Annotated in this window: 51 protein-coding genes, 1 tRNA gene and 1 other RNA gene; 38 read left to right on the top strand and 15 right to left on the bottom strand. The window is 71.9% G+C overall.

The features are described from left to right. Positions 1–180: 180 nt before the first annotated feature. Positions 181–553, bottom strand: a transfer-messenger RNA (tmRNA) gene (gene ssrA, locus GCL84_RS00835). A gap of 148 nt (positions 554–701) precedes the next feature. On the opposite strand from ssrA, the gene GCL84_RS00830 reads away from it, so the two are divergent. Genes GCL84_RS00830 through GCL84_RS00820 form a run of 3 tightly spaced genes read left to right on the top strand, consistent with a single transcriptional unit; the run spans position 702 to position 3,077 of the window. Next, positions 702–1,313, top strand: coding sequence for a sensor domain-containing protein (locus tag GCL84_RS00830; RefSeq protein ID WP_156753372.1), 612 nt, complete (start codon positions 702–704; stop codon positions 1,311–1,313). Further along, positions 1,310–2,422 carry a sensor histidine kinase gene (locus tag GCL84_RS00825; RefSeq protein WP_156753371.1) on the top strand — a complete coding sequence of 371 codons (1,113 nt, stop codon included), beginning with the start codon at positions 1,310–1,312 and terminating at the stop codon, positions 2,420–2,422. The genes GCL84_RS00830 and GCL84_RS00825 overlap by 4 nt, the downstream gene beginning before the upstream one ends. Positions 2,423–2,435: 13 nt before the next feature. Continuing rightward, positions 2,436–3,077 carry a response regulator transcription factor gene (locus GCL84_RS00820; RefSeq protein ID WP_156753378.1) on the top strand — a complete coding sequence of 214 codons (642 nt, stop codon included), beginning with the start codon at positions 2,436–2,438 and terminating at the stop codon, positions 3,075–3,077. Here GCL84_RS00820 and GCL84_RS00815 read toward each other — a convergent pair. From GCL84_RS00815 to hrpB, 4 genes are all read right to left on the bottom strand, one after another. Then, complete coding sequence (locus GCL84_RS00815) at positions 3,074–3,538, bottom strand: SixA phosphatase family protein (RefSeq protein ID WP_156753370.1); 465 nt, start codon at positions 3,536–3,538, stop codon at positions 3,074–3,076. The genes GCL84_RS00820 and GCL84_RS00815 overlap by 4 nt on opposite strands. A 40-nt stretch (positions 3,539–3,578) precedes the next feature. After that, positions 3,579–4,148, bottom strand: coding sequence for a DedA family protein (locus tag GCL84_RS00810; protein ID WP_156753369.1), 570 nt, complete (start codon positions 4,146–4,148; stop codon positions 3,579–3,581). Between the two features lie 51 nt (positions 4,149–4,199). Beyond that, positions 4,200–4,688 carry a DUF2127 domain-containing protein gene (locus tag GCL84_RS00805; protein ID WP_156753368.1) on the bottom strand — a complete coding sequence of 163 codons (489 nt, stop codon included), beginning with the start codon at positions 4,686–4,688 and terminating at the stop codon, positions 4,200–4,202. Between the two features lie 98 nt (positions 4,689–4,786). Further along, complete coding sequence (gene hrpB, locus GCL84_RS00800; protein WP_156753367.1) at positions 4,787–7,216, bottom strand: ATP-dependent helicase HrpB; 2,430 nt, start codon at positions 7,214–7,216, stop codon at positions 4,787–4,789. 411 nt (positions 7,217–7,627) lie between these two features. On the opposite strand from hrpB, the gene GCL84_RS00795 reads away from it, so the two are divergent. Then, positions 7,628–8,536: a DsbA family protein gene (locus GCL84_RS00795; protein ID WP_156753366.1), complete on the top strand. Its 909-nt coding sequence runs from the start codon at positions 7,628–7,630 to the stop codon at positions 8,534–8,536. A 57-nt stretch (positions 8,537–8,593) separates the two neighbouring features. Here GCL84_RS00795 and GCL84_RS00790 read toward each other — a convergent pair whose 3' ends face one another. After that, positions 8,594–9,388 (bottom strand): Scr1 family TA system antitoxin-like transcriptional regulator, encoded by a 795-nt coding sequence (locus tag GCL84_RS00790; protein ID WP_156753365.1) that lies wholly within the window; start codon positions 9,386–9,388, stop codon positions 8,594–8,596. A gap of 167 nt (positions 9,389–9,555) precedes the next feature. Here GCL84_RS00790 and GCL84_RS00785 point away from each other — a divergent pair, with 167 nt between their 5' ends. After that, positions 9,556–10,410 (top strand): helix-turn-helix domain-containing protein, encoded by an 855-nt coding sequence (locus GCL84_RS00785; protein WP_156753364.1) that lies wholly within the window; start codon positions 9,556–9,558, stop codon positions 10,408–10,410. Between the two features lie 38 nt (positions 10,411–10,448). Here GCL84_RS00785 and GCL84_RS00780 read toward each other — a convergent pair whose 3' ends face one another. After that, positions 10,449–11,282, bottom strand: coding sequence for a DUF6042 family protein (locus GCL84_RS00780; RefSeq protein ID WP_156753363.1), 834 nt, complete (start codon positions 11,280–11,282; stop codon positions 10,449–10,451). 821 nt (positions 11,283–12,103) lie between these two features. Between GCL84_RS00780 and GCL84_RS00775 the strand changes: the two genes are divergently transcribed. After that, a tRNA-Ala gene (locus GCL84_RS00775) sits at positions 12,104–12,176 on the top strand. Between the two features lie 202 nt (positions 12,177–12,378). Then, complete coding sequence (locus GCL84_RS00770) at positions 12,379–12,771, top strand: hypothetical protein (protein WP_156753362.1); 393 nt, start codon at positions 12,379–12,381, stop codon at positions 12,769–12,771. Between the two features lie 939 nt (positions 12,772–13,710). Here GCL84_RS00770 and GCL84_RS00765 read toward each other — a convergent pair. Continuing rightward, the gene (locus tag GCL84_RS00765; protein ID WP_156753361.1) at positions 13,711–13,950 is read right to left on the bottom strand and encodes a response regulator transcription factor; all 240 of its coding nucleotides are present in this window, start codon (positions 13,948–13,950) and stop codon (positions 13,711–13,713) included. A gap of 875 nt (positions 13,951–14,825) precedes the next feature. On the opposite strand from GCL84_RS00765, the gene GCL84_RS00760 reads away from it, so the two are divergent. The 18 genes from GCL84_RS00760 (at position 14,826) to GCL84_RS00675 (ending at position 62,115) form a co-directional block, all read left to right on the top strand. Beyond that, a complete protein-coding gene (locus tag GCL84_RS00760; RefSeq protein ID WP_156753360.1) occupies positions 14,826–15,713 on the top strand; it encodes a 3-hydroxyacyl-CoA dehydrogenase family protein in 888 nt (295 codons plus the stop codon). Continuing rightward, the gene (locus GCL84_RS00755) at positions 15,710–16,765 is read left to right on the top strand and encodes an HAD-IIIC family phosphatase (RefSeq protein WP_197522919.1); all 1,056 of its coding nucleotides are present in this window, start codon (positions 15,710–15,712) and stop codon (positions 16,763–16,765) included. The genes GCL84_RS00760 and GCL84_RS00755 overlap by 4 nt, the downstream gene beginning before the upstream one ends. Next, positions 16,758–17,042, top strand: coding sequence for an acyl carrier protein (locus GCL84_RS00750; RefSeq protein ID WP_197522918.1), 285 nt, complete (start codon positions 16,758–16,760; stop codon positions 17,040–17,042). Before GCL84_RS00755 ends, GCL84_RS00750 begins: the two co-directional genes overlap by 8 nt. Then, positions 17,039–18,178, top strand: a complete 1,140-nt coding sequence (locus GCL84_RS00745; RefSeq protein ID WP_156753359.1) for an acyl-CoA dehydrogenase family protein — start codon at positions 17,039–17,041, stop codon at positions 18,176–18,178. Before GCL84_RS00750 ends, GCL84_RS00745 begins: the two co-directional genes overlap by 4 nt. A 12-nt stretch (positions 18,179–18,190) precedes the next feature. Further along, positions 18,191–28,363 carry a non-ribosomal peptide synthetase/type I polyketide synthase gene (locus GCL84_RS00740; protein ID WP_197522917.1) on the top strand — a complete coding sequence of 3,391 codons (10,173 nt, stop codon included), beginning with the start codon at positions 18,191–18,193 and terminating at the stop codon, positions 28,361–28,363. A gap of 59 nt (positions 28,364–28,422) precedes the next feature. Then, positions 28,423–29,688, top strand: a complete 1,266-nt coding sequence (locus GCL84_RS00735) for an ACP S-malonyltransferase (protein ID WP_156753358.1) — start codon at positions 28,423–28,425, stop codon at positions 29,686–29,688. Next, a complete protein-coding gene (locus GCL84_RS00730; RefSeq protein ID WP_156753357.1) occupies positions 29,672–34,144 on the top strand; it encodes a type I polyketide synthase in 4,473 nt (1,490 codons plus the stop codon). Before GCL84_RS00735 ends, GCL84_RS00730 begins: the two co-directional genes overlap by 17 nt. A gap of 18 nt (positions 34,145–34,162) precedes the next feature. After that, positions 34,163–38,836 carry an SDR family NAD(P)-dependent oxidoreductase gene (locus GCL84_RS00725; RefSeq protein ID WP_156753356.1) on the top strand — a complete coding sequence of 1,558 codons (4,674 nt, stop codon included), beginning with the start codon at positions 34,163–34,165 and terminating at the stop codon, positions 38,834–38,836. Positions 38,837–38,838: 2 nt separating this feature from the next. Next, positions 38,839–45,564 carry a non-ribosomal peptide synthetase gene (locus GCL84_RS00720; RefSeq protein WP_156753355.1) on the top strand — a complete coding sequence of 2,242 codons (6,726 nt, stop codon included), beginning with the start codon at positions 38,839–38,841 and terminating at the stop codon, positions 45,562–45,564. A 45-nt stretch (positions 45,565–45,609) separates the two neighbouring features. Then, positions 45,610–46,692, top strand: coding sequence for a beta-ketoacyl-ACP synthase 3 (locus GCL84_RS00715; RefSeq protein ID WP_156753354.1), 1,083 nt, complete (start codon positions 45,610–45,612; stop codon positions 46,690–46,692). Continuing rightward, complete coding sequence (locus tag GCL84_RS00710; RefSeq protein WP_156753353.1) at positions 46,689–46,967, top strand: acyl carrier protein; 279 nt, start codon at positions 46,689–46,691, stop codon at positions 46,965–46,967. Before GCL84_RS00715 ends, GCL84_RS00710 begins: the two co-directional genes overlap by 4 nt. Next, complete coding sequence (locus GCL84_RS00705) at positions 46,960–51,942, top strand: non-ribosomal peptide synthetase (protein WP_156753352.1); 4,983 nt, start codon at positions 46,960–46,962, stop codon at positions 51,940–51,942. The genes GCL84_RS00710 and GCL84_RS00705 overlap by 8 nt, the downstream gene beginning before the upstream one ends. Beyond that, positions 51,935–58,486, top strand: coding sequence for a type I polyketide synthase (locus GCL84_RS00700; protein WP_156753351.1), 6,552 nt, complete (start codon positions 51,935–51,937; stop codon positions 58,484–58,486). Before GCL84_RS00705 ends, GCL84_RS00700 begins: the two co-directional genes overlap by 8 nt. A gap of 145 nt (positions 58,487–58,631) precedes the next feature. Next, on the top strand, positions 58,632–59,585 hold the full coding sequence (locus GCL84_RS00695; RefSeq protein ID WP_156753350.1) for an ABC transporter ATP-binding protein: 954 nt from the start codon (positions 58,632–58,634) through the stop codon (positions 59,583–59,585). After that, positions 59,572–60,303 (top strand): ABC transporter permease, encoded by a 732-nt coding sequence (locus tag GCL84_RS00690; protein ID WP_156753349.1) that lies wholly within the window; start codon positions 59,572–59,574, stop codon positions 60,301–60,303. The genes GCL84_RS00695 and GCL84_RS00690 overlap by 14 nt, the downstream gene beginning before the upstream one ends. 100 nt (positions 60,304–60,403) lie before the next feature. Beyond that, a complete protein-coding gene (locus GCL84_RS00685; RefSeq protein ID WP_156753348.1) occupies positions 60,404–61,195 on the top strand; it encodes an SDR family NAD(P)-dependent oxidoreductase in 792 nt (263 codons plus the stop codon). A 78-nt stretch (positions 61,196–61,273) separates the two neighbouring features. Continuing rightward, entirely contained in the window at positions 61,274–61,762 is a 489-nt protein-coding gene (locus tag GCL84_RS00680) for a hypothetical protein (protein WP_156753347.1), read from the top strand. Then, positions 61,759–62,115 (top strand): hypothetical protein, encoded by a 357-nt coding sequence (locus GCL84_RS00675; protein ID WP_156753346.1) that lies wholly within the window; start codon positions 61,759–61,761, stop codon positions 62,113–62,115. Before GCL84_RS00680 ends, GCL84_RS00675 begins: the two co-directional genes overlap by 4 nt. Before the next feature lie 35 nt (positions 62,116–62,150). Here the strand turns inward: GCL84_RS00675 and GCL84_RS00670 are convergent, their stop codons facing one another. Beyond that, positions 62,151–62,882, bottom strand: a complete 732-nt coding sequence (locus tag GCL84_RS00670) for a thioesterase II family protein (protein WP_156753345.1) — start codon at positions 62,880–62,882, stop codon at positions 62,151–62,153. Further along, on the bottom strand, positions 62,879–63,088 hold the full coding sequence (locus GCL84_RS00665; RefSeq protein WP_156753344.1) for an MbtH family protein: 210 nt from the start codon (positions 63,086–63,088) through the stop codon (positions 62,879–62,881). The genes GCL84_RS00670 and GCL84_RS00665 overlap by 4 nt, the downstream gene beginning before the upstream one ends. 182 nt (positions 63,089–63,270) lie before the next feature. Between GCL84_RS00665 and GCL84_RS00660 the strand changes: the two genes are divergently transcribed. The 4 genes from GCL84_RS00660 (at position 63,271) to GCL84_RS29055 (ending at position 68,907) form a co-directional block, all read left to right on the top strand. Continuing rightward, positions 63,271–63,996: a DUF6042 family protein gene (locus GCL84_RS00660; RefSeq protein WP_156753343.1), complete on the top strand. Its 726-nt coding sequence runs from the start codon at positions 63,271–63,273 to the stop codon at positions 63,994–63,996. A 364-nt stretch (positions 63,997–64,360) separates the two neighbouring features. After that, positions 64,361–64,555 carry a ferredoxin gene (locus GCL84_RS00655; protein ID WP_156753342.1) on the top strand — a complete coding sequence of 65 codons (195 nt, stop codon included), beginning with the start codon at positions 64,361–64,363 and terminating at the stop codon, positions 64,553–64,555. 266 nt (positions 64,556–64,821) lie between these two features. Then, entirely contained in the window at positions 64,822–66,594 is a 1,773-nt protein-coding gene (locus tag GCL84_RS00650) for a CopD family protein (RefSeq protein WP_156753341.1), read from the top strand. A gap of 1,008 nt (positions 66,595–67,602) precedes the next feature. Then, positions 67,603–68,907 (top strand): DUF6801 domain-containing protein, encoded by a 1,305-nt coding sequence (locus GCL84_RS29055; protein WP_235925903.1) that lies wholly within the window; start codon positions 67,603–67,605, stop codon positions 68,905–68,907. A gap of 97 nt (positions 68,908–69,004) precedes the next feature. On the opposite strand, the gene GCL84_RS00635 is transcribed toward GCL84_RS29055, so the two are convergent. From GCL84_RS00635 to argS, 4 genes are all read right to left on the bottom strand, one after another. After that, positions 69,005–70,195, bottom strand: a complete 1,191-nt coding sequence (locus GCL84_RS00635) for a glycosyltransferase (RefSeq protein WP_156753338.1) — start codon at positions 70,193–70,195, stop codon at positions 69,005–69,007. Between the two features lie 84 nt (positions 70,196–70,279). After that, positions 70,280–70,723, bottom strand: a complete 444-nt coding sequence (locus tag GCL84_RS00630) for a PaaI family thioesterase (protein WP_156753337.1) — start codon at positions 70,721–70,723, stop codon at positions 70,280–70,282. Further along, positions 70,720–71,301 (bottom strand): isopentenyl-diphosphate Delta-isomerase, encoded by a 582-nt coding sequence (gene idi, locus GCL84_RS00625; protein ID WP_197522915.1) that lies wholly within the window; start codon positions 71,299–71,301, stop codon positions 70,720–70,722. The genes GCL84_RS00630 and idi overlap by 4 nt, the downstream gene beginning before the upstream one ends. Before the next feature lie 58 nt (positions 71,302–71,359). After that, on the bottom strand, positions 71,360–73,102 hold the full coding sequence (argS, locus tag GCL84_RS00620; protein ID WP_156753336.1) for an arginine--tRNA ligase: 1,743 nt from the start codon (positions 73,100–73,102) through the stop codon (positions 71,360–71,362). A gap of 396 nt (positions 73,103–73,498) precedes the next feature. Here argS and GCL84_RS00615 point away from each other — a divergent pair, with 396 nt between their 5' ends. Continuing rightward, positions 73,499–74,680 carry a hypothetical protein gene (locus GCL84_RS00615; RefSeq protein ID WP_156753335.1) on the top strand — a complete coding sequence of 394 codons (1,182 nt, stop codon included), beginning with the start codon at positions 73,499–73,501 and terminating at the stop codon, positions 74,678–74,680. A gap of 201 nt (positions 74,681–74,881) precedes the next feature. Here GCL84_RS00615 and GCL84_RS00610 read toward each other — a convergent pair whose 3' ends face one another. Continuing rightward, on the bottom strand, positions 74,882–76,399 hold the full coding sequence (locus GCL84_RS00610) for an amino acid permease (RefSeq protein WP_156753334.1): 1,518 nt from the start codon (positions 76,397–76,399) through the stop codon (positions 74,882–74,884). Between the two features lie 205 nt (positions 76,400–76,604). On the opposite strand from GCL84_RS00610, the gene GCL84_RS00605 reads away from it, so the two are divergent. The 8 genes from GCL84_RS00605 to GCL84_RS00570 all read left to right on the top strand — a co-directional run bounded on the left by GCL84_RS00605 (position 76,605) and on the right by GCL84_RS00570 (position 86,391). Further along, on the top strand, positions 76,605–77,972 hold the full coding sequence (locus GCL84_RS00605; protein WP_156753333.1) for a glutamine synthetase family protein: 1,368 nt from the start codon (positions 76,605–76,607) through the stop codon (positions 77,970–77,972). A gap of 10 nt (positions 77,973–77,982) precedes the next feature. Next, positions 77,983–78,708, top strand: a complete 726-nt coding sequence (locus tag GCL84_RS00600) for a gamma-glutamyl-gamma-aminobutyrate hydrolase family protein (protein WP_235925902.1) — start codon at positions 77,983–77,985, stop codon at positions 78,706–78,708. Further along, the gene (locus tag GCL84_RS00595) at positions 78,705–80,060 is read left to right on the top strand and encodes an aldehyde dehydrogenase family protein (RefSeq protein WP_156753331.1); all 1,356 of its coding nucleotides are present in this window, start codon (positions 78,705–78,707) and stop codon (positions 80,058–80,060) included. Before GCL84_RS00600 ends, GCL84_RS00595 begins: the two co-directional genes overlap by 4 nt. Before the next feature lie 12 nt (positions 80,061–80,072). Then, positions 80,073–80,840 carry a 3-oxoacyl-ACP reductase gene (locus tag GCL84_RS00590; protein ID WP_156753330.1) on the top strand — a complete coding sequence of 256 codons (768 nt, stop codon included), beginning with the start codon at positions 80,073–80,075 and terminating at the stop codon, positions 80,838–80,840. Continuing rightward, positions 80,824–81,555: a FadR/GntR family transcriptional regulator gene (locus GCL84_RS00585; RefSeq protein ID WP_156753329.1), complete on the top strand. Its 732-nt coding sequence runs from the start codon at positions 80,824–80,826 to the stop codon at positions 81,553–81,555. Before GCL84_RS00590 ends, GCL84_RS00585 begins: the two co-directional genes overlap by 17 nt. 1,396 nt (positions 81,556–82,951) lie before the next feature. After that, positions 82,952–84,526 (top strand): class E sortase, encoded by a 1,575-nt coding sequence (locus GCL84_RS29685; RefSeq protein ID WP_235925901.1) that lies wholly within the window; start codon positions 82,952–82,954, stop codon positions 84,524–84,526. 99 nt (positions 84,527–84,625) lie between these two features. Beyond that, positions 84,626–85,279, top strand: a complete 654-nt coding sequence (locus tag GCL84_RS00575; RefSeq protein ID WP_156753328.1) for a 4'-phosphopantetheinyl transferase family protein — start codon at positions 84,626–84,628, stop codon at positions 85,277–85,279. Positions 85,280–85,317: 38 nt separating this feature from the next. Further along, a complete protein-coding gene (locus GCL84_RS00570; RefSeq protein WP_156753327.1) occupies positions 85,318–86,391 on the top strand; it encodes an MBL fold metallo-hydrolase in 1,074 nt (357 codons plus the stop codon). Positions 86,392–86,850 lie beyond the last annotated feature (459 nt).

Raw genomic sequence — 86,850 nt, 5'->3', positions numbered from 1 at the left:
GTCACCCCGCAACGCCCCCCACCACCCCGCAGGTCCCAGGGACCGCAGGTCCAGCTCCTGCCCCCAACCCCACCACCCCGGAACGCAACACACCGCACCGTGGGGGTCCGGGGGGTCGCCCCCCGGAAAAAACAACGGCCGACCTGGTTCGCGCTCTCCGCGAACACAGGTCGGCCGAGGCCGTGGAGGTGCCGGGAATCGAACCCGGGTCCTCTGTCGTTTCAACAGGACTTCTCCGTGCGCAGTTCGCAATGTCTCTACTCGGCCCCACCGGTCACGCGAACAAGCCGGTGTGACGGGCCCAGTCACTGTTTGCTTCCCAACCAGGCCCCGTGACCGGGACTGGCGGTGAGCCTCCTAGCTGATGCCGGCGACCGGGACGGAGGCACTCCCGGGCCGACAGACTCACACTCGCTTAGGCAGCGAGGGCGAAGTCAGCGCGACTGTTAGTCTTGGCGCTTATTGTTTTGCGGGCGACGCTTGAGGTGGTCAATCCGCCTGCACCTGCACGCTTCTCCTGAATCCACGGCCAGAGTCGAAACCGTTCACCCCCTGGGTGTTGACGATGCTGCTCCACCCATCCTAACGCCCCCGGCCCGTGGTTTCATCCCTGTATCCCCAGACGGGTAGGGGCAGCCCCACCCCGGACCCGCCTGCGTACCCCATACCGCCTGGCAGGGGAGCCGAGCAGGCTTGTGACCATGACTTCCGCTGTTGGCAGGCCGAGCGTCGCCGGTGCGTTCGGGTTCCTCGCCATGAACCTCGTTGTGGGGATCGTGGGTTTCACGGTGCTGGTCACCCTGGTGGCCGTGGGGGTGGGGACCGCCGTGGTGTGGGTGGGCCTGCCCGTGCTGGCGCTGGCCGTGCTTGTCTCACGGGGGGCGGCGCGGGTGGAGCGGGCCAGGGTGTTCGCCCTGCTCGACACCGCCATCGACCAGCCCTATCCGGCGTTGCCGGAGACCAAGCGACTGCGTGCGCGTTTCACTGACGTCAACACCTACCGGGACGCGCTCTACTTCGTGCTGATGTTGCCGATCGGGATCGCGGAGTTCGTCTCGCTGGTGACCTCGTGGTCGGTGAGCCTCGCGCTGGTCGGCCTGCCCGTGTTCTACCGGTGGTTGCCCGACGGCGAGTTCGCCGTTTTCGCCTGGGACGAGTCGACGATCGTGGTGGACTCGGTGTGGGAGGCGTTGCCGTTCGCGCTGCTGGGGGTGTTGTTGTTGGGAGTGACGATCCTGCTCACGCGGGGGCTCGGGCGCGCCCACGCCCGGTTCGCCCGCGCGCTGCTCGGTCCGACGAGGATCTTCGAGTGAGCCGCTACCCGAACCCCTTCAAGTCGATCCTGTACCTGATCGGCCTGTTCCCGCTCGGTCTGGCGGCCTTCGTGAGCACTGTGGTGCTGGTGGCGGTCGGTGTCGGCACGGTCGTGGTCTGGGTGGGGGTGGCGGTCCTGGTGGCCGCCGCGATCGCCGCCCGGGTCTTCGGCAACGGGTTCCGGATGTGGGCGCAAGCGTTTGCTGAGGTGTCGCTGCCTCCTCGGCCGGTGCTGGCACGACGCGCCGACGGGGTGCTGCGGCAGTGGCGCGACCTGGCCACCGACCGCCGCACCTACCGCGACCTGGCTTTCGTCGTGCTGACCTTCCCGATCTCGATCGCCTGCTTCGTCCTCGGGGTGGCCAGCATCCCGCTGGTCCCGCTGGCCTTCTTCGTCGCGCCGCCCGCCGCGTGGCTGCACGCCAGGATGGCCGTGGCCCTGCTCGGGCCCGACCGCACCGCCGAGCAGACGGCCCGCGCCGACCGGCTGCGGGCGTCGCGGGCCCGCGGGGTCGACGCCGCGGAGGCCGAGCGCAGGCGCATCGAGCGCGACCTGCACGACGGAGCCCAGCAGCGGTTGGTCGCGGTGGCGATGGGCCTGGGCCGGGCCAGGGGCAAGCTCGACGCCGACCCGGTGACCGCCCGCGCGCTCATCGATGAGGCCCACGCCGACGCCAAGCAGGCCATCGCCGAGCTGCGCGACCTCGCCCGCGGCATCTACCCGGCCGTCCTGGGCGACCGCGGCCTCGACGCGGCGCTGTCCGCGCTGGCCGCGAAGTCCCCGGTCCCGGTCAGCGTCGAGGTCGACGTCGACCCGCGCCCGCCCGGCGCGGTGGAGACCACGGCCTACTTCATCGTCGGCGAGGCGCTGACCAACATCGCCAAGCACGCGGACGCCACCGAGGTCGACGTGCGGGTGTGGCGCGACGGCGGGGACAAGGTGGTCGTCGAGATCACCGACAACGGCGTGGGCGGGGCGGTGCCCCGCGCGGGCGGCGGTCTGGCCGGTTTGGCCGACCGCGCCGCCACCATCGACGGCGTCATGTCCGTCGTCAGTCCCGTCGGTGGCCCGACCGTCGTGCGCGCCGACCTGCCGTGCGCGTGGTGACAGGATGGTCGCCATGCGCGTGGTGATCGCCGAGGACTCCGTCCTGCTCCGGGTGGGTGTGACCCGCCTGCTCGCCGACGAGGGCATCGAGACCGTCGCCGCGGTCGAGGACGGCGAGGCGCTGCTCGGCGCCGTCACCGAACACCGCCCTGACCTGGCGATCGTCGACGTGCGCATGCCGCCGACGTTCACCGACGAGGGGCTGCGGGCCGCGCTGCGCGCCCGCGCGGCGGTGCCCGGCCTGCCGGTGCTGGTGTTGTCGCAGTACGTCGAGGAGCGCTACGCGGTCGACCTGCTGGCCTCCGGCGCGGGCGGCGTCGGCTACCTGCTCAAGGAGCGCGTCGCCGAGGTCGGCGACTTCGTCGACGCCGTCCGGCGGGTGGCCGCGGGCGGCACCAGCATCGACCAGGAGGTGATCGCGCAGGTGATGGCCAGGGTCCGCCGCAAGCCGCTCGACGCCCTGACCCCGCGCGAGCGCGAGGTCCTCGGGTTGATGGCGCAGGGCCTGTCCAACACCGCCATCGCCCGGTCGCTGGTCGTGTCGGACGGCGCGGTGGAGAAGCACATCGGCAACATCTTCGCCAAGCTCGGCCTGGAGCCCCGCAGCGAGGAGCACCGCAGGGTCCGGGCGGTGCTGGCCTACCTGGAGGGTTAGCCGCGCAGCTTCTCGGTCGACTCCAGGGTGGCGCCGCCGGGTGTGAGCGACGCGCAGAGCAGCACGGACAGCGTGGAGGTCTTGAGCTCGGGGCGGGTGCCGGTGAGGGTCTCCACCAGGTCCTCGAGGTCGGGGTTGTGCCCGATGAGCAGGACGGTCTCGGCGGTCTCCGGCAGCGTGCCGAGCACGCCGAGCACCGAGTCGGGGCCCTCGCCGTAGAGCTGCTCGTCGTGGACGACGGTGGGGGTCGTCTTCAACTCGGCGGCCACGAGGTCCCACGTCTGGCGGGTGCGGGTGGCGGGGGAGACCAGCGCGATATCGATGTCGTCGATCCGGGCGGCCAGCCACCGGCCGACGGCGACGGCGTCGCGGCGCCCCCGGTCGGCGAGGGGCCTGCGGTAGTCGGGGACGCCCTCGGGCCATGCGGACTTCGCGTGCCGGAGGACAACCAGTCGGCGCATCGGGGAGACCTGCCTCTCTGTCGGTCCCATCGAACCAGCCTCATCCCCGGTGACGAAGCCGCTTGACGGTGAACCACGCCACCGCCGCCACGGCGATACCCAACACGGTGTACTCGAACACCGCCGAGTAGGGCTCGATCCGGTGCCAGTTGTCACCGAGCAGGTAGCCCGCGAAGACGAACAGCGAGTTCCACATCGCGCTGCCGAGGAGGGTCAGTCCGGCGAACCTCCAGACCGGCATCCGGTTCACGCCGGCCGGGATGGAGATCAGGCTGCGGAACACCGGCAGCATCCGGCCCAGCAGCACCGCCTTGCCGCCGTGCCGGTCGAAGAACGCGTTCGCCCTGTCCACATCGGACTCCTGGAACAGCGGCAGCCGCTTGGCCAGCGCCCGCAGCCGCTCGGTGCCCAGCTTGACCCCCAGCCAGTACAGGGCCAGCGCGCCCAGCACCGACCCCAGCGTGGTGAACACCAGCGCGCTCACCAGCGAGATCCGGCCCTGCCCCGCGGCGAAGCCCGCCAGCGGCAGGAACACCTCGCTGGGCAGGGGCGGGAACAGGTTCTCCGCCGCGATCAGCAACCCGGCCCCGGGGGCGCCGAGCACATCCATGACCGACAGACCCCACCCGGCGAGACCGCCGGGTCCACTCTCCGCCTGCACCTACCGCTGCACCGCCGTCCGCTGCTCACGTCGAAGCTTGGTGAACTCCCGCCACACCAGTCCGATCACCACCACGTCCAAGGCCGCCAACACGGCCAATCCCACCGATCCGGTCCGAGCCGCCCGCACCGCCTCGTAGACCACGAAGGCAACCATGACCACCACCGCCACCGGGAACGCCCCCGCCACCCGCCGCGACAGGGCAGCCACCAGTCCGAGTTTCACGATCCCGTGCAGCAGCAGGTACCAGATGGCGAAAGTGCGCGTGCCACCGTCGGCGAACTCCGCCGCCGCCTCGGACAGGCGGTGCGCCAGTGTCCCGTTGTGGTCGCCAAGCAGGTCCCGGGTGATGACCGCGTTGGCCACCCCGCCGATCAACGCTGGCGGCACCGCCACCAGCACGAGCGCGCCGAGCAGTTGCACCCCGCCATCGGCCCCTTTGATCACCAGGGCCAGGCGGAACCACCACTCCGGACGCTCTCGACTCACGCCCTACAGCATGCCCGCGGTTCGGGCGTTTGTCCGCCTGCGCACCATCTTCGTGCTCTTGAACACCCCCGCCCACCTGCGCATACCCCATCGGCGGATCAGTCGGGGCCGCGCCGCCGCTGGGTGGTGTGCCGCGTCGGCCGCTCGGTCAGCGGGTCCTCCGGCCAGCGGTGCTTCGGGTACCGCCCGCGCATCTCCGAGCGCACCCGCGGATAGCCGGTGCGCCAGAACGAGGCCAAGTCACCGGTGACCGCCACGGCCCGCCCGGCGGGCGAGAGCAGGTGCAGCACCACCGCCACCCGCCCGCCCACCACCGTCGGCGTCTCGGTCCACCCGAAGACCTCCTGCACCTTCACCGGCAGCGCGGGCGCCTCGCCGCTGTAGTCGACCCGCACCGCCGACCCCGAGGGCACCGTGAGCCGCTCCGGCGCCAACTCCTCGATCCGGCCCGCCTCCGGCCACGGCACCAGCCCCCGCAGCGCCGAGAGCATGTCGATCTTCCCCAACTCCGCTCGCGACCGCGCCTCGCCCACCCACAGGTCGGCCGCCTCCAGCAGCGCGTGGTCGTCCACGGCAGGCCACGGCCCGCCCAGGACCCGGTGCAGCAGTGCCAGCCGCTCCCGCAACCCGCCAGCCCGCCCATCGAGCCGCACCAGCCCCAGCCCGTGCCGCCGCACCCCGTCGAGCACGGCCGCCCGCACCCCCGCCGCGGGCGGCTTGGCCAGCGGCCGCTCCGCCAGCACGATCGCCCCCACCCGCCGCACGTGCCGGGCCACCACGTCCCCGTCCCAGAGCACCTCGTCGCCCTCGACCACCAGCCCGGCCGCCGCCGAGGTGACCACCCCCGCGTCCGCCGCCACCGCCAGCCGCACCTTCCCGTGCGCCGCCCCCGGCGCCCGATCCGCCACCGCGACGGCCAGCCACTCCGGGTCCCCCAACCCGGCCGCCTCCACGGCCGTGCCGTTGGCCAGCAGGTAGACGGCCGCCTGCCCGCCCCGGCGCCGACCCACCCGCTCCGGGTACGCCAGCGCTGTCACCAACGCCGCCGCCCCCACCCGGCTGAGCCCGTCACCCCGCCCACCCGCGTTGTTATCGCGGGTGTCGGTGTGTGCGCTGATGTCACGCAGACCACGGACAAGCCGATCCACCTCCCGACGCCAGCGCGCGGTGGCAGGCGAGCCAGCGCGCAACCGCCGCAGGCCCGCGTCCAAGTCCACCCCGTCGATCAGGGTGTCGTCGTCCAGCGTCGCGACGATCTCCGCCGCCGGTCGCGGACCGAGGGCAGCGGCCCCGTCGATGAGCGCGCGGGCCAACCGGGGGTGCAGGCCCAGGCGCGCCATCGCCCGCCCCCGGGCCGTCGCCCCGGCCTCATCGATGGCCCCGAGCGCCGCCAGCACCTCCCGCCCAGCCGCGAGCGGCCCAGACGGCGGCGCGTCCCACCAGTTCAGCGCCGACCCGTCCGGGGTGCCCCAGACCGCCAGCTCCAACGCCAACCTGGTCAGGTCGGCCGTGCGGATCTCCGGCTCCGGGAACCGGGGCAGGGTGCCCTGCTCGAACTCCGGCCAACACCGGAACACCCGCCCAGGCGCCTCACGCCCAGCCCGCCCCGCGCGCTGCGTCGCCACCGCCGCCGACACCCGCTGGGTGACCAGCCCCGACATGCCCCGCCGGTGGTCCACCCGCGGCGCCCGAGCCAGCCCGGCGTCGACCACCGCCCGCACCCCAGGCACGGTCAGGCTCGACTCCGCCACCGCCGTCGAGAGCACGACCCGCTGCCGCTCCCCAGCCCGCAGCGCCGCGTCCTGCTCCGCCGCCGGAAGCCGCCCGTGCAGGGCGACGACCGGGACATCGCCCAGCATCCCCGCCACCCGCCGGATCTCCCCGACCCCGGGCAGGAACACCAGGACGTCCCCGTCCACCGCCGACAGCGCCTGTCGCACCGCCCGCACCACCGTCGCCTCCACCCGCTCCCCGCGCAGCGGCGGGACATAGGTCTCCTCGACGGGGTACGACACGGCGGCCACGGTGATCACCGGCCCGCCCAGCAGAGCGGCCAGCGCGGGCGCGGCGACCGTCGCGCTCGTGGCGAGCACCCGCAGATCCGGCCGCAGCCCCGCCCTGGCGTCGAGCAGCAGCGCCAGCAGCAGGTCCGCGTCCAAGTGCCGCTCGTGCACCTCGTCGAGCACCACGGTGTCCACTCCGGACAGCTCGGGGTCGTGCTGGAGCCTGCGCACCAGCAGCCCGGACGTGACGACCTCCACGCGGGTGTCGGCGCTCACCTTCCGGTCCCCGCGCACGGAGTACCCGATCGATGCGCCAACGGGTTCTCCCCGCAGCGAGGCCATCCGCGCGGCCGCGGCCCGCGCCGCCAGCCGCCGCGGCTCGGCGACGACCACCCTGCCCGGCAGCGCGGGCGGCACCAGCGTGGTCTTGCCCGTTCCCGGCGGCGCCACCAGCACCGCGGTCCCGTGCTCGGCCAAGGTGCGGGTGATCTCGTCGAGGGCGGCTCGCACCGGCAGGTCCCGCATGCCGCCCAGCATCGCAGAGGCGCCCCCGTCGGTCGTGCGGCGTGTTCGGTTCCCGTTCTCCTCCTCTCATGTGCGGTTCGCCTGTTCTCAGGTTTCACTCAGCGTGCAGGGGTAATCTCGCCCTCTGTGAGCAAGGCAGTCCTGCTGGACAGGGGCGGCACATGGCCGCGGCTCAAATTGGCCGTGGTGTGGGTGGTACCGGGGGCTGGATCAAGGTGAGCGACCCCTGCCAGACCTCCCTCGCCGTCCACGCCCAGCCGTCCCTGAAGTCGGCCCGGACCCCGGCGGGGATCGTCCGGCCCGCGGGCCCGCCCGCGCCGGAGGCCTGGCTCGTGGCACGTCCGGGTGGAAGGCTTTCGGCTGGCGCTCGTGCTGGGCGCGCGGCGGCAGCGGCGAACTGAGGAGGACGACGTGGGCGGAGCGGCCCGGAACGCGCGCAAGCGCAAGCAGAACCAGGCTCGGGGGTCCGGCGCGGCCCCGTCCGGCGCGGCCACCACGTCCCCCGGCAAGGCCACGGCGAGCAGGTCCACCTCCGGCAAGACCGGGAAGGGCTCCTCGTCGAAGGCGGGCCGGTCCTCGGTCGCCGCGGCGCGCGCCGCGGGCCCGGACCGCACCCGGCTGATCCTCGGCGTGATCGCGGTCGTGGTCATCGCCGCCGTGGTGATCGGCGGCGTGATCTGGACCAACAACGAGAAGAACGCCACCCAGGACTCGTCGATCCCCGTCTCGGCGGTCAACCAGGACTTCCCGTCGAGCCGGGACGGCGCGAGTGTCCTCGTGGGACCTGACACCGCGAGAGTGACCCTCGACGTCTACGAGGACTTCCTCTGCCCGGCGTGCGGGGCGTTCGAGGACCGCTACGCCGAGGCGATGGAGAAGAAGATGGCCGAGGGCACGCTGCGCGTGCGCTACCACCTGGTGAACCTGCTCAACGAGCTGTCTGACCCGGTTGGCTACTCCACGGACTCGGCCAACGCCGCCCTGCTCGCCGCCGACGAGGGCAAGTTCCTCCAATTCCACAAGAGCCTGTTCGACAACCAGCCCGCCGAAGGCGGCCGTGGGTGGAGCAAGGACCAGTTGATCGAGCTGGGCACTGCCATGGGCATCACCTCCCAGGCCTTCGCCGACGGTGTGCGCGCGGGGACCTACGACTCGTTGGTGACCGAGGCGTACGAGAAGGCGCGCGGCACCGAGTCCCTGCTGCAGGAAGGGGGCAGCGGCCAGAAGGGTTTCGGCACGCCCACCCTCGCCGTGGACAACCGCGTGGTCGACACCTCCAGCCCGACCTGGCTCGACGACCTGGTCGCCGCGGGGTCCTGACCCCGTCGGCGCGACTACGCTGATGACCTCCCCGGTGGGCTCCCGGCGGCGCATGCCTCATGCCGCCGGGAGTTCGCGGGACGCCGAGCGCAAAGCCGTCGCCTGGGCCAGGTAGGGGCGCACCGACGAAGGCTCCTCGAGGAACAGGGTCGTCGATTCCCCTTCCAGGTGGACGACGGGGTGGTAGTGCGGCAGCTCGAAGACCCGGAAGCTCTCGACGGCGTGCGGCTCTGTCGAAGGCACGAGTCGCACGGTGTGGGGCGAGCGGCGCAGCGAGTCGAGCTGTGAGCGCATGACCTCATCGGGAACCGCGGGGTGGACCAAGGCGCGATCGTGCATCAGGAAGGTCGCCTTCGGGACCCGCGCGACCATCTTGTGGTCGTTGTCCAGGTCGCTCAGGAGGGCCTCAGCCTCGTCCGCGCCGAGAGCGGGCGAGGCTGCCAGCACCGCGCGGTGGTAGTCCGGGGTGCGCAGGGGTCGGGGGACCAGCAGCGGGTCGAACCAGGTCAGCGCGGTGGCCTCGGCCGTCACGGCGCGCAGCGTGTCGTACCGCGTGGGAGACCAGTCGGGGTGTTCGAGCAGCCAGGTGCGCTCCTCGCCGTGCTCGACCAGCTCGTAGAGGACGCGGCGCCGCTCCAGTGGCACCTCGGCGATCGCCGCGAGACCGCCGATCTCGAGCCGCGACGGTCTGCGGCGGCCGTTCATCAGCCGGTTCACCATGGCGGGCGACATCGCCATGCGGCTGGCGAAGGCGCGCGTCGTCAACCCCTTGCGCACGCGTGCGGCATCGAGCTCGCGGCACACCAGCAGCAGGCGCAGCGTCTTGGCGCGGACCTCGTCAGGCGCGGTCATGGTGATCCCCCAGTTGTTACAGATAGTGAGACGGTTCAAGTCATCCACTCGGAGAGGATGAGCGTAAGCCGCTCTGAACTGCCTCAATAATAAAACTGGATGTTCGTCTTGCCAATACACACGATTGTGTGACAACGCAGGGTCACAAACTGTGCGACGATCGAGCCATGACAACGCACGACCGCACCGTCAGCGTCCAGAGCCGCATGCTCGGCAACGAGCTGCGCCGTCTGCGCGCCACCGCGGGCCTCACCCAGGAGCAGGCGGCTGCCCACCTCAGCAAGGCCGCCAACAAGGTGAGCCGGGTCGAGAACGGCGTGGTCGGCATCGACAAGACCGACCTCGACGCCCTGCTGTCGCTCTACGACGCCCCGGAGAAGGATGCCGTGTGGGTACGACACCTGGCGCAGGGATCCCGGCGCAGGCGCGGCCGCCCGACCGGCGAGACCGTGCTCTACCGGGGCCCCAAGTGGTTCCGCAGCTTCTACGAACTGGAACGCGACGCCACCGAGGTCTCGATCGTCTGCTCGGAGATCATGACCGGGATCCTGCAGACCGACGCCTACATCCGGGCCATGTTCGCGGCGCAGGGGATCGACCCGTACTCGGAGCCGGTCACCGAGACCATCAGACTGCGCGCCGAACGCCGCAAGCTCCTCACCAAGGACGACGCGGCGACCTTCTCCTTCGTCATCAGCGAATCGGCGCTGCAGCGGCACTTCGGCAGCGCCAAGGTGATGTTCGACCAGCATGAGCACCTGGTCGACCTCGCCATGCGGCCCAACATCACCATCCAGGTCATGCCGTTCGTGACCAAGTCCTACGAGCCGATGGGCTACGACTTCACGGTCCTGCGCTTCGACACCGTGGACGACTGCGTCTACCTGGAGATGTACGACGACGCGGCCTACCTGGACAAGGCCGAGTCAGTGGGTGTCTACGCCGATCTCCTGCGCAGGCTGCAGCGGGCCGCGCTGGGACCGGTCGAGTCCCGCAACTACATCGTCGAGCGGTTCCAGTGAGCACGCTCGAGGGTCGGGAGGAGGTGGTGCGCGCCGGCTCAGGGTGACTCGATGGTGCCCGCGGCGATGTCGAGGCGGTACTCGATGAAGTTGGCCCAGTCGATCCGGATGTCGAACTCCTCGGTGTCCGGGACGCGATCCGGGTCGGCGTCCACCGCGAAGTCCGGCTGCTCGGCGAGGATCGCCACCGCGGCCCTGGCCGACTCGCGGGGGACGTCCAGGTTCCTCGCCAGGGTCGCGACGCTCGCGCGCACGACGTCCAAAGGGGTGTCCGTGTACGGGCCGAACAGGGCGATGAGCCCGCGGACGACCGGACGGTGCAGGCCGATCCAGCGAAGGGCGTCCTCCTCCGCGGTCTGCTCGCCGGTCAGTGGCAGGACCTCGGCGGGGAGCATGGCCCACGGGTTGATCTCGAAATGGGTGCCCGACCGGCGGGTGGTGGCGAGCAGGACCGTGCACGCGATCAAGTAGTCCAGCACGTCGTCCAGGGTGCGCGGGCATGGCACGCCCAAGGCGGTGGCGTAGCGGTCCACCTCGGCGATGGAGCGGTCCAGCCAGGCCCGGCCCTCGGCGTTGGCCCGGTCGACCTCGGTGGGGGTGGGGGTGGGGGTGCCACCGTCAAGGGCGCTCGCGAGGGACTCCACCGTCCAGGGCTCGAACTCGTCCCACGCGGGTGTGGCGAGGCCGGTCTCGGCGTCGGCGCAGCGGCCGGCGAGCCGTGCGATCTGTTCCCGGGTGGGGCCGTCGAGCATCACCACGATGCCCAGGACCTCGATCGCGGCGTGCGGGACGAAGCGATTCCAGCCCAGACCGTCGAACACCTCGCGGAACGCGGCGCCCCGCAGCGCCTCGCCGTCGGTCTCTTCGGTCATGGCAGATAAATCTCTGCCGGGGACTCGCGTGTTACCGGTGCTCGGAGGCGGTTTTCCCAGGTAACGGCGTTCTGAGTCGGCCGTGCGCAGGTGTGGGGACAACCGGGCCGGGACATGGGTGCGGAGGGGAAGGGACCGGGCACGAAGAGGTGATGAGACATAGACCGCAGCACGACCGCGCACAGCGGCGGCTCCGAAGTGACTGTCACCAGCGACGAACGCTCACCAGCGACGAACATTCACCAGCGACGAACATTCACCAGCGACGAACACAGGGGCGCGACGACGACGAGCGGTTCACCCCGTCAGGTCGCCAGCACCGCAGCGGTGGCCCACGCGATCGCCAGCGGAAGTGGGGCGACCATCCACTCCGCGTCCTCGGCCGCCGCGCGGCCCGGCGGCATGGGCGGGGCCGGACAGCGGCTCGAACGGGCCCGACGGCGCGGGCGGGGGGGATGATGGACGCGCTATGCGACGAGCTCATCACCGACTCGTCCGGGACCTACTTCACGAACCACGCAGATCGGGGAGGTCGCCACCGTCACCGTCACGACCATGACGACATGGTCACCGGGGACACCTCGATGGGCGTCTCGATTGGGACAGAACACCGTGTGGTCCGGGTCCCTGCCCAGCCGCACCCCGGCGGACGGTCGACGACAGGTCGAGCGGGCCGATACCTGCCTAGGCCTGGGCGGGGGGCGAGGCTGTGACCAGGGCAGGGGGGATGAACCGACCCCCCGGATTTCATGTGGTGGTCGGGGTGTTGTAGCGTATGCGCAGCACGCCAGGGAGGGATTCCTCCCGAGCGTGACTGGCCTGGGGCTGTGGCGCAGCTGGTAGCGCATCACACTGGCAGTGTGAGGGTCAGGGGTTCGAGTCCCCTCAGCTCCACAAGTGAATATTGTTAAAGTTCGCTCGCTGACCTGGTTAAAGACGGTTAGCGGGCGAACTTGTTTTTCCCCATGTAGACCGTGCGGGCGAAAGTGGAGAAGGTTCGTGCCCTTGGTGGGAGTACTAGGGGATGGGAACAGTTTGACCAGCGGTTTCGGAGCGTTCCAGCTTTTCGGTTCTGATTACCTGACGGAGAGCGCCTGTGGCCGAATATACCCTCCAGCGATTCCACAACGGGGCCTCTTATGAGTTCGCCCGGGTGCGGGTGGAGGTGGAGGACGCGACAAGCGATTCGGCGGTAACCTGGGATGCCGAATTGGGCAGTGACCTCCTCTATCGCTTGTCGATCCTGCTCTCCGGCATTGCGCGGGCCTTGACCCATCACCAGCGCGTCACAGGACGCCGCGCGCACGTCCACATCACCGGTTTTGTCGGCAACGACGTCGATGTGACTGAACGGGCAGCGGTCATCGCGGCTCAGATGGCGACCAATCTGGCCCTCGGCTATGCGGAAGAGGACTTCGACATCGTGTTGCATGGGAAGCCGGTGGCGGTCTCGAGAGAGCAGGACTGGGAGGTTGTCTGGAAGAGGTGACAGTGGTGGGCGAACGCCGTTGCGGGGCGTGGGCACTGACAGGCCTGGATGACCCGCGGCCGACCGGGCGCGCACCGCTTCATCCAATACCAGTATCCGGCCCTGTTCGTGGTCGTCCTGGGGGCATCACCGTCTTCGGTCCGGTCTATGCCCCAGCGCTCGGCTGACATGTCCGGAGAACTCGGAGCAGTTCACCAGATGACGGACGGTCAGTGAGCGCATCGCGACATGCGCACGCGGCCAGGTAGGCCGGATCGTTGGTGGTCTCGCCCCCTTTGGGTGGAGTGCAAAGCCAACCCCGCCCCGCAGACCCATATCGACGAACGTCTGGGCCGCGCCCCTCGAGATGATCCCGCAGTTCTTGAACGCGCCCAACGTTACGGTCGTTGGCGCCGATTTCGCAGCGATTTGCGCGTCCATCGCGACCCTGGTCGTCGGGTCGGAGGCCAGGTCGATCAGGCCGCTTGCGAAGTCTGGCAGCTCGGCGGCACCTGCTGGGGTCGGGCTGGTGGATCTCGGAATGCGCAAGCAGCCGTGGGCGCGGTTGCCGGTCGTGGCCGGGAACCCGGAGCGGTGCGGCCAGAAAGTAGGCCAACGAGCTGCTGTTCCAGATCGTCACCGTCGAACCGGGGGTGGAGGACCGGGGCACCCGGGCCTGGGTGATCGGGTCCTTGCCGCGGTGTCGGAAGGGCGGTGGTGACGGTCCTCCGCGCCGCATGCGGAGGCGGCGTGTCGGCGGTCGAACCTGGCGCCTGTCGCCGCGCCGTTCACGCCACTGTGTGTGGAGTGCGGGTGGTGGGGTTCGTTGACCTGCGGCGCCGTTCAGCGGTGAGCGACGCCGGTGGCGTTACGCATCTCCGTTGGGCTGGTCGGGGCGCTGGCTGGTCTGTGTGTGGGCGAGTTCTGTGCGCGGTCAGGGAACAGCGCGTCGCGCCGGGGCTACTGCAGGTAGTTCGACCTGAAGGCGATGGCGATCAGGTGGGCGCGGTTGCGGGCGGCCAGTTTGCGAAGGAGGCTCGCCGTGTGGTGTTTGACGGTGCGGGGGGTGATGCAGAGTTGGCGGCTGATCTCTGTGTATTCGAGGCCGTTGGCGATTTTGGTGAGGACTTCCAGTTCGCGGAGGGTCGGCTTCTTTGTCGATAACTCTTTTGCCATCACCATTTGTTCCCCCATCGTCATTGCGGGATTCACCTTCTCGGTTGCTGGAGTTGGGCCGACCGACACCGTTGTCGATCGGGACTTGGGCGCCGTTCCGGTCGGGGACCAACTGCGGGAGCCGGGCGAAAGTGGCCAACCGGGGTGTTCCTGGAGGTGGTTGGCGTGGCAACTAGATCGCGGCCGGGCCGTCCTCCGAAGGGGCTGCGGCCCGGTGGGGCGCTGCGCGTCGGGGGGTGTCCGCTGTGGTTCTCGAGGGTCATGGGCGCCTCGCCTCCGGGCTGGTTCATCGGGGGTCCGCCGCTAGAGACGGTGTGAGATGTCCACTTGGTTCCACTTAACCAGAATGAGGGGCGCAATCCATAGGCCGTCTGGACGAACCGGGTCCTCGTGGCCTGCCGTGAGGGGGTCTCGGCGGCGGATCGGTGTCGCTCGTGGACGGTGGGTGGCGCCTGTGGCGCACGGGGGCGCGGCAGTAGGTGTGCGCGCAACAACCAGGTTGATCATCCTGTGAGGAATTACCGGCCTCCGCAGTGGACACTGTCACCGGATAACATTGGTGCTATTGCACTAATGGTTGTGCGGAATAGGTGAACGGCCTCGAGTTTTGGTGACAGCTTGCGGTCGCGGCACGGTCCCTAGGGACAGTTCACACACCAAGTCGGGTGCCCTACAGTTCGCCGCACAGACCAGGCAAACGTGAAACTCGGGTGCGGCGAATCGAGCGGGCGTGTTGTCGGGTGGGATCGCGTTTCGTCCGCCTGCTTCCGTTCCGCCGGGTGGGGACCTTTCGTCCGCGTCGAGTGAAAGCCCGGAACTTCGACAACACCATTCTTGAGTCCGCGATGAGGCGGGCGGGTGCAGAGGACTGTCCCGACTTGTGAGACGAGAGGCGTGGGATGGCGACGGTTGGCATTATCGGCGCGGGGTTGATGGGCAAGGACGTCGCCATCACCTGCGCCGCTCACGGCTACGACGTGGTCCTCTGCGACAGCGATCTTTCGGTTCAGCGGTCCGCGCTCGGTGAGACTCGGCAATTGCTGCGCAAGTACCGGATGATGTCGCCGGTCGCGGCGGGGTGGGGCACCGATGAGGTGCTCGGCCGGATCCGGGTGGGCGAGGGCTACGCGGAGCTGGCCGGGGCGGACTGGATCGTCGAGAACATCGTCGAGGACTACGCCGCCAAGGAGGAGCTCTACCTGGGGTTGCGCGAGGTGTGCCCGGACGGGGTCAAGATCGCGGTGAACACGAGCTGCATCCCCATCACCAAGATCGCCGCCCTGCTGCCCCGGCCCGACACCGTGATCGGCATGCACTTCATGAACCCGGTGCCGCTGATCGAGGGCGTCGAGGTCATCCGCGGCTTCCACACCTCGGAGGAGACGGTGCGCGACGCGGAGGCGTTCGCGACTTCATTGGGCAAGCGGCCGGTCGTCGTCAACGACATGCCCGGGTTCGTCTCGAACCGGCTGTCGCACCTGTTCATGAACGAGGCGGCCTTCCTGGTCCAGGACGGCGTCGCCGAACCCGAGCAGATCGACGCGCTGTTCCGCATGGGCTACGGGCACAAGATGGGGCCGTTGGAGACCGCGGACCTCATCGGACTGGACACCGTGGTGAACTCGCTGGCGATCCTCTACGACGAGTTGCAGGACGCGAAGTTCCGCTGCTGCCCGCTGTTGCGGAAGATGGTCGCCGCTGGCCGGTTGGGCCGCAAGAGCGGCCACGGCTTCTACCCGTACCTGCAGGACGGCGCCGTGCGGGCGAACGCGGGGTCGGTGTCATGACGGAGACGGTCGACGCGGCGCGGACCGCGACGATGGCCAAGTGCGTCGTCTGGGACCTCGACGACACGCTGTGGGACGGGACCCTGTCCAGCGGTGACGTCGTCGTCCTCAAGCCGGGTGTCCGCGAGCTGATCGCCGAGCTGGACTCGCGCGGCATCCTGCTGTCGGTGGCCAGCAAGAACAACCACGACGACGCGATGCGCAAGCTGGAGGAGTTCGGCCTCGCCGAGTACTTCCTGTACCCGCAGATCAACTGGAACAGCAAGTCCAGCGCGATCGCGGAGATCCAGCGCAGGCTCAACATCGGCATGGACACGATCATGTTCATCGACGACCGGGCGTTCGAGCGCGACGAGGTGGTCTTCGCCCACCCCCAGGTGCAGACCGTCGACGCGGCCGACTACCTCGGCCTCGGCTCGCTGCCGCGCCTGTCGCCGGAGGTGGTGACCGAGGACGCCCGGCGCCGCAGGCACATGTACCTGGAGGACCAGCGCCGCACCGAGTCCGAGCTGGCCCACGACGGTCCGCGGGCGGAGTTCCTGGCCACCCTGGGCATGGTCTTCGCGATCTCGCGCGCCAAGGACGACGACCTGCTGCGGCTGGAGGAGCTGACCAAGCGCACCAACCAGCTCAACTCCACCGGCATCACCTACTCCCACGAGCAGCTCGAGCGGTTGGCGCACGACCCCGGGCACGACCTGTGGGTGTGCGAGCTGACCGACCGGTACGGCTCCTACGGCAAGATCGGCATGGCGCTGGTGCGCCGCGAGCCGGAGAGCTGGACGATCAAGCTGCTGCTGATGTCCTGCCGGACCGTCTCCATGGGCGTGGGGACGGTGCTGCTGTCGTTCCTCATCAAGCGGGCGGCCGAGGACGGCGTGCGCCTGTTCGCCGACTTCCGGCGCACCGACCGCAACCGGCAGATGCTCCTGACCTACCAGTTGGCGAACTTCCACGTGGCCTCCAGCGACGGCGACGATCTCCGGTACGAGAACGATCTCACCGTGCGCCAGGACTACCCCGACTACATCGAGGTCGAGATCGGTGAATAGCGAAGCGGTCGAGCAGGACGGCGCGGCGGGGATCGCCGCCGACATCAGGGGTTTCGTGCGGGCGAACATGACCGCGCTGACGACCGCCGAGCTGCGGGACGAGGACAACATCTTCGAGAAGGGCTTCGTCACGTCGATCTTCGCGATGCAGCTCCTGGTCTTCATCGAGTCGACGTTCGACGTGACGGTGCCCGACGACCACATCACGCTGCGCAACTTCAGCTCGGTCGAGCTGATGACCGGGATGGTCGCCAAGCTCAAGGCGGCGACCGGGTGAGCGCGCGTCGGCCGGCGGAGGTCCTCGACTGGGCGAGGGCGTTCGCCGAGGAGGAGTTGGCGCCCAGCGCGGGCGAGTTCGACCGCACGGGGCAGCTTCCCGGCTCGGTCATCCGGCAACTGGCCGACGCGGGCGTGCTGGGCGCGGTGGTCCCGCCGCGGTGGGGCGGCGCGGGCATGGACGCGCTCGACTACGGCGAGCTGACCGAGGTCGTCGGCAAGGCGTGCTCGTCGACCCGCGCGCTGCTCACGGTGCACACCTCGCTGGTCTGCGAGACCCTTGTCGAGCGGGCCTCGGACCGGATCAAGGACAAGTACCTGCCCGACCTGGCCAGTGGCAGGCGGATCGGCTGCTTCGCGCTGTCCGAGGCGGACGCGGGTTCCGACGCCGCCTCGGTGACGACGTCCTACACGCGCCAGCGCGACGGGTTCGTCCTCAACGGACGGAAGAAGTGGATCTCCTTCGCCGGGATAGCCGACCTGTTCCTGGTCTTCGCCACCGACAACGGTGTGCTCAGCGCGTTCCTCGTCGACCGGGACACCCCCGGGGTGCGGACCGCGCCGATGACCGGGTTCCTGGGCAACCGGGCGACCCACATCGCCGAGGTCGTGCTCACCGACGTGGCGGTGCCCGAGGAGAACCTCGTCGGGCGGATCGGGGCGGGGTTCGGCTTCATCGCCAACACCGCGCTGTTCCACGGCCGCTACAGCATCGCCTGGGCCGGTGTCGCGATCGCCCAGGCGGCGCTGGAGGAGATGTGCACCTACGCCACGCGGCGAGAGCAGTTCGGCGTGCAGATCGGCGCCCACCAGCTCGTGCAGAAGATGGTCGCGGACGCGGTGACCAACGTCGACGCGGCCAGGGAGCTGTGCAGGCAGGCCGGGCGGGCGCGCGCCGAACGCAGCGTCGAGGCGGTCATGAGGACCAACATCGCCAAGTACTTCTCCTCCACGATCGCCCAGCAGGTGACCTCGGACGCGGTGCAGGTCCTCGGTGGGAACGGGTGCTGGGACCAGTACCCGGCCGAGCGCCTGTTCCGGGAGGCCAAGATCCTCGAGATCATCGAGGGGACCTCCCAGCTCCAGCAAGTGATGATCGCCGACCACGGTTACAAGACCTTCGCCAGGAAGAGCTAGGTGGGGTTCGTGATGAGTCGCTTCGACACCCTGACGGGTGCGCTCCTGGACAAGCGGGACGCCTCGACGGGCATCTGCTTCATCGACAACGACAACTCCACCGACGCCGTCGCCTACCCGGAGCTGGTCCGGCTGGCGCGCGGGTACCTGGCGTTCCTGCAGGACAGCGGGGTGCGGCCGGGTGACGAGCTGGTCGTCGCCTTCCAGTCCCCCAAGAACGTCGTGATCGCCTACTGGGCGGCGCTGTTCGGCGGGATCACCCCGGTGCCGCTGGCCGCCCCGAAGAACGACGCCGAGGTGCGCAAGGTCGTCACCGTGTGGGGCGTGCTGGGCAGCCCGTGGCTGGCGTTCGACGACCAGGGCCTGCTCGACCGGCTGCACGGGATCGAGGCGGCCGCGCCCATCCTGGGCAGGCAACTGCACACTGTGGACTGCGCGGCCGTCCCGGCCGACCGCGAGCCGGTCATGGCCGAGGTCGGGCCGGACGACATCGCCTTCATCCAGTTCTCCTCCGGGTCGACCGGCAACCCCAAGGGGGTGACGCTGACCCACCGCAACCTGCTGCGCAACATCGAGGGCATCGTGGCCGCCTCGGACATCGGCGCCGACGACGTGTTCCTGAGCTGGAAGCCGCTTTCGCACGACTTCGGGATGATCGCGTTCCACCTGGCGCCGCTGGTGACCGGCGCGGCCCAGCACTGGATGACCACCAAGCACTTCATCTGGAAGGCCACCGACTGGCTGGCGGCCGCCAGCCGGGTCGGCGCGACGATCCTGGGCACGACGAACTCCGGGGTCCAGCACTTCCTGAGCCGCTACGAGCGCGGCGGCGCGGCGAGCGCTGATTGGGACCTGAGCCGGGTCCGGGTCGTCATGGACGGCGCGGAGATGGTCAGCGCGCGGCTGTGCCACGAGTTCGTCGACGCCCTGCGCGACCGCGGGCTGGGCCCGCACGTCATCCGGCCGACGTACGGCCTGGCGGAGAACACGCTGGTCGTCGCGCAGCAGCGCGAGGACGCGCCGGTGCGGTCGCTGACCGTGGACCGCGCCCACCTCGACGTCGGCGACACCGTCCGGCTGCTCGCCGCCGACGACAGCCGGGGCGTCGAGTTCGTCGTCTGCGGCACCCCGCACCCCCACTCCGAGGTCAAGATCGTCGACGACGGCGGCCAGGCGCTCGGCGAGGACCAGGTCGGCCTGATCCTCGTCAGGGGCGACTGCGTGACCGCGGGCTACTACCGCGCCGAGGACACCACCCGCGAGGTCATCAGCGACGGCTGGCTCAACACCCAGGACGTCGGCTTCCTGCACGACGGCCACCTGGTGATGGTCGGCAGGCGCAAGGAAGTCATCATCATCGGCGGCGTCAACTTCTACCCGGCCGACGTCGAGGACGCGATCCTGGCCGACCTGGGGCGGCGCAACCTCGGCAGGTACGTCGCCTGCGCGGTGCCGAACGCGGCCACCGGCGCGGACGAGCTGGTGGTCTTCGCCTACTTCCGGGGCAGGGCCGACAAGTTCGAGCCGGTCGCGGCCACCGTCCGGCGGGCGGTGATGACCCGGCTGGGGCTCAAGGTCGTCGACGTGGTGCCGGTGCGCAGCGTGCCCAAGACGACCAGCGGCAAGGTCCAGCGCCTCCAGCTCGTCAAGGACTACCTGGCCCGGCGCCAGAGCGCGGCCGAGCCGGTGGGCGCGCCCGCGGCCGGCGCCGTGGCCGAGATCGTCGCCGTCGTCAACGACTACGTGGCCCTCGGCGCGGACGACCACGACACCAGCCTGTTCGACCTGGGGTGCACCTCGACCCAGCTCATCAGCCTGCAGGAGGAGATCCAGCGGCGGCTGGGCACCCGGCTCGAGCACACCTTCATCATCGACTTCCCCACCGTCAACGCCCTGGTCGCCGAGGTGGCGCGGCGGGCGGCGCGACCGCAGGCCCCGGCCCGCCCGGTGCCAGAGCCGGTGTCAGCGCCGGTCTCCGAGCCGGTCGCCGTCATCGGGGTGGCGTTCCGCCTGCCCGGCGGCATCCGCGACCGGCAGCAGCTCTGGGCGGCGCTGAGCCAGGGCACCGACGTCATCGAGCCGGTCCCCGCGGACCGGTGGCGGCACAGCCCCCTCGACACCAGCGGCGTCACCACCACCCACGGCGGCTACCTGCGCGACGTGGACCGGTTCGACCCGCTGTTCTTCGGCATCTCGCCCGCCGAGGCCGAGCTCATCGACCCCCAGCAGCGCCTGCTGCTGGAGGCCACCTGGGAGGCCTTCGAGGACGCCGGGATCGCCCCGCTGCGCGCGGGGGAGGACCAGCGGGTCGGCGTCTTCGTGGGGATCACCCTCGACGACTACGTCCAGGTCGGCAAGGACATGGGCCACTCGGCCGAGGCCTACACCTACACCGGCACCATGGCCAACGCCGCGGCCGGGCGGATCTCCTACGCCTTCGGCTTCCGCGGTCCCAGCGTGGCGATCGACACCGCCTGCTCGTCGTCGATGTACGCGGTGCACCAGGCCAGCCGGGAACTGCGGCAGGGCGGGTGCGAGCTGGCGGTGGCCGCCGGGGTGAACCTGATCCTGAGCCCCGAGGCGCACGTGTCGTTCAGCAGGCTCGGGGCGCTGTCCCCGTCCGGGCGGGTCCGCAGCTTCGACGACGGCGCCGACGGCTACATCCGCAGCGAGGGCGTGGCCGCGGTCATCCTCAAGCGGCTGTCCGACGCCGAGCGCGACGGCGACAGCGTCCTGGCCGTGATCACCGGCTCCGCGGTGAACCACAACGGCCGCAGCGGCGGGTTCACGGTGCCCAGCGGCGCCGCGCAGACCAGGGTCATCGAGGACGCGATGGCCGAGGCGGGCGTCGGGATCGAGGACGTCTCCTACGTCGAGGCGCACGGCTCCGGCACGCCCATCGGGGACCCGCAGGAGGTCAACGCCCTGGCCAGGGTCTTCGCGGGCCGCTCGGGCAAGCTGCGGGTCGGCAGCGTCAAGTCCAACCTGGGCCACCTGGAGGCCGCCGCGGGCATGGCGGGGCTGTGCAAGGTGCTGGTCTCCCTGGAGCACGGCCGCCTGCCCGCCACCATGCACTTCCGCAAGGGCAACCACCTAGTCGACTGGGACGACATCCCGGTCGAGGTGGTGTCCGAGGAGATCGCCTGGGAGCCCGCCGGGGGTCGGCGGCGCGCGGGGATCAGCTCGTTCGGCATCAACGGCAGCAACGCCCACGTCATCGTCGAGGAGTACCCGGGCCAGGCGGCGCGGCCGGAACCGGCGCCGGAGCTGCCGCGGCTGCTGACCGTGTCGGGGAACTCGGCCACCGCGCTGCGCACCGCCCTCACCGAGCTGTCGGCGTGGAGCGCGGGCACCTCCGCCGCGCTCGCCGACATCGCCCACACGCTGACCGAGCGGCGCTCGGCCCTGCGGCACCGGGAGGTCCTGGTCTGCGACGCCGTCTCCGACATCCCGGCCGCGGTCGAGGCCGTCATGGGCGCCGCGCCGACCCCCGAGCACGGCCGCGCGGCCGACGTGTTCGTCTTCGCGGGCCAGGGCACCCAGTACCCGGGCATGGGCCGCGAGCTCTACGAGCACGCCGAGGTCTTCCGGCGCGAGCTGGACGAGATCGACGGCGAGTTCCAGCGGGCGGGCGGCGCCTCCCCGCTGGCCACCATGTTCGGCGACGACGACGCGCCGTTCCGGTCGCCGCTGCGCACCCAGCCGATGATCTTCGCGATCGAGCTGGCCCTCGCCCGGTACTGGCGGGCGCTGGGGATCACCCCCTCGGCGGTGATCGGCCACAGCATCGGCGAGTACGCCGCGGCCTGCTTCGCGGGCGCGATGGACCTGGCGCAGGCGGTCGACCTGGTGCTGCACCGGGCCCGCACCATGGAGGACACGCCGCGCACCGGCGGCATGGCGACGCTGCTGTGCTCGCTCGACCGCGCCGAGGAGCTGCTGCGCCCGCACCCGGGCGTCTGCGTCGCCGCCGTGAACGCGGCCGAGAACATCACCGTCTCCGGGCAGGCCGACGCCCTCACCGAGGTGCTCAAGGCCGCGCGCGGGCAGCGCGTGTTCGTGGAGCGGCTGGACGTGTCGCACCCGTTCCACTCCGCGCAGATGGCCGAGGGCGCCGAGCGCCTGCACGCCGCCATCCGCGACCACCGGTTCACCGGCCCGGCCATCCCGTGGATCTCCTCGCTGACCGGCGAGGTCCTGACCCGGGAGTCCGGCATCGACGCCGCCTACTGGAGCAGGCACCTGGTCGAGCCGGTCCGGTTCCGGGCGGCCGTCGCGACGGCGGTCGAGCGGGGCGCGCGCGTGTTCGTCGAGATCGGCGCCATGGCGACCGTCGGGGGGCTGATCGCGCAGGAGTTCGCTGAGGCCGTTGTCGTGCCGAGCCTGCGCAAGGGCCGCTCCGACGTGCGGCAGGTGCTGGAGAGCGCGGGCGCGCTGTGGAAGCTCGGCCGCGCGCTCGCGTGGGACCACCTGCCCGGCCGGGGCGGGTCGCTGGTCCGCGACCTGCCGCGCACGCCGTTCGACCGGAGCCGGGTCTGGTACGCCGACCGCGCCCCGGTCGTGGCGGACCCCGTTCCCAGCGCCGTCGAGGCAGCGGCGACCGACTCCGGCCGCGCGGGCGACCGTGACGCGGTCGTTTCGTTCGTGCGCCAGTCCCTGAGCGCGATCACCGGGGTGGCGCCCGAGGCGATGGACGAGTCGTTGCAGCTCTTCGCGCTCGGGCTCGACTCGCTCATGCTCGTGCAACTGTCCAAGCGGCTTGAGCGCGAGCACGGCGTGGCCATCCCGATCAAGGCGTTCTTCGAGTCCGTCCACACGATCGGGCAGACCACCGACTTCGTCCTGGCCAACCGCCCGGTCGAGCCGGACCCCGTCGTGCCGGTCGAGGTCGTGCCGCAGCCCGTGGTGGCCAGCGCGAACGGCGCCGCCCCGACGACCGGGCTCGAGGACATCATCCAGACCCAGCTCGCCCTCATGCGCCAGCAGCTCGCCCTGCTGGGCGGCGCCCCGACCGAGGCGGCGCCCGCCCCGGCCGCCCCCGCGCGCAAGGCCGTCACGCGCAAGGTGGGCACGTACACCAACAACATCGCGCTGGCCGACGCCGGCCTGGGCGCGGACCGGGACCGGTTCGTCCGCGACTTCGTCGCCCGCTTCACCGAGCGCACCCGCGGCTCCAAGTCCTACGCCGAGACGCACCGGGCCGGCCTGGCGGACTGGATCGCGTCGCTGAACTTCAACCCCGGGCTCAAGGAATCGGTCTACCCGCTGGTCTCCTCGGGCTCGCGCGGGGCGACCTTCCTCGACGTCGACGGCAACGAGTACGTCGACACCACCATGGGCTACGGCGTCCACTTCTTCGGCCACCAGCCGGACTTCATCGTCGACGCCGTGGCCGAGCAGCTCCGCGCGGGCTACGAGCTGGGGCCGCAGACCAAGCTCGCGGGCGAGGTCGCCCAGCTCGTCCACGAGCTCGCGGGCGTGGAGCGGGTGGCGTTCTGCAACACCGGGTCCGAGGCGGTGATGGTGGGGTTGCGGCTGGCCCGCGCGGTCACCGGCCGGGACAGGGTCGCCAAGTTCGCCGGCTCCTACCACGGCGGCTACGACGGGGTGCTGGCCGAGGCCGACGGGACCGAGACCATCCCGATGACCATCGGCGTCCCGCAGGCCATGGTCGAGGACACCCTGGTGCTCGACTACGGCAGCGCCGAGGCGCTGGACCGGATCCGGGCGCACGGGTCCGAGCTGGCGGCGGTGCTGGTCGAGCCGGTGCAGTCGAGGAACCCGCTGCTGCGGCCCACCGCGTTCCTGCGGGAGCTGCGCCAGGTCTGCACCGAGCACGGGATCGCCCTGGTCTTCGACGAGATGATCACCGGCTTCCGGGTGGACCTGGGCGGCGCGCAGGCGCACTTCGGCGTCGAGGCCGACATCGTGCTCTACGGCAAGCTCGTCGGCGGCGGCATGCCGATCGGGGTCGTGGCGGGCAAGGCCCGGTACCTGGACGCGGTGGACGGCGGGGCCTGGACCCCCGGCGACGACTCCCTGCCCGCCACCCAGACGACGTTCTTCGCCGGGACCTTCTGCAAGCACCCGCTGACGATGGCCGCGGCCAAGGCCGTGCTGACCCGCCTGCGCGACACCGGCGCCGAGGAGATCGCCCGGGTCAACCGGTTCACCGACATCTTCGCCCGGCGCGCCAACGAGTACTTCGAGGCGGAGGAGGTCCCGCTCCGGATCGCGCACTGCGCGTCCTTCTTCCAGTTCGAGTCGCTGGTCCCGCGCGACCCGGCCGACCGGTCGATGGCGCTGAACCTGTTCTTCAAGCTCATGACCTTCCACGGCGTGTACGTGTGGGAGCGGCGGGGGAGCTTCTTCTCGCTGGCGCACAACACCGAGCACCAGGACCGCGTCCTCGACGCGATCGGCAAGAGCGTCGCGGAGCTGCGCGGCGGCGGGTTCGACTTCCGCCGCGCCGAGTCGACGGCCGCCGCGGTGATCGACTCAGTGGTCGCCCCGGACGACGAGACGACGCCGGTCTCCTCGCAGGAGAAGCGGATCTACGTGCTGTCGCGGATGCGCGGCGGCAACGAGGCCTACCAGATCATCTCGGGCATCCGGTTCGCTGGCGCGCCCGACCTGGACCGGATCGCCGAGGCGTTCCAGGCGATCGCGCGCAAGCACGAGAAGCTGCGCGGCGTCTACGAGATCCACGGGACCGAGATCCGGTCCCGGGTCGTGGCCGAGGTCGTCCCCGAGCGCCACGTCTTCGACCTCGCCCGCGACCCGGGGCTCACCGCCGAGGACGTCATGGCGGTGATGAACAAGCCGTTCGACCTCGCCACCGCCCCGCTGTGGCGCTACGGCATCGTCATCGACCAGGACGGGACGCACCACCTGGTGGTCTCGCTGCACCACATCATGTCCGACTTCACCTCGCTGGAGATCATCCTCAAGGACCTCGACGAGTACCTGTCGCGGGGCGGCCTGACCGAGAGCGGGTCCGACAGCTACTCCTCGTTTGTGCGGTCGCAAGCCGAGGTCGCCGCCCAGCCGGACCACGCCGAGCACCGCCGGTGGTGGCTGCGCGAGTTCGAGACCATCCCCAAGCCGCTGGCGCTGCCGACCGACTCCCCGCACCCGCTCGTCAACGACTTCGCGGGCCGCCACCACCACTTCGAGATCGACGGCGACCTGCACGCGGCCGCCAAGGCGTTCATGGCCGAGCACCGGACCACGCCGGCGACCTTCTTCCTGGCGCTGTGGGCGGTCCTGCTGGCCAAGGCCACCGGCGAGGACGACCTGTGCGTCGGCATCCCGATGGACCAGCGGATGCTGGGGTCCTTCGAGGGCACGGTGGGCATGTTCGCCCAGTCGCTGCCGCTGCGCGTGCGGCCGACGCCGGACACCAGGGTGCTGGACCTGCTGCACGCGGTCCGCGACACCAGCCTCGCGGCGATGGAGCACTCGCCCTACTCCTACGACGTGCTGGTCGGGGAGCTGGCGCTGGAGCGCGACTTCGGCCGCAACGCCCTGTTCGACGTGATGTTCACCTTCCAGAACGCCCGCGGCCGGGTGCGCCGGTTCGGCGGGGTCGAGGGCACCACGCAGGACTACGGCCCGCCGCGCTCGACCGTCGCGCTCTCGCTCGACATCACCGAGCGCGACGGCGGCCTCTTCGGCGACCTGAGCTCCTCGACCGTCTACAGCGAACAGCGGATCGCCGAGCTGATCGCCCAGTTCCGCAGGCTCGTCGCGACCGTGGTGCGAGAACCCGACCGCACGGTCGGGGAGCTGTCCCTGCTCGACCACGAGACGACCCAGCGGCTGCTGGACCTGGGCGCGGGCCCGGTCATCGAGGACGTGCCGAGCCTGGCCAGCCAGCTCGAGCGCGCCCTCGGCGAGCACGCGCGGGCGACCGCGATCCGCTTCCGCGGCCAGGAGGTCAGCTACGCCGACCTCGCCGACCGGGTGGACCGCTGCGCCTCGGTGTTGCAGGCGCGCGGCGCGGTCGCCGGGGACGTGGTCGGCCTGCTGCTGCCGCCCTCGCCCGAGCTGATCACGCTGATGCTCGCGGTCAACCGCATCGGCTGCGCGTGGCTGCCGATGGACGTCAAGAACCCGGTGAAGCGGCTGCGCTACATGATCGACACCGCGGGCGCCGCGGTGGTCGTGTGCGCGGCGGGGCTGGCCGGGGAGCTGGGCGACCGGGCACTGGTGATCAGTGAGGACGACCTGCGCGACGCGCGGCCGCCCACGGTGGCCGACACCGGGCCGGACGGCCTCGCGTACGTCATCTTCACCTCCGGGTCGACCGGCAACCCCAAGGGCGTGCGGCTGACCAACGGGTCCCTGGCGAACTTCCTGCGGGCCATGCCTGCGGCGCTGCGGTGGGCGGGCGGGAAGTCGGTGGCCTGCCTGACCACCCCGTCCTTCGACATCCACCTGCTGGAGACGCTGCTGACCCTGGTCACCGGCGGCACGGTCGTCGTCGCCGAGGAGTCCGACACCAGGACGCCCGCCGACCTCGCCGAGTTCGTCGCCGGCTCCGGCGTCGACTACCTGCAGATGACGCCGACCCGCCTGCGCCTGCTGTTCACCGACCGGCAGGCCGCGGCCAAGGCCCTGGCGCCGCTGGAGAAGCTGATCGTCGGCGGCGAGTCCTTCCCGGAGAACCTGCTCGCCGACCTGCGGTCGCACGAGTCGCTGGAGATCTTCAACGTCTACGGCCCGACCGAGACCTGCATCTGGTCCAGCGTCAAGGAGCTCACCGGGGACACGGGCGTCACCATCGGCACCCCCATCGGCAACACCACGTTCTTCGTGCTGGACGACAGCATGCAACTGGTGCCCGAGGGCAGGACCGGCAACCTGTGGATCGGCGGGCACGGGGTGTCGCCCGGCTACCTCGACCGGCCGGAGCTGACCGCCGCCGCGTTCCGCGCGAACCCGTTCGGCGACGGCCGCGTCTACCTGACCGGCGACCTCGCCCGGTGGCAGGACGGCGAGGTGCACTGCCTGGGGCGGATCGACAACCAGGTGAAGGTGCGCGGCTACCGGATCGAGCTGGACGAGATCGAGTTGGCGATCACCGGGCACGACCTGGTGACCGGCGCGGCGACCATCGTGCGCGACCTCGCGGGCGGCCCGGTCATCCGCGGGTTCTACCGGGTGCGCGACGGCGCGAGCCTCGCGCCGGACGCGCTCAAGGACTGGCTGGCCGAGAGCCTGCCGGACTACATGGTCCCGGCGACCCTGACCGAGGTCGCCGATATCCCCATGACGATGAGTGGCAAGGTCGACCGCAAGGCGCTGGCCGAACGGGCTGAGGCATCCAGGACGTCCGAGAACACCGACCGCTCTGCCGACCACGGCGCGGACGTCGACCAGGGCCTGCTCGCCGCGTGGCGCAAGATCCTCGGTGACATCCCGATCGGCCTCGACGACAGCTTCTTCGACATCGGCGGCAACTCGTTCAGCCTGGTGCTGCTGCTGGAGGAGCTGAACAAGGCCTTCCCGCAGATGCTCGACGTGAGCGACCTGTTCGCGAACCCGACGATTGGCAAGCTGCACAAGCACCTGACGCGGCTGCTGACCCGGCGCCGGGGCGGGATGGTCGGCCCCGCCGTGCGGCTGCCCGAGTCGTGGTCCGCGCCGAACGGGGTCATCGGCGGTCTGGTCGAGGCCACGTTGCCCGAGGGCGCCCGCGCGGCGCTGGACGCGCTGCGGGTGAGCACGGGGCTGTCGGTGGAGGACCTGCTGCACGCCACCTTCGCCCTGACGCTGAGCAAGGTGCTCGGCCACGGCGAGGTGGAGCTGTCCGTCGTGGACAACCGAGGCGGGGTCGCCCCGGTCCGGTTCGACTTCGCGGGCAAGGCGGACCTGGCCGAGGTGCTGGAGGAGTACCGCCGCGGCGTGGACGACCTCGACGTGCACGGCCGGGTGCCCTTCGAGCGGTTCACCGCCCGCCGCGGCGAGGGCGGCCTGTCCATCGCCTGCTGCGACACCCGCTGGGTGGACCAGGGCGGCCTGCGCAGGCACTTCGACATCGTGTTCGGGGCCCGCGCCGCCGCGGACCGGACCACCATCGGGATCGACCACCCGCGCGAGGTCGACCCCACGTCGGTGGAACGGCTGCTGGGCAGCCACCTCAAGCTCCTGGGCCTGCTCCAGGTGCCCGCCACCACCTGATGGCCGGGCGGATGGCCGGGTCACTACTCACCGAGAGCCTCGAAGGAGGAAGACGACTCATGAACGATCTTGTGATCGTGTTTCCAGGTCAAGGGTCCCAGCACGCCGGGATGGGCAGGAAGTGGTTCGACGCCCACGACAGCGTCCGGGCCCGCTTCCAGGAGGCCTCCGACATCGTCGGGTACTCGGTGGCGGACCTGTGCTTCACCGCCCAGCCCAGCGAGCTGACCAAGACCATGCACGCCCAGGTCTCGCTGCTGGTCCTGAGCTATGCGATGTACGAGGTCCTGCACCAGGAGCGCGAGGTGCCCGTCTCGTTCGTGACCGGGCACAGCCTGGGCGAGATCACCGCGCTGACCGCTGCGGGGGCGCTGTCGTTCGCGGACGCGGTGCGCCTGGTGAAGGTGCGCGGCGAGGCCATGGAGGTCTGCGCGCGGGAGAGCGGCACCGGCATGATCGCCGCGCTGCGGATGTCGGCCGACGTGGTGGACAAGCACGTCGCCGAGTTCAACGCCGACGGCCACAACGTGCAGATCTCCAACTACAACACCGACACCCAGACGGTGATCTCGGGGACGGTGGACGACCTCAAGGGCATGACCGCGCACCTGGAGGAGCGCGGCGGCAAGGTCGCCAAGCTCAACGTCGCGGGCGCGTTCCACAGCACCTTCATGGCGGGCGCGGTGCCCGCGTTCACCGAGGCCGTCGAGGCCGTGGAGTTCCACGAGCCGCGGATCCCGGTCTACAGCAGCGTGACCGGTCGGCCGCACGAGGGCGTGCAGGGCATCAAGGACGCCCTCGCCGTCCAGCTCACCAGCCCGGTGCGGTGGAGCGACATCGTCGCGGAGCTGTCCGCGCGCAAGGTCGGGCTGTGGGTCGAGGTCGGTCCCAAGCAGGTGCTCAAGAAGATGGTGTCGGGCGTGGTCACCGGGGCCGACGTGCTCAACCTCGACGAGGAGGCCGACAAGGTCCACGCCGCGGTGGACCGGCTCATCGAGGCCAAGAAGCGCGAGCCCGGGCTCGTCGGGCTGTGCATGGGCGCGGCGGCCGCGACCAGGAACCGCAACTTCGACGACGACGAGTACGCCGCGGGCGTGGTCGCCCCGTACCGGCGGCTCCAGGAGCTGGGACAGCTCGTCGAGGCCGGGGCGGAGCTGACCGACGAGCAGAAGCGGGCCGCGCTGGACCTGCTGTTCACGATCATGCGCACCAAGGGGGTCCCCGAGGACGAGCAGCAGGACCGCGTCCTGTCCATCCTCCGCCGCACCGGTGACACCGGCCTCCACGTGACCACGGGAGCTCCGTTACATGACGTCCCTGCTTAACCTCGACTCCCTGGACCTGGGCCCGGACCCGGACGGCTCCGGGGTCCAGGTCACCCGCGCCGCGGCGGCCCCCGCGCCCGTGGCCATCATCGGGATGAGCGGCCGGGTCGGGCACGCGGCGGACCTGGCCGGGTTCTGGGCGATGCTGCTGCGCGGCGAGGAGGGCCACCGCGACCTGTCGCCGGAGCGGCGCGCCGACGTCGAGGCCTACCTCGCCGCCCGCGGCGCGCGGCTGCCGATCGCCGCGGAGCGCTACGTCGGCGGCACCCGGCTGCCCTCGCTGGCCGGGTTCGACCACCGCTTCTTCGGGCTGTCCCCGCAGGAGGCCAGGATGGTCGACCCGAACCAGCGGATCTTCCTGGAGACCGCGTGGGCGGCGCTGGAGGACGCGGGCTACCTGAACAAGGAGGCCCACGGCGAGAAGGTCGGCGTCTACGCGGGCATGTCGACCGACTTCGGCGAGGACTACCGGGCGGTGATCCAGGCGGTCACCCCCGACGCCCCGGAGATCTCGGTCGCGGGCAACGTCAAGTCGATGATCGGCAGCCGGATCGCCTACCTGCTCGACCTGCGCGGCCCGTCGATGCTGATCGACACGGCGTGCTCGTCCGGCCTGGTGGCCGCCTACACCGCCGTCCGCGCGATCCAGCGCGGCGAGTGCGCGATGGCGCTGGCGGGCGCGGTGAACTGCGACCTGCTGCCGATCGAGGCCGACGACGAGTCGGGCATCGGCATCAAGGACATCCAGGACACCTCCTCGGCCGACCACCGCACCCGGACGTTCGACCGGCTGGGCGACGGGACCAGCGCGGCGGAGGGCTGCGTGGTGTTCGTGCTCAAGTCCCTCGACCGGGCCCGCCGCGACGGCGACAACATCCACGCGGTGATCTTGGGCGGGGCGGTCAACCAGGACGGCGCCTCCAACGGCATCACCGCCCCCAACGTCGAGGCGCAGGCCGACCTGATCGCGGCGGCGCTCGCCGACGCCGGGGTGCGCGCCGAGCAGGTCAGCTTCATCGAGGCGCACGGCACGGCCACCAAGCTCGGCGACCCGGTCGAGGTCAGCGGGATCGAGCGGGCGTTCTCCCGGCAGACCTCGCGCAAGCAGTTCTGCGGCATCGGCTCGGCCAAGACGAACATCGGCCACATGGACAACGCCTCGGGCCTCGCGGGCTTGGCGAAGCTGGTCATGTCGCTCAAGCACCGGGTCCTCCCGGCGAGCCTGAACTTCGCCGAGCCCAACCCGAACATCGGGTTCGCGCAGAGCCCCGTCTTCGTCAACGACCGGACCGTCCCCTGGTCCGACGACGACCAGGAGACGCTCTACGCGGGGATCAACAGCTTCGGCCTCAGCGGCACGAACTGCCACCTGGTCGTGCGCAGCGCGGACCCGGTCCCCGCGCGGGAGACCGAGTCCGACTGCTTCCTGTTGCCCTTGAGCGCCCGGGACCCGCAGGCGCTCACCCGGCTGGCGCGCCGCTACCGCGACTTCCTGGCCGACAACGACGTGGACCTGGCAGACCTCAGCTTCACCGCCTCGGTCGGCAGGCTGCACCACAACCTCCGCGCGGCGTTCGTCTTCGACAGCCGCGAAGAGCTGATCGCCCTGTTGGACCGGTTCGCCGACGACGGCGAGGAGCCGGACGCGCACCGCGGCGAGTTCCGGCTCGTGGCCGAGCGGCGGGGGCCGCACGACATCACCCAGTCCGAGCACGACGAGCTGAGCCAGGCGGCGGCCGCGCTGGTCGCGGCCCCCTCGCCCGGCCGCGACGCGCTGCGCCAGGTCGCCGCCCTCTACGCCCGCGGCGCGGAGGTCGACTGGCGCCGTGCCGCGCCGGTGGGCGCGCGCCGGGTCTCCCTGCCCACCTACCCCTTCGAGCCGACCCGGTGCTGGATCGAGGCCGACGGCGCGGGCCGCCGGGGCGGTCTCACCGGCGGCGCGGACCTGGTGCGCACCCTGGACCGCGACATCTGCGTGGTGCGGCTCAACCCCGCGGGCTTCTGGGAGCTGTCCGAGCACCGCATCCACGGCGTGTGCGTCCTGCCCGGCACGGCGATCGTCGAGATGGTCGTGGAGGCGGCGCGGCGGCTCGACCTGTGCGGGCCCGCGTTCGCGTTGCGGCGCATCCAGTTCGCCGCCCCGCTCGCGGTCGTCGACGGCGAGGACAAGGAAGTGCACGTGCTGTTCGAGCCCGCGGGCGGCATCACCGTCGCCAGCCGGTCCGACGACGGCGAGTGGGTCGTCAACGCCACGGCCGAGCTGGTGCGCGGCGCCGTCCCCGGGGCGGTGCCGCCGCTGGACCTCGACGCCGTGCGGGCGCGGACGACCCAGGAGCTGGAGATCGCCGCGGGCGACGACGAGGCCAAGGGCCTGGAGATCAGCGACCGCTGGCTGGGCAGCCTGCTGGGCGGCCACGCGGACGAGGACGCCGCGGAGATCCTGTACGAGTTCGAGCTGCCCGCGCGGTACCGGTCGGAGATCGACGACTACCTGCTGCACCCGGCGCTGCTCGACGCGCTCATCAACGCCCCCAACAACCTCTACGAACAGGACCGGCTGTACCTGCCGTTCTCCTACGGCGTGCTCACGGTCCACGACCGGCTGCCCGCCAGGGTGTTCGCCCACTTCGCCAAGCGGCCCGGGTCCGTGCCCGGCCAACTGCACTCCTTCGACGTGACGGTGACCGACCCGGCGGGCCGGGTGGTGCTGGCGGTGGACGACTACTGCATCAAGTCGGCCGCCGACCTCGACATGACCGGCACCGGCGAGTACGGCTACGTCCAGGCCTACCGGGAGGCCCCGCTGCCCCCGCCGCGCCGGGGCAGCGGCGCCGTCCTGCTCTGCGGCGAGTTCGGCGATGCGCTCCCGGCCCTGGAGCGCGCGCTCGCGGCGGCCGGGCACGACCGCGTGCACCTGGCGGACGGGCAGCACCTCGACGAGCACCGCGAGTTCGCCTTCGGGCTGCTGTCCTGCGCGCAGGAGGGCGTGTCCGAGCCGGTCGAGGCGGCGTTCGCGCTCCTGCGGCTCGTCTCCGACAAGCGGTTCGCCTTCGCCGACGGGGTGCTCGCCCTGACCCGCAACGCCCTCGCCGTCACCGGCGACGAGGCCTCGGTCAACCCCGGTCAGGCCGGTGTGCTCGGCATGCTGCGGATCGCGGCGCTGGAGTACAAGACGCTGGGCATCCGCTGCCTCGACCGGGACGACCACACCGCGGCCGACCTCCTGGTCGCGGAGGCCGCCAGCGCCGGGCGGCCCCCGGTGCTGCACTACCGCGACGGGCGCCCGCACGAGCCCTACGTGCGCAAGCGCGCCATCCCGCTCAACGGCGGCGCGGCGGCCCCGCTGGCGGGCGACGGCGTGGCCGTCGTCTCCGGCGGCACCGGCGGCCTCGGCCTCGCGGTCGCCCGCCACCTGGCGCAGCGGGGCGCGCGCAGGATCGCGCTGCTGGGCTCGCCCCGGCCCGGCGTCCCGGACCCGGTGGCGGAGACGCTGGCCGACCTGCGCGACCAGGTCGACGTCCTGGAGGTCATCCGGCTGGACATGGGCGACGGGCAGGCCGTCGAGCGCGCCGTGGCCGACCTGCGCGAGCGGCACGGCCGCATCGCCGGGGTGCTGCACCTGGCCGGGCGGCCCGGGGTCGGCTTCCTCCACACCAAGGACCTCGACACCTTCCTCGACGTCTACCGGCCCAAGGCCCTGGGCGGGCTGCACCTGCACCAGGCCACGCTGGCCGACGACCTGGACTACTTCGTGGCGTTCTCCAGCGTCTCCGGGCTGCTGCCGCACCAGGGCCAGACCGACTACACCGCCGCCAACCTGGTGCTGGACAGCCTGGCCCAGCACCGGACCCGGGAGCGGCTGCCCGCGCTGAGCGTCCAGTGGCCCGCGTGGCGCGAGGTCGGGATGGCCGAGCGGATGGACGCCGTCGACGAGGACGAGGTGTTCCCGCCGCTGGACACCGCGGAGGCGGTGGACCTGCTGCGCGCGCTCATGGCGTGGTCGGACCACCCGCCCGTCGTCATGCCGGGCCGGATGCGCAAGGCCGCCCCGCCGCCGCGACGGCAGGCGGGCGCCGCGACCGGCTCCCGCGCGGTCACCCTGCACGGGTTCGACGACGTGGGCGACGTCGAACGCCGCGTCGCCGAGATCTGGGCGGAGACCCTGGGGGTGGCGGAGTTCGACGCGCACGACGACTTCGCGGGCCTCGGCGGCAACTCGCTGCTGACCTCGCAGATGCTGCGGATCTACGGCGAGCGCTTCCCGGACGTCCTCGACATCACCGACCTGTTCCGGTACACGACCATCGCCGAGCAGGCGGCCCGGGTCAGGGAACGGCTGCACACCGACGAGCCAGCCGCCGCGCCGCCCGCCGGGACGGGCGAGGGGGACATCGATCGGCTCCTGGACATGCTCGAACAGGGCGAGATCACGGTCGAACGGTCTCAAGGTTCCTGACTAGGAATGGACTCCACCATGGAAAACCTGAAGGCTTTCATCCTTGAGCAGTTCGCCAACAAGCAGATCGGCCGCGACCGCGCCAAGGGCCTGCTGCTGGAGCTCTCAGGGGCCCGTTCGCACCAGGACATCGCGGTCATCGGGCTGGCGGGGCGCTTCGCCGCGGCCAAGGACGTCCGCGAGTTCTGGGACTTCCTGCGGCTGCGCAAGCCCGGCATCCGGGACTTCCCCAAGGCGCGCAAGGACGAGATCTACGAGACGCTGCGCAACCCGTACTACACCGAGCTGATCCTCGGCGTCCCGGTCTACGAGTCCGACCTGGACAAGATCTACGCCATGAGCGGGTACCTGGACCGGATCGACCACTTCGACTCCCGGTTCTTCGGCATCCCGCCGCTGGAGGCCGACTACATGGACCCCTACCAGCGGATCGCGCTGGAGGTGGCCTACGAGGCGCTGGAGAACGCCGGGTACGGCGGCGACAGCGCCAAGGGGACCAAGACGGGGGTGTTCCTCGGCCGCGACCAGACGAACATCTCCTACTACCGGATGATCTCCGAGGGCAACCCGATGCAGCTCTCGGGCTCCTGGGAGGGCCTGGTCGCCAGCCGGATCTCCTACCAGATGGACTTCAAGGGCCCCTGCCTGATGACCGACACCGCCTGCTCGGCGGGCGCGGTCACCATCCACCAGGCCGTGCAGTCGCTGATGCTCGGCGAGTGCGACATGGCGCTGGCGGGCGGGCTCAACCTCACCCTGGGCGGGGAGACCAAGTCCGACTTCATGTCCGGGATGACGATGGACAGCGTCACCTCCGACGACAGCACCGTGCGCACCTTCGACGCCAGGGCCAACGGCACCCAGTGGGGCGAGGGCGCGGGCATCGTCCTGCTCAAGCCGCTGGAGCGCGCGCTGGCCGACGGCGACCACATCCGCGCGGTCATCAAGGCCTCGGCGATCAACAACGACGGCGCGTCCAACAGCATCACCGCCCCCAACGCGGTCATGCAGGAGCAGGTCATCCAGGACGCCTGGGCCAAGCTGGACTTCTCCCCGGAGACGATCACCTACGTCGAGGCGCACGGCACCGGCACGGTCCTGGGCGACCCGATCGAGGCCAAGGGGCTGACCAACGCCTTCCGCAAGCACACCTCGCGCAAGCAGTTCTGCGGGATCGGCTCGCTCAAGACGACCATGGGGCACATGGTCGCCGCGTCCGGCGCGGCCGCGGTCGTCAAGGTCGTCAAGGCCCTGGAGGACAAGGTGCTGGCACCCTCGGCCAACTTCGACGTCCCCAACCCCTACATCAACTTCACCGACAGCCCGCTCTACGTCAACGACCGGCTCTCGCCGTGGGAGACCGGCGGGGAGCCGCGCCGCGCGGCGATCAACTCCTTCGGCTTCATCCGCACGAACTGCCACCTGGTCCTGGAAGAGGCGCCCCGGTACGAGAGCGCGCCCCAGCACCGCGAGCGCTACTGCCTCACCGCCAGCGCCAAGACCGAGGACGCGCTGCGGGAGCTGCTGGACGGGTACTCGTCGATGCTCGCCGACTGCCCCTGGTCGCTGGCCGACATCTGCCACACCGCCAACCTGGGCCGCGGCCACTACGAGCACCGGGTCCTGGTCGTCGCCGGGTCCAAGGAGCAGCTCGCGGAGTCCATCGCCCGCCTCGGGCGCGACGGCCTGGGCACCGACGCCCAGCGGGGGATCTTCCACGGCGTGCACACCGTCGTCAGCGACCGCAAGACCGACCTCGGCCAGGGCGACATCACCGGGCAGGCGGTGAAGCGGCTGTCCAACACCGCCAACGCCCGCCTCGCCGCCTACCGCGCGCACGGCGACAGCGACGCGCTCACCGAGCTGGCCGAGGCCTACGTGCGCGGCGCCCAGGTCGAGTTCGCCGCGTACTACGAGGGCGAGACCCGCAAGCGCGTCCCGCTGCCGACCTACCCGCTGGAGAAGACCCGGCACTGGGCCAAGCCGATGAAGACCCGCGTGCAGGGCTTCGGCGGCGGCGCCGAGCACCCGTTGCTGGGCAAGGAGGTCAGTCGCACCGACGCCGAGGTCGTCTTCGAGAACACGCTCTCGGTGGAGCGGCACTGGGTGCTCTCGGACCACCGGATCGACCACCGCGCGGTCGTGCCGGGCACCACCTACCTGGAGATGGCCCGGGCGGCGTTCGCCGCCGTGGAGAACACCCAGCACCTGCGGTTCGAGAACGTGTTCTTCCGCTTCCCGCTCGCGGTGGAGGACGGGGTCGGGGCCACCGTGCGCACCCGGCTGGACCGGCTCGATGGCGGCTACGCGTTCCAGGTGCAGAGCCGGCGCGACGGCGAGTGGGTGGCGCACGTCGACGGCCGGGTGTTCGGGCTGCGCGGCAGCGAGGCCGAGCCGATGCCGGTCGTCGACGTCGCCGCGCCCCAGCGCACCGCGACCGAGGTGATGGACCCGTTCGACGGCGAGACCGACACCGGCGTGTTCCAGTTCGGCCCCCGCTGGGACTCGGTCCGCGCGGTGTGGAAGGGCGAGGCGCAAACCCTGGCCAAGCTGCGCGTCCCCGACGGCGTCGACAGCGAGACCGGGACCTACGGGCTGCACCCGGCCAAGCTCGACAACGCGGTCAACCTCACCTCCCAGAACAGCGGGCAGACGTTCCTGCCCTACCTGTACAAGAACTTCGTCCTGCACCGGCCGATGCCGGAGACGTTCTACTCGCTGATCCGCACGGTCCGCGACGACAGCCGCGACGGCGAGACGATCACCTACGACGTGGACCTGCTCGACGAGCAGGGCAGGCCGTTCGGGCGGATCACCGACTACACCGTCAAGAAGGTCGACTGGGAGCGGTTCAGCCTGGACGGGCCCCGGCGGTTCGTCGAGGCGGCGTGGGCGCAGGCCCCCGACCTCGACGCGACGGCGGGCGCGGACGCGGTGTGGGCCGCGGTGGTGCACGACTCCGACGAGGGCAGGCGGCTCGTCGAGCAGGTGCGGGCGCGGGGGCACCGGATCGTGCCGTGCTTCCTCGGCGCCGCGGCCGACCCCGAGCGCGACGTGCTCGCCGCGGACGAGGACGGCTTGCGGCTGCTGTGCGAACGGCTCGTCGCCGAGCAGGTCCACGGCGTCCTGTTCGCGACCGACGCCACCGCGGCGGCGGGCCTGACCCACGCGCAGCGGCGCTCGCTCGGCGTCGACGCCCTGTTCGAGCTGTACCGGGGCATGGTCGCGCACCGGGTCAAGCCGGTGCTCGGCCTCAAGGTGCTCGGCCGCGACGCCTGGCCGGTCGTCGACGGCGACACCGCCGTCGACCCGTACTCCGCGGCCACCGCCGCGCTCGCGGTCGTGATCGGCCAGGAGCACCAGCGCCTGCTGGTGGACGCGGTCGACGCGGGCGGGCAGGAGGACCTGGCGTTCGTGCTGCGCGAGACCCTGGGCGGGCACGGCAGCGCGCTGCGGGCGCTGCGCGGGTCGCAGACCTACGTCCGGGAGCTGCGCTACGTCGAGGCCCCCGAGGAGTCGGAGGGCTCGCTGTACGCGGGCGGGACGTTCTTGGTCACCGGCGGCGCGGGCGGCCTGGGCCTGGCCATCGCCGGGCGGATGGCCGAGGAGGGCGCCGAGCGCGTCGTCCTGCTCGGCCGCCGGGAGCTGGACGAGCCGACCGCCGAGCGGGTCGCGGCGCTGGGGGTGGCCGAGTACCACCGGTGCGACGTCTCGCGGGCCGCCGAGGTGGCGCGGCTGGGCGAGCGCCTGTGGACCGAGGGCGTCCGGTTCACCGGCATCGTGCACGCGGCCGGTGTGGCGGGCGACGGCTTCCTGGCGACCAAGGAGCGCGCGGACTTCGACGCCGTGCTCGCCCCGAAGGTCGACGGCGGCGTCGCGCTGGTGGCCCTGGCCAAGGACCACCCCGGCGCGTTCCTGGTGTTCTTCTCGTCGATCACCGCGATCATGGGCGGGCAGGGGCAGGGCGACTACTGCGGCGCCAACGCCTTCCTGGACTCCCTCGCCGCGAAGGCGCGGGCCGAGGGCGTGCGGGCGCTGTCGGTCAACTGGCCGACGTGGACCGAGGTCGGCATGGCCGCCGACTACGGCGTCGGCGACGACGCCGCGCCGTTCACCGCGGTGGGCGTGCGCGACGGCCTGGCCTGGCTCGACCACTTCCTGCGCCACCCCGGCACGGGCGCCATCCCGTCGTCGTTCAACCTCCCCGTGCTGCGGCAGTACCTCGACGAGCTGCCCTTCCAGCTCCACCCGTCCCTGCGGTCGGAGATCTCGGGCGGCGCCCGGGCGGACGAGGCCTCCGGCGGCGCGGTCACCGAGGCCCGCCTGATCGGCCTGGCGGACCCGACCCCGACCCAGCTCCGGGTGGGCGCGGTCTACGCGACCGTGCTCGGCCTCGCCGAGATCGACGTGTTCACCACCTTCCAGGACATGGGCGGCAACTCGCTGATGACCTCGCAGCTGCTGTCGCTGATCGACGAGGCGTACCCGGGCGCGGTCGACATCGCCGACCTGTTCTCGTACTCCACGATCGCCGACCTGGCCGCCTACATCGACGAGCGGGTGGGGCCGCCGGTGGTCCTCGACGAGAAGCAGGCGACGGCGGACCAGTCGCTGATGGACGTGCTCGACGAGATCGACGACCCGGAGCTGACCGCCCTGTTCGGCGAGTCAGACGGCGGTGGGGTGCGGTAGGGATGTCAAATCAGCCGGGCCAATCGGACCAGGACGTCAGGAAGGACCTCCTGCGCTACCTGCTCACGCAGGTCAAGCAGGACAAGCTGGACGTCGACCGGGCCAAGCGGTTCATCAAGGCGGTCGGCGGGGCCGAGCGCGCCGCCGACGAGCCGATCGCCGTCGTCGGCATCGCCTGCCGCTTCCCGGGGGCGCCGGACAAGGAGCGGTTCTGGGGCAACCTGGTCGAGGGCCGCGAGTCGATCGGCGACTTCCCGCCCGCGCGGGTGGAGGACCTGCGCCGGGTCGAGGGCGGGGCGGTCTCGACCAGGAAGGGCGGCTACCTCGACCGGGTCGACCTGTTCGACCCGGAGTACTTCGGGCTGCCGCCGCAGGTCGCCAAGCAGCTCGACCCGTACCACCGCAACCTCATGGAAGTCCTCGTCGAGACGATGGAGGACGCCGGGTACGCCAAGAGCGGGCTGGACGGGTCGAACGTCGGCATCTTCGTCGGCAACGACCACACCCACCGGCTGCGCGTGTCCTACCTGCCGTTCCTGTCCGAGATCGACTTCTCGGCGATGACCGGCTCGTGGTCGGGCATCCTGGCCAGCAGGCTGTCCTACCTGCTCAACCTGCGCGGCCCGGCCACGGTCGTCGACACCGGCTGCTCCTCGGGCCTGGTCGCGCTGGACGCGGCGATGAAGGCCATCCGCCAGGGCGACTGCGACACCGCGTTCGTGGCCGCGATCAACCTGCTGCTCGCGCCGACCGGGCTCGGCAACGAGACCGAGTCCGAGGACTGCCGGGTGCGCGCGTTCGACGCCGAGGCCAACGGCACGGTGTGGAGCGAGGGCGTGGCCGGGGTCTACCTCAAGCCCCTGTCGCGCGCGGTCGCCGACGGGGACCACGTCTACGGCGTGGTCCTCGCCAGCGCGGTCAACAACGACGGCCGCAGCAACGGCCTCACCGCCCCGAACGCCCAGGCGCAGAAGAGCCTGCTGGTCAGCGCGTGGAAGCGGGCGGGCATCGAGCCGGAGTCGCTGTCCTACATCGAGGCGCACGGCACCGGGACGCCGCTGGGCGACCCCATCGAGATCAAGGGGCTCACCAGCGCGTTCAGCGCGTTCACCACCAAGCGGCAGTTCTGCGCGCTCGGCTCGGTGAAGACGAACATCGGCCACACCGTCGGCGCCGCGGGCCTGGCGTCGCTGATCAAGGCCATGCTGTGCCTGGAGCGCGGGGTCATCCCGCCCTCGCTGAACTTCGACGTGCCCAACCGCTTCCTCGACCTCGCCGAATCGCCGGTCTACGTCAACGACCGGCCCCGGGACTGGGCTCGGGGGGCGACACCGCGCCGGGCCGGGGTGAGCAGCTTCAGCCTGACCGGGACGAACTGCCACGTGGTGGTGGAGGAGGCCCCGGCCCCCGCCGAGCGGGCGGCTGTCACGGGCGCGCACCTCTACCCGGTCTCCGCGCGGAACGAGGAGCTGCTGGCGAGGACGGCCGCGCTGCACCTGGACTTCCTCGACGGCCGCCCGGACCTGCGCCTCGACGACGTGTGCTTCACGATGCGGGTCGGCCGCGAGCACCAGCCCGCCCGCGCCGCCGTCCTGTGCGACAGCCGCGAGTCCCTTCGGGACGGTCTGCTCCGCTTGGCGCACGGGGATTCGTCCTCGGACAGCGGCGTGGTCGTGCTGCGCGACGCCGCGACGCCGCTGCCCGCCCGGTTCCAGCACCTCGGCGACGTGGCGGCCGGGTACCTCGCCCGCGCGCCGCGGCCGTTCGCCGCGCTCGACCGCGGCGCGGACGTCCGCCGGGTCCCGTTGCCGCCGCAGCTCTTCCAGCACGTGCGGCTGTGGGACGAGGACGTGCGCCCGAGGACGGCGCAGGCCGCCGACCCGGTGGTCGACACCGGCCTCAAGGGCGCGCTGTCCCGACCCTCGCGCCTGCGCGGCGAGGCGGCCCCGCCCCCGGCCCGCAAGGTCGCCGCCTGGGTCTGGTGCGACGTCCTGGGCTACGCCGAGCTGGACGGCGCCGACGACCTGTTCGCCCTCGGCGGCGACTCCGTCTCGTCGCTGAAGATCACGCAGGTGCTCAACGCCGGGTTCGGCCTCGACATCCCCGCCTCCACCCTGCTGGCCAAGCCCGTGTTCGACGACTTCGCGGCCGCGGTCACCGCCGACCACGGGCTCACCGACGAGCACGTCCGGACCAGGCTGACCCTGCCCGCGCCCGCCAGTGCCACTGAGAGCGCGGTCGAGGAAGCTGTCGAGGAGTACGAGCTGCCGCTCACTCCCTCGCAGCGCGGCATGTTCCTGTCCAGCCAGCTCAACGAGGACTCGGTCGCCTACAACATCAGCGGCCTGACCATCAGCCACGACCCCCTCGACGTGGCCGCGCTGGAGGCGAGCCTGCGCGTGCTCGTCCGCAGGCACGACAGCCTCCGCTCGACGTTCCACCTGGTCAACGGAGAGCCCTGCCAGCGCGTGCACGCCGACGTGCCGGTGTCGGTCGAGCACCACCGCCTGGGCGGGCTCGGCCCCGGCGAGACCCACGAGGGCCGGGCCAGGGCGCGGATGGCGGAGTTCGTCCGGCCGTTCCGGCTCGACACCGGGCCGCTGTTCCGGGTGGGCCACTTCGCCTTCGACGACGGCGTGACCTGCGTGGCCATCGACGTGCACCACATCATCACCGACGGCACCTCGATGGGCATCCTGTTCCGCGACCTGGCCACCATCGCCGCGGGCGTGGCGCCCGCGCCGCTGGCCCGCGGCTACCGGTCCGCGATCCGGGAGCTGCTGGCCCGGCAGAACGGCGTCGACCTGCTGCCGCACCGCGACCACTGGGTGGCCCAGTTCGAAGACGACGTCCCCACCCTCCAGCTCACCACGGACTGGCAGCGCACCGACGTGGCGGCGAGCAAGGGGGCGACGCACTTCGCGACCCTCGACGGGGCGACCCTCGACGCGGCGAAGCGCTACGCCCAGCGGCACAACCTGACCCTCTACATGGTCCTGCTGAGCGTGTTCCAGCAACTGCTGTCCAGGATGAGCGGGCAGCACGACGTGGTGGTCGGCGCCCCGGTGATGGGCAGGCAGGACCTGGCCCACCGGGACCTGGTCGGCATGTTCGTCACCACGCTGCCGATCCGGATCGCCGCGGCGCCCACGACCACCGTCGGGGACTACCTGGCCGGGCTCAGGGCGACCGTGCTCGACGCCTTCGAGCACCAAGCCTACCCGCTCGAGGCGCTGATCGACGAGCTCGACCCGCCGCGCGAGCCGGGGCGGCGCCCGCTGTTCGACGTGTGCTTCGTGCACCAGAACACCGACATGGGCCTGGACCACGACGACGCCGAGGTCATCCAGTACGACGACGGCAGCGCCAAGTACGACATCACCCTCACCACCCGGGAGTCCGACGGCGGCCTGCTGATCGACTGGGAGTACTCCACCGCCCTGTTCTCGGACAAGACCGCCGAGCTGCACGCGCAGCGGTACGTGACGCTGCTGCGGTCCCTGCTGGCCGCCGACGACCAGGCCGAGCTGCGCTCGCTCGACCTCATCCCCGCGCGGGAGGCCGAGCTGATCCGGCGGTTCGCCACGACCCCGACCCCGCCGCCGGAGGACGTGGGCGTGGTCGCGCTCTTCGAGCGGCAGGTCGCCGCCGACCCGGACAAGGCCGCGCTGCTCATGGGCGAGGACCGGTTGTCCTACGGCGAGCTCAACGCCAGGGCGAACCGGGTCGCGCACGGCCTCATCAGCCAGGGCCTCGCGCCGGGATCGCCGGTGGCGCTGCTGGTCAACCGCTCCTTCGACATGGTCACCGCCATCCTCGGGGTGCTCAAGGCGGGCTGCTTCTACGTCCCGCTCAACACCGAGTTCCCCGCCGAGCGCCTGCGGCTGATGGCGGCGGACTCCGGCGCGGAGGTCCTGCTGACGACCGCCTCCTGCCTGGGCCAGGCCAACGAGCTGAGCCCGGACCGGCTCCGGGTCGTGGACCTGCACGCGTGCGTGGACCTGGCGGGTACCGACACCGACCCCGGCCTCCCGAGCCGCCCCGGCGACGAGGTCTACGTGATGTACACGTCCGGGACGACCGGGGCGCCGAAGGGGTCGACGATCCGGCAGCGCGGCGTCCTGCGGGTGGTCCGCGACTCGGTCTTCTACCGCGCGGACCCGAGCGACGTGTTCCTGATGATGTCGGACTACTCCTTCGACGGCTCCGTCTACGACATGTACGGCGCGCTGACCAACGGCGGCTCGCTGGTGATCATGGACAAGGCCGACGTGCTCGACCTCGACCGGCTCGGCGCGGCGATCGAGCGGCACGCCATCACCAGCTTCTTCCTCACCGCCGCGATGTTCAACCAGGTCGTCGAGCACATCCCGGGCTCGCTGGGCAGCATCCGCCGGATGCTCTTCGGCGGCGAGGCCGCCTCCCCGGTGCACGTGCGCAAGGCCTTCGAGCTGCTTGGGCCGGGCCGGATCGCCAACGGCTACGGGCCGACGGAGAGCACGGTCTTCGCGGCCGTGCACACCTTCGACACCCTCGACCCGCGCGACGCCGTCCCCATCGGCAGCCCCATCAACGAGACCTCGCTCTGGGTGCTCGACGACCAGTTGCGGCCGCAGCCCATCGGCGTCAGCGGCGAGCTGTGCATCGGCGGTGCGGGCCTGGCCGACGGCTACCTCAACCAGGCCGAGCTGAACGCGGAGCGGTTCGTCCACAGCCCGGCTGTCCCCGGCGAGCGGCTGTACCGGACCGGCGACCTGGTCACGGTCAAGAGCAACGGCCTGTTCTACTACACCGGGCGCATCGACCAGCAGGTCAAGCTGCGCGGCTACCGGGTCGAGCTCGCCGAGGTCGTGCACGTCGCGATGGAGGAGCCCTACGTGCGGTGGGCGCACGCGGGCGTGCGCGACGGCCAGAGCCTGTGCCTGTGGGTCCGCTACGCCGACCCCGACGACCACGCGCACCGCCTGCGCGCGGCGCTGGCCCGGCGGCTGCCCAGCCACATGGTGCCCGCGTTCATCGTCGCCACCGACGTGGTGCCGCTGACCAGGAACGGCAAGCTCGACACCGCGGCGCTGCCCGCGCCCGACCTGGCGGCCTGCGCGTCGGCCAACGGCCCGGCGACCGACCTGCAACGCCGCATCGCCGCGGCGTGGTCGACCGCGCTCGGGGTCGAGGTGGCCGACGTCGACGCGAACTTCTTCGCGCTGGGCGGCGACTCGATCAAGGCGATCCAGATCGTGGCCAAGCTCAAGGACCACGACATCGCAGTGGGCGTCCCCGACCTGCTGGAGGCCCAGACCATCCGGCTGCTGGCGGAGAAGGCCGAGGCCTCGGCGGGCGCCGAGGTCGAGGTCTACGAGCAGGGGCCGCTGTCCGGCCCGGTCATCCCCGGCCCCATCCAGCACGCCTTCCTCGCCGACGCCGACAACCGGGTCCGCCTGTTCAACCAGAGCCTGCTGGTCACCACCGAGCAGGCGTGGCCGCTGGACCGGCTGGCCCCGGCCATGCGGCGGCTGGTGCGCCACCACGACATGCTGCGCGTGGCGCTCGACGAGCACGGCGGGCTGCGCATCCGCGACGTCGACAGCCCATCGCTGGTCCACGCCGAGCAGGCGCCCGCCGGAATGTCCGAAGAGGACCAGACGGCGTACCTGGCGACCTTGCAGGCGCGGGTGGACGTCCAAGGCGGTCCCGTGGTGGCGCTGGCCGCCGGGCTCGGGGAGGGCGGCACGCGGTTCGCCGTCGCGATCCACCACCTGGCCGTGGACGTCGTGTCGTGGCAGGTCCTGATCGAGGACCTGCTCACCACCGCGGCGGACCCGGACGCCGGGCTGCCCGCCAAGACGATGCCGTTCCCGCAGTGGACGGCCGCCCTGCGTGGGCACGCCGAGGACGGGGGCTTCCGCCCGCAGCTTCCCTACTGGACCGAGCTGGCCGAGAGCGCGGCCGGAAGCGCCGTGTTCGACGAGGGCGACCTGGCGCGCGGCGAGACTGTCGCCGAGGTCGTCCGGCTCGTCGAGGACGACGGCTTCTCCCTGCTCGACGCCGCGCGCACCGCCCACGGCGCCACCCCGGCCGAGACGCTGATCGCGGTCCTGGCCCGCGCGCTGGCCACGATGACCGGCCGCGACCGGGTCCTGCTCAACCTGGAGGGCCACGGCCGCGAGGCGTTCGCGGGCATCCCCGACCTGAGCCGCACGGTGGGCTGGTTCACCAGCACGTTCCCGCACCTGGTCCAGGTCGGCGAAGGCATCGACGGACCCGCGGACACCGTCGAGGCCGTGCGCCGCTCGTTCGAGCGGTTGCCGGACAAGGGGTTCGGGTTCGGCGCGCTGCTGCGGCTGGATTCCGGCCTCGGCGACGGCAGGGCCGCGCTGGCGGGCATCCGCCCCGAGGTCAGCTTCAACTACCTGGGCGACCAGGACGCCGGCGGCGACCTCGCCGTCACGCACCTGCCCGCCGACCTCAGCACCGGGGCCGACCACCGCTCGCCGTTCGCGCTGGACGTCATCGCGTCCCGCACGCGGCAGGGGGTGCTCGTCGAGGTGCGCTACCCGAAGACCTGGCGCGGCCGCGCGGACCGCGACGTCGCCGCGCTCGTCCGTTCCACCTTCGAGGAGTTCCGCGAGGCCCTGCGCGCGGGCGACCGGCGGGGGTTCGCCACTTCGCCGTCGATCCGCCAGGACGTCCTCGACGACATCCTCGTCGACCTCATGGGCGGTGGCTGAGTGACCGAGACAACGGCCGAGAACCGGCGCAGTGGAGGAGCAGCGATGGTTGACGCAGCGGGGATCAACGCAGCGGTGGTCCAGTCGATCGGGCACCACATCCCGCCCGGCAGGCAGACCAACGACGAGCTCGCCCTCGTCATCGACACCAACGACGAATGGATCCGCACCAGGACCGGGGTGCGGACCCGGTCGCGGGCCGCGGCCGACGAGCCGACCTCGGTGCTCGCCGCCCGCGCCGGGGCGGCCGCGCTGCTGGGCGCGGCGGGCACGGAGATCGACACGGTGGTGGTCGCGACGACCACCCCGGACATGAAGTGCCCGGCGACCGCGCCGCTGGTGGCCGACGACCTCGGCCTGACCGGCGTGACCGCCTTCGACGTCAACTCCGCGTGCACCGGGTTCCTGGCGGGCATGTCCGTCGCGTCCGGCCTGATCGCGGCGGGCAGCTCGCGGGGCGTCCTGCTGATCGGCGCCGAGAAGTACTCCTCGAGCGTCTACGAGCTCGACCGCGGCACGGCGCCGATCTTCGGCGACGGGGCGGCGGCGGTGGTCATCCGCCCCGGCGAGGCGGGCGAGGACGGCGCGATCGGCCGGGTGCACCTGGTCTCCGACGGCGCCCTGCGCTACCTGGCGCACGTGAAGGCGGGCGGCAGCCACCACCCGTTCTCCGCCGACATGGACCCGCACGACCCCTACCTGCGGATGGACGGCCGCGCGCTGTACCGGCATGCGGTCGCCAAGATGGCCGAGACCTGCCAGGACACGCTGCGGGCGCGGGGCGTGGGCGTCGACGAGGTCGACATGCTCGTCGCGCACCAGGCCAACGCGCGCATCCTCAAGGAGGTCGCGGGCAAGCTGGGCGTCGACCCGGACAAGGCCCTGGTCGACCTCGCCGACATCGGCAACACCGCCGCCGCCTCCATCCCGATCGCGCTGAGCCGGGCGCACCACCGGGGCGGGCTGCGCCCCGGCGACACCGTCCTGCTGACCGCGTTCGGCGCGGGCGCGGCCTGGGGCTCGACCCTGCTGCGCTGGCCCGCGATGGCGTCCACAGCGACATCCACAGCGGCCCGCGAGCTGTCCCAAACCGGGGCGAACCCGTTCGAGCACAGGAGCACACCATGACCACTGTCAGCCTGGACACCATCGCCGACGACCTGCGCGACCCGTCGCTGCAACTGGAGTCCGCCCTCGAGGGGCTGGACATCACCGAGGCGACGTCGCTGACCCACGACCTGCAGATGGACTCGCTCGCCCTGGTGGACTTCATCGTGTTCCTGGAGGGCAAGTACGACATCAGCGTCGCCGACGAGCGGCTGGCCTCGATCGACACCATCGGCGACGTCGTGGCGCTGGTCAACGACCTGGTCGCGGGTGGGGAGAGCCTGGTCAATGGTTGACAGGGAGAACATCGAGTCCATCTCCGGCCTGGCCCCGATGCAGAAGGGCATGCTGCTCAGCCACGCCGTGGACGGGGAGTCCGACGCCTACGTCGAGCAGTTCGACTTCACCATCACCGGCGAGGTCGACGTCGAGCACATGCGCGCCGCGCTCGTGGGCCTGTCCCGCCACTACGGCGCGCTGCGGTCGGTCTTCTCGTTCCGCAACACCGACGACCCGTACCAGATCGTGCTCAAGGAGTGGGCGCCCACGTTGGACGCCCTGGACCTGCGCGGTGAGCCGGAGGTGGACAAGGAGGTCGAGGGCTTCAAGGCGGCTGACCGCGCCCGCGGCTTCGACCTCGGCAAGGACGTCCTGCTGCGGGCGGCGCTGCTGCGCGTGGGCGAGGACCGCTGGCACCTGGTCTTCACCTTCCACCACATCGTCATGGACGGCTGGTCGCTGGGACCGCTGTTCGGGACGTTGTTCGGCTACTACGAGGACCTGGTCCGCACCGGGTCCTTCGAGCAGCGGCGCGAGCAGCACCCGTACCGCGACTACATCTCCTGGTACGAGCGCCAGCGCACCGACGACGCGCGCCGCCACTGGGCGGAGGTCCTCGACGGCCACACCACCGAGACCGCGCTGCCGACCGACCGGCGGGCCGACGGCTACCGCAGCGCCACGCACCGGTTCCAGTTCGACGACGAGGCCTACGCCGGGCTCAAGCGGTTCGCCCAGCGGGCGCACGTCACGCAGAGCGCGGTCTTCCAGGCGGCCTGGGGCGTGGTGCTGCAGAAGTTCACCCACGCCGACGACGTGGTGTTCGGCAGCGTCGTGTCCGGCCGGTCGATCGAGCTGGCCGGGATCGAGGACATGCTCGGCCTGTTCGTCAACACCCAGCCGGTGCGCGTGACGACCCGCGACGACGACGACTTCGCCGGGCTGTGCCGGGCCGTGCAGGACGCGTACCGCCGGGCGAACCCGTTCGAGTACTACCCGCTCTACGAGATCCAGGGCGCCACCCCGCTCAAGAGCGGGCTGCTGAACCACGTCGTCGCCTTCGAGAACTACCCGCTGTCCGAGCAGTTGCGCACCTTCAGCAGCGACGACGACAAGGGCCTGCGCTTCGAGGGCGTCGACGTCGTCGAGCGCACCAGCTACGACCTCAACGTCATCGTCAACCCCGGGGCCGACCTCACCGTCACCTTCACCTACAACGAGAACCTGTACTCGCCGGAGTTCATGCGCGTGCTCGAGCGCAGCCTCGTGCGGGTGTTCACGGCCGCCACGGACAACCCGGGCACCCGGGTCAGGGACATCGAGATCGGCGACCAGCCGCCCGCGGTCGTCGACCCGTCGACGGCAATCCCGGTGGACTCGACGCTGATCGACGTGTTCAAGGCCGTCGTCCGCGAGCAGGGGGACAAGACCGCCCTGGTGTGGCGCGGCAGGGAGTACACCTACCGGGAGCTCGACCGCTGGTCCGACGCCGTCGCCTGGCAGGTTCGCGACCTCGGCGCCGACCCGGGCGAGGGGCTCGGCGTGCTGCTCGACCGCCGCCCCGAGCTGGTCGCGGCGCTGCTGGGCCTGGTCAAGAACGGCAACCACGCCGTCCCGCTCGACCCCGCCCACGCGCGCGTGCTGCGGCCCCGCCCAGCGCTGACCTTCGACCAGGGCGGCACGCACCGCTTCGCCATCCCGTTCGAGCTGGTCGACCGGCTGGACGCGGTCGCCCGGGAGTGGGACTCGTCGCGGTTCGCCGTCGTGCACGCCGCGCTCGCCGCGGTGCTGGCCAGGTTCTCCGGCGGCTCCGAGGTGGCCGTGGGCGCCCCCGCCGACCACACCCTGGTGCTGCGCGCCGAGGTCGACCCGGCGGCGACGTTCGCCGACCTGCTCGACCACGTGCGCGCGGTCGACCTCGACGCGCCGTTCGACCGGGTCTGCCTGGCCTTCCCGAGCGCGGCGGCCGCGGAGTCCGACCCGGGCGCACTCGGGTTCGACCTGCGGCTCACGGTCGACGACTCCGGCGCCGCGGAGCTGGACCACGCCGCGTCGGTCGACGGGCCGACCGCGGCGCGGTTCGCCGAGGCGCTGCTGCGCGTCCTGGGCGCGCTCGCCACCGACACCAACGCGGTCATCGGAGACGTGGATCTGTCCACAGCGGACGAACGCGCGCTCGTGCTGGGGCAGTGGAGCACCACCGGACCCGACGTCGGTCCCGAGGCGACCCTGGTCGAGCTGGTCGCGCGGGCCGTCGAGCAGCACCCCGACCGCCTCGCCGTCCGGTTCGGCCAGGTCGCGGTGACCTACCGGGAGCTGGACGCGCGGGCGAACCGGCTCGCCCGGGAGCTGATCCGCCGGGGCGTGGGCCCGGAGTCGCTGGTCGCCGTGGCGCTGCCGCGCTCGATCGAGCTGGTCGTCGCGCTGCTGGCGGTGCTGCGCGCGGGCGGTGGGTACGTCCCGGTCGACCCGGCCTACCCGGCCGACCGGATCGCGTACACGCTGCGCGACGCCCGCCCGGTCTGCGTGCTGACCACCGCCGAACGCGACATCGAGCTGCCCGACGACCTCCCGGTGGTGGCGGTCGACGGCATCGATCTGTCCCGTGTGGACACCGGCCCAGTGGCTGACGCCGAGCGCGGCCACCCGCTGCACCCGGCCAACACCGCCTACGTGATCTACACGTCCGGCTCGACCGGGCAGCCCAAGGGCGTGCCCGTCCCGCACCGCAACGTGGTGAAGCTGTTCGCCAACACCGCCGCGCGGTTCGGGTTCGACCACACCGACGTGTGGACGCTGTTCCACTCCTACGCCTTCGACTTCTCCGTCTGGGAGATCTGGGGGCCGCTGGTGCACGGCGGCACGCTCGTGGTGGTGGACCACGAGACGTCCCGGTCCCCGGAGGACTTCCGCGCGCTGCTGGTCCGCGAGCGGATCACGGTGCTCAACCAGACCCCGTCGGCGTTCGACCAGCTCGCCGCCGCCGACCGCCAGGCTGGCGCCGACGGCGCGCTGGCGCTGCGCCACGTCATCTTCGGTGGCGAGGCGCTGGAGCTGCGCCGCCTCGCCGACTGGTACGAGCGCCACCCGGAGGACTCGCCCCGGCTGGTCAACATGTACGGCATCACCGAGACCACCGTGCACGTCACGCACCGGGCGCTGGACAAAGCGACGGTGGCCGCGGCGACGGGCAGCTACGTGGGCGGGGCCATCGCCGGGCTGCGGGTGCTGGTGCTCGACGCCCGGCTGCGCCCGGCCCCGGTCGGCGTGCTCGGTGAGGTCTACGTCGCGGGCCCGCAGCTCGCGCGCGGCTACCTCGGGCGGCCGGGCCTGACCGCGCAGCGGTTCGTGGCCGACCCGCACGGGCAGCCCGGGTCGCTGATGTACCGCTCGGGCGACCTGGCCCGCTGGACCGCCGACGGCGAGCTGGCCTACGCGGGCCGCGCCGACGACCAGGTCCAGGTGCGCGGCTTCCGGATCGAGCTCGGCGAGGTGGAGGCCGCGGTGGCCGCGGCCCCCGGGGTCGCCCAGGCGGTCGTGGTCGTCCGCGAGGTCACCCCCGGCGACCGGCGGATCACCGCCTACGCCGTGCCGGAGGCGGGGGGCGCGCTCGACGTGCGCGCGGTGCGCGACGCCGTGGCCGAGCGCCTGCCCGCCCACATGGTCCCGTCGGCGTTCCTGGTGCTCGACGCGATCCCGTTGACCGCCAACGGCAAGCTCGACCGCGGCGCGCTGCCCGCCCCGGCGGTGGGCGCGAAGGCCGCCCCCCGGGTCGAGTCCGTCCTGGCGGACGCGGGTGTGCGGCACGTCGTCACGGTGGCGGGGTTCGCCGACCGCGCCCCCGACCCGGCCGGGGTCCTGCTGCTCGACGAGCCCGCCGAGAGCGTGCCGGAGTTCCCCTGGCAGCGGGACCTCAACCGCGCCGACGCCGCTGTGGTGTACACGGCCGGACCGGGCGGCAAGCCCGTGGGCCGCGAGATCACGCACCGCGAACTGCTGGCGCTGTCCGGCGACCGGGCGTTCGCGGCCGCGGACCAGGTCGTGCCCTCGGCCAACTCGCCCGCCGCCGACCTCGGCGTCGCCGAGACCTGGGGCGCGCTGCTGCGCGGCGACACCCTCGTCCTGACCGACGAGACCGGCTTGGTCGACGCGCTCGCCCAGGCCACCGACCTGTGCCTCACGGCGCCGGAGTTCGACCGGCTCAGCGCCGATCCCGGCGTGTTCGCCCCGCTGCGGCGGCTCGTCGTCCGGGGCGCGGTCCCGGTCGGCAGCCTCGCCAGGGTGCGGGCCGCCTGCCCCGCGCTGGTGATCACCGCCGCCCACGGGCCCACCGAGCACGCCACGGTCGCCACGGTGCACGAGGTGCGGCCCGAGGACCTGCTCCGCGACCGGGTCCCCCTGGGGCGGCCGCTGCGCCACTCGACCGCCCTCGTCCTCGACCGGGGGCGCAAGCTCCTGCCCCCGGGCGCGATCGGCGAGCTGCACTTGGGCCCGCTGCCCACCGGCGACCTGGTCCGCGAGCTGCCCGACGGCGCGCTGGAGCTGGTGGGGCGCACCGACCACCCGGCCACGGGCCCCGCCGCCGAGCGGGGCGCGGCGGGCGAGCCCAGGCAGCTCCGGCACCTGTCCGACACCGAGCGGGCGCTGTTCACGATCGTCGCGGAGCTCATCCCGGCCGAGGACGTCGACGTCGACCGCAACTTCTTCGACATCGGCATCAACTCGCTGAACCTGTTGGCCATCAACAACCGGCTGCGCAAGCTCCTGGACCGCGACATCCCGCTGCGACTGCTGTTCGAGCACACGTCCATCGCCGCGCTGGCCGGCTACCTGGATACCGCGGTCACCGCAGGCTCTGCCGATCATGCGGACGAGACCGGGCCCGAGGACACCTCGTCGGAGGAGGAGGCCGAGCAGGCCGCCGTCACCACGAGCCAGTTCCTGCTGCGCCACCTCGAGGACGAACCGGAAGGAAGCCCTGACCATGCCTGAGCCCACCGCCGTCGAGCGCCAGAACACGGGGTTGGAGATCGCCGTCATCGGCATGGCGGGCCGGTTCCCCTCGGCCGGGGACCTCGGCGAGTTCTGGGGCAACCTCGTCGACGGGGTGGACGCGGTCTCCCGGTTCACCGACGACGAGCTGCGCGCGGCGGGCGTGCCGGACGGCGCGCTGGACGACCGCGCCTACGTGCGGGCCAAGGGGGTCTTCCCCGGCCTGGAGCACTTCGACGCGGGGTTCTTCAACTACACCCCCGCCGACGCGACCATGCTCGACCCCCAGGTCCGGGCCCTGCACCAGGAGGTCTTCCACGCGCTGGAGGACGCCGGGTACTGCGCGGACGGGCGCGGCGAGTCGATCGGGCTGTTCCTGGGCGCGACGAACAACTTCGCCTGGGAGTCGCACACGCTGATCAAGTACGTGCGGTCCGCCGACCTGTCGTTCAGCAGCTCCCAGCTCAACGACAAGGACTACGCCGCGACCCGGATCGCCTACGCCCTCGACCTCAAGGGCCCGGCGCTGACCCTGCACACCGCGTGCTCCAGCTCGCTGGTCGCCATCGACATGGCCTGCCGCACCCTGTGGACCGGCGGGTGCCAGCTCGCGGTGGCGGGCGGCAGCGGGCTGACGCTGCCGCACAAGAACGGCTACCACTACCAGGAGAACATGATCCACTCCCCGGACGGGCACTGCCGCGCGTTCGACCAGGGGGCGGGCGGCACCGTCGAGGGCAACGGCGCCGGGGCCGTGGTGCTCAAGCGGCTGGAGACCGCGCTGCGCGACGGCGACCGGGTCTACGCCGTGATCAAGGGCTCGGCGGTCAACAACGACGGCAACCGCAAGGTCGGCTACACCGCGCCGAGCATCGAGGGCCAGGCCGAGGTCATCCGCAAGGCCTACCGGGTCGCGGGGGTCGCCCCGGCCGACGTCTCCTACGTCGAGGCGCACGGCACCGGAACCGCGCTCGGCGACCCGGTCGAGTTCGAGGCGCTGAGCAAGGCGTTCGACGCGAGCAAGCCGGGCACCGTCGGCCTCGGCTCGCTCAAGGCCAGCATCGGGCACCTGGACACCGCCGCGGGCGTCGCGTCGTTCATCAAGACCTGCAAGGTCCTCGAGCAGCGCCGGGTCCCGCGCAGCCCGCACTTCGCCGCGCCCAACGAGAACATCGACTTCATCGACAGCCCCTTCTACGTGGTGGCGCGCACCGAGGAGCTGACCAGGAAGCGCGCGGGGGGCAAGGACCTCCCGCTGCGCGCGGGCGTCAGCTCGTTCGGGATCGGCGGCAGCAACGCCCACCTGGTCCTGGAGGAGCCCCCCGCCGCCCGGCCCACCCCGGACAGCGGGCGCGCCTGGAACACCTTCGTCGTCTCGGCGACGTCCGAGGCGGCCATCCAGCGGATCAAGCAGGACTTCGCCGACCACCTCGGCGCGCACCCGGAGCTGCGCGCCGCGGACCTGGCCTGGACGCTGCAGAACCGGCAGCGGCGGCTGGCCCACCGCTACGCCGTGGAGTTCACCGACGCCGCCCAGCTCCGCGAGCGCCTGCTGGCGTCGCTGGCGGCCGACGAGCGGCCCGCCCGGCTGGCCAAGACCGCCCGGCGCGACGTGTACTTCCTGTTCAGCGGGTCCGAGGCCAAGCACCTGCGGATGGCCCACGACCTCTACCTGTCCGAGGACGCCTTCCGCGCCCACCTCGACGCCTGCTTCGAGGCCAGCGAGGCGATGGGCGACAGCGTGCCCCGCGAGGTCTTCCTCGGCGACTCGGTCGCGGCCGAGAAGCAGCTCGACGACCTCGAGACCGCCGAGCTGGTGCTGTTCATGGTCGAGTACGCCCTGGCCAAGACGCTGATCGGCTGGGGCGTCAAGCCCAAGGGCGTGATCGGCCACGACACCGGCGAGCTGGCCGCCGCGTGCGTGGCCGAGGTGTTCTCGCTCGAGGACGGCATCCGCCTGGTGCGGGCCAGGGGCAGGCTGCTGGACACCACGCCCGAGGGCGCGCTGACCGCCGTGCGGGCCGCCGAGGACGTGGTCCGGCCGCTGCTGACCAGGCAACTGGCCATCGCGGCGGTGAACAGCCCGCAGGACTGCGTGGTCTCCGGGACGCCGGGCGCCATCGCCGCGTTCGAGAAGCGCTGCGCCGAGCGGGGCGTCGACACCGCCCGCCTCGACGCGGGCCGGGCGGGCCACTCGCGGCACGTGGACAGCGTGCTCCCCGCCTTCCGCGACGTCGTCGAGCAGGTGGCGCTGCACCAGCCCAAGATCCCGTTCGCGTCGAACGTGACCGGCTCCTGGATCACCCCGGAGCAGGCCGTCGACCCCGGCCACCACACCGCGCAGGTCCGCGACACGGTGCGGTTCAAGGACTGCGTCGAGACGGTCCTGGAGCGCGGCGACGCCGTGTTCGTCGAGGTCGGCCCCGGCGGGGTGCTCTCGGCGTTCGCGCGGGCCACCGGCGCGGACACGGCCATCCCCGTGCTGCGCGACCGCGCGGACGACATCCGCGACGACGAGCACCTGGCGCGCGCGGTGCGCCTGCTCTGGGAGGCGGGCGTCGCCCTCGACTGGAAGGCCTTCCACCGCGGCCGCAAGCCGAGCAAGGTGGCGCTGCCCGCGTACCCGTTCGACAAGGTCGAGTACCCGGTCGACGTCTCGGAGTTCCAGCGCCTGCGCGCCGAGCCCGACGACAGCGCCGAGACCACGGCCGCCCCGGCCGGGCCCGCGCCGCTGCTGCGCCTGGCGTGGTCGGCGCTGCCCGCCCCCGAGGGGGACGAGCAGCCGAAGGTCCTCGTCGTGTTCACCGACGACGCGCCGAAGCTGCGGCGGCTGCTGGACCACATCCCGCACTGGCGCGCGCTCTACGTGACCTCCGGCCAGTCCTACGAGTTCCACGGGTCGGGCGCGGTCGTCCGCGACCACCACGACGAGGACCTGCGGCGGCTCGTCGACGACCTGGGCGAGCACGCGCTGACCGGGGACACGTTCGTCGTCCACCGCGACAGCTACGCCTCGGCGATCACGCTCACCCGCAGACTGTGCTCGCTCGCCGCCGGGATGGCGCAGCGGTGCGTGTCCGACGTCGTCGTGCTCGACACCGGCGACTTCCTGGCCACCCGCGCCGACTTCCTGCCCCGGCTGGCCGGCCTGAACCACGAGCACCCCGAGGTGCGCGTCCGCGCCCTGCGCGGCGACCCGGCCCGCTCGGGCGGCGACCCGTGGCGGACGTGGGCCCAGGCGCTGCGGGCGGAGCTGGAGACCCCGCGCCCCGACGCCGTCGCGGTGCGCCACGAGGGCGGGCGGCGGATGGTCCCGACCATGGCGCCGGTGCCCGAGCACCGCGCCGGGCGGGCGGGCCGGACCGCGCTGCTGTGCCCGGCCGACGCGGTCGAGGACGTGGCCGCCGCGATCGGCGAGCACGGGCGGGGCATCCAGGTCGTGCCCTTCGCGCTGCGGTCCGACGCCGCGCCGACGAACACCGGCGGCGGGCGCGTGGCGGTGCTGCCCTGCGTCACCGGGAGCACCTGGGACGAGCTGGCCGCGGCGCTGTCGGCAGGCGTGCGCGAGCTGCCGTCGGTCGACGCGCTGGTCGTCTGGGACGTGCGCGGCGGCGGCGGCGGTGTCGACCGGCGCGCGCTGTTCGGCCTCGCCGGGCGGCTGGCCGGGGAGCTGCGGGCGTCCTGCCAGGTCGTGGCCCGGCCGGGGCTCGACCGCGGGTGGGACAGCGGCATGACCGGCTGGCTCGCCGACAACGAGCTGGTCGACGCCAAGTTCGGGCTCACCAGGCTCTACGCGTTCGACACCGTGGTGGGACCCGTCCCCGACCTGTTCCGGCGGATGGCCGCCGCGGGCGTGCGCACCGCCTACCACGGCATGGACCCGCTGGCGGCGCGCAAGACCGTGCCGACCGGCGACGAGTCCGACGACGGCGACGAGCACGCCGCGGTCGTGGCCGTCATCGAGGCCACCCTGGCCAAGCTGCTCGGGTTCGCCGAGGTCAACACCCGCGCCAACATGATGGAGCTCGGGCTGGACTCGGTGAAGCTGGTGCAGTTCACCAACGCCCTGGAGCGGCACGACCTCAAGGTCCTGCTCGCCGACGTCTACAACCACCCGACCGTCGACGGCCTCGCCGGACTGCTCGTCGGCCGCGCCGCCAACGAGGCGGGGGAGGACGGCGCCACCCCCGACAGCATCGCCGCGGCGTTGGGTGAGCGCCTGGGCCGGGCCTGCGCGTTCCACGAGTTCCAGCCGGAGCAGGACCCGCTCATCCTGCTGTTCGTCGATGGCTTGGACGGCGACTCGGACAGCGACCCGGATGACGACCTGCGGCCCCGGGTGGTCCGCGAGCTGAACGACCTGCGGGTGCCCCACGGCCTCGCGCCGCACTACATCCTCCCGCGCGCGGCGGAGGAGCGCTTCCTGACCGAGCGGACCTTCGAGTCGCTCGGGGTCGGCGCGGCGGCCGGGGACACGGCGGCGGTGTTCGCCGAGATCGACCGCGGGCAGGAGGAGCTGCGGGCCGCCATCGGCGCCCAGCCGGTGAAGTGGACCTACCCCATCAGCGGGATGCAGAAGCAGCACTTCGCCAGCGAGGCCCGGTTGCAGCTCTACCTGATCCAGTTCCGCCGCCTGGTCGACGTCGAGGTCCTGCAACGGGCGATGACCGACGTCGTCGGCCGCCACGGGCTCATGCGCAGCTTCCTGGCCAAGGCGCGCGGCAAGTTCCGCTGGAAGGAGTTCGACGCCCCGGCCGCGCTCCCGCTGCCGAGCCTGGACCTGTCGCGGCTGGCGCCGGAGCAGCAGGCCCGGCTGCGCGATGAGCTGATCGAGCGCGAGTGGAGCGTGGACTTCAAGACCGCCGACCGGCCGATGTACCAGGTCGTGCTGATCAAGTACAACGAGCGGCACTACGACCTGCTGTTCCAGTTCGACCACTCGATCTTCGACGCGACCTCCGGGCAGACCCTGCGCGGCGACCTGCTGCGCAGGTACGAGGAGTTGGTGGCCGGGACCGCCCGCGCGATGCCCGTCGCCAAGAGCTACCGGCACCTGCGGGACCAGATCACCAAGGGGCCGGTCGGCATCACCGCCGAGGAGATCGTCGAGCGGTTCGAGCTGGAGAAGTACGCCCGCTGCACCAAGGCGGTGCAGGACAAGGCCGCCGCGCACGCCGACGCCAGGATCCAGGCCGTCCGGTACTCCATCGACCTGGCCGACTTCCCGGCCGACCACGACGGCGAGGTCGAGCCGTTCTCGCTCGTGGTGCACCTCTACGCGCGCGTCGTCGCCCGCCTGATGGAGGTCGACGACGTCGCGCTCAACCTCCTGTTCGGGTCGCGGGTCTTCGAGGACAAGGACTACTCCGACGTGATGGGGATGGTCCTGGGCGGCATGCCAGCGGTCGTCTCCGGGCAGCGCGGCACCAAGGACGACCTGGACGCCGTCATCAAGGACAAGGTCCGGGTGATGAACCAGAACAACGTCAGCTTCCTGGACCTGGTCCACGACCTGAAGTCGCTGGTGCGCTACCGGAAGGTGCTCATGGCGGTCAAGGACGTGATGGGCGGCCGGTCGACGCGGCTGAGCTGCCTGGTGAACTTCGTCGGCAACGTCGAGGACGAGTACGACGCGGTGTGGGACCTGATGCTCGAGCAGCTCGACGGGGACCAGGGCAAGCTCGACTACGCCGACTGCTACTGCAACGCGAAGATCAACAACGGTCGGCTGGACCTGCTCATCCTGTGCAAGTGGGTCCAGGACCCCGACGAGATCCGGGTGATCCTGGACGAGGAGGTCGAGCACCTGACCGGCCGCGCCGCCGCGACCTCGCTGGCGGTGGGGCAGTGGCTGCTGGCCGAGGCGGAGGCCGTCGACACCGCGCGGTCGACCTCGCTGCTGGGCATGGACTGGGACCTGTTCCCCGGCGTCTGGCCCGCCAACCCGGGCACGGCCCTGTTCACCTCGTGGCTGCCCTACGCCGACGACCGCCGGTTCCTCGAGGTGGGCTGCGGCGCGGGCGTGACCGCGGTGGTCGCCGCGCGGCGCGGCTGCGCGCGGGTCGTGGCGCTCGACGTCGACCCGGCGGCGGTGGACAACACCAGGGCCAACGCCACCCGGCACGGGGTGGCCGACCGGGTCACGGCGATCACCAGCGACCTGTTCGGCGAACTCGGCGAGGCCGACCGGTTCGACGTGGTCTGCTGGAACCCGCCGATGATGAACGCGGATGCCGACCGCGGTTTCAGCAAGCAGGTGGAGCAATCCGGAATCGATCCCGGGTACGCGCTGCACCGCCGGTTCTTCGACGAGGTGCACAACCACCTCGCCGAGGGCGGGCGCATTTATCTGGCCACGAGCGAGACAATGGGCGATTCGAGGGAATTGCTGCGGCTGGGCACCGAGGCGGGATTCGTCGGGCACAAGTACCGGTCCGAGGCGGTCGAGATCCCGGCGGCCGCCATCGGCTCGGTCCCCGGTGCCGACAAGCACGGGCTGCTGAGCCTCGACTTCTCCCTGTACGAGTTCCGGCGGCCCGCATGACACCAAACATCCATGGCTGCACGACTCCCACCTGGGCAACGTTTGGGCAGGTCACAGCTTCGACACCACGATGACACCATTGAAGTCTTGTCACGACACCATCATGGTGTCATGATGACGTCATGCAGGCGGCGGAGGTTTCCCCATGGCAGTGATCGAGATCGAGAACGTGACCAAGACTTTCAAGTCACGAGGGCGCCAAACGGTGGCCAACGACGATGTCAGTCTGCGGGTCAACGAAGGCGAGGTGTTCGGTCTCTTCGGCCACAACGGCGCGGGGAAGACGACAATCGTCAACCAACTCCTCGGCCTTCTGAAGCCGGACAAGGGCTCACTCGTCATCGCGGGCGAGGACATCGTGAAGAATCCCAACCGGGGTCGTTACCTGTGCTCGGTGCAGCCGCAGGCGAAGACGCCGTTGAGCGAGTTGACGCCGCGCGCGGTCACCCGCGTCATGGGCAAGCTGCGCGGGGTCAGCGACGAGACCGTGGAGAAGCGCACGAACGAGCTGTTCGAGCGGCTGGACATCATGCAGTGGGCCGACGTGCCGGGCAAGGAGCTCTCCGGCGGCGTCACGCGCCTGACGGGCTTCTGCATGGCGGCGATCTGCCCCGGCCGGGCGGTCGTCCTCGACGAGCCGACCAACGACGTCGACCCGGTTCGGCGGCGGTACCTGTGGAACGCCATCCGCGACCTGACCCGCGACGGCACGGCGGTCGTGCTGGTGACCCACAGCATCCGCGAGGCGGAGTCCACCGTCGACGAGGTCGCCGTGCTGGACCGGGGCAAGGTGCTGCTGCAGGGCAACGCCAGCAAGATCAAGGCCGAGGCGATCGGCAACCGGATGAAGCTCGAGGCCGTCGCCAGGGCGGGCGCGGGCGAGATCGTCAGCCCCGACTGGGCGGAGAGCATGAAGATCGCCGAGGCCGAGCTCACGCTCACCTTCGACCGCGGCCTGGCGGCCAGGGCGCTGGAGTGGGCCTCGGACCAGCACGAGAACCGCACCATCGGCGCGTACGCGCTCACCGAGATCACCCTCGAAGACCTCTACATCGACCTCGTCGGCAAGGCGGAGGAGACCGAAGATGCCCTCCACTAGGCAACTGCAGCACGTCATCGAGCTGCAGGTCCGCAAGCAGGCCAGCTACCTGGTCGTCTTCACGCTGATCATGATCCTGATCGCGCTCGGCGTGTCCATCGGCTTCTCCTACCTGATCCCGTCGCCGGACAAGAGCTCCATGCTCTACCTGGCGACCGGCGCCCCGACGATGGTCCTGATCTTCACCGCGCTCGTCACGGTGCCCATGCAGAACGCGGGCGCGCGGATGCAGGGCTACATCGACTTCGTCAAGTCGCTCCCGGTCAGCCGCAAGACGTTCCTGATCGCCGACGTCGGCATCTGGGCGGCGATCACGGTCCCCGCGATCGTGATGTCGGTGTTCATCGCGCACCTCATCTTCGAGCCCGGCTACGCCATCTCGTGGACGATCGTGCCCGGGTTCCTGCTGATGGTGCTGTCCTGCTTCGGGATCGGCTACGGCTACTCGTTCGTCATGCAGGCCGAGCTGGCGATGGCGCTGTCGCAGTTGATCGCCTTCACCGCGCTGATGTTCTCGCCGATCAACTTCCCGATCGAGCGGCTGCCGGGGTGGCTGCAGACCGTGCACGAGGTGCTGCCGATCTACCACATGGCCGAGGTCATGCGGGCCTCGCTGGCGCACACCACGTTCACGGCGTCGCCGTGGAGCTACGCCATCCTGGCGGTGTGGTCGGTGCTCGGCTTCCTCGGCGCGATCCGGTTCCTGGAGAGGGCCTGATCAGTCCAAAATGGACATCTCAGACGTGTTCTGACCCATCGCGGGTCCCGCGCGGCGGGGCCCGCGATCGGTCGTGCCACCAGCAGCAGGGAGTAGCAGGATGAAGATCGCTGGAGCCAACGTCCTCCTGACGGGGGCCGCGGGCGGCATCGGCCAGGTGCTCGCGCGCAGGCTGACCGACGCGGGCGCGGACCTGATCGTCACCAGCCGCGACAGCGACGCGCTGCGCTCGCTGGCCGCGGACCTGGGCGCGCGCTGCGTGCCCGCCGACCTCGCCGACCCGCACGACCTCACCGCCCTCGCCGAGCGCTGCGGCGACGTGGACATCGTGGTCGCCAACGCCGCCAAACCCGCCAGCGGCGACCTGTTCGACTACACCCCCGACGAGGTCGACCGGGCGCTGACGGTGAACCTGCGCTCCTCGGTGATGCTCGCCAGGCTGCTCGCGCCCGCCATGGTCGAGGCGGGCCGGGGCCACCTCGCGTTCATCGGCTCGGTGGCGGGCATGCTCGCCACCCCGCACTCCTCGCTCTACTCCGCGACCAAGTTCGGCCTCCGCGGCTTCGCCCACGCCCTCCGCCAAGACCTCCACCCCTCCGGCGTCGGCGTCTCCCTGGTCCAACCCGGCATCGTCGGCGACGCGGGCATGTTCGAGAAGACCGGCGTCCCCGTGCCCAAGGGCATGCGCACGGTCACCGCTGGCCAGGTGGCCGACGCGGTGGTCAACTCCATCGAGGAGAACCGCGCCGAGGTCAACGTCGCCCCGGCCGAGATCAAGGTCCTGTGCGCCCTGGCGCTCCAGTTCCCCTCCGCCGCCGCGTGGATCCAGCGGCAGCAGCCACCGGACAACACCACCCAGCAGATCGCCGAGGCGCAGCGCGCCCTGCGCTAGCCCGCGCTCTGCTCCGGGGGCTCGCCCCGAGCCCCCGGAGCACTGGACGGGCGGTTAGTTTTAAAGTACTTTGAAGGTATGCCTGCTACCGCCTCCGAGATCAACTTCAGCGATCTGTCGAATAAGCCTGCCGATTCGGTGCGCAAGCTGCAGGAGTCACCGAACCAGACCCTTCTCGTGCACCGCCGGGGTGACGAGGAGGACTTGGTGCTCACGACGGTCAGCCGAGCGGAAGAGGTGCGGGAGGTCGTGTCGACCACCACCACTCTCTTCATCGCGCTGATGCAGCAGCACGCCGACGTCCGCGAGCTCGTCACCGACGTGATGCCCAGGGCCTTCCCGTGGGTGCGCTTCCTGCCCCGCGAAGACATGCAGGCCTTCGCCGTCGAGCTGGTCGAGACGCTTGAGGCCGCGAACTCCCTCGGCACGCCCGCGCCGGTCACGCGACTGATCACCGAGTGGCAGCACACGGCCGAGGTCCACGCCGATCCGCGACTGCTCGACATCCTGCGCCAGAGCGGCGAGGACCTGGGTGACGTGCCCGCCCCTGGAGCAGTCACCGCGTGAGCCCGAAGCGGAACGACCCGGTCGCGCCACCGACCACCGGCGAGGAGTGGCGCGTCAAGTACAGCAAGAACGACGCGGTCGACGGGTGGGCTGAACTCGAGAACCGGGCGGCGAACAACTTGCGTGCCGCATGGGAGATCATGCGGCACGACCCCGGTCCGGGGCTGGGTAAGCCGACTTCCCGTCACCACCCGCTCAGGGGCGGTTTGGCGACCGGCACCCAGGGCGGGCGGTCGCTGCCGCGCTGGCAGCTCGAGGTCACCAGCGGAGATCGCGTCTGGTACCTGCTCGACGTCGAGAAGCGCACGGTGTGGGTCGAGTACGCCGGGCCACACCCGAAAGCGACTGACTGACGGCTGTCCGGCCCCGCACACCCCGCCGTGATCGACTACTGCGCGGGCATCGGGTCGAGCAGCTCGCGCCCGATCGCGGCGGTGACCGCCTCACGCTGCTCGTCGAGGTAGAAGTGGCCGCCAGGGAATACCCGGACCCGGCAGGGGCCCTCGGTCAGCTCCGCCCAGCGCCCGACCCGGGACGTGGGCGCGCGCCGGTCGGAGTCGCCGACCAGCACGGTGATCGGGAAGTGGGCGGGCGGGCCGGGCTCGTGCCGGTACCTGTCGACCAGTCGCAGGTCGTTGCGGATGTAGGGGAGCACCAGCGGGCGCAGTTGGGGGTCGGTCAGCGCTTCGAGCCCGGCGCCGCCGAGTTCGCGCAGGTTCGCCACCAACACCTCGTCGTCGGGGTCCCACAGGGGTGGCTGGTCGTGCACGGTGTGCGGGGGCAGCGACCCGGAGACGACCAGGCGGCGCACTCCCGGCAGCGACCTGGCCACCTCGTAGGCGAGCAGCGCGCCCATGCTGTGCCCGAACAGCGCCAGGTCCTTGCCGTCGGCGGGCAGGGCGGCCACGACGGCGCGGGCGATCGCGGCCGGGTCCGGCTCGAGCGGCTCGGGGAACCGGTCGGCGCGGCCCGGGTACTGCACCGCGTGCATCTCGATCCCGTCGCCCAGCGCGGCGGGCCACTGGTGGTAGGCCGAGGCGGAGCCGCCCGCGTGCGGGAAGCAGACCAACCGCACGGCCGCGTCCGGTCGCGGCGCGAAGCACCGCAACCAGGCCGTCACGAGCCCATCGCCCGGATCAGGCTGGCGGGCCGCATGTCCGTCCAGTGCTGCTCGATGTGCTCGAGGCAGGCCGCGCGGGTGTCCTCGCCGTGGGTGGTCGTCCACCCGGCGGGCACCTCGGCGAAGGCGGGCCAGAGCGAGTGCTGGCCCTCGTCGTTGACCAGCACCAGGTACCGGCCCTCGGGGTCGTCGAACGGGTTGGTCATCACGCGTCCTCTCGTCCGTCAGGAGGATATCCGCGGGAACGGTCGCGGGCAGCCCCTATCGGCCGGCTTGTTGATCACCGAGAAGGCCGATGGTGGGTTAATCCGCCCCATTGCCGGAATTTGTGGGGTTCTAGCAGGTCAATGCGTGTAACGCGGGCGTGGACGCGGGTGATGCAGCCGGTATGGGCGATGAGTTGTGGGGGACCGAGGTCCAGCGCGCGGAGCTGTCCCGCGCGGTGTTCGAGGGCCTGGGCTGGGACCGCTTCGTGCCGCACGTGGCGGTCGAGGTCCTCGGTGTCGTCGTCCTGCTCGGGGCGCCGACGAGGGACCAGGTCGGCCGCTTGGTGGGGCGCTCGTCCGACGCCGCCGCGGGGTTGGCCGCCCCGGCGTGGGAGTCGTGGGAGGCGGGGGACGCGGGCCTGCGGTGGCTGGCTGACCTGCGCCGCGATGTGGACCGGTACGCGCGGGCGCTGGGCGTCGCCGCGCCGGACAGCGTCGCTGGGACATTGGACTACCTGGTGGCGTGCTCGCTGCTCGTGGAGCGCGACGGCCGGTTCCGGCTCAACCCCGGCGCCCGGCTGCCCGCCGAGGTGCTGCCGCTGTCGCGGGCGCGGGTCGCCGAGGAGGACGCGGGCCGCTGGCTCGACCTGTACCGCCCGGTGGTCCGGCGGCTGGCCGGGCTGTTCGGCGCGACCGGCGACGACCCGCTGGACGAGGTGCGGATGACGCTGCACGGGCTCGCCGACATCCTCGAGTTGGACGTGGAGACGGTCCGGGCGGCGGTGGTGATCCTGGGCGACCAGCCGGACTTCACCGTCCTGGACGAGGTCGAGTGCGCCTGGCCGCACGACGAGGTGCGCATCCGGGTGAACGGCCCGGCCCGGCTCAACCCGCTGGAACCCACCTGATAGTCCACTGAGGATTTACTCCGAACGGCCCCATGGCCGCCTTTTTGTCACCGGTGGCGCGCCGTTCTCGCGGTGGCTGACAACTGCCCGCCCGGGGCGCGGGCGGACCGCGCCCGGTGTCGCACCCCGGGGGCCGCGGCGCTGGACATCGCCCGCCACGACCGCCACCATGTGCCTTCGGGTGCGGCGCGCGCCCCGACCGGGTTCGGCCAGGGCGGGGGCGCGGATCGCCCGCGACGCTCCGCGGGCGCGATTCGACCCTGGCGCCGACCGGGCCGGACGAGCGGCTGCCCGCCACGCAAGTCATGATCATCCACGGGGTGCGAACCCCTGTGAGCTTGGTGAACTCGGAAGGAGTCCCATCGTGAAGGTCGAGATCCACGAGGACAGGTGCATCGGCGCGGGCCAGTGCGTGGCCGTCGCGGGCGGGGTGTTCACCCAGCGCGACAGCGACGGCATCGTGGAGCTGCTGCGCGCCGACGTGCCCGCGGGTGGCGAGGAGGACGTCAAGGAGGCCGAGCTGGTCTGTCCGGCGGGCGCCATCAGCATCGCCGACTGACCGACGCCGCGACAGGGGGCGCCCACCGGGGGACCGGTGGGCGCCCCCTGTCCGTTTCGCGCCGGAAACCCGATCGCACAACGACACGCGCCGTGCTCAGTGTCCAATGTGGACTTAATGGGCGGACGGCGCCGCCGCGCGGGCGGAAACTGGCACGCCGGAGGTGGGCGTCGGCCGGTATTTGTCACTATCGGGGATAGCACCCGGGCGGTGGTCCGGACCATGCTCGGAACGCCGGTCTTGTCGATGGAGCCGAGGGGGCGTCAATGAGCCTGGACAGCGCCGACGGCGGGGACCGCGCGGTATCGCCCTCGCGGGGGCGGTCCCGGGCCCTGGCGGTCCTGGTGCTGCTCGGGGTCGCCGCCGCCGGGGCGGTCGCTGTCGGTCTCGCGGTGCGGGGCGCCCAGCCCCCGCTGCCCGGCCTGCCCGACCCCGGCGAGGCCGTGCGCGTCGGGCTGCCCGCCGTGCGCGTGGCGGCCGAGGTGCTCGCCGTGCTGGTGCTCGGCGCCCTGGTCGCCGCGGTGGTGCTGGTCCCCGACCCGGACGACCGCGGGCGGGCCGCGCGCTGGGCCGGGCGGCTGTCGGGGTGCTGGGCGCTGCTGGCCCTGGCGATGGTGCTGCTGACGGTCTCGGACTCGATGAGCATGCCGCCGCACGAGGTGCTCACCGCCGGGCACCTGTTCCCCGGCATCGGGATGTTCACCGCGGCCACCGCGTGGCTGGTCGTCGCGCACGCAGCCGCGCTGGTCTGGCTGTGGGAGAAGTTCGCCGTGCCCGCGGTCGGCCTGCTGTGCGCCTCGGTCATCGGCGTGGCCCCGGTCGCGCTGACCGGGCACTCCTCGGCGGGCGGCGACCACGACTGGGCCACCGACAGCCTCATGGCGCACGTCCTCGCCGCGGCCGTGTGGGTCGGCGGGCTGGTGGCCGTGCTCGTCGTCGCCGGGGCGCGCAGGCACTACGCCGTGCGCGCGATCCGGCTCTACTCGGCGATCGCGCTGGCCTGCTGGCTGGTGATCGCCGCGACCGGCGTGGTCAACGCCTTCCTGCGCGTGCGGCCCACCGACCTGTGGACCACCGACTACGGCGCGCTGCTGCTGGCCAAGACGGCCGCGATCCTGGTCCTGGGCGCCTTGGGCTACCTGCACCGGGTGCGCACCATCCCGAGGGTGGAGGCGGGCAGGTTCAGCGGCTTCCTGCGCGTCGGCGCGGTCGAGGTGCTGCTGATGCTGGTGACGGTCGGCATCGCCGTGGGCCTGGCCCGCTCGCCGGGCCCCGGCGCGGAACCCGGGCCGGGGTCGACCACCCGGTCGCTGCTCGGGTACGGGCTGCCCGACCGGCCGTCGATGGAGCGGATGCTGACCCAGTGGCGGCCGGACCTCGTCTTCGGCACGCTCGCCGTGGTCGCCGCCGTCTGGTACCTGGCCGCGTTGCGCGGCCGGGCGTCGTGGCCGGTCGAGCGCACCCTGTCCTGGCTGGCGGGCTGCCTGGTCCTCGGCGCCGCGACCAGCTCCGGGCTCGGCAAGTACGAGCCCGCCGTGCTCAGCGCGCACCTGGTGCTGCAGGTGCTCGTCGGCGTCGTGGCCCCGATCCTGCTGGCGCGGGGGCGGCCGCTGGCGCTGGCGCGCGTCGAGCCCGCCGGGTGGCCCCGGCTGTGGGTGGCCGCCGCGGTGTTCGCCGTCCCGCCCGCGCTGCTCTACGTCCTCGGCCTCTACGACGGGGTGGCGGGCCAGCACTGGGCGCGCCTGCTGTTGCTGGCGTGGTCGCTGGCCGCCGGGCTCGTGCTGTTCTCCGCGCCCGTGCCCCGGCGGGCGCCGGTGATGCTGGTGTCCGCGGTGTACCTGGCCACCGGGCTGGCGCTGCTGGCCAGGGAGGCGGTGCTGGGGCAGGCGTTCTTCGCCGAGCTCGAACTCGGCTGGCGCCACGACGGCGCGGGCATCCAGAGCGCGGCGGGTTGGGTCGCGGTGACCGCCGCGGTGGTCGTCGCGGTGTACGCGGGCAGCCTGGGCGCCAGGCGCGATCCCGAGCCGGAATCGGATTAGGGACGCGGGTTCGCCCTCCCCCGCTATTTTGTGCGGTGGTGAGAATTCTCCGCACTGTCCATGGTGGATTTATGACAATAACGGTCCTCGGTTTCTGCTGAGGGCGCGTTCTTGCAGGTCGGAGCGGTGTGCAAATCGCCAACCAGAACCTGGGCGGTGGTGACAAAACCAGGTCTTCTGTGAGGTCCGCGTTGCGTAGTGGCCGCCTGCTCTGCTATCAATTGGCGCATCCTTGTGACGACCGACACCGCTGAGACGACACCCGGGGGAGGACTGATGGGCAAGCTGGGATCGACCGAGCGGGCCGCGCGTGCGCGCCGCGACCACCCCTCGGCCGCCTGCCCCGGGCGCGGTGTGGGACGCCGAGAGGGCGCTGGACGCCGCTAAGTCGACACCGGTCCACGTGTGCCACTTCCGTGCCGAACAGGCGGGAAGTCTATTTGGCGTCGCGCCGCAACTCGAAATTCCACGCGTATGCGCTGATGCGCTCCGCGATCGAATTAAGTGGTTTAAGATCTGACGTCGGTGGATACGCCTGCGCGGCCGGAAGTTGTCACATCCGGACAAGAAGCTCGGTGATCCAAACAGTGTTTTTGCGCGCTGGTCGCGCCGCTCAAACCGGTCTCTGGATGCTGTGGGTATTTCTTGCGCGGTCGGTCAAAAGCTGTTGCCAAGATTGTTCGTTGGCGTAAGAACCCGCAGGTGGGAGCACTTGCAAGCACTTCGGCGCCACCGAGACATGGGGAGGCTTTCGACCCCTCGGCGATGTCTGCTCCTGCTAATCGGACCAGACATGAAGTGGGTGTGGTGACAAGTTCTGAGTTAATGCCCGCGAAATGCGCCCCAGTCCTTGCGGCGAGTTGTGGGCCTGGTTAGTCTCATGGCACGGCGATCGTCGGAGGAAACCGCAGGGTTTCAGCCATCGGAATGCTCGCCTCACTCTCGGCTAAGCGGATCATTCCGCTTTGTCTCGTATCGATGTTGATACTTACGCAAGGAAGGATGACCGTGACCCCTCGTAAGGTTTCCAAGAAGGTTGCCTCGGGTGTCGCCGTTACTGGTGCGGCTGCCCTGGTCGCCACCGGTTTGCTGCTGGGCTCCGGTTCCAGCTCCGCGGTGCCCGTCTCGCTGACCTTGGACTACACCTGCCCGTTCCCGCTCATCGGCAACCAGGACATCAAGGCGGTCATCACCTCTGACCTGCCCGCGTCCGTCGGTATCGGCGAGCAGACCGGCAAGATCGCCATCAAGGCGGTCACCACCGTTTCCGAGACCGCGACCCAGGGCCTGACCCTGGTCGGCGCGAAGACCATTGAGGGCACCGCCCTCGCGGCCTCCACCGTCGCGGCCCCCGGCATCACCCTCCCGGTGAACGTGCCGGTCGTGGTCGACAAGACCGACGTCCCCGCCTCCGGCGCGTTCGACGTCATCGCCACCGGCGAGGCCCCCTCGCTGAGCTTCAACCAGCCTGGCGAGGCCAAGATCACCGTTGGTGACCTGGTGCTGACCCTGACCCCGAAGACCGCCGACGGCTCCGAGACGGGCCTTGGCACCTTCGAGTCCGCTTGCACCGCCAAGCCGGGCCAGGACAACCTGCTCCACACCTTCACCATCGGCGGTGACACCCCGACGACGGTGCCGACGACCCCGCCGCCGACCTCGACGACGCCGCCGACGACCCCGCCGACGACGCCGCCGACCACCCCGCCGACGACGCCTCCCACGACGCCGCCGACGACCCCGCCCACCACGCCGCCGACCACGCCGCCGACCACCCCGCCGAGCAACGGCGTGAAGGTCGACTACGCGATCAAGGGCAACACCAACCTGTCGAAGCTGGGCGGCCCCGTCCCGCTGAACGGCACCTTCAACGCGACCGCCGACCTGGCGGCCGGCAAGTACGTCGGTGACCTGAAGATCGACCCGACCAAGGGCTCGTTCAAGGTGTTCGGCTTCCTGCCGAGCGACGCCAACATCAAGGTCGTCCCGGTGGGCCAGCCCTCCGGCACGGTCAAGACCGGCGCCATCACCTTCGACGGCCAGATCAACGTCGTGCTGGACCGCCTCACCCTGTTCGGTATCCCGATCAGCGAGGGCGACACCTGCCGCACCACCGCCCCCTCCGCGCTGAAGCTGGCCTCCACCGGCAACTTCGACGTCCTCAAGGGCGGTCAGATCAAGGGCAACTACACCCTGTCCAGCCTTGACGGCTGTGGCTTCCTGACCCCGATCATCTCGCTGCTGGCGCAGGGCTCGGGCAACACCATCGACCTGACCCTGACCGCCAAGACCGGCACCAGCGCTGGCCGCTGACACCAGTCTGGTCAGCTAGTCGATAGCTGAACTGGCACCAACGAGAAGCCCCCCGGCACCCAGTGCCGGGGGGCTTCTCGCTGTCTGTGGACCCGGTTCAGGACTTGGCGAACGCGGTCAGCCGGTCGACGACGTCGGCCGGGGCGGGCAGCGCGGCGATGTCCTCGGCCAGTGCCTTCACCGCCGCGGCGACACCCTCGTCGGACAGCAGGGCTCGCGCGGTCTCGGTGATCGTCGCGGCGGTGACCTGCTCGCCCGTGAGCTGCCTGCCCGCGCCGGACGAGCACACCGCGTCCGCGTTGACGAACTGGTCGGCGCCCTGCGGCAGGAACAGTTGCGGCACGCCCGCCGCCGCCGCGCCCAGGCTGGTCCCCGAGCCGCCGTGGTGCACCACCAGGTCGACGTGCGGCAGCAGGTCTGCCTGCGGCACCCACGCCCGGACCGTCACCGACGGCGGGGGGTCACCCAGCTCGGCGGGATCGATCGTCGGACCCGCGGCCACCAGCACCCGCGCGCCGGTCGCGGCCAGGCCCTCGATCGCGGTGCGCAGCACGCCCGCGTGCCCGAACGCCGTGCCCAGCGTCAGGTAGACCAGCGGCCGCTCGTGCGCGACCACCCAGTCGGGCAGGTCGCCGGGCTCGGCGAAGGCCACCGGTCGCAGCGGCACCCGGTTCGCCCGGCCCACGAACGACGGGAGCTGGATCGAGGGCGGGTAGATGTCGAGGTAGGGCGTGGTCTCGAGGACGTCCTGGACGTCGGAGCCCGAGTCGGGGCCCATCAGGTCGACCACGGTGGTGGCGAACGAGTCGCGGAAGGCCGCGCCCATGCTCGTGTCGTCCTCCGGGTCGGGAGCGCGGCCGAAGCTGTGGCAGACCTGCGGCACCCCGGCGGCCTTCGCGGCCAGCCCGGCGCCGAACGCCGCGGCCTCCCAGACCACCAGGTCGGGCCGCGGGCCGCCGCTCAGGTGCGCCAGCAGGCCCTGGTGGAAGCGCCGGACCAGGAAGTCGGTGAAGACCGCGCGGGACAGCCTCATCCTGGCCTCCGGGTCTTGCCCGCGCGCGGCCTTCGGGTCGGTCGGCGCGCCCATCCGCGCGCTGACCTGCTGGAACGCCTCGGGGATGGACACGCCGACGTCGAGCACGTCGAGGCCGAGCCTGGTCAGGGTCGGGTGGAAGGCGGCGGCGGTGGCGAAGGTGACGCGATGGCCCTTCTCGCGGGCCGCGATCGCCAGGGGCAGCACGGGGTACAGGTGGCCGTGCGAGGGCAGGGAGGAGAAGAGGAGATCCACAGTGGGCAATGTAGGCACCCGGGAGTGCTCACCGCACGTGAGTTTCCTGTCACTGACCGATAAGTCGGAAAGTTCCGCCCCGGGTCACCGGTGCGCGCGGAGCTGGTAGGAACCCACGGTCGTGGCGACCACGACGCCCTCGGCGTCCACCAGCTCCGCGGCGAGCGTGAACGCCGCCTTGCCCTCGGCGGCCGCCTCGGCGCCCACCCGTTCGACCGTCGCGGCGTCGAGCTCGGCGGTGGCGGTCACGTCCGACCGGGCGGGCCTGCGGAAGTCGATCTTGAGGTCGCGCACCACCGGGTAGAACCGGCCCACGTCGAAGCTGGGCAGGCAGATCGCCCCGCCGAGCACCTCGGCCACGGTGAACAGCACCCCCGCGTACATCGTGCCCAGGTGGTTCCCGTTGCCCGCCAGCGGAACCCGGCACACCGCCCGGCCGGGGGCCAGCTCCAGCGCGGTCACCCCCATCCGGTGCGCCTGCGGGATCAGGTGGGCGATCGCCTCGTTGAACGCCGCGGGCCCGCTCACCGCAGCACCGGGGGCAGCAGCGCCGGGTCGCCCACCGGCCAGGCCAGCGGGTCGGGGCCCAGCTCCACCAGCGCGCGCACCTGCAGCACGCACCACGGCGACACCTCGGACGCGCCCGCCAGCACCTCCCGGGTGAACCCCGCCCAGTCCAGCCAGCGCAGGTCGTCGACCTCCGCCGGGTTGGGCTCCGGCTCGACCTCGGTCACCACCCGGTACACCGGGCAGATCTCGTTCTCCACGACGCCGTCCGCCATCACCGCGCGGTAGCGGAAACCGGGCAGCACCAGGTCCACGCCGAACTCGCCCACCATGCCCAACTCGTCGGCCAGGCGCCTGCGCACCGCCGCGTCACCCGCCTCGCCCTGAGCGGGGTGCCCGCAGCAGGAGTTGGTCCACACCGCGGGCCAGGTCTTCTTCGACGCGGCCCGCCGGGTGAGCAGGAAGCGGCCCCCCCGGTCGAACACGTAGCTGGAGAACGCCAGGTGCAGCGGTGTCTCGGCGTGGTGGACCTGGTACTTGTCGGCCAGTCCGACGGCGTTGCCCGACTCGTCCAGCAGCACCACGTGTTCAGTGATCACGACACCACTGTGCCGCCCGGCTCGTCCGCGTGGCAACTGTTGGTGGTCAAGTTGTCACCTACAGCTCGTGCGGCGCCTCGATGCCCATCAGCCCCAGACCGAGGGTGAGCACGTCGGAGGTCAGCTTGGTCAGGACCAGCCGGGACGCGCGCACGTCGGCGGGCACGTCGTCCTTGAGGATCGGGCAGGTGTCGTAGAAGGTGGTGAACGTCGTCGCCGCCTCGTACAGGTAGGCGGCCAGCTTGTGCGGGGCGTAGGCGGTGGCCGCCGCGTCGACGGCCGCGGGCAGCCGCAGCAGCGCCAGGGCGAGCGCGCGCTCGGCGGGCTCGGTCAGCGCGACCGCGGGGGCCGCGGCGACGTCCTGGCCGGACTTGGCCAGCACCGAGTGGCAGCGGGCGTTGGCGTACTGCAGGTACACCGACGTGTTGCCCTCCTTGGCCAGCATCCGCGACCAGCTGAAGGTGTAGTCCTTCTCCCGGTCGTTGGACAGGTCGGCGTACTTGAGCGCGCCGATGCCCACCGCGCGCGCGACCCGCTCCTGCGCGTCGGCGTCCAGCGAGGACCGCTCCGCGACCGTCTTGGCCGCGTGCGCCACCGCGTCGGAGACCAGCTCGGACAGCTTGACCGTGCCGCCCGCGCGGGTGCGGATGGTCTTGCCGTCCTCGCCCAGGATCGTGCCGAACCCGATGTGGACGGCGCTGTGCGCGTCGGTGAGGTAGCCCGCCATCCGGCTCGCCGCGAAGACCATCGCGAAGTGCTGGGCCTGCGGGGCGCCCACGACGTAGAGCAGGTCGGTCATGTCCCGCTCGCCGATCCAGTAGCGGACCGTGGCCATGTCCGTGGTGAAGTAGCCGTAGCCGCCGTCGCGCTTGCGCAGGATCAGCGGCAGCGGGTCGCCCTCGCGGTTGGTGAACCCGGGCGGGAACACGCACAGCGCGCCGTCGCTGACCTCGGTGATGCCCTTGGCCTCCAGGTCGGCCACGGTGTCGGCGAGGTAGGGGTTGTAGAAGCTCTCGCCGTAGATGTCCTCGGGGCGCAGCAGGATGCCCAGTTCGGCGTAGACCTTCTCGAAGTGCTGGGTGGACTGCTCCACCAGCACCTCCCACAGCGCCAGCGTCGCCCCGTCGCCGCCCTGCAGCAGGACCACGCGCTGCCGGGACCGGGTGGCGAAGCCCTCGTCGGTGTCGAACTTGACCCGGGCGGCTTGGTAGAAGCCGTTGAGGTCGCTGATCGAGTGCCCGCCGCCGGGGGTCCAGCCCTCGTCGAGCAGGTGCTCGATCAGCATGCCGAAGGGCGTGCCCCAGTCGCCGAGGTGGTTGTGCGGGACGACCTCGTGGCCCGCGAAGCGCAGCAGCCGCAGGATGGCGTCGCCGATGATCGTCGGGCGCAGGTGGCCGACGTGCATCTCCTTGGCCACGTTGGGGCTCGAGTAGTCCAGCGCGTACCGGCGCGGCTCGGCCACCGGCTCGACACCGAGTCGCTCGTCACCGAGCAGCGCGGCGGCCCGGTCGGCCAGCCAGGCGTCGCTGAGCACGATGTTGACGAAGCCGGGCCCGGCGATCTCCGCGGTCGCCACCAGGTCGGCGGAGTCCAGGTCGTCCACGATGGCCTGCGCGACCTCGCGCGGGGGCTTGCCCAGCTTCTTGGCCAGGCTCATCGCGGCGTTGCACTGGTAGTCGACGCCGTCGCGGGTGGAGGGTCGGATGACGGCCTCCGCCGGGGTGATCTCCACGCCCAGGCCGCGGCGCAGCGCCCCGGCCACCCGCGCGCCCAGTTCGATCCCGACATCGCCGTTGCCCACAGCGCAGCCTCCAGCCACCTCGTCCGTGCTCGGGTGACCAGTATCGCGCCCGGCTTCCAGCGGTTTTCCCCGGGTGGGGCGGCGGTGGCGGGAGTCGCCGCGCCCGCCACCGCCGTGGCCCCGCGCGCCCGGGTCCCGGGGTCCGGCAGGGTGTCCACCGGCCCGGCCCCGGCAGGCCGGGCCACGTGGTCGGCCCCCGGCCACACGCGCGCTGAGACCAGTATCGACGGCCCGGCGGGCGACTCACAAGGCGCCCGACTAGTCCGTTTTTCCCAGGCGTTCCCAGTGCGGCCCGCGGGCACCCCCTATCCACCCACTAGGAATCGGCTGGTCCATGGACACCGCCCGCGCCAGGTGGTGGTCTCCTCCCGAACCGGCCGACACCGAGGAGTGGAGATGGGCAGAAGAGTGGTCACCGCGCTGGTCGCGGCGGCAGTGGCGCTGGTCCCCGCCGTGCCGGGCGCGGCGACGGCCGAGCCCGCGCGGGAGCGGGCTTGGTCGCTGCCGCTGCCCGCGGCGGCGACCGGCGCGACCAACCTCCGGATCACCGGGTCCGGGCTGGTCTACGGGCACCTCGGGCACGCGGACGGGACGCCGCACGTGGCCGTCTGGCGGGGCGGCGGGCTGCGCGAGCTGGCCCCGGGAGCGGTGACGAGCTTCGCCTACGGCGCCAACAGCGCGGGCCTCGTCGTCGGCCAGGTGGCCCCGGCGGGCGCCGAGCCGGGCTACCGCGAGGCCGTGGCCTGGCTGGGCGGCCGCACGATCGACCTCGCGCCCGAGGGCTCCACGGGCAGCGCGGCGGTCGGCGTCAACAACCGCGGCGAGGTCCTGGTCTACAGCGTCTTCGCCCCCGGCCCCGACGACACCGCGCTCCCCGTGCGCATCGCGGTCTGGCGCCACGGCCGGGTGACCCGCGTGCTCTACGAGGGCCCGGAGGGAACCGGCATCCCCCTGCTCGGCCCCGCCGGCCACGTCGCCGTCGTCGTCCCGGGCGCCGATGGCGCCAGCTCCCTGCGCGTCTGGGACCCCCGCGGCGCCCTCGTCGCCAACGCCACCCAGCCCACCCCCTACGCGGTGCCGTTCCCGCTGGACCTCAATTCCCGCGGCGAGGTCGTCATGCAGTCCGCCCTGGGCGCCCTGGGCCGCGTCCTGGTCTGGCGCGAGGGCGGCTTCACCGACATCGGCCTGCTCCCCGGCGCCGAAGCCACCGACGCCCACCCCACCGACTTCTTCCTCCGGGACTTCATCAACGACACCGGCGAGGTCGTGGCCACCTCCCGCACCGGCGCCACCTCCCGCGCCTTCCGCTGGAAGGACGGCAAGGCCACCCCCCTCACCCCGGACCCCGCCAGCTACCCCCAGGGCATCAACGAACGCGGCGACGTGGCCCTGATGACCTGCCCCACCCCCGACACCTGCACCCCTCAACTGATCACCCGCACCGGCCCCCGAGCCGCCACCGGCCCCACCGGCACCACCACCGCCACAGTCAACGCCGTCCACCCCCACGCCCCCGTGGTCGTGGGCACCGCGACCACCCCGCCCCACGCCCGCGCCGTGCCCTACGTGCGCCGCTAACCGCACCCGAGAACGTCAGTGCTCGATGGGGTGGATCTGTGTGGTTGGGGGAGGCGATCATGTGCAAGCCTCGGGAGGGCGTGAGGGTGCCCTCCCCCTCACTTTTGCCCCTCACGCACATGATCGTCGTAGGGGCCCCGGCCACACAGATCCACCCCATCGAGCCCCCCAGGGCGGCCCAGGCGCCCCGAGAGCACACCATCAAGGCTCCAGGTCCCGCTCCACCGCGGCCAGTTCCTCCGCCGACCCCTGCACCTTCGGCCCCGTGAACCACTTCCGCGCCGACAACACCCACCACACCCCCGCCCCGCCCAGCACCACCAAGAACGCGACCGGCGTGTAGTTGAACGAGTCGATCGTGACCGGCGAGGCCTGCGGCAGCATGAACAGCACGAAGATCAGCGACACCCACCCCGTCGCCACGACCCCGATCGGCTTCCCCCACCGCCCCAGGTGCCACGGCCCGCGCTCGAACCGGTCCCCCTGCCGCACCCGCAGGAAGATCGGGATGACATAAGCCGTGTACAGCCCCACAACCGCGATCGACGTCACCGCCGCGTACGCGGTCTCACTCCACAAGTACGGCACAGCCAGCACGAAGGCCCCGACAGCGGCCAGCCACACCGAGTTCGTGGGCGTCCGGGTGCGCTTGTTGATCCTGTGCCAGAAGCGGGACCCCGGGATGGCCCCGTCCCGGGCGAAGGCGTAGATCATCCGCGAGTTGCCGGTCACCGCGGCCATGCCGCAGAACAACTGCGCCCCGATGGCGATGAGCAGCAGCAGCTTGCCGCCGGTGGCCCCCACGGCGTCGATGAAGATCTGGGCCGGGGGCACGCCGGTCCCGGAGTTCACCGCGCCGTCGTAGTCCTGGATGGCGAAGGTCAGGCCGATGAGCAGGACCCAGCCCGCCGCCAGCGACACCAGGATGGAGTTGACGATGCCGCGCGGGCCTGCCACCGAGGCGTCGCGGGTCTCCTCGGTCATGTGCGCCGAGGCGTCGTAGCCGGTCAGCGTGTACTGGGCGAGCAGCAGGCCGAGCAGGAACACGTAGATCGGCGACGCCCAGCCGGTCGAGTTGGCGAAGTGGCCGAACACGAACGACGCGCTCTGGTGCTGGTCCGGGACGATGACCAGCGCGCCCACGATCACCAGCACGCCCACCAGGTGCCACCACACGCTGACGTTGTTGAGCACCGCCACCACGCGCACGCCGAAGGTGTTCAGCAGCCCGTGCACGACGAGGATGACCCCGAGCAGCATGATCGTGTTGCCCGGCGTCGCGGCGAAGCCGAACTGCAGGTCGAGGAAGGCGTTGAGGAACAGCGCAGCGCCGAAGTCGATGCCCGCGGTGACCGCGATCTGCCCGATGAGGTTGAACCAGCCGGTGAACCACGCCCACGCCGCGGCGTTGCGCGGGGCCAGCTTCGCCGCCCAGTAGTACAGCCCGCCCGCGGTCGGGTAGCTCGAGCAGACCTCGGCCATGCCCAGGCCGACCAGCACCACGAACACCCCGACCAGCGGCCAGCCCCAGATCATCGCCACCGGCCCGCCGGTCCGCATGCCGAACCCGTAGAGCGTCAGGCAGCCCGACAGCACCGAGATGATCGTGAACGACACGGCAAAGTTGTTGAACCCCGACATCGACCTGCGCAACTCCTGGGCGTAGCCCAGCGAGTGCAGGCGGGCGGAGTCGGCGTCGGGCGCGGTGTCGCTGGCCATGACGGTTCCCCAATGGCTCGAGGGCGGTCCATTTCGCGCGAGCGATTCAGTCTTCGACGGGGGCGCTCGTCGGTCAAGACCCAAACGGGGCACGTCCGGGTGGCCCGTCCGGCCGGTGGACGGCCGGTTGCGGGTGGGCGGGGCTGTCCAGCAGGATGCGGGGGACGCGTGAATGGATCACCAGGCGACCATTGGGGGTGTGGCCATGGCAGCCGCTCCGTTGACCGTCCCGCGGTTGCGGGAGCTGGTCGAGCGCGACGAGGTGGACACCGTCCTGCTCGCGGCGACCGACATGCAGGGCAGGCTGCAGGGCAAGCGGTTCGCCGCGCGCCACTTCCTCGACGAGGTGCTCGACCACGCCGCCGAGGGCTGCGACTACCTGCTCGCCGTCGACGTGGAGATGAACACGGTCGGCGGCTACACCAGCTCGTCCTGGGACAGCGGCTACGGCGACTTCGTGTTCCGGCCCGACCTGGACACCCTGCGCCTGCTGCCCTGGCTGCCCGGCACCGCCCTGGTGGTCGCCGACCTGGAGCTGGTCGCGGGCGGGCCGGTCCCGGTCTCCCCCCGGCAGGTGCTGCGCCGCCAGCTCGACCGGCTCGCCGAGCGCGGCCTGGGCGCGTTCGTGGGCACCGAGCTGGAGTTCATCGTCTTCGAGGACTCCTACGACAAGGCGTGGGACGCCGGGTACGCCGGTCTCACCCCGGCCAACCGGTACAACGTGGACTACTCGCTGCTGGGCACCTCCCGCGTCGAGCCGCTGCTGCGCGACATCCGCCGCGGCATGGCGGGCGCGGGCCTGCACGTCGAGTCGGCCAAGGGCGAGTGCTTCCCCGGCCAGCACGAGATCGCGTTCAAGTACACCGACGCGCTGTCCACATGCGACAACCACTCGATCTACAAGACCGGGGCCAAGGAGATCGCCGCCGCGCACGGCAGGTCGCTGACCTTCATGGCCAAGTTCGACCACCGCGAGGGCAACTCCTGCCACATCCACATCAGCCTGCGCGGGGTCGACGGCGCGGCGGACCCCATGGTGATGGCGGGCGACGGGCCGCACGGCTTCTCCCCGCTGATGGAGCACTTCATCGCCGGTCAGCTCGCCTGCCTGCGCGAGCTGACCTACTTCTTCGCCCCGAACATCAACTCCTACAAGCGCTTCGCCGAGGGCTCCTTCGCGCCGACCGCCGTGGCCTGGGGCGTGGACAACCGCACGTGCGCGCTGCGCGTGGTCGGCCACGGGCCCTCGCTGCGGGTCGAGAACCGCGTCCCCGGCGGCGACGTCAACCAGTACCTGGCGGTGTCCGCGCTGATCGCGGCGGGCCTGCACGGCATCGACAACGAGCTGCCGCTGGAGGAGGCCTTCACCGGGAACGCCTACGCCTCCGGCAGGCCGACGGTCCCGCGCACGCTGCGCGAGGCCGCCGAGCTGCTCGACTCGTCCGCGGTGGCCCGCGCCGCCTTCGGCGACGACGTGGTGGAGCACTACCTCAACGCCGCGCGGGTCGAGCAGGCCGCCTTCGACGCGGCGGTGACCGACTGGGAGCGCGTCCGTGGTTTCGAGCGGTTGTAGCCGTCCCCCCGTGATCGGGGTGACGACCTACCTGGAGCACTCCACCTTCGGCATCTGGGAGGCCGAGGCGGTGGTGCTGCACCGGGTCTACGTCGAGTCCATCGCCGCCGCGGGCGGCAACGCCGTGCTGCTGCCGCCGATCGGCGACTGGCGCGCCGAGACCGTCGACTGGCTCGACGGCCTGGTGCTCTCCGGCGGCGCCGACATCGACCCCATCCGCTACGGCCAGCCCCCGCACCCCACCACCGGCACCCCGCAGCCCGCCCGCGACGACGCGGAGCTCGCCCTGGTCGAGGCCGCGCTGGAGCTCGACCTGCCGCTGCTGGCGGTCTGCCGGGGCATGCAGCTGCTCAACGTCGCCCTCGGCGGCACCCTGCACCAGCACACCCCCGAGGTCGTCGGCACCACCGACCACCAGCCGCAGGTCGCCACCTTCGGCAAGCTCGACCTGGCCGTGGCGCCCGACTCCCGCCTCGCGGGCATCGTCGGGTCCGCCGTGCAGGTCCAGTGCCACCACCACCAGTCGGTCGACCTGCTCGGCGCGGGCCTGGTCCCCACCGCCACCGCCCCGGACGGCACGGTCGAGGCCCTGGAACTGCCCGACCGGCCGTTCGCGCTCGCCCTGCAGTCGCACCCGGAGCAGAACGCCGAGGACTTCCGGGTCTTCGCCGCCCTGGTCGAGGCCGCCCGCGCGCACGCCCAGCGCCGCACCCCAGCGAGGAGGGACAGCAGATGAGCACCCTGGAGGTCCTCGACCCGGCCACCGCCGAGGTCCTGACCACCGTCGAGGCCGTCAGCGCCGAGGAGACCGACGCGGCGATCGCACGGGCGCACGCGGCCTTCCCCGCCTGGCGCGCGGTGGCCCCGGCCGACCGCGCCCGGCTGCTGCGCCGGTTCGCCGAGGCCGTCGACGCCGACCGGGAGCACCTGGCCCGGCTCGAGGTCGCCAACGCGGGCCACACCATCGGCAACGCGCGCTGGGAGGCCGGCAACGTCCGAGACGTCCTCGCCTACTACTCCGCGACCCCCGAACGCCTGTCCGGCAGGCAGATCCCCGTCCCCGGCGGGCTCAACGTCACCTTCCACGAGCCGCTCGGCGTCGTCGGGGTGATCGTGCCGTGGAACTTCCCCATGCCCATCGCGGGCTGGGGCCTCGCGCCCGCCCTCGCCGCGGGCAACACCGTCGTGCTCAAGCCCGCCGAGCTGACCCCGCTCACCGCGCTGCGGCTCGCCGAGCTGGCGCGCGCCGCGGGCATCCCCGACGACGTGTTCCAGGTGCTGCCCGGCGAGGGGCCGGTCGTGGGGGAGCGGTTCGTCACCCACCCGCTGGTCCGCAAGGTCGTGTTCACCGGGTCGACCGCTGTCGGGAAGAAGGTCATGGCGGGCTGCGCGGCCCAGGTGAAGCGGTTCACCCTGGAACTGGGCGGCAACAACGCCAACATCGTCTTCGCCGACGCCGACGTGGCCAAGGCCGCCGCGGCCGCCCCCGGCGCCGTGTTCGACAACGCCGGGCAGGACTGCTGCGCCCGCTCCCGCGTCCTGGTGCAGCGGTCGGTCCACGACGAGTTCATGGCCGCGCTGGAAGGCGCCGTGCGCGCCGTCGTCGTCGGGCCGCCGGGCGACGATGCCACCGAGATGGGGCCGCTGATCTCGGCGGCGCACCTGGCCAAGGTGTCCTCCTACGTCGACGACGCCGACGTCGTCCTGCGCGGCAGCGCCCCGGACGGGCCCGGGTTCTGGTTCCCGCCGACCGTGCTGAGCGTGCCCGCCGACCACCGCGCCGTCACCGACGAGGTGTTCGGCCCGGTGGTGGCCGTGCTGCCGTTCGACGACGAGGACGACGCCGTGCGGCTGGCCAACGACACCGACTACGGGCTGTCCGGGTCGATCTGGACCCGCGACGTCGGCCGGGCGCTGCGGGTCTCGCGGGCGGTCGAGGCCGGGAACCTGTCGGTCAACTCGCACTCCTCGGTCCGGTACTGGACGCCGTTCGGCGGGTTCAAGCAGTCCGGCTTCGGCCGCGAGCTCGGCCCGGACGCGCCGGGCGGGTTCACCGAGGTCAAGAACGTGTTCATCAGCTCGGACTAGCAGGGGAGAGGCATGGGCAAGCGGTTGGACGGCCGGGTCGCGGTGATCACCGGGGGCGCCAGCGGGATCGGCTTGGCCTCGGTGCGGCGGTTGGCCGAGGAGGGCGCGCGGGTCGTCGTCGCCGACATCGACCAGGAGACCGGGGCCGCGGCGGCGGCCGAGGTCGACGGGCTGTTCGTGCGCACCGACGTCACCGACGAGGACGCGGTGCGGGCGCTGTTCCAGGCCGCCGCCGACACCTACGGCTCGGTCGACGTCGCGTTCAACAACGCGGGCATCTCCCCGCCGGAGGACGACTCGATCCTCACCACCGGCCTCGACGCGTGGGAGAAGGTCCAGCGGGTCAACCTGACCTCGGTCTACCTGTGCTCGAAGCACGCCATCGAGCACATGCGGGCCCGCGGCAAGGGCTCGATCATCAACACCGCGTCGTTCGTCGCGGTCATGGGCGCGGCGACCTCGCAGATCTCCTACACCGCGTCCAAGGGCGGGGTGCTGGCGATGAGCCGGGAGCTGGGCGTGCAGTTCGCCCGCGAGGGAATCCGGGTCAACGCGCTGTGCCCGGGCCCGGTCAACACCCCGCTGCTGCGCGAGCTGTTCGCCAAGGACCCCGAGCGCGCCGCCCGCCGGCTGGTGCACATCCCGCTCGGCCGCTTCGCCGAGCCCGAGGAGATCGCCGCCGCGGTGGCCTTCCTGGCCAGCGACGACTCCTCGTTCATGACGGCCTCGCAGTTCCTGGTCGACGGCGGGATCTCCGGCGCCTATGTCACCCCCCTCTGACAAGCCGGAGGACCCGCTCGCCGCCGCGTTCTTCCGCCCGGTGCGCGCGGGGAACGCCTTCGAGGAGACCGTCGAGCGGATGCTGCAGGCCATCCGGCTGGGTGTGGCCGCGCCCGGCACCCGGCTGCCCGCCGAGCGGGACCTGGCGGTGCGGCTGGGCATCAGCCGGGTGACGCTGCGGGAGGCCCTGCGCGCGTTGCAGGAGGCGGGGTTCGTCGAGTCCCGGCGGGGCAGGTACGGGGGCACGTTCGTGCGGGCCGCCCCCGACCCGCCACCTCCGCCGCAGCCTGCCGCCGACCTGGCGGCGGAGCTGGCCGACGTGCTCACGCTGCGCGCCGTGCTGGAGCCGGGAGCCGCCGAACAGGCCGCCGCCCGCGCCCTGCCACCCCGCGCCCGCCGCCACCTCCGAGCCAGCCTCGACGACTGCGCCACAGCCGCCCCCGCCGACTACCGCCGCCGGGACTCCCGCCTGCACCTGGCCATCGCCGAGGCCACCGGCGCCGCCTCGGTCACCGCGGCCGTCGCCGACGCCCGCACCCGCCTCAACGCCCTGCTCGACGCCATCCCCCTGCTCCCACCCAACATCGACCACTCCGACCACCAGCACACCGCCGTCATCACCGCCATCCTCGACGGCGACCCCCCAGCCGCCAGGGCGGCCATGACCGAGCACCTCGCCGGAACCGCCGCCCTCCTGCGCGGCTTCCTGAGTTGAGCCACCCTCGCCCATGTCCGGAGTGTGCAATGCCACTCGGTTAACACCACCCGAACGGCCCCGTCGCCTATCGTCATAGTCTGAATCCGTCCGACGATCGACAACAGGGGGTGGCGACGTGGCACCTGACGACAGGCACCGCCCACCTCCCACCCACCCCGGCCCCCCGGACGGCAGGCCCACCCCCGCCGCCCAACGCCCGCCCAACGCCCGCACCCGCACAGCGGTCGAACCGGGCCGTGGCGCCCACCCCCCGCCCGCCGCGGGCGGCCAGCGGGACGCCGGTGCGCACGCGCTGCCCAGCCGCAACGGCTACTCGCGCGCGGGCGGCCACCTGGACGTGCCGCCCCACGCGGGTGGCGAGCCAGACCCCAGCGCCCGCACGGGCGGTCAGTTAGAACCGGGCACCTATCCACCGCCCGTCGGAAACGGCCACCCCCGCGCGGGCGCTGAACCGAGGACGGGTGCCCACCCCGCGCCCAACCAGGCGGGCGCCCCCCAGCCCCCCAACGGCAGACAAGCCCCCCACGACAACCCCCCACCCCCCTCGGGGCGGCGTCGTGCCAATGGCCACGCCCGCGAGGCCGGTTCCCTGCCCGACCTGGGTCATCCCCCGGCGGATGCCGCTGCCTACCCACCGCCCACTGGGCGGCACGGCACCAACGGCCATGGTCGTGAGGCCGATTCCCCGGCCCGCTCGATCGGTAGCGGCGCTTACCCACCGCCTGCTGAGCCGCGCGGTGCCAACGGCCGCGCCCGTGAGGCCGCGTCTTCGGCTGACTCGGGTCACTCCTTGGCGGATGCCGCTGCCTACCCGCCCGGTACCAATGGCCACGCCCGCGAGGATGGTTTTCCGGTCGACTCGGGCTACCCCCCGGTCGATGCCGGTGCCTATCCGCCGCCTGTCGGTCGGCGTGGTGCCAACGGTCATGTTCGTGAGGCCGCTTCTCCGGTCGACTTGGGCTACCCCCCGGCCGATGCTGGTGCTTACCCGCCGCCCACGGGTCGGCGAGGTGTCAACGGCCGCGCCCGTGAGGGCGGTCCTCCAGCCGATCCGGGTCACCCTCCGGCCGATGCCGGTGCACCCCCGCCGCCCACCGGGCGCCGTCGTGCCAACGGCCATGCTCCGGTCGACTCGGGTTACCCCCCGGCCGACACCGGCGCCTACCTGCCGCCTGCCGGGCGGCGCGGTGCCAACGGTCATGTCCGCGAGGCCGCTTCTCCGACCGACTTGGGCTACCCCCCGGCCGATGCTGGTGCTTACCCGCCGCCTGCTGGGCGTGGCGCTAACGGCCATGCTCCGGTCGACTCGGGCTACCCCCCGGCCGACACCAATGCCCATCCGCCGCCCGCCGGGCGGCGCGGTGTCAACGGCCACGCCCGCGAGGTCGGTTCTGTGTCCGCCCCGGGACGTCCCCCAGTCGATGCTGGCGCCTACCCGCCGCCCGCCGGGCGGCGCGGCGTCAACGGCCACACCCGTGAGGGCGGTCTTCCGACCGACCCGGCTGACTCCCACGCCCACCCGCCACCCGCCGAGCGGCGCGGTGCCAACGGGCACGTCGGCACGGTCGGTCTCCCGGCCGAGCCCGGCGCCTACCCCGCACCCGCCGGGCGGCGCGGTCCCAACGGCCACACCCGCGAAGGCGGCTTCCCAGCCCAGCCCCCCCACCCCGCCGACCAGGCCCGCCCACCTGCCGACAGCCGCACGCGCTCCGGCGCGCCCGCTCCGGCGCGGCGCGCACCCCAGAGCCACTCCCGGGAAACGCCCACCGCGAACCCCGACCCCGGTCTCAACACCGGCCGCCGTCACCGCCCCGACGGGGTGCCGCCCGCGGCGGCGCCGACGCGGCCCGGTGGCAGGCGCCGGCGGGTCGAGGGGACCATCGATGGGCCCACTGAGATCAACGGGCCCGACGGGGAGCTCGTGCTGCCGGAGGCGCGGACCGAGGTGATCGCGCCGGTCACCGAGGTGATCCCGGTGGTGCGGCCGCAGGTCGACCCGCCCACGGAGCGGATCGCGCCCAAGCAGGTCGAGGCTCCGGCGGTGGCGCCGTCGGATGAGCAGGACGTCGATGAGTACTACGACGATGACGAGGACTACGACGACGAGGACTACGACGACGAGCTCGAGGACGAGCCCGGGGACGAGCCGAAGCGCAACCGGGCCGCGAAGGCGATCATGGTGGCCGGGGAGGCCATGGTCACCCTGGGGATGGTCGTGCTGCTGTTCGTCATCTACGAGGTGTGGATCACCGACCTGATCTCGGCGAGCAAGCAGAACGACGTGACCTCCGCGCTCGACGAGCAGTGGGACAGCCCGGCGCTCGACGACGGGCCGGAGCGGCAGCAGAAGTTCCAGTTCGCTGACGGCGAGGGGATGGCGAAGCTCTACATCCCGGCGCTGGGCGAGGACTACAACTTCACCGTCGTCGAGGGCACGACCGAGGCCGACCTGGAGATCGGGCCGGGGCACTACAAGAACTCCGCGCTGCCGGGGCAGCCGGGCAACTTCGCCGTCGCCGGGCACCGGGTGGGCAAGGGCGCGCCGTTCAACGACCTCGACCTGCTCGAGTCCTGCGACGCCATGGTGGTCGAGACGCAGACGAGCTGGTTCGTCTACCGGCTGCTGCCGGTGGGCCGCGACGCGACGAACTGGTCGGCGAAGGCGTCCGACCCGCTGTGCGCGGGCAAGGACGGCGGCGAGAAGGTCGAGCCGCTCACCGGCGCGTACAACGCCGCGACCGGGCGGCAGATCGTCACCCCCCAGCAGAGCGACGTCATCGCGCCGGTGCCGGGCAACTCCGACTCCGCGGTGCCCGAGTCGCAGCGGCGCAAGCTGATCACGCTCACCACCTGCCACCCCAAGTTCTCCAACAAGGAGCGCATGATCCTGCAGGGGATCATGGTCCGCGAGCAGGCCAAGACCGCCGACCGCAACGCCATCCCGCCGGAGCTGGGCGAGACCGGCTGAGCCGCGGCGGGGACCACCGGTCACCCCTTGTCGGGCTCGTGCACGTGATCTCCGGCGGAGTTGTCCCCACCGCGCGGCGCCAACGACTATCGTCCGCCCGTGATCGAGAAGATCCTGCCCGCCGCCATCGCGGCCGTTGAGGCCTACGACGACCCACCCGAGGCCGTGCTCCTGCCCGAGGAAGAGCCCGTCGTGGCGAAGGCGGTGGGGAAGCGGCGCCGGGAGTTCACGACGGTGCGGCACTGCGCCCGCCAGGCGTTGGCGCGGCTGGGGCGGCCGCCCGTGGCGATCATCCCCGGTGAGCGCGGCGCCCCGCAGTGGCCGGAGGGCGTGGTCGGGAGCATGACGCACTGCGCCGGGTACCGGGCGGCGGTGCTGGCCAACGCCAGCGAGATCATCACCGTCGGCATCGACGCCGAGCCGCACGTGGCGCTGCCGGAGGGGGTGGAGGACGCGGTCACCCTGCCCGACGAGCGCGTGCACCTCGCCGAGCTGGCGGCGGCGCACCCGGACGTGCTGTGGGACAAGCTGCTGTTCACGGCCAAGGAGAGCGTCTACAAGGCGTGGTTCCCGCTGGCCCGCGAGTGGCTCGGCTTCTCCGACGCCCGGTTGCGGTTCGACCCGGCGGGGACCTTCACCGCGGAACTGCTGGTGGAGGGGCCGGTCGTCAAGGGCGAGCGGCTGCGCGGGTTCGAAGGGCGATGGCTGACCGGCAGCGGGCTCGTGGTCGCGGCGATCGCGATCGCCGTCTGACTTGATAGGTTGCGGTAAGCAACCAACAAGGAGGCGGCATGGCGGCGAGGACCGGGCCGTGGACCGAGCCGGGCGCGCACCAGGTGGCGCCCGGGGTGCACCGCATCCCGCTGCCGCTGCCGAACGACGGCCTGCACGCGGTCAACGTCTACAGCATCGCCACGCCCACCGGACTGGTCCTCATCGACTCCGGGTGGGGCCTGCGGGAGGCCCGCGCGGCCCTGGAGTCCGCGCTCGCCTCCATCGGGCACGAGCTGGGCGACGTCGAGCGGTTCCTGGTCACGCACATGCACCGCGACCACTACACCCTGGCCGTCGAGCTGCGGCGGCTGTTCGGGTCGCGGATCGCCCTCGGTGCGGGCGAGCAGCCCAACATCGAACTCGTCCTCGCGGGCAAGGCCCAGCAGCAGGTCAGCGACCTGCGGGCGTGGGGTGCCCAGGACCTGGTGGAGAAGCTGCGCGCCGCCATGGACTCCGCGGGCCAACGCGACTACAGCTACGAGCCGCCGGACGAGTGGATCTCCGGCGTGTGCGACATCGAGGTCGGCGACCGGGTGCTGCGCGCCGTGCCGACCCCCGGCCACACCCGGGGCCACGTGGTCTTCGTCGACGAGGCCGCGGGCGCCCTGTTCGCGGGCGACCACGTGCTCCCGCACATCACCCCGTCAATCGGCTTCGAGCCCGCCAGGGCCACCCTCCCCCTCGGCGACTACATGGACTCCCTGCGCCTCATGCGCACCTACCCCGACATGGTCCTGCTCCCCGCCCACGGCCCCGTTGCCCCCAGCGTCCACAACCGCGTGGACGAACTCCTGATCCACCACGAGGAGCGCCTGGCCGCCACCCTCGAGGCCACCCGCTCCGGCGCCACCACCGCCGCCGACACCGCCCGCCGCCTCGGCTGGACCCGCCACCACCGCGCCTTCGACACCCTCGACCTGTTCAACCAGGTCCTGGCCATCGGCGAAACCGCCGCCCACCTCGACGTCCTGGTCACCCGCGGCACCCTGAAACCCACCACCTCCGACGGCGTGACCGAGTACACCCCCCAACCAGCCAGCGCCGCGACCCCAGAACAGACGACCACCCCGACCGACAACACGACAGCCTGACCCGAACTCGCCCACCCCAGCCAGCCTTCGCCTGCCCAGTGCGGCAGCAAACCTTGCCCGCCCGACGCGATGAGGACCCCGCCCTGCTGGGTGCGACTTCAGCCCCTTTCGTCCGGGGCGACACCAACGCCCGTCACACGAGACCAAACCCTGTCAGCCCGGTGCGACGAGGAACCCCGCCCACCGAGTGCGGCAGCAAACCTTGCCCGCCCAGTGCGGCGGGAACCCCGCCACACCAGACCCTGTGCGCCTAGCGCTGCGACGAACCCGGTCCGGTGCGGCACCAAACCCTCTCCACCCACCGCAACGCCAAATCTCGCCCGCCCGCGCGACACCAAACCCCACCACCACTGGGGGCAGAGCCGCTTACTTAGTCCGGCGTGTGGGCTGTGGGGGCGTGCGTGGTGATGGTGGCCGCGGAGATCGGGGCGTGGAAGCGTTCCGAACGCGAGGACACCG

It is taken from the genome of Actinokineospora pegani (assembly GCF_009745975.1).
Lineage (GTDB): Bacteria > Actinomycetota > Actinomycetes > Mycobacteriales > Pseudonocardiaceae > Actinokineospora > Actinokineospora pegani.
Note: the sequence above shows the minus strand (reverse complement) of the source record. Positions and strands in the feature narration are given on the sequence as shown.

Excerpts from the sequence above, each read along its gene's own strand:
- GCL84_RS00650 (WP_156753341.1), top strand. The coding sequence starts at position 64,822 with ATGAGCCTGGACAGCGCCGACGGCGGGGACCGCGCGGTATCGCCCTCG.
- GCL84_RS00570 (WP_156753327.1), top strand. The coding sequence starts at position 85,318 with ATGGCGGCGAGGACCGGGCCGTGGACCGAGCCGGGCGCGCACCAGGTG.
- GCL84_RS00720 (WP_156753355.1), top strand. The coding sequence starts at position 38,839 with ATGTCAAATCAGCCGGGCCAATCGGACCAGGACGTCAGGAAGGACCTC.
- GCL84_RS00735 (WP_156753358.1), top strand. The coding sequence starts at position 28,423 with ATGAACGATCTTGTGATCGTGTTTCCAGGTCAAGGGTCCCAGCACGCC.
- GCL84_RS00810 (WP_156753369.1), bottom strand. The coding sequence starts at position 4,148 with ATGGATGTGCTCGGCGCCCCCGGGGCCGGGTTGCTGATCGCGGCGGAG.
- GCL84_RS00610 (WP_156753334.1), bottom strand. The coding sequence starts at position 76,399 with ATGGCCAGCGACACCGCGCCCGACGCCGACTCCGCCCGCCTGCACTCG.
- GCL84_RS00780 (WP_156753363.1), bottom strand. The coding sequence starts at position 11,282 with ATGACCGAAGAGACCGACGGCGAGGCGCTGCGGGGCGCCGCGTTCCGC.
- GCL84_RS00790 (WP_156753365.1), bottom strand. The coding sequence starts at position 9,388 with ATGACCGCGCCTGACGAGGTCCGCGCCAAGACGCTGCGCCTGCTGCTG.
- GCL84_RS00755 (WP_197522919.1), top strand. The coding sequence starts at position 15,710 with ATGACGGAGACGGTCGACGCGGCGCGGACCGCGACGATGGCCAAGTGC.
- GCL84_RS00830 (WP_156753372.1), top strand. The coding sequence starts at position 702 with ATGACTTCCGCTGTTGGCAGGCCGAGCGTCGCCGGTGCGTTCGGGTTC.
- hrpB (WP_156753367.1), bottom strand. The coding sequence starts at position 7,216 with ATGCGGGACCTGCCGGTGCGAGCCGCCCTCGACGAGATCACCCGCACC.
- GCL84_RS00690 (WP_156753349.1), top strand. The coding sequence starts at position 59,572 with ATGCCCTCCACTAGGCAACTGCAGCACGTCATCGAGCTGCAGGTCCGC.
- GCL84_RS00665 (WP_156753344.1), bottom strand. The coding sequence starts at position 63,088 with ATGACCAACCCGTTCGACGACCCCGAGGGCCGGTACCTGGTGCTGGTC.
- GCL84_RS00765 (WP_156753361.1), bottom strand. The coding sequence starts at position 13,950 with ATGACGATGGGGGAACAAATGGTGATGGCAAAAGAGTTATCGACAAAG.
- GCL84_RS00660 (WP_156753343.1), top strand. The coding sequence starts at position 63,271 with ATGGGCGATGAGTTGTGGGGGACCGAGGTCCAGCGCGCGGAGCTGTCC.
- GCL84_RS00730 (WP_156753357.1), top strand. The coding sequence starts at position 29,672 with ATGACGTCCCTGCTTAACCTCGACTCCCTGGACCTGGGCCCGGACCCG.
- GCL84_RS00740 (WP_197522917.1), top strand. The coding sequence starts at position 18,191 with ATGAGTCGCTTCGACACCCTGACGGGTGCGCTCCTGGACAAGCGGGAC.
- GCL84_RS00585 (WP_156753329.1), top strand. The coding sequence starts at position 80,824 with ATGTCACCCCCCTCTGACAAGCCGGAGGACCCGCTCGCCGCCGCGTTC.
- GCL84_RS00680 (WP_156753347.1), top strand. The coding sequence starts at position 61,274 with ATGCCTGCTACCGCCTCCGAGATCAACTTCAGCGATCTGTCGAATAAG.
- GCL84_RS00820 (WP_156753378.1), top strand. The coding sequence starts at position 2,436 with ATGCGCGTGGTGATCGCCGAGGACTCCGTCCTGCTCCGGGTGGGTGTG.
- GCL84_RS00760 (WP_156753360.1), top strand. The coding sequence starts at position 14,826 with ATGGCGACGGTTGGCATTATCGGCGCGGGGTTGATGGGCAAGGACGTC.
- GCL84_RS00615 (WP_156753335.1), top strand. The coding sequence starts at position 73,499 with ATGGGCAGAAGAGTGGTCACCGCGCTGGTCGCGGCGGCAGTGGCGCTG.
- GCL84_RS00725 (WP_156753356.1), top strand. The coding sequence starts at position 34,163 with ATGGAAAACCTGAAGGCTTTCATCCTTGAGCAGTTCGCCAACAAGCAG.
- GCL84_RS00715 (WP_156753354.1), top strand. The coding sequence starts at position 45,610 with ATGGTTGACGCAGCGGGGATCAACGCAGCGGTGGTCCAGTCGATCGGG.
- GCL84_RS00710 (WP_156753353.1), top strand. The coding sequence starts at position 46,689 with ATGACCACTGTCAGCCTGGACACCATCGCCGACGACCTGCGCGACCCG.
- GCL84_RS00595 (WP_156753331.1), top strand. The coding sequence starts at position 78,705 with ATGAGCACCCTGGAGGTCCTCGACCCGGCCACCGCCGAGGTCCTGACC.
- GCL84_RS00815 (WP_156753370.1), bottom strand. The coding sequence starts at position 3,538 with ATGCGCCGACTGGTTGTCCTCCGGCACGCGAAGTCCGCATGGCCCGAG.
- GCL84_RS00700 (WP_156753351.1), top strand. The coding sequence starts at position 51,935 with ATGCCTGAGCCCACCGCCGTCGAGCGCCAGAACACGGGGTTGGAGATC.
- GCL84_RS00695 (WP_156753350.1), top strand. The coding sequence starts at position 58,632 with ATGGCAGTGATCGAGATCGAGAACGTGACCAAGACTTTCAAGTCACGA.
- GCL84_RS00590 (WP_156753330.1), top strand. The coding sequence starts at position 80,073 with ATGGGCAAGCGGTTGGACGGCCGGGTCGCGGTGATCACCGGGGGCGCC.
- GCL84_RS00605 (WP_156753333.1), top strand. The coding sequence starts at position 76,605 with ATGGCAGCCGCTCCGTTGACCGTCCCGCGGTTGCGGGAGCTGGTCGAG.
- GCL84_RS00785 (WP_156753364.1), top strand. The coding sequence starts at position 9,556 with ATGACAACGCACGACCGCACCGTCAGCGTCCAGAGCCGCATGCTCGGC.
- GCL84_RS00705 (WP_156753352.1), top strand. The coding sequence starts at position 46,960 with ATGGTTGACAGGGAGAACATCGAGTCCATCTCCGGCCTGGCCCCGATG.
- GCL84_RS00685 (WP_156753348.1), top strand. The coding sequence starts at position 60,404 with ATGAAGATCGCTGGAGCCAACGTCCTCCTGACGGGGGCCGCGGGCGGC.